The sequence below is a fragment of the Azospirillum sp. A1-3 genome (genome assembly GCF_023806445.1).
In the GTDB taxonomy this organism is placed as follows: domain Bacteria; phylum Pseudomonadota; class Alphaproteobacteria; order Azospirillales; family Azospirillaceae; genus Azospirillum.
The window spans coordinates 2,132,218-2,241,015 of sequence record NZ_JAMSLU010000001.1 but is presented as its reverse complement, the minus strand read 5'-3'; the positions used below and the strand labels follow the sequence as shown (position 1 = coordinate 2,241,015).

The following is a 108,798-nucleotide window of genomic DNA, read 5'->3' as shown; positions in this document are numbered from 1 at the left end:
GCCATTACGCCGCCGGCCAGCTGAACGAGGCGCGGCTGCGCATGGCCAACGTCCCGGCCGGCGGCATCCTGATCGACAACCCGATCAGCCAGGCGCCGGGGTTCCAGATCGGCAACGTCTTCGTCATGGCCGGCGTGCCCAACATCATGCGGGCGATGCTGGACGGCATTTTGCCGCGGCTGGCCGGTGGGCCGGCGCTGCATGCCCGCACGGTGGCCTGCGAGCTGGCGGAGGGGGTGATCGCCGCCGAGCTGTCGGCTCTGCAGGACCGCCATCCGGCGTTGGAGATCGGCAGCTATCCTTACTTCCGCGCCGGCTTCTTCGGGGTCAGCCTGGTCCTGCGCGGCACCGACGAGCAGGAATTGGCGGCCGCGACCGACGAGCTGGCGGAGATCGTCCGCCGCCTGGGCGGTACGCCCACCGTCACGGTTGGTACGAAAGGGTAATCGGGCTATGACTCCGGTCCAAATGACGGTTATGTCGGCGGATCGATTGTCGAGGACCGTTTAGGGCCTACATTAACAAGCTGTCATCCAAATCAGGTTTGCCGCCGGAGCCCCGCCATGAAGAGCTTCGAGAAAGCAGCGCTGCTGTTTCTTCTCCGCCATCTGTTCGCCGGCATCGTCGGCGCCGTGGTGCTGGCGACCGGTCTCTTGTGGTTCGACGTCGCCAAGCTGGCGACGCTGATCGGCAACAGCGATTACGGCATCACCGCCACGGTGATGCTCTATGCCGGCCTGATGCTGACCTTCGGCAGCGTGTCGATGGGAATCGGCATCATGACGATGAACGAGGACACCCGTCCTTAATCAGAGGCCGAACGGTCCGAATCGGTTATAGACCCAGACCAGGGCGACGATCAGCGCCAGCCACAGCGCGGCATTGCGCAGCACGACTCCGCGGTTCCGGTGAAGGGCGGCCGGCACCACCAGGACCGCGACCATCAGCAGCGCCACCAGCGACATCCATTGCGTCTCGCTCACGCCGCCTCCCTCCCTATGCCGGCCCGGTCCCGGGCCTGTCTCCCAGTTGCGCTTCCTCCGATATGGGAATGCCTGCGGTTTTGCGAAGGCCTCTTGACCCGCAGCCCCGCGATTGTCTAAGTCATGACCACGGAACGGTGCGTTGCATATCGAAGTATGCAATCTGCGCGCGCGGCGCGGGACCGCTCCGTGGACGTGAGCTTTGCCGTACGGATCCGGTCGCATGGGCTGGATTGCGATGGCAGAGTCCGGGGCGCGGGCGTGGCGAAACCGGTAGACGCAAGGGACTTAAAATCCCTCACCCTTAGGTATGCGGGTTCGAGTCCCGCCGCCCGCACCATCTTGCCGAGCGATGGCTTTCCTGACCGATGTGGGAGCATCCCGACGGGCGTGGAGTGGTCGGGAACCCACCCAGGCCCCACCCATGCGGCTTCCGCACCGGCGATCGCTCAATGCCCCTCGACCGGGCCGCAGGTCCGACGGTGGGCCAGCAGGCAGTCTTCGGTCTTCGACTGCCGCATCAGGGCGTCCATCAACCAATAGCCCAGCATCAGGACGATCATGATGGCGATGGCGGCGCCGAGATTTGCGGCCATGCGAGGGCGATCGTCGTTCGGCGGCATGTCGGGCATCACGTCTTGCCCGGCTTCCGCTTGGTCCGACCGTTGGCCGCCTCGCCCTCCTTGCGCTGGAGGAACAGGCGGCCGGCCTGCATCGCGGCTGCACGGTTGATGTAGGTGCCGCAGTCGAAGCGCTGGCCGTTGAACATCACCGTCAGGGTGAAGCTCTGCGGGGCGACTTCATCGACAATGATCGAGGAAGGGGCAGTCGAGGGGGAGGCGGGCTTCATGCGGCGGTCTCTGCTTCTTGCCTGCGGCGTAAGGATTCATACGTCCCCGGCTACGCGCAAGGCCAGAAGCTTCGACGAGCCCGCCGCCCGATCAGCGTTCCACCTTTCCGCCGGCATTGGCCCAGGCGGCGAAGCCGCCGCGCAGGCGGTTGATGGTGCCGGTGTAGCCGGCGGCCATCATGCGCTCCGCCGCCGGGCCGCAGCGCATGCCGCCCTGGCAGTGGAAGACCAGATGCTTGTCCGAGTCGGTGGGCACGCGCGACGGGTCGAACCGCGACAGCGGGTTCAGGATCGCGCCCGGAATGTGGCCGGCGGCGTGCTCGTGCGGTTCGCGGACGTCGACGATCACCGCCTCGCCCTTGGACTGCCATTGGATCGCGGTCGCCGCGTCGATCTGCTGGATGCGGCCGGCGCCACCCTGTCCATCCGAGGGAGCGGCGGGAATCAGGCGGCGGAAAAGCGAGCACAGCGACATGGTTCGTGGTCCTTGCAAAGGGGAGAGGGGGCGGCCGCGGACGGGCCTTGACCCATAGATTAGTATATTCTAATTTATTGTCAATGAATGGCGGTGCCGCTCGGGCACAGATGGTTCGGCGGGCGCCTTTCGGGAACAGGAGACGACCATGCATAAGAACTGGCCGCAGATGACCGGCGAGCTGTCCGGCGCCATCCGCGAACTGCGCGGTGGTGCGCCCGACGTCATGAAGGCCTTTTCCGGAATGGCCCAGGCGGCGCTGAAGGCGAATGCGCTCGACACCAAGACCAAGGAGCTGATCGCGCTTGCCATTGCGGTGGCGATCCGCTGCGACGGCTGTGTCGCGTTCCATGCCGAAGCGGCGATGAAGCAGGGGGCGAGCCGCGACGAGGTGATGGAGACGATGGGGATGGCGGTCTATATGGGGGCCGGGCCGTCGGTGATGTATGCCGCCCAGGCGGTCGAGGCGTTCGACCAGTTCGCCGAAAAGGTGGCCGGCTGATCTGAAGCACGATCCCAAGTGAGGGGATCGGGTGGTGCGGGCGGTCGGACTCGAACCGACACTCCTTGCGGAACCGGATTTTGAGTCCGGCGCGTCTACCAATTTCACCACGCCCGCAGCGACGCCTCTTCTAACGCAACAGTCCGGAAACGGAAAGTGCAAAAGAACGGGGGCGTCCGGGCATCTCCGTCCGGACATCGCCAGGCGTCGGGGACGCCGCCGCGGTGCCGCTTATTCCCCGCACCGGCCGTGGCCCCTGCCATGCCGTCGCAGGGGCGGCGCGGGCATCGCGGACGGCTGGCCGAACGGCCCAGTACGCGCTACCTTGTCGGCCATGACGACCAAGCCCCTCCTGTCCCGTGTCTTCGACGATCCCCGCGTGGCCGCCCTGTTGCTGGCGCTGGCCAGCGCCGGGGTGCTGCTGTCGGCCCTGTTCTTCCAGTTCGTGCTGGATTACCAACCCTGCGTGCTGTGCATCCTGCAGCGCTGGCCCTATGTGGCGGTGATGGTGCTGGGGCTGGTGACCTGGCTGTTCCGCCGCTGGAAGGGGCTGGGCGACGCGCTGCTGGTGGTGAGCGGGCTGGCCCTGCTGGCCGGCGCCGGCATCGCCGCCTATCATGTCGGGGTGGAGCAGCATTGGTGGGCCGGTACCTCGTCCTGCGGCGGGTCGGCGCCGGCCAATTCGCTGGAGGCGTTGCGCGCCCAGGTGTTGGCCGCCCCGGTCACCCGCTGTGACGAAGTGGCGTGGTCGCTGTTCGGGATCTCAATGGCGGGCTACAACGTGGTGATCTCGCTGGCGCTGGCGGCCTACGCCTTCGTCGCGGCGCGCATCGCCTACACCCGCACCCCGGTGTCGAGGACCGCATTGTGAGTGAAACGACGTCTGCCTCCGCTGTTTCCCGCCCCGATACAAGTCGCGGTTCGTTGCCCGGTTCGATGCCCGGCGATTTGCCGCGGCGCGAGCGGCTGGCCCGCATCGTCCGGGTCGACCATGCCGGCGAGTACGGCGCCAAGCGCATCTATGAGGGCCAGATCGCCGTCATGGGCAAGGGGCGCCACGGCAAGACCCTGCGCCACATGGCGGAGCAGGAGCTGGTCCATCTGGAATATTTCGAAAAGCAGCTGAACCGGCGCCGGGTGCGGCCGACCTTGCTGCAGCCCCTGTGGCACGTCACCGGCTTCCTGCTGGGCGCCGGCACCGCGATCCTGGGCGAACGCGCGGCGATGGCCTGCACCGTCGCGGTGGAAGAGGTGATCGAGGAGCATTACGAGGCGCAGCTGAAGCATCTCGGCCCGGAGGAGCAGGAGCTGACCGACAGCATCCGCAAGTTCCAGGCGGAAGAGGTCGAGCACCGCGACATCGGGCTGCAGAACGAGGCGGAGCGCGCGGCGGGCTATCCGATCCTGTCGGCGGCGATCAAGGCCGGCACCCGGGCGGTGATCTGGGTGGCCGAGAGGGTGTAACGGCCGGGTGCAGGGGGCGACACCGTCCCCCCATCCGCACCGCGCGCTACATCGGGTCCAGTTCCGAGTCCCAGTAAAGAAAATCCCGCCAACTTTCATGGAGGAAGTTTGGCGGGAAGGCGCGTCCGTTCTCTTGCAGCTCGTAGGCACTGGGCTGGAAGGGCGGACTGAGGGGGATCATGCCGCAGACGTGGGGAAGGCGGTCGCCCTTCGCCAGATTGCAGGCCGAACAAGATGTGATGACGTTTTCCCACGTCGTCCGACCGCCGCGCGACCGCGGGATCACATGGTCGAAGGTCAGGTCGTGGGTGGGGAAGGGGCGGCCGCAATACTGGCAGGTGAAGCGGTCGCGCAGGAAGACGTTGAAGCGGGTGAAGGCCGGGCGGCGCGTGGCCGGGATGAACTCTTTCAGCGAGATGACGCTGGGCAACCGGACTTCGAAACTTGGGGATCGGACGACCCGGTCATAGTGCGATACGATGTTGACCCGTTCGAGAAAGACCGCCTTGACCGCTTCCTGCCAGGACCATAGCGACAAGGGGAAGTAACTGAGCGGGCGGAAATCCGCGTTCAGCACCAGAGCCGGACAGTGATCGGGTGGTGGAGCCAATGGCCACTCCCTTATCTGAAACCGTTGTCTGACGTGTCTGGATCCCGGCACGCGACACTGGTGCGGCTTGTGCGCGGGGTCGTCTCTGCTCCGCCCCGGCGGCCGGATGGCGATCCGGGACAACCAAATACATAGTGGATCAGGGGGCCGGACTCAACATCTTGACCGGGTGCGGCCGAATTTCTTCACCGATGTGTAACCTTTTTTGCGCTGTGGACATGCCCGGAAAGGCGGCAGACGGCCATCCGGACCTTCGCGCGGGGGCTGTGACATCGACAATGACATCGGCAGAAAGTCCGGCCGCCTCCCTTGTGCGCTTACCGCTCGTTAACCATGACGCCGCCATGGTGGGTCTCGTTGATCCAAGCTGATCCCGCCGGTCCGAACCGGCCGGAAGCGACCCCGAGGAAAGTCCGCCATGACCGCCGTCATCATCGACCTCGCCCAGAAGCGCCGTGAACGCGAGGAGCGTGAGCGCCAGATCCGCATCGACGCGTTCGATCGCGAGCTGCGCCGCCGTCTGGCGCTGTATCTGGAAGGCGAAGAGATCCCGGTCGAGCCGATCCGCGACAATCCTTATATTTGACGCCTGCCCTTTACATCCCGCGCCCGGTCCGGCGCGCGATCCGCTATAAAGCGGGGATGAGCGATCTCGTCACCCGCTTCGCCCCCAGCCCCACCGGGCACCTGCATCTGGGCCATGCCCATTCCGCGCTGTTCGGCTGGACCACCGCCCGCAGCGCTCCCCGCAGTGCCGCCGCCCGCTTCCTGTTGCGGATCGAGGACATCGATCCCAACCGCTGCCGCCCCGAGTACGAGCGCGACCTGATCGAGGATCTGGCGTGGCTCGGCCTCGACTGGGACGGCCCGATCCGGCGCCAGTCCGACCATTTCGACGATTTCCGCGCAGCGCTGGCCCGGCTCGAATCGCTGGGCGTGCTCTATCCCTGTTTCTGCACCCGCAAGGACATCGCCGCCGAGATCGCGCGGGCCGGTGCGGCGCCTCATGGACCGGATGGGCCGCTTTATCCCGGCACCTGCCGGCATCGCTCCGCCGACGAGCGGGCGGAGCGGATCGCGCGCGGCGACAGTTGGGCGCTGCGACTCGACGTGGAGGCCGCCCGGCGGCTGACCGGGCCGCTGCGCTGGCACGACCGGGCGCGGGGCTGGCAGGATGCGACGCCGGAACTGCTGGGCGACGTGGTGCTGGCGCGCAAGGACACGCCGACCAGCTACCATCTCAGCGTCACCGTCGACGACCATCTGCAGGGCGTGACGCTGGTCACCCGCGGCGAGGACCTGTTCTTCGCCACCCACCTGCACCGGCTGCTGCAGGCGCTTCTGGGCTACGATCCGCCGGACTATCACCATCACGGCCTGCTGCGGAACGCGGCGGGCGAGCGGCTGGCCAAGCGCGACCGCGCCCAGTCCCTGCGCTCGCTCCGCGACGAGGGCCGCAGCCCGGCCGAGGTGCGGGCGTTGGCGGGGTTTCCGGAATAGGACGACTCAGCCCATCTGGGCCACCGGCAGGGCGGGGGAGCGGACGGCCCGCCCGGCGGTGCCGCGCAGGGCCTCCGGTGTCAGGCTTTCTTTGCCCAGCAGGGCCTCGGCCGCCAGCCGTCCGGAGATGACGCAGGCCTCGACGCCGGGACCGGGGAAGACGCCGGCGCCGGTCAGGCACAGGCCGGGGATTGGGCTGCGGCGGGTCAGCCGTTGCTGGTCGGGGGCGATGCCGTAGATGCTACCGGCGCTGGTGTGGGCATAGCGGGCGAAGGTGGCGGCGCTGGCCTCCTGCCGGGTGATGATGTGGCGTTCAAGATCGGGGATCAGGCGGGCGGCGGCAGCGACCATCGCATCGCCCTCCGCCCGCTTGCGTGCCTTGTAGGCGGGATCGGCGCGGTTCCAGCCGGCATCGGCCGGGGCCAGCCGCAGCAGGGTCACCGCGGCATGGCCGGCGGGGGCAAGGCTGCGGTCGTGGATGGAGGGGACGGCGATCGCCATGCCGAACCCTGCTTCATCGGACGGCAGGAAGGTCATCGCCGGCAGGTCGGGGACGATGTCCAGCCCCAGCGTGACCATGAAGGCGGAGGTCGAGGGACGCAGCGCCGCGCAACGGGCGGCGTAGGCGGCCGGGAGATGCTCCGCCCCGACCAGTTCCAGCATGGTCCGCCGCACGTCGGCGTTGGAGACCACGGCGGGGGCGCGGATGATGCGGCCATCGGCAGTCTCGACGCCGGCGGCGCGGCCGTTCTCGATCAGGATGCGGCTGACGGGGGTGCGCAGGCGGACTTCGCCGCCATCGGCACGAATCGACTGGGCCAGCGCGTCGGCCAGCGCCTGCGACCCGCCGGCGGGATAACGGCCGCCGGAGAACCAGTAACCGAAGATCGGCGCCATCTGGCCGACGGTCAGCAGATCCGCCCGGTCGCTGAGATAGCCGGTCAGAACGGTCAGCAGGCGCTGGCCGGCCGGGTCGGGAATGTAATGGTCCAGCATCTCCTGGAAGGGGCGGCCCATCCAGCGCATGGAATGCGGGCAGTCGGTCGCATAGCGGCGCATCGCCGCCACCGAATCGGGGATGTTGGGCAGGCCGCGGTCGGCGCAGCCGCGGAACATCTCGTCATAGATTGCCCGCATCTCCGTCAGGAAGGCGGCGGCACCGGCGGCGCTGGGCGGGTGGTCGGCGGCGATCTGGGTTGCCAGTCCGTCGGCATCACTGGCCAGTTGGAGCAACCTGCCGTTCATCACCACGCCCCGGTTCACCGGTTGCCAGTCCACCCGGTCGTGGACGCCGAGCGTGCGCAGCAGATGATCGACCGGGCCGCCGGGCTGGGCGCCGCTGATGTCGTGGACACCGGCATCGAAGAGGTAGCGGAACGGCTCGGCACCCGGTTCGCGGTGGTTGCGCGCCTTGACCGTCCAACTGGTGCAGAAGCCGCCGGGGCGGTCATGCGCCTCCAGAACCGTGACCCGCGCGCCGGCCCGCGCCAGCAGCGCCGCCGCCGTCAGTCCGCCGATGCCGGACCCGACCACCACCACGTCGCGCTCGTTCGGAGCGGTGCGCTTGCGGTTCAGGATCGCCGGGGCCGGCCAGGGGTGCGGGTCGGACTCGGCCAGCCGGCGGCGTATCCCCATGGTGACCAGCCAGTTCGGCAGCAGCCGGTTGCCGATCATGCCAAGTGCGCTGGCGCCGATGGAGACCGGAGCCTCCCAGCCGGGCAGGGCGGCGAAGCCGAGGCCGCCGACCAGGAACAGCACGCCCCAGACCGCCGTCATCAGCCGATTGACGGCAACGAACTGCGGCAGGTGCCAGAACTCACGCGGCCAGTCGTCGCGGGCATATTGCAGGGTGAAGGGGCTGCCGATGGCGATGCTGCCGAAGGCCATGGCCGACAGCGCAAGATGGATCGCGAAGCCGAGATTGTGCACCGGCCAGTCCCAGCCCAGCGGCGCGCAGAGCGGCAGGGCGACGAAGAAAGCGGCGGCGACCAGCTCCGGCGCCTTGTAGGAACCGCGCAGTTTGTCGAGGACGCAGAGGGCGAGGCTGGCCGTTAGCGCTGTGAGGGAGGCCGGTAGTAGTCCGGCAAGCGGCAGGAGGGCGCCGAACAACAGCCAGGGGGAGAAGCCCAGCAGGATGCGGAGGATGACGGGGAGTTTGGCGGGCTTGCGCATCGGGAAGGTGCCTTCGCGGGAGTTGGGTTGCGAAGGACCATTGGCGGCATGCGGGTGTACGTGCCAGCGTGGGTGCGTGGGAGGTGGGCGTGGCTTCGTGAACTGCGGCGTACGGCAGTTCGCGATGCGTGAGGTGCGGGGGCGTACGTGGTGCGTACGTGTGCCCCCTCCCTCCCACGGCTTCGCCGCGGGTCCCTCCCTCCCCCGCCTTCGGCAGTGGAGGGTAAGATTGCGGCAGTCCCCTCTCCCACCGAAGGTGGGGGAGGGTTAGGGAGGGGGCCGCGTGGCCGGAGCTACAACGGCCGCCGTGCCTTCAATGCCGCGGTGAGCGTGCCGTCGTCGAGATAGTCCAGCTCGCCACCCACTGGAACGCCGTGGGCGAGGCGGGAGACCGACACGTCGGAGTCGTTCAGGCGGTCGGTCACCACATGGGCGGTGGTCTGGCCGTCGACGGTGGCGTTCAGCGCCAGGATGATCTCGTGCACCGCCGGGTCCTTGGCGCGTTCGGCGAGGCCGGCGATGTTCAGGTCGTCAGGGCCGACACCCTGCAGGGCCGACAGCAGGCCGCCCAGCACATGGTAGGTGCCGCGGAAGGCGCGGGTGCGTTCCAGTGCCCACAGGTCGCCGGCATCCTCCACCACGCAGATGACCGAACGGTCGCGGGTGGGGTCGGAGCAGACGGTGCAGGGATCGCGGCTGTCCAGGTTGCCGCAGATGGAGCAGGCGCGGATCGATTCGCCGGCCGCCGCCATCGCCTCCGACAGGGGAACCAGCAGGCTGTCCCGCCGCTTCATCAGATGCAGTGCCGCCCGCCGCGCCGACCGGGGACCGAGTCCCGGCAGCTTGGACAGCAACTGGATCAGGCGTTCGATTTCAGGTCCGATCATCGATGTGCAAATCCCCTCTCCCCTCCGGGGAGAGGGGATTTTCACAGATACCGTAGGATCAGAACGGCAGCTTCATGCCGGGCGGGAGCTTCAGGCCGCCCATCATCTTCGAGGTTTCCTCGGCGACGTGCTGTTCGACCTTCTTCTTGGCGTCGTTGAAGGCGGCGACGATCAGGTCCTCCAGCACCTCGACGTCCTCGGGATCGACGACGGACTTGTCGAGCTTGACCTTCTTCATCTCGCTCTTGCCGTTGACGGTCACGACGACCATGCCGGCGGCGCTCTGGCCGGTCACTTCGACCTGCTCCAGGCTCGCCTGCATTTCCTGCATCTTGGCCTGCATCTGCTGGGCCTGCTTCATCATGTTGCCGATATTCTTCATCGGTCAGTACTCTCCTTCGTCGTCGAGGGGGTAGTAGACCCCATCGTCCTGCTGCTGAACCATGAAATCGGGTGTCTCGCCGTCATCCGCAACCGCCGCGCTCTCCGCCGCGGCAACTTCGGCGAGGTCGCGGACGTCGATGATCTTCGCGCCGCTGAAGGCGTCGAGCACGGCGCGCACCACCGGGTTGGTTTCGGCCTCCGACCAGGCGCGGCGCTTCTCGGCCTTGTCCTGCTCCGCCAGCGTCGGCTGGGCCGGGCCTTCGGACAGGGCGACGATCCAGCGATGGCCGGTCCATTCGCTCAGGAATTGCCCAACCTTGGCCGGCAGGGTCGGCGGGGCGGCAGGGCGGAGCTTCAGCTCCAGCCGGCCCGGCTCCATGCGGACCAGTTGAACCGTCTCCATCATATAGCCGTAGAGCGCGCCCTCGCGCCGGTCGGAGAACAGCTGCACCAGCGCACGGAAGTCGTGCGGCATCGGCGACAGCTCTTCGCCGACCGGGGTGGCGGCGGGGGCGGCCTGCGCAACGGGAGCGCTCTGCGGTTGGGCCAAACCCATCGAACGGGCAACCGCGTGGGTGGTCTGGCTGGCGACCGCGACCGGTCCGCCGCCTCCGCCGGGGCCGCGGCCCATCGGTGCCCCCCCTCCAGCATTGCCACTGCCGCCATTGGCCTGTTGGGCCTGGAACTGGCGGATCAACTCGCCCGGAGTCGGCAGGTCAGCGGCGTAGGACAGGCGGACGATCACCATCTCCAGCGCCTGCTGTGGCACCGGGGCGGCCTGCACCTCGTTCAGCCCCTTCAACAGAAGCTGCCACGCGCGGGTCAGCGCCGGCATGCCGAGCTTGGTCGACAGGGCGAATCCGCGTGTGCGCTCCGCCTCCGGCAGGGACGGGTCGTTGGCGCTGTCGGGCACCACCTTCAGGCGGGTCAGATTGTGGACGAGGTCGAGCAGGTCCTGCAGGATCACCACCGGATCGGCGCCGACGCGGTGCAGGTCGGCCAGGATGTCCATCGCCTCGGCCGGACGGGCGGAGACGGCGGCCTCGAACAGGTCGATGACGCGGGTGCGGTCGGCCAGACCCAGCATGTCGCGCACCTGCTGCGCCGTGACGGTGCCGGCGGCCAGCGCGATGGCCTGATCGAGCAGCGACAGCCCGTCGCGCACCGACCCGTCGGCGGCCCGCGCGATCAGGGCGGCGGCGTCGCCCTCGATGTCGGCGCCCTCAAGGGCGGTGATGCGGGTGAAGTGCTCCTTCAACACCTGGGCGTCGACGCGGCGCAGGTCGAAGCGCTGGCAGCGCGACAGCACCGTGACCGGGACCTTGCGGATCTCGGTGGTGGCGAAGACGAACTTCACATGGCTCGGCGGTTCCTCAAGCGTCTTCAGGAGCGCGTTGAACGCGCTCTTCGACAGCATGTGGACCTCGTCGATGATGTAGAGCTTGTAGCGGGCCGAGACGGGCGAGTAGCGCACGCCGTCGATGATCTCGCGGATGTCGTCGACGCCGGTGTGGCTGGCGGCGTCCATCTCCATCACGTCGACGTGGCGATCCTCGGCGATGGCGCGGCAATTGTCGCAGACGCCGCAGGGGCTGACCGTCGGCCCGCCGGTGCCGTCCGGGCCGGTGCAGTTCAGCGCGCGGGCGATGATGCGGGCGGTGGTGGTCTTGCCGACGCCGCGCACGCCGGTCAGCATGAAGGCCTGGGCGATGCGGCCGGACTGGATGGCGTTGGTCAGGGTGCGGACCAGCGCATCCTGCCCGATCAGCTCGTCGAAGGTCTTCGGCCGGTATTTGCGCGCGAGCACCCGGTAAGCCTGCCCGGTGGTGGGGGAGGCGGGAGCGGCGGTGATTTCGGCGGCAGAAACGGCAGTGGTATCGGTCACGCGGCTGGCCTGTCGAAACGACGGGAGGGGAATTTCGGGCCGCAGGATAGCGTCCCGGCGCCGCGCTGTCGCCGTCTGTTTCGTGCTGGCAATTTTCGGATGGGGTGGGAGACTGGACGAACGACCCGAGCCGTAACTCGTTGCGGCTGCTTCCTTCCGGACCTGACCGGGTTGGCGAGGGACTCGTCCGACGCCAGCCTCCCGCCGCTGTTATGGGCATTTGTCCGGGCGGATGCAAGGGGAAACGGTTGGTGTGCGGGGGTCGTTACGCAGTCCGCAACGGACTATTGACGATTATTTTTCAGACTATAAATTATGGTCTGGAATATAATTGTTCCTAATGAGGCCGCCCGTGCCGTCCGCCCCCACCTCCACGCCTGCGCAGAAGTTCCTGTTCCACCGGCCGAAGCTGGCGGCGTCGCTGGCCGACATTGTGACCGGGGACGCGCCGATCGGGGCGGAGCCGACGCTGTGTCTGGCGGCGCCGCGGCGCACCGGGAAGAGCACCTTCCTGCGCCATGACCTGGGGCCGGAACTGGAGAACCGCGGGATTCTGGCGGTCTATGTCGATCTGTGGTCGGACATGGCGGCCGATCCGGCGCATCTGATCGCGGAGGCGCTGAAGACCGAGCTTCGCCGGGCCGACAGTCTCCCGGTGAAGGCGGCGCGGGCGGTTGGCCTCAGCAAATTGGGTATGGGCGGCGTCTCTGTCGATATCGACCGGATCGGACAGGCGCAGGGGACCACGCTGGCTGACGCGCTGGAAGCCCTGCTTGAGCGGACCCATAAGCGCATCGCCCTGCTGGTGGACGAGGCACAGCACGCGCTGACGACAGAGGCCGGGCTGAACGCCATGTTCGCGCTGAAGGCGGCGCGCGACCGGCTGAACACCCGGGACGATGCCCGCGACGGGCCGAACCTGATGATCGTGCTGACCGGATCTCACCGCGACAAGCTGAGCCGGCTGGTGCTGAACCGCGACCAGCCCTTTTTCGGGACGAGCGTGCGCAGTTTTCCGCTGCTCGACCGCACCTATACCGATGCCTATACGGCCTGGATCAACGACCGGCTGGCCGAGGGCAACCGGTTCGATGCGGACGATGTCTTCGCGGCTTTCGACGCGGTGGGACGGCAGCCGGAAAAGCTGATGAGGATTCTATCGGATGCGGCGCTGCTGGTCGGCGATGCCGGCGATCTGAAACGGGCGCTGGCGGATGGCGCGACCGAGCTTCGCCAGCGGGTGTGGGACGATTACGAGAATGCATGGTCGGGGCTGTCGCCGTTACAGCAGGCGGTGGTCGAGCGGCTGGCGGTGGAGGGGCCGCAATCCGCCCCCTTTTCCGCCCCGGCGCTGCAGGCCTATGCCGACGTGGTCGGCGAAGCGGTGGAGCCGCCAGCCGTGCAGGCGGCCATCGAGGCGCTGCGGCAGAAGAACATCCTGTGGCGGACGGCGCGTGGGCAGTATGCGCTCGACGATCAGGGGATGGCGGAGTGGCTGAAGCTGCGGTCCGACGGGGCTGGACAGGGGTGACAAAACAAAAAGGCTCCGGGCCGAAACCCGGAGCCTTTTTCGTTCGCGATCCCGTGGAACCGCTTACTTCTTCAGCGCCGCAACGCCCGGCAGTTCCTTGCCTTCCAGCCATTCCAGGAAGGCGCCGCCGGCGGCGGACACGTAGGTGAACTTGTCCTCGACCCCGGCATGGGCCATCGCCGCCACGGTGTCGCCGCCGCCGGCGACCGACAGCAGGCCGCCCGATTCGGTGCGGGCGGCGACCAGACCGGCAACAGCGTTGGTGCCGGCGTCGAAGGGCTGGATCTCGAAGGCGCCGAGCGGGCCGTTCCACACGACGGTCTTGGCGCCCTGCAGCTTCACGCCCAGGAACTCGACGGTGGCCGGGCCGATGTCGAGGGCCATTTCATCGGAACCGATGGCGTCGAAGGCGACGACGCGGTTGGCGGCGCCGGCCTTGAACTCCTTGGCGACGACGAAGTCCTTCGGCAGCAGGATCTCGCAGTTGGCTTCCTTGGCGGTCGCCATGATGGCGCGGGCCTGGTCGGCCATGTCCTTCTCGCACAGCGAGGCGCCGACGTCGGTGCCCTGGGCGAACAGGAAGGTGTTGGCCATGCCGCCGCCCAGCACCAGCAGGTCCACCTTGCGGACCATGTTGCCGAGCAGCTCCAGCTTGGTGGAGATCTTCGCACCGCCGACGACGGCGGCCACGGGGCGCTCCGGCTTCTCCAGCGCCAGCGTCAGGGCCTTCAGCTCGGCTTCCATCAGGCGGCCGGCGGCGCTGGGCAGCAGGCGGGCAACGCCCTCGGTCGAGGCATGGGCACGGTGGGCGGCGGAGAAGGCGTCGTTGACGTAGAGATCGCCCAGTTCGGCCATCTGCTTGGCGAAAGCCGGGTCGTTCTTTTCCTCTTCGGCGTGGAAGCGGGTGTTCTCCAGCAGCACGATGGCGCCGCCATGCACCTTGGCGATGGCCTCCTTGGCCTTCTCGCCGACGCAATCCTCGGCGAAGGCGACCTTCTGGCCGACGGCGGCGCTGAGCGCGTCCAGCACGTTGCGGAGCGAGTTCTTGGCGTCCGGGCCGTTCTTCGGGCGACCGAAATGCGACAGGACCACGACCTTGGCGCCCTTGGAGGACAGCTCCTTCAGGGTGGGGGCGAGGCGGTCGATGCGGGTGGTGTCGGACACCTTGCCGTCCTGCATCGGAACGTTCAGGTCGGCGCGGACCAGCACCGTCTTGCCGCTCACCTCGAGGTCGTCGATCGTGTTGAAATCGGTCATCGTCACACTTCCCCAGATTATGGCCCTTCCCCATCGGGACAGGCCGTTTCGATTTCGGGGAACCCAACCACAGCCCTGCACGCTTTGCAACGCCCCAAGGGTGGGGTGAAATGGGGCATAATGACCCTGCAACCGCATGCTCGATGCGCCGTTCCGGTTGCTCCTGAACGGGCCGGGATGCAGGGGCCGGGGGTACCGCAACCGCAGGCTCCTGCAACATTTCCGTAACTTGACCCTGTCCATAGGCTGTGCAAACACCCAACTGTAGGCCAGTGGGCCGCAAAACGGGGGTTGAAGCGCAGGCGATGGCTGAGGCCGAGATCAACCGCGAGACGGAACTGAAGCTGGCGGCGAAGCCGGAAGACTTCGACAGGCTGCGCGCCGCTTCCGCCATCGCAGACCGGGCCACCGGCCCGGCGGCGACACGGACCCTGGAAAGCACCTATTACGACACCGAGGACCGCCGGCTCGCCGCGCGGAAGGTGACGCTGCGGGTGCGCAAGACCGGCGACGGCTTCGTCCAGACGGTCAAGTCCGCACCGGACGAGGACGGGCTGGGGCGCGGCGAGTGGGAATGCGCGGTGACCTCCGCCACACCCGACCTGACGCTGATCGCCGACGGCGCCGCCATCGAGCTGCTGGGGTCGCTCAGCGACAGGGAGCTGCGGCCGGTCTTCACCTCCATCGTCGAACGGACCACGCAGGATGTGGCGCTGGGCGACGGCGACGACTCGACCCTGATCGAGGTCGCCTTCGACCGCGGCCGGATCGAACTGCCCGACGGGCAATCCCGCGACCTGTGCGAGGTCGAACTCGAACTGAAAAGCGGGACGCCCGCCGCGCTCTACGATCTGGCGCAGGAGCTGACCAAGTCCGCCCCGCTGCGGCTGGAGATGCGGACCAAGGCGGAACGCGGCCATGCGCTGGCCAACGGCGGCGCCGACAAGGCGCTGAAGGCGGAAAAGCTGCTGCTCGACCCCGAGACGACGGTGGAGGGGGCGGTGGCCCGCATCGTCCGCGCCTGCCTCGCCCACATGGTGGCGAACGAGGCGGTGACGCTGGCCGGCGAGGACCCGGAGGGCGTGCACCAGATGCGCGTCGCGCTGCGCCGGCTGCGTTCGGCAACCGCGCTGTTCCGGCCCTTCATTCCGGCCGCGCAATATCTGTGGCTGGTCGGCGAGATTAAATGGCTGGCCGGCAGCCTGGGGCCGGCGCGCGACTGGGACGTGTTCGGCGAGGAGCTGCTGGCCCCGGTGCGCGACGCCTTCCACAAGGCCGACGGCCATGGCCGCTCGGCGGTGGAGGATCTCGACACACTGGCGGCGGCGGCCGAGGCCAAGCGGCTGCGCGCCTATGAGGGCGTGCGCGAGGCGATCCGGTCGGAGCGCTACACCGCCTTCCTGCTGGGCGTCGGCAGCTGGGTGGAGAAGCGCGGCTGGCGCGACCAGCCGGTCAGCGAGGAATCGGTGCGGCTGTTCCAGCCGGTGATCGGGCTGGCCGACCATCTGCTGAACAAGCGCCACAAGAAGGCCAAGCGGGCTGGCCACGGCTTCGCCCATCTGCCGGTGGCCCAGCGCCACCAGCTGCGCATCGCCTTGAAGAAGCTGCGCTATGCGGTGGAGTTCTTCCGCAGCCTGTATGACGACAAGCCGGTGCGCCGCTACATCCAGCAGCTTGCCGCCCTGCAGGATGCGCTGGGGCATCTGAACGACGTGGCGACGGCGACGCGGCTTCTGCACGAACTGCACGACGACGGCAGTCGCTCGGCCCCCGGCGAGCCGCGCGCCGCCGGCATCGTCATCGGCTGGCATGCCCGCGGGGTGGCCGACACCGAGGGGGCGCTGGTCGCCCTGTGGCATGATTTCATCGACACCAAGCATTTCTGGTCGAAGCCGGACGCCGCGGTGTAGAGTCCACGGCCATGCTCACGATCCTCGTCGCCAACATCAAGGGCGGCTGCGGCAAGACGACCGTCGCCACCCACCTCGCCGCCGCGTCCGCCGTGGCGGGCCTGCCCACCGTGCTGGCCGACGTCGACCGTCAGCGCTCCTCGCTCGGCTGGCTGGAGCGCCGGCCGGAGAAGGCGCCGCTGCTGGTCGGGCTCGATTGGGCCAAGGACTTCACCGACACGCCGCGCGGGACCAAGCGGCTGGTCATCGACGCGCCCGCCGCGCTGAAGACCAAGCAGATCGAGGATCTGGTGAAGATGGCCGACGTCGTCGTGCTGCCGGTGCTGCCCGGCGCCTTCGACGAGCAGGCGACCCAGCGCTTCCTCACCAAGCTGGACGAGTTGAAGCGGATCGCCAAGAAGAAGACCATTGTGGCGGTGGTCGGCAACCGCATGCGCGCCCGCACCAAGGCCGCCGACCGGCTCGACCGCTTCCTGGGCGGCGTCGGCCATCAAGTGGTGACCCGGCTGCGCGACAGCCAAATCTATGCCGACGCGGCGGAAAGCGGCCTCAGCCTGTTTGACATGCCGGGCAAGCGCGCCGCCGAGCATCGCGGCGACTGGCAGCCGCTGCTGAGCTATATCGACGGGGTTTGAAAGCGGGGCGGGTTGCGTCGCCCCCTCCCTCCCACGGCTCCGCCGCGGGTCCCTCCCTCCCCCGCCTTCGGCGGGAGAGGGTAAGATTGCGGCAGTCCCCTCTCCCTCGAAGAGGGGGAGGGTTAGGGCGGGGGCCGCACGCCCCCCCCTACACCCGCACCACCATGAACAGCCACTTGGTCGGGATCAGCGCGTTGCCGCTGGAATGTTCGGGATAGGCGACCTCCAGCCGGCGGCGGTAGGCGGCGAGGAAGCGGTCGAGTTCCGGGCCGGTCAGGCGGTCCATCACCGGGACCAGCGCCGACTGATGCAGCCATTGCAGAAGCGGCACGTCGCCGTCCAGTGCGTGGAAATACTCGGTCTCCCACAGATCGATGGCGGCGGCCTGGGGGCTCAGCCAGTCATAGTAATCCTGCGGGCCATAGCTCCGGCCGCCGCTTGGCGGGGCGGCGGGCCAGGCGCCGTGCAGCCGGTCGGACCAGGGGCCGTCGGCGGCGGTTTCCAGCAGCAGGCGGTGGGCGGTCTGGTCCTGCGGGCGGGGCAGGGCGACGGCGAGGACCCCGCCGGGGCCGAGCGCTTGCAGCAGGTCGGGGAACAGCCGCTCGTGCCCGGCGACATGCTGCAATCCACTGGCGGAGATGACGAGATCCGCCGGCCAGTGCGGGCGCCAGACGGTCAGATCGGCCTGCTGGTAGCGCACGCGCGACGGTGTGTCGGCGGCCCAGCGCAACATCGCCGGGGAGTGGTCGACCGCCAGCACCTCGGCCAGCGGCCAGCGCGCCGCCAGCAGCCGGGACAGCTGACCGGCGCCGCAGCCGAGATCGACGATGGTGTTCGGCGCCAGGGAGAAGGGAAGCGCCGCCGTCAGGTCCATGACGGGACGACGGCGCAGGACGTCAATCGTCGCGAAGGCGTTGGGGTCCCATGCCATGTTCAGAGCCATGTGGCACCCGCTTGTGTTGGGCGCCTGCCCTCCGGGGTCTTTCACCCGGCCATCGCGTTACCGGTCGCTTGTGCGGACGGTCAGTGGGCGGAGCCCGTGCGGTCGAAATAGCGGCCGATCGACGCGAAGATGAAGAGCACGCAGCCGAGGAAAACGATCAGACCGCCGGCCGCGAAGGCTTCGTCCGCCGCGCGCGAGGAGGCGAGCAGGCCGACGAAGGCCATGATGCCGGCGAGGATGGGGTTGATCCAGAAGGAGAAGGCTTTCACGTCCCGGAGTCCTTTCAGAACAAGGCGTTGTCAGGGTGGATGCGCCCGCATCCCGCCCCGCCGGGCTGCCCGCGAACGCTTCGCTGTTGAAGGAATTCTGCGGGAGGGAGCCCGCGGAATCAATGCGACACAAACGACTTGTGCCCTGCAACAGCTACAGGATCGGTGTCCTCGTTGCATTGCGGTATGTCAAGGGCGAAGGCCGTTCCTTCGGCGCCGCTCTCCACCAGCCTGAGATCGCCGCCATGGGCGCGCAGCACCTCGCGCGCGATGGCGAGGCCGAGGCCGATCCCGCCGGCCCGCGCCGATCCGGCGAAGGGCTGGAACAGGTTTTCCCGCGCGCGAGGGGCGAGGCCGGGGCCGTTGTCGGCGATGGTCAGGGTCAGCGCGCCCGCGCGCCCGGCCTGGGCGGAGAGACGCACCCGGTCGGCGCCGGCCTGCACCGCGTTGCGGCCGAGATTGACCAGGGCGCGGCCGAGTTGGGCGGCATCGACCTGGGCCAGGGTGCCGGCGGGGATGTCGTTGATCCACGCCGCCTCCACCCGGCTGCCGTCGGGGCGGGCGGTGGCGAGCACCTCGGCCCCCGCCTCCTCGGCCAGCCGGTGCAGATCGGTGGGCGCAGGGGTGAGCGGCAGGACGCCGTCGCGGGTGAAGGACAGGGTCTGGCTGCACAGCTCCACCGCGCGGTCGAGCGAGGCGACCAGCCGCGGCGTCACCCGCCGCACCTCCGGGTCGGCGCTCTCGGTCAGCCGCTCCGACAGGAGGGAGGCGGTGGAGAGGATGCCGCGCAGGTCGTGGTTGATCTTCGCCACGGCGGTGCCCAGCGTGGCGAGCCGTTCGCGCTGGCGCAACGCCGCGCGCACCGTGCCCTGCATGGCGGCAAGCTCGCGCTCCGCCACGCCGATCTCGTCGCTGCGGCTGCCGGGCACCAGCGGCGGGGCGCCGTCGGGATCGCGGCGGAAGGCGACGACCTCCGCGGTCAGGCGGCGCATCGGCCGCACCAGCAGGGCATGCAGCGTGAGATAGACCAGGATCGCCGCGATCAGCGAGATGGCCACCGACACCGCCAGGATGCGGCGGGAGAAGTCCAGCATGGCGTCGATCAGCGGCCGTTCGTCCATCGTCACCTCGACCCGCTGGGCCGGGTCGTTGGGCGAGCGGTCGATCACCCGGATCACGCGGTCGCGCTGCGGTTCGAAGAGGCCCTCCAAGGCGAGCCACAGGGCGTTGCCGGCATCGACGAACTGCATGCCCATGCCGGTGCCGCGCAGGTCGTACACCGCATCGACCCGCGGCGGCATCGGGCTGGACAGCATGTAGACGCGGGCGCCGGGCTGGATCAGGTCGATGACGTGGGTGCCGGTGTAGGCCAGCAGCTTCGCCTGAAGTTCCTTGGTCACCATCAGGTCGGGGGCGGCCTCCACCGACAAGGCCGCGATGTGGGCGGCGGCCAGCCGCTCCTCCAGGTAGCTCATGCGGAAGCGGGCGATGGAGGGGGCGTAGATCAGCACCTCCGCCAGCAGCACGAACAGGATGGTGAGCAGCAGAAGCTTGGCCGACAGGCTGGTCGCGACGGTGGGGCGGGGCATGCGGGGGACCAGCGGGGATGGGAGGTGGTGTTGCCGGAACGCCATCCTACGACGGTGACAAACGAGCGTCACCCCTGCGAAGACGCCGATGCGCTGGCATTACCGCTTTGGCGTTGGTAAGACAGGCGCCATGAGCGACCTTGCCCGTCACATCGACACCCTGTCGCGCGCCAACGTACTGTGCCTTGGCGACGTGATGCTCGACCGTTTCGTCTATGGTTCGGTGGACCGGGTATCGCCGGAGGCGCCGATCCCCGTCCTGCGCGTGGACCGCGACGTGCCCAAGCTGGGCGGCGCCGGCAATGTCGCCGCCAATCTGGTGGCGCTGGAGGCGGACTGCCGCTTCGTCTCGGTGGTGGGGCGCGACGGCATCGGCAGCGATCTGCTGGCCCTGCTGCGGCGCGAGGGCGTCAGCGACGGCGCCATCGTGATGGAGGAGGGGCGCCAGACCACGGTCAAGACACGCTTCATCGCCGGCCAGCAGCAGCTTCTGCGCACCGACATCGAGACGGTGGTGCCGATCACCGTCGCCGACCGCGTGCTGGAGCGCGTGCGCGACCTGCTGCCCGAGGTGGGCGGCGTCATCCTGTCCGACTACGGCAAGGGCGTGCTGACCGACGAGCTGGTGGTGGCGGTGATCGCCGCCGCGCGGGAGACTGGGCGCACCGTCGTGGTGGACCCGAAGGGGCGCGACTACCGCCGCTATCGCGGCGCCGACATCGTCACGCCCAACCGCAAGGAGCTGATGGAGGCCACCGGCCTGCCGGCCCGCACGGACGAGGAGGTGATCGCCGCCGCGCGTCACCTGATCGCCACCTGCGGCATCGGCGCCGTCGTCGCCACCCGCAGTGAACAGGGCATGTCGGTGGTGACGGCCGAGGACGCGGTGCATCTGCCGGCCGAGGCGCGGGAGGTGTTCGACGTGTCGGGCGCCGGCGACACGGTGGTGGCGACGCTGACCGCCGCGCTGTCGGTGGGGATCGATCTGGTCGATTCGGCGCGGCTGGCCAACCTGGCGGCCGGTATCGTGGTGGGCAAGGTCGGCACGGCGGTGGTCCGTTCGGCCGAGCTGCTGTCCGGCCTGCACGAGCAGCAATGGCGCCATGGCGAGGAAAAGGTGCTGACCCGCGACGCCGCGGCGGAACGGGCGGAGCGCTGGCGGCTGCGCGGCAAGCGGGTGGGCTTCACCAACGGCTGCTTCGACCTGCTGCACCCCGGCCACATCTCGCTGCTGAAACAGGCCCGCGCGGCCTGCGACGTGCTGGTGGTCGGGCTGAACAGCGATGCGTCGGTGAAGCGGCTGAAGGGCGACAGCCGCCCGGTGCAGAACGAGACGGCGCGCGCCACTGTGCTGGCGTCGCTGGGCTGCGTCGATCTGGTGGTGATCTTCGGCGAGGATACGCCGGAAACGCTGATCCACGCCCTGCGCCCCGACGTGCTGGTGAAGGGAGCCGACTACACCATCGCCACGGTGGTGGGGGCCGATTTTGTCCAGAGCTATGGCGGGAAAGTGGTGCTGGCCGAACTGGTGCAGGGCCAGAGCACGACCAACACCATCAAGCGCATGAAGGGCTGAGACAATCGCACGTGCATCGGCGGCGAGTGTCGATTGTCGCTTGTAAGCTGCCGATGCATGCCCCATCTGTGGGTGGTCGACGTTGCTCTGGGCTTTGTTATTCTGATCCGTCACGCGGATCTGGGTCTCTTCCCCGAAGTGAAATTGATGCGCCTGCGCAAACTCGCGCGGCGCAACGCCAGGAAGGGAACTGACCCATGGCTATCGGAACCGTCAAGTTTTTCAACTCCACCAAGGGCTTCGGCTTCATTCAGCCGGAAGACGGCACGGCCGACGTGTTCGTCCACATTTCCGCCGTCGAGCGCGCCGGGATCAGCAATCTCGGTGAAGGCCAGAAGCTGTCCTTCGACGCGATCCGCGATCCGCGCCGCGGCAAGGTTGCGGCCGAGAACCTCCGCGCTCTCTGAGCGCAGCAGGTTCGAAGAGAAAGGGCGGCTCCGGCCGCCTTTTTTTGTACCCGCCCCCTCGGTTGAGGATGCCCGGCCCGACCGGCCCCCTGATCTTCCCGAAGATAATCTTCCCGAGGGTACGGCGAAATTCACGAAATGGATGAACATGAACGGCTTTAAGAATGCAGGGCTTTCGGAGCGTCTGAGCGCGGCTGCCGGCGCGAAGAAGGCACTGCTGGACAAGTTCAAGGCGCAACCCGGTGTGAACGATCCGGTCTTCCTGGAGCGCGAAGAGGCCCGGCGGGCCGTCCGCGTCGCCCGTGAGGCCCGCGAGGCCGAACGCAATGCGGCGCGCGAAGCCCGCAAGGCCGCCGAACAGGAAGCGCTGCAGGCGGAACAGGCTGAGCGGGCCGCCCGCGAGGCGCTGGCCGCCCAGGAGATCGCCGAACAGGCCAAGCGCCAGGTGGCGACGGCAGCCGAGGCGAAAGCCGCCCGCGACGCCCGTTATGCGGCGCGCAAGGCCCGGAGCCGCTGACCCGCATCGCGGGATGCCGGAGTCGACGTGACGCGCCGCTCCGGCCGTCAAACCAAAACAGCCATGGAGCCTGATGCGGTCGATCCGAACCGCATCAGGCTCCATGGCTGTTTTGTTGGTGGCTGTCTTGTCGTCGGCCTTGGAAGGATGGATTTCCAAGGCCGAGCCGACTGCGGACTTACATCTTCTTCTGGACGTTGTCGGCGCCCCGTTCGATGGCGCGGCCACCGGCCTGAACGTCCTGGCCGGCGCCCTCCATGGTGTTGCAGGCGGCCAGCGTGGTGCCCAGCAGCGTGCCCAGGACGGCGAGCAGGGCGAACTTCTTGACGGTGGTCATGGTGGTCTCCGTTGCGGTGGCTGTGTGATGCCGATGGGAACGCAAGCGGGGCCGTAAAGGTTTCCGGATTCGAAAGGGGAGGGGGCTTGCGCAAAGGTGGTGCCCTTCGCTTCGGCATGGGAATGGATTACATTGGGGCTGTTGCCGAACGTCCCGTCCGGACCGGAGACCGCCATGCCGCTCGCCCGCCGCTTCACCCCGCTGACGACCGTCGATGAATTCCTGGCGATGGAGTTCCGGGATGATGCCCGGTATGAACTCGTCGATGGCGAAATTGTCGGGCAGGCACACCCGAGCCCCGCACACAGCACCTTGCAGATCGCTTTGGGCGCCGCGTTGCGCGATGCCCTGCGGGAGAAAGGCAAGCGTGACGGAAGCCGTTGCCGGGCTTTGTCGGAGGCCGGCGTCCGTCCGCATTTCGACCCGACGCACAATTACCGCGTCGCCGACCTTGCCGTGACCTGCGAGCCGTTCGATCCGGAGATCCCCTACACCACCGCCCCGGTGCTGCTGGTGGAAATTCTGTCGCCGACCGAGGAGAAGGCGCAGCGGGCCAAGCTGCACGTCTATGCCGCCATGCCGTCGGTGCGGGAGATCCTGTTCCTCGACTCCCGGACCATCCGGGCGGAACTGCACCGCCGCGATTCGGACAATCTCTGGCCCGCCGCGCCCGAGGTGCTGGAGGAGGACGGGCGGCTGGTGCTGGAAACCGCCGGCCTCGACATGCCGCTGGCGGAGCTGTACCGCGACCTCGGGTTCTGACCTCCTTCATTGGGCAACCCTGCATCCAGAGACGAAGTGTCCCGTTGCCACGGGGCGTGAGCGCGGGCATAAATCGCCCCGCGGAATATCTCGCGGCCCTCCCCGCTGGACGGGACGGCTTTTGGCAACGAGCAAGAATGGCGAAAGGAAAGCCTCTCATGGCTGAAAGCACTTTTGACGTCGTTGTGATCGGCGGCGGTCCCGGCGGGTATGTCTGCGCGATCCGCGCGGCGCAGCTCGGCTTCAAGGTTGCCTGCGTGGAAAAGCGCGGGACGCTGGGCGGCACCTGCCTGAACGTCGGCTGCATCCCGTCCAAGGCTCTGCTGGCGGCGTCGGAGAAGTTCGAGGAAGCGGCCCATGGCCTTGCCAAGTTCGGCATCAAGGTCGGCAGCGTCGACCTGGACCTGCCCGGCATGCTGGCCCACAAGGACAAGGTCGTTAAGGACAACGTCGGCGGCATCGAGTTCCTGTTCAAGAAGAACAAGGTCGCCTGGCTGAAGGGCGCCGGCAAGATCACCGCCCCGAACACCGTCGAGGTCGAAGGCGTCGGCACCATCACCGCGTCGAAGGCGATCGTCATCGCCACCGGTTCGGACGTGACCCCGCTGCCGGGCATCGCCATCGACGAGAAGCGCGTGGTGTCCTCCACCGGCGCCCTGTCGCTGCCGGAGGTGCCGAAGCATCTGGTCGTCATCGGCGGCGGCGTGATCGGCCTGGAGCTTGGCTCCGTCTGGGGCCGCCTGGGCGCCAAGGTGACGGTGGTCGAGTATCTCGACCGCGTGCTGCCGACGATGGACAACGAGCTGTCGAAGCAGGCCCAGCGCATCTTCGCCAAGCAGGGCATGGACTTCAAGCTGAGCACCAAGGTGACCGGCGCGTCGGTGACCGAGACCGGTGTCACCCTGACGGTCGAGCCCGCCGCCGGCGGCGCGGCCCAGACCATCGAGGCCGACACCGTGCTGGTCGCCATCGGCCGCCGCCCCTACACCGAAGGCCTCGGCCTGGAGGCGGTGGGCGTCGAGCTGGAGCGCGGCCGCGTCAAGATCGACGGCCATTTCCAGACCAACGTGCCGGGCATCTACGCCATCGGCGACGTGGTCGAAGGCCCGATGCTGGCCCACAAGGCCGAGGAAGAGGGCGTGGCGCTGGCCGAGCAGCTGGCCGGCCAGAAGAGCCACGTCAACCACGACCTCGTCCCCGGCGTCGTCTACACCTGGCCGGAAGTCGCCGCCGTCGGCAAGACCGAGGAGCAGCTGAAGGCCGCAGGCGTCGCCTACAAGTCGGGCAAGTTCCCGTTCACCGCCAACGGCCGCGCCCGTGCCGGCGGGAACACCGACGGTTTCGTGAAGATCCTGTCGGATGCCTCCACCGATCAGGTGCTGGGCGTCCACATGATCGGCCCGAACGTGTCGGAGATGATCGGCGAGCTGGTGCTGGCCATGGAGTTCAGCGCGTCGGCCGAGGACGTCGCCCGCACCTGCCACGCCCATCCGACTTTGTCGGAAGCGGTCAAGGAAGCGGCGCTGGCGGTGGACGGTCGTCCGCTGCACATCTGATCGACGGCCCGCGAGGGCCATCAAACGAAAGGCTCCCCCACCGTTTGGCGGGGGAGCCTTTTTCGTTGTGGCGCCCGTGCCGCCGGTCAGGCCGCGCGGATGGTCGACAGGAAGCCGTTCACCACGCTGCGCAGGCGACCGGCGTCGCCGGCGAGTTGGCCGGAGACCGACAGGACGGTCTCGGCGGAATGGCCGGCCTCGACCGCGGCGCTGCGGACGTCGGCGATGGTCTTGGTCACCTCCTGGGTGCCGCTGGCGGCCTGTTGGACGTTGCGGGCGATCTCGGCGGTGGCGGAGCCCTGTTCCTCCACCGCGGCAGCGATGGCGGTGGAGATCTCGTCGATCTGGGCGATGATGCCGCCGATGCCCTTGATCGCGCTGGCGGTCTCGTCGGTGACGCGCTGCATGCCGGTGACGTGGCCGGCGATCTCCTCCGTCGCGCGGGCGGTCTGGCTGGCGAGGCTCTTCACCTCCTGCGCCACCACGGCGAAGCCCTTGCCGGCCTCTCCGGCGCGGGCGGCCTCGATGGTCGCGTTCAGGGCCAGCAGGTTGGTCTGGCTGGCGATGTCCTGAATCAGTTGCACCACGGTGCCGATCTTCTCCGCCGCCTCGGTCAGGCTGAGCACCTGCCCGTTGGCCTGCTGGGCCGCCTCCACCGCCTCGCGGGCGATCTGGGCGGAGCGGTTGACCTGCTCGCCGATCTCCTGGATCGAGGAAGACAGCTGCTCGGTCGCGCTGGCGACGGTCTGCACGTTGCTGCTGGCATCCTGCGAGGCGTTGGCGACGACGCCGGCCTGCTGGCTGGTCTGGGTCGCGGTGGCGGTCATGGTCTGGGCGGTGCCGGTCATCGACTGGGCGGCGCGGTCGACGCCGTCCACCACATTCATCACCTGGGCTTCCAGAGTGTCGGCCAGTTGCAGCATGGCCTTGCGGCGTTCGGCGTCGGCCTTGGCCTGATCCTCGGCCCGCTGGTCGATCATCCGCTTCAGGTCGGCCAGCATCTTGCGCAGGGCGTCGGCGAGCGCGCCGACTTCGTCGGCCTGCCGGATATCCAGCGTCTGGTCGAAGCGGCCGGCGGCGATGCCCTCGGCGAAGGCGACGCTGGCGCGGATCGGCCGGGCGACGCCGCCGGCGACCACCCACATCACCGCCACCGCGCCAAGGGCGACCAGGGCGCCGACGGTGATCTGCCACAGGATGCTGGAGTTGGCGCGCTCGCCCAGTTCAGAGGCCAGGGCCATGCTGTCGGCCAGCACGATGTCCTTCGGCACCTGGACCAGCACGGCCCACGGCTTTTCGGTGTTGCCGAGCGTGATGGGAGCGAAGGCACGCAGCATGTTGGTGGAGGCTTCGATGTCGACATGCGGCTTGCCGGTCTGGACACTGGTCAGATCGTCCCGCCACGAGGCATCGAAGGTGGAGATCGACTGGCCGATCAGGTCGGGCCGCGCGCTGTGGGCGACGATCAGGCCCATGTTGCTGATGATGACCACCTGGCTGCGGCCGTTGAAGACGGCGGCGCTGACCTTGGTCGACAGTTGCTGCACGAAATCGAGGTTGAAGTCGGCGCCAGCCACGCCGCGGAACTTGCCGCCGATGACCACAGGCACCGACAGGGTCGCCAGGAACACCTGCTTGCCCTGCACGATGTAGGGCAGGGGGTCGAGCACGCTTTCGCGTCCGTTCTCCTGCGGGCCGATGTACCAGCCGCCCTTCATCACGCCATTGGGATGCCGGTCGCGGCTGTCATACTCCACCAGCGGCTGCATGGCGATGCGGCCGTTCTGGTCGCGGTTCCAATAGGGGATGAAGCGGCCGGTGGCGTCGGTGCCGGCTTCGCGGTGGTTGCGGAACTCCTCGTCCCGGCCGTCGAGCGCGTCTGGCTCCCACGCCGAATAGGTGCCGTTGAACAGCGGGTTGTTTTTCAGAACCGACAGCAGAACGCCGTTGAAGGCCTCGCGCCGCTTTTCCGGCGGGACGTGGCCGGGCGCCCCGTCGTCGGCGAGGCTGGCGAAGCTGCTGGCCATCGTCCGTGCGGCGTTCAGCGCGGTGTCGAATTCCGACCGCAGCAGGCCGGCCTGGGTGGCCGCGAGATTCTGCAGGGATTCCGTCGTCTTGCTTTCGATGATCCGTTCGACGTTGCCGGTCACGAACTCGTTGCTGGAGCGCGTCGACAGGACGGCGAAGCCGACGAGCACGGCGACGGTGCCTGCCAGGCACAAGCCCGACAGCATCGCGATCTTCGATTGGATTGATCTTATTTGCATGGTGTTTCCCCAGCATGAATCACACGCTGGAAGCACTGTGGAATTTGCCCCTTAACGAATGGTGAAGCCTGGATAAGGGTTAGAATACGGCCTTTGATGCGAAAGTATTACGGTTGCGGGGCATTGCTTCACTATTTGCGACTGATTCTAACGTCCATGGGAAAATCCGGGAATGTATTTTCATTTCCCGACAACAGACGGATTGTTGCGAGATTGCATTCCATGCGCGAAGTCTCCGCCGACATCTGCGACGGGAATCGGTGTGAATATCCCGATATGCTTGGCTCGATTGTGGAGACCGGTCCCAATCAGCCCTTGCGCGCCCGAGGATGGGCATTGCGGTACACGTTCATCAGTTGCTCGTTCTCGACGTCCGTGTAACGCTGGGTTGTGGAGAGCGAGGCGTGGCCGAGCAGGTCCTGGATGGCGCGCAGGTCGCCGCCGTCCGCCAAAAGATGGGTCGCGAAACTATGCCGCAGGGCGTGCGGAGTGGCGCTGTCGGGCATGCCCATCAGGGCGCGCAGCTTCTGCATCTGATGCTGGGCGACGCTGGCGTTCAGCCGGCCACCGCGGGTGCCGACGAACAGCGGGCCATCGGGGGCCAGCGTGAAGGGGCACGATTCGATATAGGCGCGCACCGCCTCCGTCACCGCCGGCAGGACGGGGATCATGCGGTCCTTGCGGCCCTTGCCGGTGACGCGCAGCGTGTCGGTCAGCGGCGCGTCCTTTCGGGCCAGACCCAGCGCTTCGGAAATGCGCAGGCCGCAGCCGTAGAGCAGGGTGAACAGGGCGCGGTCGCGCTTGCCGATCCAGGGCTCGTCGCGATCGCGCTCGGCCTCCTCCAGCAGGCGGTCGGCGTCGATCTCCGTCAGCGGGCGCGGGGCGGGGCGCTTGACCTTGGGCGTGGCCAGCGTGGCGACGGCGGGGTTGTGCAGCCGGCCGCTGCGGTCCAGCCAGCGGAACAGGTTGCGCACCGCCGCCAGCTTGCGCGCGCGGCTGGCCCCGACCAGACCGTCCATCGCCAACCTGGACATCCAGGCGCGGAAATCCGCCGCCTTCAGGTCGCCCAGGTTGTTCAGCGAGGGCGGCGAGCCGCCGCGGAATTCGGTGAGGAAGCGCAGGAACTCCCCCACGTCGGCGGTGTAGGCCGACAGGGTGTGGCGGGACACCGCCTTCTCGCTCTCCATCCAGCGCCGCCAGTGGGCCAGCACGTCCTGAACGTCGGGCTTGGCGGAAAACCCCAGAACAGGTTCGGTCACGCCGGCAGCTCCAGCCAGCCGCGGATCACCCGCTCGATGACGCGGGCAAGGAAGCCGACCAGTTCGGTGCCTTGGCCGGTGTGGAAGGTGTCGGGCTCGCGGCTGCCGAAAGCGAGCAGGCCGTCGGGCGTCTCGCTGGAAACCTGGATGCGGATCAGCGCCTCCGACCGGACCAGGCCGGCGCCGGGGCCGTAGATCTCGGGATCGCCCTGGATGTCGGTGTTCAGCACCACGTCGGCGCGGCCCAGCCGCTCGGCGATGGCGCCCGGCTCCACCACCCGCACGCCGGAACGGTGGACGTGGGGAATGTCGCTGCCGTTGGATTCGATGACCAGACAGGCGACGTCGAGGTCGAGAAGGACCGCGAGGTCGGTGGTGATGGTCTGGATCAGCTGCTCGAAGCTCTGGGCGTCGAGCAGGAACAGGACCGCGGCATGGATGCGGTTCTGGCTGTTCAGGTTGGCCCGGCTGGTGCCGATCAGCTCGCGCTGCTGGTCCTTGAGGGTGCGGACCTCGGCGCGCAGCCGGTCGACCATAAAGGCCTGGAGGTCCACCACCCCACGCCCGCGGTCGACCGACGGCGGGGTCAGGTGGTGGACCAGATCGGCGTTCTGGGCCAGGAAGTCCGGGTGGGTCCGCAGATAGGCGCGCACATCCTCCGAAGAGAGCGTCGACGCCTGGCGCGGGGGGTGGCCCGGTTCGCGGCCCCTGTCGGCCATGATCGCTCCGGCCCGCCTTACAGGATCGACTGGCCGGTCTTCTTCCAGTCATCGACGAACTGGGAGAGACCCTTGTCGGTCAGCGGGTGGTTGAACAGCTGCTTCAGCACCGACGCCGGCGCGGTCACGACATGGGCGCCCAGACGGGCGGCCTTGACGATGTGCATCGGGTTGCGGATCGAGGCGACCAGCACCTCGGTCTTGAAGGCGTCGTAGTTGTTATAGATCTCGCAGATGTCCTTGATGATGCCCATACCATCCTGGCCGATGTCGTCCAGGCGGCCGACGAAGGGCGACACGAAGCTGGCGCCGGCCTTGGCCGCCAGGATCGCCTGGGCGGGGGAGAAGCACAGCGTGACGTTGACCATCGTGCCTTCGGACGAGATGATCTTGCAGACCTTCAGGCCGGCCGGGGTCAGCGGCACCTTCACCGCGACGCGGTGGGAGATCTTGGCGATCTTGTGGGCTTCGGCGAGCATGGTCTCGAAGTCGGTGGACGCCACCTCGGCGCTGACCGGACCGTTGACGACGTCGCAAATCTCGGCCACGAGGTCGAGGAATTGACGGCCGGACTTGGCGATCAGGGAGGGGTTGGTGGTAACACCGTCCAGCAGACCGGTATCGGCCAGATCGCGGATCTCGGCGATGTCGGCGGTGTCGACGAAGAACTTCATGACGAAGGGTCCATGCTTGCTGATGTTGACCGGAACCGGCCGCGCCGGAAAGCTGACCGACGCGCCGTCCCGCCCGGTGCCCGGGACATGAGGCCACTCTAGCCGATGCGTTCGACTTCCGCCAGTTCCGCCCCGGGCTTTCAGGGGGATCTTCTTGGGGACACGCCCGAAACGGGGCAGCCCGAAGGCGATTTGGTGCGTGAAACCACCGATTCCCCGGCGAAGCCGCAGCCTCGCGGGTCGGACCGCCGCGTCGCCGTCCTGCTGCCGCTGCCGCTGCGCGAGGTCTATGACTATCGCGTGCCGGACGGGATGGAGCTGGTTCCCGGCGATTTCGTCGAGGTGCCGCTGGGGCCGCGCCGGGTGATCGGCGTCGTCTGGGGGCCCGGCGCCGGGACGCTGGAGTCCGGCCGGCTGAAGGCGGTGGTGCGCCGGTTTGACGTGCCGCCGATGACCGAGGTCGGCCGCCGCTTCGTCGAATGGGTCGCCGCCTACACCATGACGCCGCCGGGCTTCGTCCTGCGCATGGCGGTCAGCGTGCCGGCGGCGCTGGAGCCGCCCAAGCCGATGCTGGCCTATCTGCGCAAGCAGGGGGCGGAGCCGCCGCCCGGCTTCAAGATGACCGATCCGCGCAAGCGCATCCTGGCGTTGCTGGAGGATGGGCCTCCCCGCACCCCGGCGGAACTGGCGGAGGAGGCCGGCTGCGGCGTGACGGTGGTACGCGGGCTGGCCGAGGCCGGGCTGCTGGAACCGGTGATGCTGCACCCGACCCGGCTCGGCCGGCCCGACTGGCGCCGGCCCGGACCCAGCCTGTCGGCCGACCAGCGGGCGGCGGCCGACGATCTGCGCGCCCGGGTGGCATCCGGCAGCTATTCCACCGTGCTGCTCGACGGCGTCACCGGGTCGGGCAAGACGGAGGTCTATTACGAGGCGATCTCGGCGGCGTTGGAGCAGGGCAAACAGGCGCTGGTGCTGCTGCCGGAGATCGCACTGTCGGCACAGTGGCTCGACCGCTTCGCCCGCCGCTTCGGCGCGCCGCCGGCGGAATGGCATTCGGAGCTGACCGGGGGGCAGCGCCGCGACACCTGGCGCGCGGTGTCCAAGGGCGAGGTGCCGGTGGTGGTGGGGGCGCGGTCGGCGCTGTTCCTGCCCTACCCGGATCTGGGTGTCATCATCGTCGATGAGGAGCACGACTCCGCCTACAAGCAGGAGGAGGGGGCGATCTACCACGCCCGCGACATGGCGGTGGCGCGGGCGCATCTGGGCGGCTTGCCCATCGTGCTGGTCTCCGCCACGCCGTCGCTGGAGACCAAGGTGAATGCCGACAGCCACCGCTATGCGCGCATCGAGCTGCCGGCCCGCCATGGCGGTGCGGTGCTGCCCGACGTCGAACTGATCGACCTGCGGCGCGACCGTCCTCCCGCCCGGCACTGGCTGGCGCCCAGCCTGCGCAAGGCGCTGACCGACACGCTGGCGGCGGGCGAGCAGGCGATGCTGTTCCTGAACCGCCGTGGCTATGCCCCGCTGACCCTGTGCCGCGCCTGCGGCCACCGCATGCAATGCCCGAACTGCACGGCGTGGCTGGTCGAACACCGGCTCGCCCGCAAGCTGCAATGCCACCATTGCGGCCTGCAGCAGCCCTTGCCCCATGCCTGCCCGGAATGCGGGGAGGAGGGGACGATGGCCGCCTGCGGTCCCGGCGTGGAGCGCATCGCCGAGGAGGTGGCGGAGCTGTTCCCCGACGCCCGCGCCGCCATCATGGCGTCCGACACCCTGCACGGTCCGCGCGCCATCCAGGAGATGGTGGAGAGCATCGGCCGGCACGAGCTGGACATCATCATCGGCACGCAGGTGATGGCGAAGGGCCATCATTTCCCGATGCTGACGCTGGTGGGGGTGGTCGATGCCGATCTGGGGCTGAACGGCGGCGACCTGCGGGCGGCGGAGCGCACCTATCAGCTGCTGCATCAGGTCGCCGGGCGCGCCGGGCGCGGCGAGCGGCCGGGGCGGGTGATGCTGCAGACCTTCATGCCCGAACATCCGGTGATGCAGGCGCTGGCCGCCGGCGACCGCGACGGCTTCTATCAGCTGGAGGCCGAGATGCGGCTGGAGGCCGGCATGCCGCCCTTCGGCCGGCTGGCAGCGCTGATCGTGTCGGGCGAGGATCCGACGCTGGTGGAGCGGGTGGCGATGGCGCTGGGCAGGGCCGCACCGCGCAGCGACTCGGTCCATATCTTGGGGCCGGCCCCGGCACCGCTGGCCCTGCTGCGCGGACGGCATCGCCGCCGCCTGCTGCTGAAGGCGCCGCGCAGCACCCAGGTGCAGCCGCTGATCGCGGAGTGGCTGGACAGGGTGGAGATCCCGCCGGCCATCCGGGTGCAGATCGATGTCGACCCCTATAGCTTCCTTTAAGGGGCGTTAGCGTCGGCAGGGCAGGCTGCGGCGAATTGACACGATCCGGTCGCGGCAGGGGTTCGACATGGCACCTGTGACGTTTGGTCCATTGCGCGGCGTGGAGCATGGTATTACCACGGTCGGGATGGTTCCGAATCCAAACTTCCTTCCCGGACCCAAACGTCACAGGCACAGGTTCAGGCTGATGGTCGGCATGATCTCCAAGCTTCGTCTGCGCGTTCAGCGGCAAACCCTGCTGACCGTGCTGCCGGTTCTTCTGCTGCTGGTGGTCATCGCCTTTGCCGCCGGCGCCCCGGCCCGCACCCGCGGCACCGATGCCGAAGCGCTGACCATGATCGACCGCGCCGAGCAGTTGCTGGAGCGGATCGGTCCGGACGCGGCGGCCGAAGCCTTTGTCGCCCATGATAGCGCTTTCACCGACCGCGACCTCTACCCGATGCTGCTGGACGACACCGGCGTGATGGTCGCCCATGGCTGGACCGCGACGCTGAACGGGTCGAACCTGAAGGAGCTGCGCGACGTCGATGGCAAGCCCTTCATCCGCGAGGCGCTGGACGGGGTGGCGCGCGCCGGCCGCACCGACGTCACCTATCAATGGATCGACCCGCTGACCGGGCAGGTTGCGCGCAAGACGATGCACGCCCGCCGTCTGGTTCTGAACGGCAAGCCCTACATGCTGGCGGTCGGGGTCTATCGTTGAGGCTTTTATGAAACTGCTGCGGCGGGATGCCGCAGGTCGCTTTTTTACATGGTGAAAATTACCGCGGCCAAATCCAAGGGACCAAACCCAAGGAAGGTCAGGGCGACCGCGGCCGGCGCGGGCGCCAGATAGACAGGCATTCGGCGGCGTTGTCACCGGCCCCGATGCCGTACCAGCCCGAGCGGTCGTGGAAGGACAGGCTGTAGCGGCCCTTGGCGTCGCGTTCGAAGCGGAAGACCGGACGGTCGACTTCCGGCAGCAGCACCAGAAGCCGGTCGTGGGTGCGCCCCGACTCGCGCAGCACGCCGACCCAATGCCCGTCGCGAATCTTCGGTTCGGCCACGGCGGCGAAGGCGTCCAGATCGTCCGGGGTAAAGCGGGCGCGGCTGAACTGGATGACGTTGGGCGCGCGCTCCTCCAGCCGGGAGCCGGCGCCGGCGTCGGTGTCCGCAGGGGTGTCGGTCGTCGGCAGGATGGTCATGGCGGATAAGGCCTCTGGTCTCTCGGGACCGGCTGCGGCGGGGCAAAACGACAGGAATCCCAAGGTCGGATCGGCCGCCCGCACGGTTCCGGCCGACCGTGGATCAGATTGGTTAACCTTGAATTAAACCGGGAATAGGGCCACATCGAAGTCACAGCCGGTATGACCAGTCGAGCGTTGCCCGAGTCCTCGGCGAACGCAGTTGCGACCAATGATTCCGCAGTTGCTCAAAACGCCGCAGCCAAATTGTCCAGACCCCGTTGCGTGGTGGCGATTCCTGTGATATTGGACCGCTCGCTTTCGCGGCCGGGGTGTTTGTGCCTCGGGTTGACACCCTATAAGGCCGCCGAATTCACCGTCTACCGAACTCAATTCGAGGGATCAGGTGGCATCCGAAGGAACAGGCGTATCCGAACTCGCCGCGCGTTACTCCACCGCGCTGTTCGAGCTTGCGGACGAAAATCAGGCGTTGGACACGGTCGCGAGCGATCTGGCCACGCTGAAGCAGATCCTGGCCGAGAGCGCTGACCTCCGTCGCCTCGTCCGCAGCCCCGTCATCAGCCGCGCCGATCAGGGCAAGGCCATGGCCGCTGTCCTGGACAGCGCCGGCGTGTCCGATCTGACCAAGCGCTTCATCGGGCTGGTGGCGGCCAACCGCCGCCTGTTCTCGATCGACGGCATGATCGAAGGCTTCCTGGCCGAGCTGGCCCGGCGCCGCGGCGAGGTCACGGCGCAGGTCACGACGGCCCAGCCGCTGAACGACGCCCAGCGCGACGCCGTCATCGACGCGCTCAAGGCGTCCATCGGTTCCAAGGTGTTGGTGAACACCTCCGTCGATCCGGAGCTGATCGGCGGCATGATCGTTAAGTTCGGCTCGCGCATGGTCGATACCTCGGTGCGCACGAAGCTGAACAAATTGCAACTCGCCATGAAGGCCTCAGGGGGATCAGTCTGATGGATATCCGCGCCGCAGAAATCTCTGCGATCCTCAAGCAGCAGATCGCGAATTTCGGGACCGAGGCGGATGTCGCCGAGGTTGGTCAGGTCCTGTCGGTGGGTGACGGCGTCGCCCGCGTGCACGGCCTGGACAACGTCCGCGCCGGCGAAATGGTCGAGTTCCCGGGTGGCCTGCAGGGCATGGCGCTGAACCTCGAGACCGACAATGTCGGTATCGTGATCTTCGGCGACGACCGCGGCATCAAGGAAGGCGACACCGTCAAGCGCACCGGCACCATCGTCGACGTTCCGGTCGGCCGTGGCCTGCTGGGCCGCGTGGTCGACGGCCTCGGCAACCCGATCGACGGCAAGGGTCCGCTGGTCGACGTCGAGCGCAAGCGCGTCGAGGTGAAGGCCCCCGGCATCATCCCGCGCAAGTCGGTGCACGAGCCGATGCAGACCGGCCTGAAGGCCGTCGACAGCCTGGTTCCGATCGGGCGCGGCCAGCGCGAGCTGATCATCGGTGACCGTCAGACCGGCAAGACCGCCGTCGTCATCGACACCTTCCTGAACCAGAAGCCGATCAACCAGGGCGACGACGAGAGCAAGAAGCTCTACTGCATCTACGTCGCCGTCGGCCAGAAGCGCTCCACCGTCGCCCAGATCGTCAAGACCCTGGAAGACGCCGGCGCCATGGAATACTCCATCGTCGTCGCCGCCACCGCGTCGGAGCCGGCTCCGCTGCAGTTCCTGGCGCCGTACACCGGCTGCACGATGGGCGAGTATTTCCGCGACAACGGCATGCACGCCCTGATCGTGTACGACGATCTGTCCAAGCAGGCCGTCGCCTACCGCCAGATGTCGCTGCTGCTCCGCCGTCCGCCGGGCCGCGAAGCCTATCCGGGCGACGTGTTCTACCTCCACAGCCGCCTGCTGGAGCGCGCCGCCAAGATGGGCGACGCCCATGGCAACGGCTCGCTGACCGCCCTGCCGGTCATCGAGACCCAGGCCGGCGACGTGTCCGCCTACATCCCGACCAACGTGATCTCGATCACCGACGGTCAGATCTTCCTGGAAACCGGCCTGTTCTATAAGGGCATCCGCCCCGCCATCAACGTCGGTCTGTCGGTGAGCCGCGTCGGTTCCGCCGCCCAGATCAAGGCGATGAAGCAGGTCGCCGGCACCATCAAGATGGAACTCGCGCAGTACCGCGAGATGGCCGCCTTCGCCCAGTTCGCCTCGGACCTCGACGCCTCGACCCAGCGCCTGCTGGCCCGCGGCGCCCGTCTGACCGAGCTGCTGAAGCAGGGCCAGTTCCAGCCGCTGCCCGTCGAAGAGCAGGTCGTTTCGATCTTCGCCGGCGTGAAGGGCTACCTGGACGCCATCCGCGTCGAGGACGTGAACCGCTTCGAGGCCAAGTTCCTGTCGGAAATCCGCGCCAAGGGCGCCGATATCCTGGCGGCGATCCGCACCGACAAGCAGATCACCTCGGCGACCGAAGAGAAGCTGAAGGCGTTCCTCGACGGCTTCGCCAAGGTCTTCGCCTGACCGACCGCGCGCGGGGGCGGGAAACCGCCCCCCACCGTCTTGTAGAGACGGGCACGGAACGACCTCGAGCGGAATTGAAGGGCCGGCATGCCTAACCTCAAGGACCTAAAGAACCGGATCGCGAGCGTCCAGTCGACGCGCAAGATCACCTCGGCCATGAAGATGGTCGCGGCCTCCAAGCTGCGCCGCGCTCAGGAGCAGGCGGAAGCCAGCGGTCCCTACGCGGAGCGTATGGGCCGCATGCTGTCGTCGCTGGCCGCCAACGTGCAGGACAGCGGCAACGGCCCGAAGCTGATGACCGGAACGGGCGCCGATCAGGTGCATCTGCTGGTCGTCATCAGCTCCGACCGCGGTCTGTGCGGCGCCTTCAACGGCTCCATCGTCCGCGAGGCCAAGCGCCAGATCGTCCGCCTGCAGGGCGAGGGCAAGACCGTGAAGCTGCTGACCGTCGGCCGCAAGGGCCGCGACCAGCTGAAGCGCGAGTTCGCCTCCCTGATCGTCGAGAGCTACGAGGATGTCGGCCGCCGCCGGCTCGGCTTCAGCGACGCCGACATGGTGGCGACGAAGGTGCTGTCGATGTTCGACGCCGGCGAGTTCGACGTCTGCTCGGTCATCTTCAACAAGTTCAAGTCGGCGATCTCGCAGGTCGTCACGGTTCAGCAGCTCATCCCCTTCGCCGTCGCCACCGAGGCCGCCGAGGCCGCCGGCGCTGACGCCAAGGCGATGTACGAGTTCGAGCCGGACGAGGAGCAGATCCTCGCCGAACTGCTGCCGCGCAACCTGTCCATCCAGATCTACCGCGCCCTCCTGGAGAGCGCCGCGTCCGAACAGGGCGCCCGGATGACCGCGATGGACAACGCGACGCGCAACGCCGGCGACATGATCAACAAGCTGACGATCACCTACAACCGGACGCGCCAGGCCTACATCACCAAGGAGCTGATCGAAATCATCTCCGGTGCCGAGGCCCTGTAACGGCCGCATCCGACACGTAGCGTCCAGCCTATTTGCGCCGGCGACGGCATACCGACACTTACCGAGTTCCTAGGGAGCTTTACTCCATGGCCACCACCAATTCTGTCGGCAAGATCACGCAGGTCACGGGCGCCGTCGTGGACGTGCAGTTCGACGGCGACCTGCCGGCGATCCTGAACGCGCTGCACACCCAGAACGACGGCAAGACCCTCGTTCTGGAAGTGGCGCAGCACCTGGGCGAGAGCACGGTCCGCACCATCGCCATGGACAGCACCGACGGTCTGGTGCGTGGCGCCGAGGTGACCGACACCGGCGCTCCGATCGCCGTGCCGGTCGGCCCTGAGACCCTGGGCCGAATCATCAACGTCATCGGCGAGCCGATCGACGAGCGCGGCGCGGTCAACGCCGCCCGCTCGCTGCCGATCCACCGTCAGGCCCCGGACTTCGTCGACCAGTCGACGGACGCCGAAGTGCTGATCACCGGCATCAAGGTCATCGACCTGCTGGCTCCCTACGCCAAGGGCGGCAAGATCGGCCTGTTCGGCGGCGCCGGCGTCGGCAAGACCGTGACGATCATGGAGCTGATCAACAACGTCGCCAAGGCGCACGGCGGCGTGTCGGTGTTCGCCGGCGTGGGCGAGCGTACCCGTGAGGGCAACGACCTCTACCACGAGATGATCGAGTCGGGCGTCATCAAGCTCGACGGTCCGGGCTCCAAGGTGGCCCTGGTGTACGGCCAGATGAACGAGCCGCCGGGTGCCCGCGCCCGCGTCGCGCTGAGCGGCCTGACGCTCGCGGAATACTTCCGCGACGAGGAAGGCCAGGACGTGCTGTTCTTCGTGGACAACATCTTCCGCTTCACCCAGGCCGGTTCGGAAGTGTCGGCTCTGCTGGGCCGCATCCCGTCGGCGGTGGGTTACCAGCCGACGCTGGGCACCGACATGGGCGCCCTGCAGGAGCGCATCACCTCGACGAAGAAGGGTTCGATCACCTCGGTGCAGGCCATTTACGTGCCCGCCGACGATCTGACCGACCCGGCCCCGGCCGCTTCCTTCGCCCACCTGGACGCCACCACGGTGCTGTCGCGCTCGATCGCCGAAATGGCCATCTTCCCGGCCGTGGACCCGCTCGACTCGACCAGCCGCATCCTCGACCCGCGCGTCGTCGGTGAGGAGCACTACCAGGTCGCCCGTTCGGTGCAGAAGGTTCTGCAGACCTACAAGTCGCTGCAGGACATCATCGCCATCCTGGGCATGGACGAGCTGTCGGAAGAGGACAAGCTGGTCGTGGCCCGCGCCCGCAAGATCCAGCGCTTCCTGTCGCAGCCGTTCCACGTCGCCGAGGTGTTCACCGGCACGCCGGGCGTGCTGGTCAGCCTGGAAGACACCATCAAGGGCTTCAAGGGCATCGTGAACGGCGACTACGATCACCTGCCGGAGGCCGCCTTCTACATGGTCGGTACCATCGACGAGGCGATCGCCAAGGCCAAGAAGCTGGCCGCCGCCTGATCCCCATCCGGGATTGCGGCATTCCGACCCGGCTCCATCGGCCCTGAGAAGGGGCATGAGAAAGCCGGGCGGAAATCGACATCAGCACACCCCCTCCCCCCGTCATCGGGGGAGGGGGTTCCTATGAAGAGGCACCAGGAAACCCATGGCCGATAAAGTCGAATTCGAGCTGGTCTCGCCGGAAAAGCTGCTGAAGTCGCAGCCCGTGGACATGGTCGTGGTGCCGGGTTCGGAAGGCGATTTCGGCGTGCTCGCCGGTCATTCGCCGATGATCTCGACCGTGCGTCCGGGTGTCATCGACGTCTATGAGGGCGACCGCGTGGTCGACCGCGTCTTCGTCGCCGGCGGCTTCGCCGAGGTCACCGAGGCCCGCTGCACCGTGCTGGCCGAGGAAGCGGTGGCGCTGACCGATCTGGACCGCGCCGCGGTCGAGAAGCAGATCAAGGATCTGTCCGAGGACGTGGACGACAGCAAGTCGGACGCCGAGCGCGCTGCCGCCGAGTCCAAGCTGGCCGTCGCGCGCGCCAAGCTGGACGCGCTGACCCAGACCTCCGCTCACTGAGCGGAGGCCGTCGGCACGCTTCCCGTCTGTGCGGGATCCTGGAGCCAACGGCATATATCTCTTCGGTCAAACGGGCGGCTTGGGCATCCAGGCCGCCCGTTCGCGTTGCGACTTGGTTGCATCGCGCAAAAGAGCGATTACATTCGAAGGCCTGAACCGTGAACCCCGCCGTACCCGACGGCATAAAGGCGGGGACACGGGAGCGGCGAACCCTTTCCCGATATGAACCGGCCGCAACGGCAGCGCGGCCCAGAACGAGGCGGTAGAGCGGACATGGCGCGTGCGCATTGGCGGATCGACGAGCTTCCCTGGGACCGTTTCGACGCCGGCAAGATCGATCCTGATCTGGTCCCGCTGATCAAGGCGGCGGCCCTGGTGGAATTCAACGCCGACGATTACACCGCCTATCTGTGCAACGTCTTCAAGGACGATCCGGAGTTCCAGGAGGCCGCCCGCGGCTGGGCGATTGAGGAGGTCCAGCATGGCGAGGCGCTGGGCCGCTGGGCCGAGCTGGTCGATCCGACCTTTGATTTCCGCGCGGCGGTCGAGCGCTTCCGCGCCGGCTACCGCGTGCCGATCGACCTCGACGCCTCGGTCCGTGGCTCGCGCACCGGCGAGATGATCGCCCGCTGCATGGTGGAGACCGGCACCAGTTCCTACTACGCCGCCATCGGCGATTCGACTGACGAGCCGGTGCTGAAGGAGATCTGCCGCAACATCGCCGCTGACGAGCTGCGCCACTACAAGATCTTCTACACCTACGCCAAGAAGTATCTGGACCGCGAAGGGCTGAACAAGGTGCAGCGGCTGAAGGTGGCGCTGTCGCGCATCGGCGAGTCGGAGGACGACGAGCTGGCCTATGCCTACTACGCCGCCAACGCCCCGGCCGACGCCGCTTACGAGCACAAGCTCTACAACGCCGCCTACAAGCGCCGCGCCTTCGGCCGCTATCGCCGCAAGCATGTCGACCGCGCCATCGCCATGGTGTTCAAGGCCTGTGGCCTGAAGCCCCACACCCGGCTGTGCAGCGTCGCCTCGCGCGGGGCGTGGTGGTTCATCGACCGTCAGGCCAGGAAGCTGGCGGCGCAGGCGGTCTGACCTGCTCAGGAAAGGTGGCGGCGCCGGTCCCTTTGGAGTAGCCATTGGGGCCCAACCACCCAATGAGGGTTCCGGAGACATGAAGCTCTTCTACAAGGCGGGCGCCTGTTCGCTGTCGCCGCACATCATCCTGCGCGAGGCCGGGCTGCCCTTCGATCTGGTGAAGGTCGATCTCGCGGCCAAGACCCTGGCCGACGGCAGCGACTTCCTTGCGGTGAACCCGAAGGGCCAAGTGCCGGCCCTGGCGTTGGACGAGGGTGGCCTGTTGACCGAAGGGCCGGTGATCGCGCAGTACATCGCGGACAAGGCCCCGGATAGCGGCCTGATCCCGCCGGCCGGCAGCCTGGAGCGCTACCGTGTGCTGGAGTGGCTGAACTTCATCGGGACCGAGTTGCACAAGGGCTGCTCGCCGCTGTTCCGTCCCAACACGCCGGATGCCTACAAGGACATTGCCCGGCAGACGCTGACCGCCAAGTTGGCGGTGCTGAATCAGGGGCTGCAAGGCAAGACCTACTTGACCGGCGAGCGTTTCACGGTGGCCGACGCCTATGCATTCGTCGTGCTGCGCTGGGTCCCGCATCTGGGCGTGGACCTGTCGCCCTTCGCCAATCTGGCCGCCTTCAGCGAGCGCGTCGGCGCCCGTCCGGCGGTACAGGCGGCACTCGCGGCCGAAGCCTAGGGCTGACGACAGCGTCTCTGAACGAGAAAGGCCCCGTCTCGGCGAGAGACGGGGCCTTTTTCTTTTGTCGGCGTCGCGCGGATCAGGCGGCGCTGGGCTTGCGGCGCAGCGGGGTGTTGCCGCCGGGAGTACCGGCGGCGCGCGGCGCCTGCTTGCCGTTGCCCTGGCTGTTGCCGTGCGACACGGCATGCGGAGCCGGGCGGCGGTCGTGGCGGTTCTGGTCGTTGCGGGCGGCGTCCGGACGCGGCGCACCGGCCGGCTTGCCGGGCTTCTGCGGGGTCTTGGCGGCCTGCGGAGCCTTGGCAGGCTGCTGCGCCGCCTTCGGGGCTGCCTTCGGCGCCGCGTTCGCCGGGCGGGTCTGCTGCTGGTTGCGGTTGTTCTGGTTGCGGTTGCTGCCCGGTGCCTTGGGGCGGGGCGGCGGCTTGGAGGAGGCGTGGATCTGCGCCACGTCCACCGCATGGTAGGGGTGGGTGGTGTCGGACGGGATCGGCTGACGGATCGTCTTCTCGATGTCCTTCAGATAGCCGACCTCTTCATGGTCGCAGAAGGACACCGCGCTGCCGTCGGTGCCGGCGCGCGCGGTCCGGCCGATGCGGTGGACGTAGCTTTCCGGCTCGTTCGGCAGGTCGAAGTTGATGACGTGGCTGATGCCGTCGATGTCGATGCCGCGCGCGGCGATGTCGGTCGCCACCAGCGCCCGCAGCTCGCCGGCGCGGAAGCTTTCCAGCGCGCGGACACGGGCCGACTGCGACTTGTCGCCATGGATGGCGTCGGCGGCGATGCCGGCCTTCTTCAGATGGTCGGCGATGCGATCGGCGCCATGCTTGGTGCGGGCGAAGACGATGGTGCGGGCCATCGCGCTGTCTTCCAGCAGGTCGGCCAGCAGACGGCGCTTGTCGCTGCGCTCGACGAAGAGGACGCGCTGGTTGATGCGCTCCACCGTCGTCGACTGCGGCGTCACCTCGATGCGCTCGGCGTCGGTCAGGATGCTGTTGGCGAGGTCCACCACCGCGTCGGGCATGGTGGCGGAGAACAGCAGGGTCTGCCGTTCCTTCGGCAACACCGCCACCACCTTCCGCACGTCGCGGATGAAGCCCATGTCGAGCATGCGGTCGGCCTCGTCGAGGACGAACAGCTCGATGCTGCCGAGATTGACGTGGTTCTGCGCCATCAGGTCGAGCAGGCGGCCGGGGGTGGCGATCAGCACCTCCGTCCCGCGGGCGATGGCGGCGACCTGGGGGCTCTGGCCGACGCCGCCATGGATGACGGTGCGGCGGATCGGCAGATGGCGGCCGTAGGTGGTGAAGCTGTCGCCGATCTGCAGCGCCAGTTCACGCGTCGGGGTCAGGATCAGGGCGCGCGGCGACTTGGCGGCCACGCGCTTCTTGTTCTGGAACAACCGCTGCAGCATCGGCAGCGTGAAGGCGGCGGTCTTGCCGGTGCCGGTCTGGGCGAGGCCCAGCACGTCGCGGCCGGCCAGCAGAAGCGGGATGGCGCCGGCCTGGATCGGCGTGGCCGTGGAGTATCCCTCCTCCGCGACGGCGCGCAGAAGAGGCTCGATCAGGCCGAGGCCGGAAAATTCGGTCATGGAAGCGATGGTCCTGGTCACCAGAATGGGGGCCGCGCCAGGAGGGAGCGGCCGGGCTTGCGCGCTCCGCGGCGGGTTGGCGCGGAGCCGTCGGGCGGCGGGCGATCAGGCGAGCGCAAGTCCTGCGCGGCGCCGGGCGCCGTCCGACCCCGGACAGATAGGGCCGGTGGCTTGATTTGGCAAGCAAACTCGTCGCGCGGCAGGGGTGCGCCTGCCGATTCGGGAGGGTCAAGCGGAGGCTGGACGGGAGGGGAGGGGGCGCGAGCCGGTGTCGCAATCCTGCGGCATATGGTCGCGCCCCGGTGCCGTCCGTCGGCGCTTACGGCTTCTTGATGATGCCGCAGGCGAGGCGGTCGCCGGAGTTGCCGGCCGGTTGGCTGAGGTAATCGTCGGGCTGGGCGTGGATGATGATCGAGGTGCCGCCCTGCTTGAACAGGCCATCGGCGCCGTCGGTCAGGGTCACCATGTGGGTGATCGCCTCGAACCCGGCCTTGCCGGTCTCGTTGGCCCAGATGTTGGGAAGCTCGCCGTAGTGCATGTGCTCGGATTCGAGACCGTGCTTGGAGCCTTGGGCGGCGAAATGACCGCCGGCCGCCTTGAAATCGGGGGTGCAGGCCCCGTTTTCATGGATGTGGATGCCGTGCCAGCCCGGCGGCAGACCTTCCAACTGGCCATGCACCAGGATGCCGTGCGGGAATTTGGTGAAGGTGACGGTGCCCAGCGGTTTGCCCTGGGCATCGGCGATGGCGGCCTGGGCGGCGGGAGCGGGCGCCGGGGCGGCCGGGGCGGACTGCTGGGCGAGAGCGGGAACGGCTGCCAGCGACAGTCCTGCGAGCAGCAGGGCCGGAATCAACGAGGAGCGGAACAAGGTGCGGGGCATTCCGGTGGGTCCTCCATATTGGCCGGCGCGGGTGAGCGGCCGGCAGGGTCGCGACTTCGCGTCGCTGCGAAACCGCTCTGGGATTGCGAACGGTTTTCAGTATGATGGGGGTATCGGCAAGCAAAGACCAGGGTTGGGGTTATGACGTCGCGTCTGGAAGCGTTGTGCATGGAGAAGGGGCTGAAGATGACCGGGCAGCGCCGCGTCATCTCGCAGGTGTTGTCGGAGGCGGATGACCACCCCGACGTCGAGGAGGTGCATCGCCGCGCCGTGCAGATCGACCCGCGCATCTCCATCGCCACCGTCTACCGCACCATGCGTCTGCTGGAAGACGCGCAGGTGATCGAGCGCGTCGATCTGGGCGACGGGCGTGCGCGCTACGAAGAGGCGACGGCCGACCACCACCACCACCTGATCGACACCCGCACCGGCCGGATCATCGAATTCGCCAGTCCGGAGCTGGAGGCGATGAAGGAGCGGATCGCTCACGAGCTCGGCTACAAGATCGTCGGCCACCGGCTGGAAATCTACGGCGTGCCGCTGGACGACGCCGGTGACGGCGCCCGGGATGAGGAGGAGCGTCCATGACCGATCCCCGTTTCTTCGAAGCCAATCAGCCGATTGCCGACGCCATCGCCTGCCGCGATGCGGTGCAGCGCTGCTACTCCGGCCTGTGCCGCTGCGGCCAGCCGGAACGCTATGCGCTGGAGGCGGCGGTGACGGTCTATCGCTATCACCATCCGGAGATCCCGCCGGCCCAGGCGGAGACCATCGTCAGCCATTGGGTGGCGGGGCCGGTTCGGCATTGAGGGGGGCATCGAAGTCGGCGACTGATATGAAAATAGTCCTTGACCGATACCGCATAAAATCCTAGAACCAATCCTGTCAAGGCGACGGGTCCGCCCCTCGGACCTGCCGCCCGACAGCACCAAAGCTCCCCCCTCGCTTCGGTCCGAAAAGGGCCGGCCGGACATTCAAAGGTCCGGCCGGCCCTTTTCGTTTTCGCGTTTCGCCCGCGGCCGGCGCTGCGTCCCGCACGCATCCCGACAACCGGATGGCGGAACGATCCCTCCCGCCGTCACCGAGCGGGAGCCGCAGGAACGCGAAAGGAAAACATCCCCATGTCGACCAGCATCGCCCAGGCTTTCGTCAAGCAGTTCGAGCGCGAGGTCCACGAGGCCTATCAGCGCATGGGATCCAAGCTGCGCAACACGGTGCGCAGCAAGAACAACGTGCAGGGCGCCTCCACCGTCTTCCAGAAGGTGGGCAAGGGCGCCGCCTCCACCAAGTCGCGCCACGGCGCGGTTCCGGTGATGAACCTGGACCACACGCCGGTGGAATGCGCGCTGTACGACTTCTATGCCGGCGACTGGGTCGACCGGCTGGACGAGCTGAAGACCAACATCGACGAGCGCCAGATCATCGCCAATGCCGGCGCCTACGCGTTGGGCCGCAAGACCGACGAGCTGCTGATCGCCGAGCTGAACAAGTCCGTCAACTATGCCGGCAGCGCCGCCGACGGGTTGACCAAGGCGAAGATCCTGGCCGCCTTCGAGATGATGGGCGAGGCCGACGTGCCGGATGACGGCCAGCGCTTCGCCGTCGTCGGCTGGAAGCAGTGGAGCCAGTTGCTGGGCATCGAGGAGTTCGCCAGCTCCGACTATGTCGGCACCGACGAGTTGCCCTGGCGCGGCACCCAGGCCAAGCGCTGGCTCGGCACGCTGTGGCTGCCGCATTGCGCCACGCATTGATTTCGTTGAGAAAAGTTCCGTCGATGCTGTGGCGCGTCTAAGTCACGCCCGGTCCATCGCCGCCCGCGCCCGGTCCAGATGGTCGGGGGCGAGGTGCCCATAGGTGCTCTGCACCTGCTTGATCGAAGTGTGCCCGAGCCACCGGGCGATCTCGTAGAGCGGCACGCCGGCCTGCACCAGCCACGACGCGGCGGTGTGTCGCAGGACGTGGGGCACCACCTCCGGCCCAAGTCCGGCCCGTTCCCGCGCCAGCTTCCACCCTCGCCGAATGTCCTTCACCGGCCCGCCGTGATAGGTGATCACGAAGCCGGTTTCCGACCCGCGCCGGCGGGCCAGCCGCAGGAAGGTCATCAGGCGCCGCGGGATCGGGATCACCGCCCGCCCCTTGGCCGTCCGCTCTCGTCCCGGCGGGTTGAAGTCGATCACGCCGCGCGTCAAGTCGACCTGCGTCCAGCGCAGCGACAGGACAGCCTCCTTCCGCGCTCCGGTGTAGAGCGCGATCAGGATGAAGAGCGGTAGATGCAACCGGCCCCAATCGCCACTCCGCGCGCCCCGCAACAGGGCCGCCACCTCCGACCGGGATAGCCACCGGGTGCGACCGTCCGGGCGCGACGGGATCCACACAGGGACGATGGTGGAGAGGCGGCGCTGTTCCCAATCGTGCTTGATGGCCGCCTTCAGGATGATGAGCTCATTCCCCCAGGCGCCGCGCTTGACCGGCCGGCGGGCCTTCCCGCTCTCCCGCCACGCCCCATACGCCCGGCAGGCGCCCTCGGTGATGTCGTCGGCCGTGCGCTCGCCCCACCACTCCACCAACCGTTCGACCGCGTAGAGGATGCCCTGCGGGTGGGCCGTGGTCGGGGCGTGCTCGCGCACGTAGTCAGTCAGGATGTCCGAGATGGTCCGGGAAGCGGGATCACCTGGGCCTGCGCTCGTGCCGGAGAGGTGCCGCGCAAGCTCGCCCTCAGCTCGGCGACGGTCTCCAGTGCCCGTTGAGCGGACCCGTGCTTTGCCATTTTCGAACCACCGGATGTACCAGACCTGCCGGCGGTCGTCGAAGTGGAGGTGCGGGCCTTTGTTTCGTTTCGGCATGTGCGGCGGTCCGTCAGGTAGGCGCGAACGTCATCAGGGGCGATCAGGTAGCGTCCGGCGACGAGAGTAGCGTTCAGCCGGCCAGCTTTGCACTCGTCCTGCACGAACCGCGACGAACAGCGCATCACGGCGGCCACCTCCAGGGGGGTGGCGAGGTCCGGCAGGTCTTCGATGCGCTTGGGCGCGTCACCCATTCCCCACCTCCCCGCCCTGGCCGGCGGCCTCCACAGAGGCAACTGCTGCCTTGACCGCATCAGCGATGTTGTCCGTGCCGGTGGCGCCCATCAGGTCATCGACAAGCCCCTCGTAGGCATCAGCAACGGCCTTCGCCTCGTCCCGCTCTGCCGTCATTGCGGACAGCGCGGCCCGGTGCTTTGCCGCCCCCCGCATCGCCGCGCGCCACAGCCTTTCGTAGCGAGACGCTGATGTCGCATGGTGCGTCACAGCTTTCTCCGCCCGGTCGGCGCGCTCCGTCTCTCCGGTCAGCCCGATCTGCCAACCGATGCCGGCGACGGCCTGCTCGTGCTCCTCCAGCGTGGCGATGCAATCGGCAAGCGTGTATGTGAGAGGGCCGTCCATGGGGTCGCAGGTCAGCGCGCGCACGACGGCGATCAGGCGCGGCAGATCGGACAGGGCGGCCTCGGCCTGGGTGGCGCGGGCCTCTGCGGCTTCGAGCGCGTCGGATTGCAGCGTCGCGCTGATGCCTTCGGTGGCGTCGTAGTGGGCGGCATCGGTGGCCTGGAGTTTGGCCGTCAGCTCGGCGATCTGCGCCTCCAGCGGTGCGGAGTGCTGGCGGATCGCGGCGGCTATGGATGCGGCAAGCCGGCTTTCGGTGATGATCGTGCCGTCGAAAAGCGATGCTGCCGTTTGGGCCGCCAGTTCTTCCGGCGTCGCGGCGGTGGGGGTGGTGGTCATCGGGCGGGCTCCTGAGGCAGGTCGGGGATAGGATGGCTCTTCATGCCGTCGAGGAACTGCGCGTCAGCTTCCCACCCCTCCCGGCCTTCCCCGGCGGCAGGGGTGGCGGGGAACAGAGGCGCGACGTGTCCGCCATGCGCGCAGACATAGGCGATGGCCTCGTGGCGCAACCAGAACGGCTTATTGCAGCCTTCGCCAGCACCGGCAGTGCCGGTCTCTGCCCACCAAGCCAGAGGTTCGCGGGATGGCGGCGCCTCTTGCGGGGCGGGAGACGGTGCGGCGGTGGGGGCGGCCTCAAGCATGGCCCGCATCACGGAATGGCACACCACGTCATGCGGGATTGCACCCTCATAGGCGATGTACTCGTTACGATAAGCCTCTTCGCCCGCATTCATCATGGCGTCGGTCGGCTCCACCGGCGCCAGCCTCCACCCGGCCGGGGTGGCGGAGAGGGCGCCGAGCAGATGCCGCGCGCCGTCGACCACCTGCAGGCGCTGGTCCCGGTTGGCGGCGTTCCACCATGCGGCGAAGGCGTCGCGGCCCCGACTGTGGGCGGCTTCGGCGGCGGTGATGGTGTCGGAGGGGGTGGAGGCGGGCGGAGTGGCGCGGCGGTTCCAGGCGGCGGCCGCGTCTTCCTTGGTCGCGTGCCCGATGACGCCCTTGTTGTTCAGGCCGCAGGATGGGCAGTTGACGAAGTGAAAGACGTTCTGCGACCAGCCGTGTTCGAGGACGGTGGCGGGGGAATACTTGGTGTCACCGAAGCCGATGCGCTTTTCGGAGCACATGGGGCACGGTAACAGGGCGGCTGTCTCGGTCATGTCGGGTTCCTCAGGCGGCCGGGGTGGTGACGGGAGCGCGCCAGAAGCAGACGTTGTATCCGTCCTCGTCCTGCGCCTTCCAAGCGAGCGTCCAGCCTTCGCCTGGCGCCTCGGGCCACCAGTCGCGGTATTCGTCCTCGTCAAGATCGTCGGCGCGGATCGCCTTGACCTCGTAGCCGGCCTGCTTGATGTGGCCGCTGTGTTCGGCATCCTGAACGACTTCGGGAAGGGCGCCATCAACGCTGCCGTCGTCTTGAACGGGGAAGCCGAAATAGGTTTCGGTGGTGCTGGTGATGATGTGGGTCATGGGTGGTGTCCTTCATGCGGCCTGCGCGTTGGCGCGGCGCGGGGTTGGTCAGGCGGCCATTCCGGCCCGGTGCGCCTCGGCCTCGGCCCTGGCGAGCGTCAGCTCCAGCGCGGGCAGGGTGGGCGTGTCATCGGTGGGGGAGGGGCTGTCGCGCCCCTCGGTGGTCAGGTGATCGAAGCGATGCCGGGCGGCGTGGCGGCGGGCAGCGCGGATCAGGCGGGAGGGGCGCATTTACGCGGCCTCCTGCTCTGCCTGATTGGCGATGGCCTCCAGTTCGCGCCACCGGGCGGCGATCAGCACCTTCTTCGCCGTGGCGGTGCCTAGCGCCATCTCGGCGCCGGCCGGCCCCTTCCACCACTCGTTCAGCTTGGCGATGCCCTGCTTGGCTGCGTCCAGCGCCTCAGCATAGGCGGTGTCGGCTGCGGTGGCGGTGTCGGCCTGCTGCTGGTTGGTCGGGCCGGTCGCACCCTTGTCCTTCTCATCCTGCTCCAGGCGCTCGCGCTCGGCGTCGGCGGCTTTGGCGATGCTGGCGAAGTTCTCGGTCTTCGGTTTCAGGTGCGCGCGGTCTTCACGGCTCAGGCCGGACCAGAACGCGCGGAACGCCTCCGATCCTCCTTCGGCCGCCGCGGCGGCGTCCGCCTCCAGCTTGCGGTGTTCCGGCCGGCGCAGATCGGCGCCGCCGAGCCACGCGATCAACCGCTTGCCCATTTCCTCCGTCATCACCTCGCCAGCGGCGAACACCTCGCGCAGCGGGCCGGGGCACTTGCCGGCCGGCGCGGCGACGGTGAACCGGCCGTCGCCCAGCATGTGGCCCATGACGGTCATGTCGTAGCGCAGGCTCTTTTCCTGCACCGGCACGACCGGGCCGGGGATCAACTTCTTCCGGCCGTCGATCACCTCCTCCACCAACGGCTGCTTGGCCCGGCTGCACAGGATGATGTGCATGTCCGATGACAGCAGCCGGCGGGTCATCTTGCCGAGACGGCGCTTGGGCTTTGCCCACTTCGCCATGTCGTTCTTTTCGTTGGCGTTCTCGACCATATCCAGCACGCCGCCCTCGGCAATCCATGAATGGCTGATGCTGTCGATCACCAGCACGTTGATGCCGGCGGCTTCGATCTCGTTCAGGGCCTCGACGTAGCGCTCCGGCGTGAACGGGGCGGAGAGGCTGGCGTAGAGGTAGCCGCCGGGGATGTGATCCACGTAGGCGCGCCCACGCTGGCCGCCTTCGGTATCCAGAAGCATCCTCTTGCGCGGATCGGGCTCCATTCCGGCAGCCAGCCGCAGTGCTGAAAACGTCTTCCCGGACTCAGAGAGGCCATACAGGGAGATCAGAAACCGCATCCCTTGGCGGCTTGCGGGTTCGATATTGAGAATTGGCATTACGCTTTCTCCGCTTGCTTCGTGTTCGGCCAGCGATGGCCGTGAATGATTTGCGCGATGCAGGCCTTGGTGACGCCGTATCGCTGCGCTATGGGGTCGATGGAGCCTTTGCGGAGCCGGACGCCTCCGGAGCTTTTCGGCAGGCCTGCGGCGAGCGCGCGGATCTCGGAAACCTCCGCATCGGTCAAGACAGACCGGCCATTCCGCGATCCGAAATTCTCCGTCCCATGAGCCTTCTTGTCGGCGGCGTTCTCCACCGGGGTCGCCCACCTCAAGTTCTCCGGCCGGTTGTCTTTCGGGTTTCCGTTCCGGTGGGCGGCCTGCATATCCGAGCGCGGCGGCTCACCATGGAATGCGGCGCAGACCAGCCGGTGCACCCATTGCTTTTTCGGCTTCTCTCCGTCCCTGTAGAGAACGAGGCCGAGATGCCCGAACCTCCCTGGCGACGGCTTCCTTGGCTCGCCGCCGACACGACGGATGCTTCCGAGGCTGCCGGCCTCATATTCCGGCCAGCCCGGTATCGGCCTCCACTCCTCGTTCATTTTCAGTCCTTGGCGGGGGCCTGGGCGGCCATGGCGACCGCCTGCATGGGGTTGTTCGGGCGCACGGCGCGGCGGAACTCGCCTGCGGCCTCGCGCTCCTCGAAATCGCGCATCATCCAGCCCGGCAGATCGAGGGTCAGCGGCTCGGGCGTGTAGCCGGGCCAGATGCCGGATGCGGTGCAGGCGGCGAAGGTGTCGATCGCATGCCGGGCCATGACGCGGCCGACGTGGAGCATCGCGGCCGAGGAGCGGAAGGCGGAGACCAGATACGGCGCCTTGGTGGACTGCACGATCCACAGCCACTCGCACGTCTCATTGGCCAGCAGCTCGTGCGCATCCAGGTAGACGGCGGCCTGGACGTGATGCAGGCAGTCCTTCAGGCGCTTCTGGAACTCGGCTGGCTTGGCGCTGCCCGACGTCTTGAAGTCGATGATCTGGCGCGGCTTCACATAGTCGGGCCGGGCCTTCATCTCGACGCCGGTTTCCGGGTCGGCCCAGCGATAGGTGCGCTCGGCCACACCACCGGTGAACAGGTCGCCGACTTCGGCCTTCAGCATGCGCTGCATGGCGTGGATCACCTCGGCCTGCGCCTCCAGCAGCGGCACCTTGCCGGCGTCCAGGGCGGCGTCGCGGGCGGCCTGGGCGGCCTTGGTCCGGAAGTCGTCGGCGGCGATGACGGCGACCACCTCGTCCCACTTCTCCGGCTCCAGGGTCATCGTGTGCGCTGCGGTGCCCATCCACGATGCCGGGCCGCCTTCGTCGGCAGCGGCGTCCTGCTCGTGGCGGAAGATGGCCGGACACTCGTCCAGGATGGTCTTGCAGCCGGACGCGGACAGGGCGTCCATCGCGTGATACTGGCTGGCCGGCACGTCGTCATGGATGCCGTGCGGGAGCGGGATACGGTTGATCGCGTTCATGCTTCGGATCCTCAGTAGGAAATGCGGACGTTGGGCACATTGCCCTTGGCGATGGCTTCGACAGCGGTACGGGCGGCGCCTTCCGACAGGCCGGCGGCGACGAAGGCCTCCAGCGCAGCGCGGTTGATGCTGGCGCGGTGCGCCTTGTCCGCCTCGCGTCGGCGGGCGGCCTCTTCGTCGGCGCGCTGCTGGGCTTCGATGCGCTCGCGCTCCAGGCGGGCGGCTTCCTCAGCCTGCCGCTGGGCGCGCTGCTCGGCGGCCTTGCGCGCCTCCTCCGCCCGGCGCTCGGCTTCGACGCGGTCGCGCTCGGCCTTCTCTTCCGCCTCCTTCGCGCGCTGCTCGGCCGCCAGCCGGTCCCGCTCAGCCTGGGCCGCGCGCTCCTCCGCCTCGGCCCGTTCCCGCTCGACCCGCTGGCGCTCACGCTCGGCAGCCTCTTCCTTCTCGCGGGCCTCGCGTTCGATCCGCTCACGCTCGGCAGCGGCGCGGCGCTCGACCTCCTCGGCTTGCAGGCGGGCCTTCTCCTCTGCCTCGCGCCGGGCCTGCTCGGCGGCGCGCTCCTCACGCTCCTTCGCCTCGCGCTCGATCCGCTCGGCTTTTTCGCGGGCGGCACGCTCGGCCGCTTCCTGGCGCAGGCGTTCCAACTCGGCGCGCTCGGCGTCGCGCTGCTGGCTCTCCTGCAGCATCGCCTCCAGTTTGGCGACGGTATCGGCCTTGGCGTCTTCGGCGCGCTTGGCGAACTCCTGGAACCCGCTGGTGTCGATGGCCCGCGCCTCCTCCAGGCGTGCGGCAATGGCGTCGGTGCCCGTCACCGCGCCGTCCATGCTCAGGCAGGTGATGGCGTGGATGCGATCCTCATGCGCCTTGATCCTGGCCGCCTCGGCCGCCTCGAACTCGTCCAGCGGCTTGCGCACCTCGTCCCGCAGCTTGTCCAGCCGGTCGCGGACAGTGCGGCGGTCGGCGTCGATGGCGCTCGCCTGGGCCTTGATGTCGGCGACCAGCGCCTTACCCATATCGTCCAGCGCCGTCTTGCTGCGGGCGACCTTGTAGGCCAGCGACGCGACTTCCTTGCGGCCCTTTGCGGTGCTGATGTCGAGATCCTTGGCGGAGGCGCGAACGTCGGTCTCCAGCTTTTCGAGGATCGCGTCCACTCCGCCGGGGGCGAAGACATGGGTGGGGACGAGGGCCGTCATGTCCAGGGTGGCGACGGCGGTGGACGGCTGTTCGATGGTGTCAGTGGTCATGGTGGTTTCTTGTCCTTGAAGGGGTGGGTGGCGGCTCACTCCGCCGCGATGCCAAATCCATGGCCGCCGGACCGCGCCCACTCGCGCCGATCCTCAGCCGCCATCTCGGCGCGCATCTCCGCCGCATGGTCGCGGGCGGCACGCTCTTCCTCGATGCCGATGCGCTGCAGCTGCGCCTCCAGGCGATCGGTCCGCAGCACGTCCGGGAAGCGAACCCAGCCGTTGCCGGACGGCCCGCCGATCTCGACCTCGATGCTGTAGACCTCGAAGAGTTCGGCCTCGTCCGGCTCCATCTGCAGGCCGCATTCACGACGGCCGCGGATCGGGCCGTGGTAGATGCCGCTGAACCGAACGGCGAAGTCCTCGCCATCGTCTTCCCCGCCGAAGGACAGGGGTAGGGATGTGGAGATCCACTTCATGGTCAAACTCCCAAAGCGAGGACGACAAAGCCCACGACGATCAGGCCGAGCCCGAACGCGGCGGAGTGGAGCAGGTCGCGGAGGAGGGGCTTCATGCCGGCACCACCCGGCCCAGATCGCAGCGCTCACGGACGCCCATGAGCCAGACGCCGGCCGCATCGCCGACCAGCGACGCCTTGCTGGCGGTGACGGTCTCGACGCGGCGGCCGAAGATGGTCCGGACGGTGACGGGGGTGCCGGGCGGGGTGTCGGCATTCCAGCGCTCGACGGCGCGCTCCAGGTGGGTGCGGGAGTGGCGCATCGGTTAGGCCTCCGCCTTGGCAGGCTTGGCGCGCTCCGGCTCGCTGTACCCGAGCGCCAACATCACGGCGCGGGTGACGGGCTCGAAGCCCGACGTGCGATACTTCTGCTTCTTCGGATCCAGAGCGTCGAAGACCTCGCGGTCGGCGTCGCTGTCGAGGCGCAGGCGGTAGGCCTTGTGCGCCACATCAGAAACCAGATCAGGCGTTACGGTCAGATCGGCGACCGGCAGCAGGGAGACGCGCTGTTGGAACACGGTATCGATGTTCACGCCGCGCGCGTCGTCGGGCTCCATCTCCACGAAGGCGCCGATGCGCAACTCTCCGTCGATGGTGATGGCGCCAATGATGGCGGCGGTTCCGGTGGCGTAGGTCTTTGCCATTGTGTCTCTCCATCAGCTTGCCTCAGCCGCCACGCAGCGGCTCAGGGAAGCGCCCGGACTGCTCCGGGCGGCGGGGTTAGGCGGCGGGAGACAGGCTGCGCGGGCGGGCGGGCGTCCACTCGTATTCGTGCCAGCCGGTCGGCTTCCAAGTGCGGGTCTTGTATTCGGAGGCGTCGCGGATTTCGGCCAGCCCGGCATCCACTGCCGCAGCGTGAAGTTCGGTCTCGATTTTCACGATGTGATGGGCCTGATAGTTCAGGTCGTTCGTGAACTTCTCGCGCTGCTTCGGCGTGGAATTGGCGTAGCTCAGGCTGGCGCCACGCTCCTGAATTTTCGCGTATTTCCGATGTTCATCGCGGAGGCGCTTGGCGATTTCCAGAATGCGTTCGGCGTCGGCCAATTTGCTGAGCATCTCATCCTCTCCAGAAAACCCGCCGGACCCTTGGGGCAGGCCCGGCGGCAGTGGTGCCAGCCGCGGGGAATGTGTGGCGGCTGGTGAGGGAATATCACCACAGTGGTGATGGAGTGGTCAAGAGGAAAAATCACCAATGTGGTGATGTGCAGCCGATGATTGCCGACCGATAATGCGGTTGCGCTAAAGTGGTAGCGTTCTCGCTGGGATTGGGGGATGCGATGGGCTGGAAGGTGCTGGCGTGCGTGGCGGTGTTGGGGCTGGGTGCTTGTGCGCCGATTGAGAAGCGCGCGGACATCACCACGCCGACTGCCGGCCCACAGGTCGCGGGCGTCGGGGACGTGATGGTGCGCTTCAACGTCACCGAGAACCTTCCGAACGCCTTTGGTGCTTCGGACATCTTCGGCGGGCGGCGCGACCGCGGCTTTGTTGAACTGCGCTATGCCGGAATGCTGCCTGACGGGCGGGTCGTGCTTCACCGAAAAGATGTGGAAATCATGACCAACGAGACCACGATGTCTCGGTCAGGCATCGGCTTCGCCACGACCAACGCGCAGGTGAGCCGATATGCCGGAGGCGCGTCAGCAGTCGGGACGACCGTCTACACCGAGCCGACCCAGGCGACAGTTATCCCGCTCCCGGCTGATGCGCGAGAGATCGTCATCGACCTTCGGCAAGGCCGCAAGCTGCCAATCCAAGGAGAGATGATCGAGATTGCCGACGCTCAGCCGACCATGATCCGCTACACCCTGATTGGCCGGCAGGATCCGAAATGACCGACAACCTCCCCGCCCGCGTCGCCGCCCTGGAGTTGCTGGTCGAGCAGCTGATCCTAGAGAGCGTCCAGCAGGCCGACAGCCCGCGCGATGCTGTCCGGGCGGCGCTTGGCGGCATGACCAGGCTGGCGATGCAGCGCGACGACGTGCCCATGGAGGCCATAGGCGCTGGGGCCGACATCCTGGCGCGGGTGATGAATAGGTTGGGGGAGGGGTGATGGGGCTGCTCGGAAGCAGGCCGCCCAATATTGAGTTGGCGGTGTTTGAACTCACTAAAGCTGTGATCCGCATGGAGACAGTAGTGAACCACTTGATCGAAAAGACTTATGGGCCAAGCCCGGCACTTCTTGGCGCGGACCCGGAAAAGCAGCGGCAACTCCAAGAACTTTTTCAGGTGAGGGAGGATATTTTAAGCGCGCTCAACGCGATCACGGGGCAACAGCATGGCGGCTGAGGCATCCACACCCCCGCGTGTCGTGGACGCGGCCGTATTGAAACGGATCGCCGAGAATGGCGCGAAGGACGCCCTTGCCAAGCATGGTGGTGGCCCCCATGATCCCGGTATGGATGAGCGCGTCATCAGGCTTGAGGAGTGGGCGAAGCATTCGGACCAACGCATGGGCCGGATGGAGGGCGCGCTTGAGCGCATTGAGAGCAGGCTGGACCGCATCGACCTGCGGCTGGCCGAACTGCCGACAAAGCGCGATCTGACGAACAATACCTTCGCCGGCCTCGGCATCGGTCTGGCGCTGATGGCGCTCATCATTGGCGGCATCATCGGCGGGCTCAGCTACATCAAGCCGGACAGCCCAGCGCCAACGCCTCCGCCCCCTGTTACGATCACAGCCCCGCCTCCGCAGATCATTTATATGCAGCCACCGACCCCGCAGGTCCAGCAACCCGCTGCACCGAAACAGTGACCGGTCCGCGATAGCACGACAGCCCGCCCGCCACCCGGCCGGCGGGCTTTCTTGTGCCTGGGCGCGACAAGTCGCCGCACCACTACGTTGCAATTCGTCACTTCCGCGTGTCGGGGCTGTAACGGCGGAAACCTAAGAATTCCAAGGCGTTCTTCGCAAGCGACATACTGCATTATGCAACCTATTGCAGCAATATCACGAGGTCCGCACTATCCTTTCGTGACCCATTCGGATAGGATGCGCGCCTCTGCCGATCCCTGAAGGGGTGGGCGGAGATGCGTGTTGGAAGCACGCAGAGCACAGGGATTGGTCCCCCGTCGTAGCAACCGCGCCCCGAACAGTTACAGGTTCACGGCGCACACGTCCGCCCGATGCCGAGCACGGCACCGGACGTTATTGCACGAGACGAGACCAGTGACCATCAACGCGCATATCAGGGTATGCCCCTATCACCGCGACCCTTCCGGGCCAACGCCGGCAGCGATCCCAGCAACTTGAGCTTGACTTTTTAGAAAAACGCGAACCGTGCGGTTCAGCCGCAACCTACCCGGTTGCGAGCTTGTTCACGGTGTGTTCTTCTCTTTGGGGCATGAGAACGATGGTTACGGAGCGAATGGTGGAAGGCGACGGTGCGCGCAGGATGGAGGCGATCTATGACCGGCTCAGCGACGATGATCGTCGTCGTCTTCTTGAGGCTGCTCGCGAACTCGCTGCGCAGCAAGGAGGTCCAGTGCCAACTCCTCCAGGCGCCGCTTCCGCTCGTCGTCCAGAGAATTGAAGATCTCGAAGAACCGGTCCTTGTCGCCGGCTGCCGCTGCCTTCACCGGCGCGCCGGGCATCAGCTCCCACGGCTCCACGCCGAGCGCAGGGGCTATCAAAGCCATCCAGTGGTCGGATAGCCGCCGCTCGCCGCGCTCAAGGCGGCTCATCTGCTGGGGGGACGAGTTCACCGCATCGGCCAGCGACTGAAGCGATAACCCGCGAGCCTCCCGCAATTCCTTGATGCGGTTCGGGTGTTTCATCACCACGGATTTCACCGCAGCGGTGAAACTAAAGCTATCACCACATAGGTGATTTCCGGTGATGAGGGGCTTGACGCCGATATCACCACTGTGGTGATATGTGTGCATGAAGCTCGCATCCTTTCTCGAAAATCGCCGGATCACCCTCGCCCAAATGGGGGCGCTCCTGGGCGTGTCTGCCGAAGCCGTGCGCCGATACAAGGACGGGCTTCGGTACCCTGAACCCGACATCATGGCCCGCCTGCGCGAGGTCACCCGCGGGAAAGTCTCCGAAAAGGACTTTCACGAGGTGGCCATGCAGTTGGCGGCTCGCCGTGCAGAGCGCCGCGCATCCCGCCGCGCCCCCGCCGAAGCGAGGGCGTCGTGAAGCCCTGCCGCTGCCCGTGCGGGCTGGCCGTGGAGCTGCGCGCCGTCGCTGCTCCCGGCTGCTTCCATAGCGTCTGCGACCACTGCACCGCGGCCTGCAACGCTGCGGCCCGGATGCGGCTGGAACTGGCCTGCGCGGAACTGAGCGGTCGGAGCACCAGCCCGGCGGCCACTGCGTTCGCTGCCCTGGCGGAGACGCGGGACGCCTACGTGGTCCGCGTGCCGATCCCCCAAACCTGAACCCAGACAAAGCAAGAGCCGGCCCCGCTTCCCAACGCTGGCCGGCTCTCGCGAACTGCTACAGAGGATCAAGATATGCGCTTCAGGCACGATAAATACCCCATTCCTTGCGCCCGCGTCCATGGCGCAATGGGCGCAGACGCCTCCCACCTTCGCGCCTCAACCGGGGCTGCCCATCAGAGCGCACAGCGGCCGGCTGTGGAGTTCGCGATCCTCAATGCCGGCGGCGACCGTGCGGCAGTAGCTGGCGCGCTCCAGGTTGCCGACCTCCTCGTATTCCGCGGCCTCTCGCAGGAACCATGCGGCTCGGGCGAGACCGTTCGGCGGGCATCGTTTGGTGATCATCGGTCAGCCCCAGGTTTCGCGCACGACGCGGATCAGGCCCTCAGCCTCCGGTTCCTGGCCGGTCATCTGGCCAAGGAGTTCCAGCGTCGCGGTGACGGTCGCCACCAGCACCAGAATATCCGGACGGGGGGCTGACCGATGCTGTTCAGAAGTGTTTCTCATGGCGAACAGTCTGCGCCGGATGCGCGCGTCGGACGTACCCGTAAGTCGTGGAAGAGCCTGACTTCCCGCGGTCGCGAAATTACCGTCAACGGCGCAAAAGCCGCATGCAAGATCGCGGGCGCCATCCGCGATCACTTCCAGGCCAAGCACAAGGCCAAGGCCGCCGAGCACGTCGCCGCGGAATACGGCGCGACCGCCCGTCAGGCCCGCCGCTGGTTCGTGACCGGCCCGACGCTGCCGACCTTCGGCCTGATGCTGGAGCGGGAAGGCCCGTCGCTGTGGGAGCGGCTGTCCGCGGCGTTCGTCGCCCCCAAGACGGACCGCCCGCGCCGCTTCCGTTGGCGGAGGGCTGCGTGATGGCCGCCCCTCGCAACGCCGAAAAGATCGCGATCACCGACGAGAAGATCCCGCTCCGCACCCGCGTCCGCGTGGTGTTCGAGGAGGGGATGACGATCACCGATCTGGCGCGCAAGACCAAGGCCGAGGTCGCCGATGTCAAGGCGGCGGTCAAGTCGCTGCGCAAGAGCGGGATCATCCGGGTCGAAGTCCCGCACAACAAGCCCGGCGACGCGCTGCGCAGCGAATTCGCCGGCCCCACCGTGACGGCAAGCACGAAGGCCAATTTCCGCCGGGCGGTCTCGGACGACATGGCCGCGCAGATCGCCGCCTTCCCGGCCGCGAAGATCACGAAGCTCCCGCCCGGCGGCTACCAGTCCAGCTTCGCGCAGCTGCTCGGCTCCAAAGCGGCGTGGGTGTGACCATGACCTGCACCATCACCCTCACCATGCCGGCCCCGCCGAGCGTCAACAACCTGTTCAAAAACCTCGGCCGGCGTGGGCGCGCCCCGACCCCGGCCTATGAGGACTGGAAGCGGGTCGCCGGCTGGCAGGTCAAGGCCCAGCGTCCGCAGCCGATCAGCGGCCCTATCGCCGTGACCATCGTCCACGGCAAGCGCCGGGCCGACCTCGACAACCTCAACAAGGCCCCGCTCGACCTGCTGGTCAGCCTGGGCCTGATCGACGACGACGCCTTCGTTCGCGAGCTGCACTGCAGCTTTGGTGAGGTCGATGGCTGCCGCGTCACGATCAAGCAGATGGAGACAGCATGAGCACCGACGTTGCCGGCATCGCTGCCGACCGCCTCCGTTCCTTCGTGGAGCGGGTCGAGCGTCTCGAAAGCGAGATCGCCGATCTGAACACGGACAAGGCCGAGGTCTATCAGGAGGCCAAGGCCCAGGGCTTCGACGTGCCGGCCCTGAAGGCGCTGATTTCCGAACGCCGCAAGCGCGGCAAGAACCCGGCCAAGTTCGAAGAGGCGGTGACGATCCTCGATCTGTACCGGGATGCCGTCGATGGTGGCGCGCTGGTTGCTACGCGTGCACGCATGAGCCACGAGGCGGAGGGCCGGGCATGAGCGCCGGCACCGTCTCGGCAGCCGGCCGCGCGATCTACTGCGCAGACGGCAAGATGGCGGCCCGCATCCGCCGGCTAATCGTCACCGACCTGCGCCGCTGCTCTGCCCTTCGCTGGCGGATCGAGATCGGGATGCCGGCGCTGCTGCTCTACACGCCGGTCGCCCTGGTCGGCGGTCACCCGGACAGCACCGGAGAGCAGCGGGAGTGGGCAGGGCCGGAGCTGGCGCGGCTGAAGGAGGCCTGCAACGCCCCGTTCCTCGACCTGTCCGACAAGGATCACGAGATCGCCCGCCGCCTGTCCGTGCAGGTCGCCAACTACGCCATGGGCGCCGCCGCGGAGCATCGGGAGCGCACCAGCATCTGGATCGCGCTGACGACGCTCTACTGGCTGGAGCGCATGCTCGACGTGGACCCTGATCTGCTGATCGAGAACGGCCCGCTCCACCACGCCGTCTATGCCCTGCTGGAGCGCGCCAACAAGTTCCCCGACCTGCGCGAGACCTTCGAGGCGTCGGCCCGCAAGGCGTCGGCGCGCCTCGGTCGGGCCTTCACCGAATTGGAACTGTACCGCGATGGCGAGGGGCTGTTTGCCCGCCGCCAGCCGGTGCCGGCCATGGCCGCGGAGTAAACCGGCTGTGAACGACAACGCGCGCCGCATCCTCTGGAAGCTGCCCCTCCAGTCCAACGAGAAGCTGGTGCTCCGTCGCATGTCGGATGAAGCCGACAGCATCGGCGGCGGCATCTGCCTCGCCGTGGCGGAGCTGGCGGCCGACTGCGGCATGAAGGAGCGCAACGTCCAGTACATCGTGAAGAAGCTGCTCGACCTCGGCGTCCTGCTGCTGACCGACAACGTCGGCGGCGGACGCGGCAAGGCCCGGACCTACTGCATCGACATCCGCCGGTGCCAGGAACTGGCCGAAGAAGAAAAGGGTGCAAAGGGTGCAAACAGTGCAGTGGATTGCACCCTTTCTGACCCCGAAAAGGGTGCAAACGATGCAACGGACTGCACCGTTTCTCCGCGCCATATAGAAGATAAATATAAATACCTACCTACTGATGAAGTTAAGCGAAGCGAAGAGGGCGCGCGGGCAATCAGCCCTGGCGTGGAGGTGATCCGGGCATTCGACGCCGAACGGATCGCAGCCTACGGCGAGCACCAGGCCCGAGCGTATCCGGCCGGCACCGACCGCGTGTTCGCCGACCGCTGGCTTGCTTCCGGTGCCGACCCCGAACTCTGCCGAGCCGTCTTCGCTGGCGCCATGCGCCGCTACGCCGCCGCCGGCCGAAAACCACCCGACACGCTGAGCTACTTCGACCGCGCCATCGCCGATGCCGTCGCGACCAAGAACGCTCCGCCGACCGAAGGAACCGCCCATGTCCGACAAGCCCAAGCCCAGCAACATCGTCCCGCTGCCCGGTCGTACGGCGAAGACCCTGACGCCCGCCGCCGCGGCATCCTCGACGCCTTGGCTCACCGCGTGGAACCCTGCGGAACCGCTTCCTGAAGGCGCCGCCGAGCAGCTTCCCGCCCTGGTCTCCGGAGCCGAGGCCGCCATCATCCCGGCCGACGTTCGCGCCTTCGCCGTCGCGATGGACGAACTGGCGCAGTGGGTCGAGCGGTTCGGCGTGATCCCGCTGAGCGAGAGCGAGGCCAAGCGCACGGCGCAGATCGCCGACGTGGTCCGCGGCTACGACGCCGCCCTGTCCGATCTGCCGGCGGACCTGCTGCTGTCCGCCGTCCGCAAGACGATCGCCACCCACCGGTTCCGGAACCTTCCGCTGCCGGCCGACATCCGTGCCCATGCCGACGCCGAACTGGCCGAGCGCAAGGCCCGTCTGCTCCGCCTCAAGACCGCCGCCATGATCGCCGAGCGGGAGGCCAAGGCCTGCGCCGAATACAGCGCGCCGCGAGAACGGACGCCCGATCAGGTCGCGAGCTTCGCCGCCGTGGTCGCCGAGGTGAACCGGATGGAGGTGGCGCCCAAGACAGTTCCGAAGGCGCTGGGAGACCTGAAGCCGGAGGAAACCGACCGTCGGGAAGCCATCCGCCGCGTCATGGCCGAGACCAAGGGGTTTCGTCGGATCCCGAAGCCCGGCGAGCGGCGCGAAGGGGAGGTGGCATGATGGGGGAGGTGACCGACAACGTGGTTAGGTTCCCTGGCTGGACGCGGAACCCGCTCCCAGTGCGCGATGTGCTGGAGAACACGGACGCCGACAAGCTGTCCTACGTCCTCGTGCTGGGCGTGACGACGGACGGCAGGCTCTACGCCGGCAGCAGCGAGGCAGATGTTGGACGTTCTCTGCTGGTGGCTCAGCGGTTCGTCGCAAAGACGATCGCTGGCGAGTTCTGCGAGGTGCCGGAATGAAGCCGGTTGAACTGCGCTGCGCCATCGTTGCGCATGTGGCCGCCGCCGGCATGGGGATGAAGATGCCCGGCGGCATGCCGCAGGGGGAGGTGACCCATGGGTGAGTTTCTGAAGGGAGCGGGGCGACTGACCGTCGCAGCGGTTCTCGGGAGCCTGATCCTCCATGGGGTGATCAAGCGCGCTGATCCGGTGGCGCAGATCGTGGGCGCCATCGTCTTCTCAGGTTGCCTGATAGCCGCCGCGGTCTGGTTCAAGAAGCCGGGCGTGGTGCAGGTCTACGGCAGTGACTGGCGGGTCCGCGCGCCGGCGCCAGCAGAAGTCACTAAAGCATCCGCTAGCGGGGAAGGGGCGCCGAGTTCTTCCGCGTGACTTTTCTGGAGTGCTGGTAAGGTGGTTAAGAATTACATGGCATAAGATGTTACGGGAATACTTGGGCGTTGCTTCAAAGAAAAACGCCGTAAACTTTGCGAACGGTTTTGTTTCATCTTCGCATCCGACACGCGGCGAATGACACAATGACACAACGAGGCTGATACAGCATGGCTGCATACGGATACATCCGGGTCTCGACGGACGAGCAAGCCACTGAGGGGCATAGCCTTTCTCAGCAAAAGGCCGTCATCGAGACCATGGCCGGGCGGGTCGGTCTGGAGGTCGCCGACTGGTTCACGGAGGCCGGCGTGTCGGGCAAGACGCCCCTCGCCGACCGGCCGGAGGGTCGCCGCCTGCTGGCCGCCATTGAAGCGGGCGATCAAGTATTCGCAAGCAAAGTCGACCGCATGTTCCGCGACAGCGCCGACGCCCTGGCTGCCGTCTCCCGGCTGGCGAAGTCGGGGGTTGCGATCCGGTTCGCCGACGTGCCGGAAGACCCCTCCACCGGCGTCGGCCGGCTGCTGTTCACGGTGCTGGCCGCCTTCGCGCACCGGGAAGGGGAGGCGGTTTCCGAAAGGACCGCCGCCGTCGCCGCGAAGATGAAACGGGACGGCAAGCGCACCGGCGGCCGGACCCCGCTGGGCATGACGCTGGACCGGGAGCGAAAGGAGCTGACCGGGCAGGACCAGCAGCGCCGGCTCGTTGCCCGGATGGCGGACCTGAAGGCGACCGGTATGTCGCTGCGGCAGATCGCCGACACCCTCACCGCGGAGGGGGTGAAGGTCAGCTTCGCCACCGTCCGCCGCTACCTCGATCGGGCTCCGGCCCTGCAGGCCGAAGGAGCCGAAGCATGAAGGCCAAGAAGAAGCTCGCCCGCACCCGTGGCCGGAAGCGCCGGGACTGCATCCGCCAACCGAACGGCCAGCCGAGCCGCGTGCAAAAGGGACCGACCATCTTGGAAGCTGCGATTGAACAGAGGGCTGTGGCAATGGGCGTGCCGACCAGCGCGACGGTGGATCAGCGGATGCGCCGCCTGCTGCTGTCCAGCGAGGCCGGGCACCCGCTCGGCCGGCTGCTGCTGACCGAGCGCATCACCGATCGGTTGTTCAAGGCTGGCAGCAGCTACGCGATCCTGCGGCGCCGGTGGGATCGGCTGGCCGATGCGCCAGGCCGCCACCCACGCACCCCTCGCCTGCCCATCGCCGAAGAGTGCCCGAAGGACTTGGCGCCCGAGGTGATCGATATGCTGGCCTGGGAGCGGGAGGCCGACGTGGATGGCGCGTGGCTCCGGGCCAAGCTCCATGTTCGCGCGATCCGGCGAAGGATGGCCCGCCACCCGGACGCCGCAGAACTGCTGACGGTGCTGGAGGCGGTGTGTGTGGACGAGGCTGCGCCGGCTGTGGCGTGCTGGCTGCCGCTGCTGCGCCGGGCGCTGGAGGAGGTGGCGATCCACTTCCGGTTGGAGCCGGATGAGGATGAGGAGTAAAACGCGCGCCTACCACAACCGCGTTAACGATTTAGTAACTCTCTACCCATATCGTGCAATTAATGCATCCTCGCCACGAGGTGCGAATGGAACCCCGCCCGGTCCTGCCGGCGCGGGGTTTCCGCGTTTTGGAGCCCCCCAATGCAGCGAGCAGTTGCCGATATCGCCACCGCGGCGGGGGCCGTTACGTCCCCATGGTGGTTAGACGCCCTCCACCAGGGCTATCAGGGTTTCATGGCCGGCGGCGCCGCGATCTTGCTGGGTCTGCGGCTGGTCGTGGCCTACCGGGAGTGGCGGGGGAAGAAGCCGTGAGCGCCGCCGACCTGCTGATGGTCGTGGCGGTTGCCCTCTTCACCCTGCACTGGGCGGGCGTTTGGGATGACGACCATGACGACTGACCGCAAGCCTCTCTCCCAGGCCATCGCCGACGCGGCGGACCTGATCGACTGCGTGGCCCAGCGCGAAGCGTACCGGCAGGCGACCGAGCTTATCGGGCCGGCGCTTCGTGGCGTCGATGGGCGCATGCCTGCCGGGGCGATGGACGGGTGGACGGCTGAGCCACGGGCGGTGGGGTGAGTTAAACCCCCGGCTGAAAAAGTATCAGGAGAAATCAGATGGCGGGCGGAGGCAAGCGTCCGGGCGCCGGCCGCCCCAAGGGCGTGCCCAACAAGCGGAATGCCGAGACCGTCGCGAAGGCGCAGGCGGTCGGCATGCTGCCGCACGAGTTCCTGTGCGCCATTGCGCAGGGCCTAGAGATCGACGGCGAGAAGCCGACCTTCGAACAGCGCATCGACGCGGCGAAGGCTGCGGCGCCGTTCTTCGCGCCGAAACTGGCGTCCGTGAACGCCCAGCATTCCGGCCCCGGCGGCGGGCCGATGCGGATGGTGGTGGAGAGGCACATCATTGATCCTTCGCCGAGTGAAGAATAGCGAGTACGCAGGCGCCTACGGAATTGACCATTCCAAAGCAGGATACCGTCTGCGGCGCGGTTGGCCGCTGGAGCGCGTTTTCAGTAAGGACGACTATCGACGATGACGAAGCTCAAGATCGACACGCCCCGAGTTTTTGCGCCCTTCTTGCGCCCTTCGCGGTACAAGGGCGCTTGGGGGGGCCGAAGGCAGCGGTAAATCCCACTTCTTCGCCGAGCTGATGGTGGAAGCAGCCCTGATGCGCCCCGGCCTGCGTGCCGTCTGCGTCCGCGAGGTGCAGAAGACGCTGAAGGAGAGCGCCAAGCGGCTGATTGAGGACAAGATCACGAAGCTGGGCATGAGCAGCCAGTTCGACGTGCTGAACACGGAGGTGAAGACCCCCGGCGGCGGCGTGATCCTGTTCCAGGGCATGCAGGACCACACGGCGGAGAGTATCAAGTCGCTGGAAGGCTTCCAGATCGCGTGGGTGGAGGAGGCGCAGACGCTGTCCTCCCGCTCGCTGGAGATGCTTCGCCCGACGATCCGCGCACCAGGATCGGAACTGTGGTTCTCGTGGAACCCGCGCAACGCCAGCGACCCGATCGACACACTGCTTCGCGGCCCCGAGCCGCCGCCGGACGCCATCGTGCGGAAGGTCAACTACTCCGACAACCCGTTCTTCCCGAAGGAGCTGGAGGACGAGCGGGCCTTTGACCAGCGGACCAAGCCCGGTCGATACGGCCACATCTGGCTTGGTGAGTACGAGCCGACCGCCATTGGCGCCATCTGGGACCGCCTGGTGCTGCACCGGAACCGCGTGGAGGCGGCGCCGTCGCTGGATCGCATCGTCGTGGCGGTCGACCCGGCGGTGTCGGCGGAGACGGGATCCGACGAACACGGCATCGTTGCCGCTGCTGTCGGGCACGACGGGCACGGCTACGTGCTGGAGGACGCCTCCACCAAAGGAACGCCGCGGCATTGGGCCGAGCGCGCCATTGCAACCTATGACCGCTTCGACGCCGACTGCATCGTGATCGAGCGCAACCAGGGCGGCGACATGTGCCGTTACACGCTGGAGAGCGTCCGGCCGGGCATCCGGATCGTGGAGGTCACGGCGACACGCGGGAAGCATGTCCGGGCGGAACCGATCAGCGCGCTCTATGCGCTGGACCGCGTACATCACGTCGGCACCTTCGAAAAGCTGGAGAGCCAGATGTGCCAGATGACCGCCGCCGGCTATGAGGGCGACGGCAGCCCGGATCGGTGCGACGCACTGGTCTGGGCGCTGACGGAACTGTTCCCGGCTGTCACCGCGACCCCAGCCAAGCCGGCCGAGGTCGATTATCGCATGCCTGTAGCGGGCGGATGGATGGGCTGAGATGGACGACACGCTGAAGGAAGCCCGCGACGCATTCGCGGCCTGCCAGGACGCCGAGGCCGAGAACCGCGCCGAGGCCCTGGACGACATCCGCTTTGCCCGGATGGAGGAGCAGTGGCCGGACGCGATCCGCGAGCAGCGGAAGCGCGAGGGCCGTCCCTGCCTGACCATCAACAAGCTGACCGCCTTCACGCGCCAGGTCATCAATGATGCCCGGCAGAACAAGCCGTCGATCAAGGTCCATCCGGTCGACAGTTCCGCCGATCCGGCGACGGCCGACCTGATCAACGGCCTGATCCGCAACATCGAGTACACCTCGAATGCGGACGTGGCTTATGACACCGCGGCGGAATGCGCGGTCACAGGTGGCGTCGGGTATTTCCGCGTCGGCATCGACTATGCCCACGACGACACGTTCGACCTGGACATCCTGATCCAGCGCATCGCCAACCCGTTCTCGGTCTACGGCGACCCGCACAGCACGGCGGCCGACAGCAGCGACTGGAACGTGTGCTTCGTCACCGAGACGATGAAGAAGGCCGACTTCGAGCGGAAGCATGCCGGCGCGGCGAGGGTCAATTGGGAGGCCGGATACGGCGACCTGCAATCGCCCTGGGTCGATGGCGACGATGTGATGCTGGCTGAGTGGTGGCGCCGCGAGGAGGTGGAGCGGCCCATCGTTCTGCTATCCGCGCCGGCGCAGATGCCGGACGGGTCGGAGCTGCGCATCCTCGATGCCGAGTTCTACGCCGCGAACAAGCCCATGTTCGACGGCCTGGGGCTCACGGTCGCGGCCGATCGCGTCACCCGATCGTGGAAGGTGACGCAGACGCTGATGACCGGCGCCGAGGTGCTGGAGAAGACGGATTGGGCTGGGAAGTTCATCCCGATCATCCCCGTCTATGGCGATGAGGTGAACGTCGAGGGCAAGCGTTACTTCCGGAGCCTGATCCGCTCCGCCAAGGATGCGCAGCGGATGTTCAACTACTGGCGGACGACGAGCACGGAGCTGGTGGCGCTCGCCCCGAAAGCCCCGTTCATCGGGCCGAAGGGGTCGTTCAAGAGCGATGCCGCGAAGTGGGCGACAGCGAACGTCCAGAGCCATGCCTACATCGAGTATGACCCGGTGAACGGCGGCGCCCCGCCGCAGCGCCAGCCCTTCGCGGGCGTGCCAGCCGGCGCGCTGCAGGAGGCGCTGAACGCCAGCGACGACATGAAGGCGATCCTCGGGCTCTACGATGCCAGCCTCGGCGCGCGGTCGAACGAGACCAGCGGCAAGGCGATCATGGCGCGGCAGCGGGAGGGCGATGTCGCGACGTTCCACTTCGTCGACAACCTTGTCCGCGCTATCCGGCACGGCGGCCGGGTGTTGCTGGACCTGATCCCGCACGTCTACACCGGTCAACGGATCGTGAGGATCCTCGGCCAGGACAAGAAGCCGCAGAACGTGCCGCTCGGCCAGCCGATGCAGCTTCCTGACGGGACGGAGAGGGTGTTCGACCTGTCCGTCGGCAAATATGACCTGACCGTCGAGGCCGGGCCGAGCTTCACGACGCAGCGTGAAGAGATGGTTTCGGCGCTGACGGACCTGATCCGGGCTTATCCGCCGGCTGCCCCGGTCGTCGGCGACATCCTGATCCGGAACATGGACATCCAGGGCGCCGAGGAGATCAGCGAGCGGCTCAAGGCTCTGCTGCCGCCGCAGCTGCAGGGGCAGGACCCGCAAGCGCAGCAGGCACAGCAGGCCGTCCAGCAGCTTCAGCAGGCGCTGGAGCAGATGAAGGCCGACAAGAGCCTGGACGCCCGCAAGGTCGACATCGACGCCTACAACGCCGAGACCAAGCGCATCCAAGCGACGCAGGCCGGCATGCCGCCGGAAGCCGTCCAGGCCTTGGTGCTGCAGACGCTGCAGGCCGTGCTCCAGTCGCCCGACATCCTGCCGCCGGCCAGCCCGCCGCCTGGCGCTCCACCCATGCCGCAGGGGATGCCTCCGCAGCCCCAGCCGATGCCCAACCAGCCCGCCAATTCGGCGGGCTTTTTCATGCCCTCACCAACCCAATAGGGAGTGAACCGTGCGCACCATGCATTTCGGCCCGCTGCCGTGCCTTTCACCCGACTTCGAAGGGGCCGGAGGCGGCGCCGCGGAGACCAATCCGGCCACTGATGGCGCATCCGGAGCGCCGGAAGGGGAGGAAGTCTCCACTGAGCCCGTCGAGCATGACGATCAAGCCGCAGGCGAGGACGACGGCGAAGGCGGCGACGCCCAGCCCGAGGACGACGCCGAGGAAATCGAGCACGAGGGCCAGAAGTTCAAGCTGCCCAAGGCGTTGAAGCCCCTGCTGATGATGCAGCAGGACTACACGCGCAAGACCCAGGAGGTTGCCGAGACCCGCAAGGCACTGGAGACCGAACGCCAGTCGTTCACCCAGCAAGTCGAGGCGGAGAAGGCGAACATCCAGGACGTTGCGCGTCTGGTGAACATCGACGGGCAGCTTGAGCAGTACAAGGCCGTCAACTGGCAGCAGTTGGAGCGGGATGACCCCCTCCAGGCGCAGAGCCTGTGGCGGCAGTTCCAGCAGTTGAAGGAAGCCCGGCAGGAACTCGCCGGGTCGCTCTCGCAGAAGATGCAGCAGCGTAGTCTGGCGGCGCAGCAGGAGACTGCCAAGCGCATCCAGGAAGCCCACGCGACGCTCTCGCGGGACATCAAGGGCTGGGGTCCCGAGCTGGCAGCGAAGGTGTCGGATTTCGGCCGCACCGCCGGCTTCTCGGATGAGGAGCTGAGCGGCACGACCGACCCGCGCGTCGTCAAGGTGCTGCACCTCGCCATGCTCGGCCAACAGCTCATGAGCAAGCAGATGGCCGGAGCCCGCCCCGCCGGGCAGCAGCCGGCGGCAAGACCCGCCCCGACGGTGGGAGGCGCCGCGCGTGCGGCGAAGGACCCCGGCCGGATGACGACGGCCGAGCTCGCCAAGTATCTGCGCGAGTAGGCCCCGCGAAAGCAAACCTGACTTCAGACGGAGCAATCCAAGATGGCGAATACCACCCTGACGGCAAGCATCATCGCCAAGGCGGCGGTGGCGACCCTCGACAACGAACTCGTGATGGCGAACAAGGTGTTTCGCGGTTACGAGGAGGAGTTCGACAAGAAGGTCAACGGCTACGAGCCCGGCGAGACGATCTCGATCCGCAAGCCGACGGACTTCACCGTCCGCGATGGCGCTGTGATGAGCACGCAGGACGTGACCGAGGGCAAGACCACCATCACGGTGGACAAGCGCAAGGGCATCGACTTCAAGTTCTCGTCTCAGGACCTGACCCTGAACATCAAGGATCTGTCCAAGCGCGTCATCCGGCCCGCGATGGTTCAGCTCGCCAACCAGATCGATCAGGATCTGATGGCGCTGTACAAGACCATCCCCTCGTGGGTCGGAACCCCGGGCCAGACCATCAACGGCTACACAGACTTCGCGCAGGGGCCGGAGCGCATGGACGAGCTGGCGAACCCGACCGACGGGCGCTGCGCCGTCCTGTCGCCGTCCGACCATTGGGGCCTGCTGGGCTCTCAGTCCGCGCTGTACATCCAGGACGCGGCCAAGGGGGCGTATCGCAACGGTTCGCTGGGCATGATCGGTGGTGTCGACACCTATATGAGCCAGAACGTGCCGACGCACACGGTCGGCGTTGCCACCGGCACGCCGCTGGTCAACGGCGCCAACCAGACCAGCACCTATGCCGCAGTGAAGGACACCAACACGCAGTCGCTGGTCACCGACGGCTGGACGAACTCCACCACCGGCATCCTGAAGGCTGGCGATGTGATCACCATTGCCGGCGTCTATGCCGTCAACCCGGTGACCAAGGCCGTGCTGCCGTTCCTGCGGCAGTTTGTGGTGACGGCCGACGCGGACAGCGGCGCCTCGACTGGATCGGCGACGCTGACCATCTCGCCGGCCATTGTGGTGTCTGGCGCCTTCCAGAACTGCTCGGCTGCCCCGGCCGACAATGCGGCGATCACCGTCATGGGAACCGGCGCCACGGGCTACCGGCAGAACCTGATCTTCAACGAGAAGGCCTTTGCCCTGGTGTCGGTCCCGCTGGTGGCTCCTCCGGGCGCTGTCGACGTTGGCCGCGAGACCTACAAGGGCATCAGTGTTCGCGTTATCCCGGTCTACGACGGCACCAACGACGTGTCGAGCTGGCGCCTGGATGTGCTCTACGGCGTCAAGACCATCGACCCGCGCCTGGCACACCGCCTGAGCGGCAAGCCGTAAACCTTCCTCCCCAGCCTCCGGGCTGAACTTCGCGAAAGGGCGTCCTTCTGGGCGCCCTTCGCGCTTTCTGGAGCACAACATGACCGAGAAGACCGAGAGGGCCGAGAAGGCCGAGGGCGGCGCCTGGGGGCCGGCCTGGATGTACGGGCCGGACGGAGAGGCCCGCATCTTCCACAAGAAGGAAGACGTGCCGAAGGGCTGGGCCGACAGCCCCGCCAAGCACAAGAAGGCCGCCGCCGAACCGCCGGCCGAGTGACGCGAGGGAGACCAGATGGCGATCACCTCATATGCCGAGCTGCAGGCCGAAATCGCCAGCTGGCTCAACCGCGACGACCTGGCCGGAACCATCCCGTCATTCATCTCCCTGGCCGAGAGGACGATGTTCCGGCAGGTCCGCATCCGGCAGATGCTGAAGCGTGTCCGGGCCACGCTGGACGAGGATTTCGAGACGCTCCCCGACGACTTCCTGGAGGCCGTCTCCCTCAAGCTGCTCACGACGCCAGAGACGCCGGTCTCCGCCGTCGAACCGGCCGTCATGGACATGCTGAAGGCCCGCGGGTCGACAGGCCGCCCGCGCTACTTCGCGCCCATCGGCAACGACCTCACCGTCTATCCGGCGCGCGATCAGGATTACACGGTGGAGCTGCTCTATTACGCCCGGCCGGATGCCCTGTCTGGGTCGGTTTCGTCCAACGTCATCCTGGCTACATGGCCTGACCTCTACCTGTGGGGTTCCCTGGCTGCCTCCGCCCCCTTCCTTCGGGAAGACGAGCGGATTGCGACCTGGGGCAGCCTCTACCGCGGCTCTCTGGCCGAGGTTGGCGAGGCCGACCCGCCGGTGCGCGCCGTCGCGGCGCCTCTGCTGACCGAGCTTTCAGATTTCGCCGCTTTGAGGGGCTTCTGACATGTCGACCACCTGGACCGACGTCATCACCGGCGTCAGTGACGTCGTGGGGCCGGCCGTCGACGAGGCGACTGTCGGGGGAGAGCGCCTGGGCGACCTGCTGCCCAACGCCTCGGCCTTGACGGCGACGGCGACGGGCGGCACGACGGCGCGGACGTTGGCGGCGCGAGCCGCCGATGCCGTGAATGCGAAGGACTTCGGGGCGACCGGCGGCGGCGTGTCGGACGATCTCGCTGCGCTGAACGCTGCCGCTGCGGCTGCCAATGGCGGCCCGGTGCGCCTCCCCCGCGGCACCTATGCCGTCAGCGCGGCAACCGCGCCTGCTGTATGGCTGCTTGAGGATGGGGTCACGGTCACGGGGCTCTCGGATGTTGGCGGCGCGCCGAAGGTGCCGGACACCTCCAGGCTGACCGGCCGCATCTTCCACATGGTGAACCGCACGCATGGGCTCGGCTTCCGGCTTGGAGATCCCGACCCCTGGCTTGAGCGAAACATTCGCCCGTGGACCGAGAGCATCGCCGAGGTGGCGGTCCTGTCGTCAACGGGGCTGATCGGTTTGCTCACGGCCAGCCGCAGCAGCGACGATCCGACGGCGAATATGGCCGCCATCGGCCATGCCAGCTACGGCATCAACGACAACACGACCAACAAGGAACCGGCGTGGGCGCAGTATCTTGAGATGCGCCGCAGCTCCGGCGCGGGGGCGACGTATTGCGCCGAGATGGACGCGGTCAACCTGGGTGACACGTTCGATGTCGGGCCATATACGCTGTTCTCCGGCACGACCGGACAGACAGCCCTGTTGTGGCTCGGGAATGGCGGCGGAGACCCTGCGCTTGGCGGCAACACGCTGAGCGGCGCCATCATCCTGCACACCAACGTGGCGAACGTCTCCGCAACACCGAAGTACCGGCGCGGCATCATCATCCAGAAAGGCTCGCTCGATCCGGCCATCAATGAGGCGCTGTCGGTGCATGCTGACGCGCGGGTCGCTTGGTATGACGCTGCCGGCCTCATCTCCTTCCTGCACGACTACGGTCAGCAGCAGACGCACAAATCGGACACCGCATCCGACGCGGCTTTCCAGGATTTCTACCGGAAGCGGGCCGACGGAACGACCGCAACCGGCAGCCTTGACCGCGTCCACCGCGCCCGCTTTTGGGGGTACAGCGGGTCGGCAGACTACCAGGGCGCATCGACGCAGGTGATCCAGCGGAGCGCCTTCAGTGGTGGGAACGCCCGCTTCAGCTACGACATCAGCGCCAAGGCGGCCGACGGCACGGATTGTCAGGTCACGCTGAACGGCGTGGCCGACAAGAGCTTTTCGCCCTTCCCAGACGCCACGGTGTCGCACGGCGATGCGTCGTTCCGCTGGACGAGCGGCTACTATTCCGGCTCGGTCGTTGTGGGATCCAGCACGCAGAACGCCACGCTGACGGCGACGACGCTTGCCCAGACGCAGCTGTCGGACAGCACGGGGCCGACGCATACCTATTCGCGGAAACGCGCGGACGGCACCACCGCGACGGCGAATTTTGACCGCGTGTATCGGGCGAACTTCAACGCCTACACCGGAGCGGCCGACTATGGAGCCGGTTATGTGCAGGTGCTTCAGAGGAGCAGCTTCAGCGGCGGAAATGCGCGTTTCAGCTACGACATCGTAGCGAAGAACGCAGATGGAACGGATTGTCAGGTCACCCTAAACGGCATCGCCGACAAGGCGTTCACGCCATATCCCGACAATACGATCAGCTTCGGCTCATCGTCCGCGCGCATCTCCCAGTTGTATGCTGGCACCGCCACGATCAGCACGTCCGACGAGCGCGAGAAGCAGGACATCGCCGATATCCCGGACGACGTGCTGAATGCCTGGGCCGAGGTGGAATGGAAGCGCTTCCGCTTCGCCGACGCCGTCGCCGCCAAGGGAGAAGGCGCGCGACTGCATACCGGCGTGATCGCGCAGCGTGTGCTGGAGGCTTTCAATCGGCACGGGCTCGACCCCTTCGCGCATGGCGTCCTGTGTCATGACGCGTGGGATGACCAGTACGAGCCGGTGCTCGCCACGCGGATGGTTGCCGATGGCCAGGGCGGGGAGGTGGAGGAGGCCTACGACACAGGAGAGCGCCGCCTCGTGCTCGCGGCCGGTGACCGCTACGGCGTGCGATACGAGGAGGCATTCGCCTTCGAGGCCGCGTTGATGCGCCGCAGCACCGAGAGGCAGGAAGCCCGTATAGCCGCCCTGGAGGCGCAGCTCGCCGCCATCCAGCCGCCGGCACAGCCCGAATAGACCCATCACACCAGGGGCGACAAGATGCCAAGCACCCCCCTCATCTCGATCCGCGCCACGGCCCTGACCGAGAGCGGGCTTTTCAAGGGTACACACGCCTTGGACTGCCCGCTTTGGCGCGACGGCCGGAACGTGACCTTCAAAGACGGCGGCCCGGAGAAAGTCGCTGGCTGGGTCTCGGTCGCCGACAGCGGCGCGGCTGGCGTCGTCCGGGGCGCCGATGCCCTGCAGGACGAGGCCGGTGTCAGCCGCGTGTTCTTCGGCGACCAAACGAAGCTCTACGCCTGGAACGGCGCGACCGTCTCGGAACTCGGCACCGGCTACACCGGCTACGAGGACGAGACCTCGACCCACCCGGCTACGGCGTGGAGCTTCGAGCGGTTCGGCAACTGGGAGCTGGCGACGAACGGAAAGGACGCGCCACAGATTTGGAAGGGCACTGGCAGCTTTGGACCGCTGGCCGGCGTCAACTTCTCGACTGCGGAGATCCTTGTGCGCCGCGGTCCGCACATCCTGGCGTTCAATCTCACGGGCTGGGCTGCCGGAAACGGCAAGTCGACCTTCGCCTGGTGCGATGCGGACAACCCGGAGACGTGGACGACGACATCGACCAACTCGGCCGGCGACCTTCCGATCCGCGACATGGATGGCGAAATCAAGGCCGCTGTGACCTGGGGCGAGAACATCGCGGTCTTCGGCAAGGCCGACATGTACGTCGTGTCGTACACCGGCGCCCCGTACTATTTCGGCGTCCAGCCGGCGTTGAAGGGCATCGGCGCGGTGGGCAAGATGTCCATCGCCGAAGTCAACAGGATCCTCTACGGCTTTGGGCCGCAAGGTGTCTGGAAGACCGACGGCGTGACCTGCGAGTACCTCGACACCCCGGCCCTTCGGTCGTGGATTGCCGAGAACCTCGACACCACGCAGCTGTCAAAAGTCTGCGCCACATACGATGCCTCGACGGAAACGATCCGCTGGAGCCTGCCGACGACCGGGACCGGCGAGCCGACGGTGACGATCGCCTTCCGCGTGCCGAACGCATCGTGGTCCATCGAGGACTATGGCCGCAGCGCCTGGGTTCCGAGGTTGGGGGCATTCCGCTATCCGATCGGGATCAGCACTGACGGCAAGCTCTGGACGCATAACGTCGGCGTGGATGCGGGGGCTGGGGTGCCGATGACGGCCTATGTCCAGACCCGCCCGTTCGCCGCGGACGATGCCCGCGCCTGGAGCTACATCGACACCCTGTCTCTGCAGCTCCGCCGGCTGGCGGGGGTCGTCAAAGTCAGGCTCGGCGGGCAGGCCAACCTCGATAACGCGCCGTCATGGTCCGACTGGCTCGCGGTGGACGACGGCTTCGAGCCGATCCGCCTGCGCAAGTCCGGCCGGTTCCTGACGCTGGAGCTTCGCAGCGACACAGTTGGGGCCGATTGGGCAATGAGCGGCTTCGACCTTTACGGCTCTCGGGGAGGGCGCATCTGATGGCAATCCTGCCGATCCGCGGCGCCAACGAGCCGGCGGAGAAGTACCTTGACCGGCTGATGCCGCCGCTGCGCGAGGCTATCGGGGCACTGACCCCCGGACCCACCAACACGGTGTCAGACGGCGCCGGTAACGTGTTCGTCTCTCTGCCTGCGCCGGCTGGCGTGGTGCCGAAGCTCGACCGGGCCGGAAAGATCGTCAAGATCGACACCGAGAACTTGGTCGACGGCGCGGTCGGCCTGGCCCAGACTGATATTCCGACGCTCGTCCTGGCGAACAAGGCGGTGATCGGCGACGCCATCGTGTTGAGCCTGCTTGCTGGCGACATCGAGGCCATCGAGGCCCGCATCGACAACCTGATCGTCAACGACGCCAACATCGCTAACCTGTCGGCCGACAAGATCACGGCCGGCGACATTGCCGTAAACCTCAACCTCTACGCCGCCAACATCTTCGGCGGGCGCATCGCCATCACCGGTGGATCGCAGCAGCTCGCCTATTTCCAGACGACGGCCGGGACATTCGCCGGCCGCTTCGAACAGCAGGGCACGGGCGGCGGCGTCAGCGTCATCTGCAACAACGGCAGCTTCGCCGGCAACGGCCTGGACGTACAGACCAGCGGCACCGGCAAGGGGATAGCGGCGAACTCTGCCGGCGGCTATGCGGTGCACGGCGTCAGCGCCACAAACGACGCAGTCCGCGGCGAGTGCGGCGACGGCACGCACTCCGGCGTCTATGGCCGGGGTGGCGCGAACGGCGTCTACGGAACCGCAGCCAACACGGGCGCTCGTGGCGTCTACGGCTACCACACGGGCAGCAGCGGCACCGGTGCGCCGGGCGATGCAGGGGTCTGGGGAAAGAGCGACGGCGGCTATGGCGTTGTGGGACAGGGTGACAGGGCAGGCGTCTACGGCAGCGTGACCGGAGGCGGATATGGCGGCCAGTTCCGCGCCGACAGCGGCGTCTCGCTCTACGCGCAGAAGTTCGGATCGTCTGGCACCCTGGCGCAATACTACGTCGCCAACAGCAGCTACAGCGGCAGCCTGCACGCAATCATGTGCGACCGATCGGGGACATCGGCCTACAATTTCTTGGTCTGCCAGTCGAACTTCGCGTCTGGCGCCGACACCGAATTCGTCGTCAACGGCGCCGGCCAGGTCGCAGCAGACGGCGGCACCACCATGTCGAGCCCTGCTGACTACGCCGAGTATTTCGAGAGCCTGTCGGGAGAGGAAATCCCGGTTGGGACCACGGTGGTGCTCGACGGCGAGAAAGTCCGGCCGGCAACGGATGCGGACGACCCCGACGACATCATCGGCGTCATCCGGCCGGTGGGAACCTCAACCGTCGTGGGTGCCGCCGCCTGGAACCATTGGTCGGGGAAATACCTGCGGGATGCCTACGACGCGCCGATCCTCGACGCCGACGGAGCCCGCATGCTGAACCCCGACTTCGACCCCGACCGGGCCTATGTGCCGCGCGAGCAGCGGCCGGAATGGGTCATCGTCGGCCTGCTCGGTCAGGTCGCCTTAACCGCTGGCCAGCCGGTCAACCCCCGCTGGCGCAAGCTCGCAGACGCGAGCACCGATGTGGAGCGCTGGTTTATCCGATGAGCAGCTTCAACGAACAGTGGGCGCGCTGCGAGCCATGGCTGGCGGCGGCGCTGGAGCATGCCCACGGCACTCACACCACGGACGACATCCGGGAGGGGTGCCTCGCCGGGAACCTGCAGTTCTGGCCGGGCAAGTCGGCGGCAATCGTCACCGAAATCTGCACCTATCCGCAGCTGAGGGCCGTGAACTTCTTCCTCGTCGGCGGCGACATGGAGGAGCTGCTCGCGATGGAGCCGGTGATTGTCGCCTGGGCGAGGAGCCTGGGATGCACCCGCTCCCAATGCGGCGGCCGGCCGGGCTGGGAAAGGGTGCTGAAGGACTATCGGCGCGCGTGCGTCGTTCTTGAGAAGGAAATCTGAGCATGTCCAAGGGCGGCAAGTCGCAGACGGTGCAGAACACCTATCCCCCGGAAATCATGGCCGCGATCACCAACAATGTTGGCGTCGCAAACGACATCGCGTCCAAGCCGTTCGCGGGATACTATGACTATTCCAAGGGCTTCAACTCCGACAACTACATGGCGCAGAACCAAGATGTCGCGAAGGGGTATCAGGACTACCTGACCAACTTCAAGAGCAACGGCGCCGCGTTCGACCCCAGCGCATACCTGAAGAACTACGGCGACGTGGCGGCCGAGGCAAAGAAGTACGTCGGGTCCGGTAGCCAGTTCGAGACCCCGGAAGCCTATGCCCAGTGGCATTACGACAACTATGGCAAGAACGAAGGCCGCACGGGCAGCGTGGCGGGCGCAACCCCCATGTCGGCAGCCGACTACGCGCTCCAGCACTGGAACACGCAGGGCCAGACGCAGGGCCGGACTGGAGGCTATGACACGCGGCAGCTTGTCGCTGGGCTGAACGGCGATCAGCAAGCCGGTTTCGACCTGACGCGGCAGATGGCCGGGACCGGGGCGAATTTCCTCCAGAACGGCTTCGGCTGGGGCAAGGCCAACGACATGGCCACCAGCTTCAACGCGCGCGACATCGCGGCCGGCCAGCTGAAGGATACGAACCTCAACGACTACATGAGCCCGTACATCTCGGACGTCGTGAACACCACGGCGGGCCAGATCAACCGGCAAAACCAGATCGCGCTGCAGAACGTCGGGTCGCAGGCCATGAGCCAAGGCGCATACGGCGGCAGCAGGCAGGGCGTAGCGCAGGCTGAGACGAACCGCGCTTACGGCGACACGCTCGCCTCGACCACGGCCAACCTCTACAACACCGGCTTCCAGAACGCCCAACAGGCAGCCCTGGCCGACATCGGCAACCGCCTGGAGGCCGACCGGGCAAACCAGTCCAAGGATCTCAGCGTCGGGCAGATCAAGCTCGCGGCGATCCGGCAAATGCAGGACAGCGCCACCGCCAGGAACAACGCGCTGCTCGGCCAGCAGCAGTACGACACGAACCGGGCCAACGCGATGCTCGGGATCGGCGGGCAGCAGCAACAGCAGCAACAGGCCCAGCTTGACAGCCAGTATGAGCAGTATCTGCGCAGCATTGGCTACCCGGTGGACATGCTGAAGGTGCGGCAAATCCCGCTGAATGGCGCCCTGCCCAGCACGCAGACCAGTTCCGGCGGCAGCGGCGGCAGCGTCGCCAACACGCTGGGCGCCGTGGGCAGCGCCGCCTCCGGCGTGGCCAGCATCGCAGGCCTGTTCGCTTTGTGCTTTGCCCCGGACACGCCGGTTGAGATGGCCGACGGCACCACCAAACCCATTGCCGAGGTGCGGATCGGCGATGAGACGCGCGGCGGTCGGGTGTACAGCATCATCTCCGCCGATGGTTCTGGGGCGGATTGGTTCGATTACGGCGGGGTGCGGGTCACGGGGTCGCATGCCGTGCATGAGGGTGGCCGGTGGGTGCGCATTCGTGACAGCGCCGGGGCGATACCGGCGAGCGGCTGCCCGGTCTTGCACAGCATCAGCACGGCCCGCCATGAGATTTGGGCGAACGGCATCCTGTTCACCGACCATGACGAGGTTGACCGTACCGATCCGGTCTATGCCGGCCTGTACGACGCTACCCTGGCACAACTCAACGCGGAGGCCGCGTAATGTACGGCGACAATGAGCCCCTGCTTGGCGGTGGCAGCAACAAGTGGGTGCAGGCGCTCTCGCTCCTTGGCGCCACCCTTCAGGACGTAGGCGGCTCGCTCAACGGGCGGTCCCCCAACGCCCTGCTCGGCGCTATGGCGATGCAGGAGAAGATGCGCCAGCAGCAGAGGCAACAGGCCGAGCAGGCCAGTCAGCAATCCGCCCAGGCGGCGCTTCTTGGCGGACTGGACCCCACCACCGGCATCACCTGGAACCAGCCCCGACAGGGCACCAGCGAGGCCGACCAGAAGGCGCTGTTCATGCGGGCGTTCCCGGAGGCGGGGGCGAAGGCTGCGGCTGCGTCGCTGTTCCCGAAGCCGTCGCCGTGGGAGGATATCCCCTTGGCCGGTGGCGCCGCTCAGCCCGCGGCCGGCGCGCCCCCGCTGCTGGGCGGCGGCCAGCCTCCCGCGTCCGCTCCGCTGCTAGGGGCCGGAAGTGGCGGAACGACGACGCAGCCGCGCACGCCGATTTCCGCCACTCCCATCGACGCAATGGGTGCGCCGCTCGGGATCCGAAACAACAACCCCGGCAACATCCGGGTCAGCGAAATCCCGTGGAACGGCAAGGCCCCGGGTGGGGAAGGCGGCTTCGAGCGCTTCAACACGCCGGAGGATGGCGTCTCGGCCCTGGCGCAAAACCTGCTGTCCTACCAGGACAAGCATGGGCTGAACACCATAGAGGGCATCATCAATCGGTGGGCGCCCGCTTCCGACAACAACAACGTGGGCGCCTACGTGGCGTCGGTGGCGCAGAAGACCGGTCTTGACCCGAAGGCCCCGCTGAACCTCCGTGACCCGTCTGTGATGAAGCCGCTCGTCTCCGCGATCATCCAGCACGAGAACGGACAGCTGCCGTATGATCCCAGCGTGATCGAGCGGGGCATTGCGTCCCGCTTGCAACCGGGCGATCAGCGGGTTCAGGTCGCCCAGGCGAACACGGGGACGATGACCGATGCTGGACCAGCGGCGATGTTTGCGCCCCAAGCTGCCCCACAGCCAGCACCCGCCGCCCCCATGGCGCAGCCCGGTCGCGGCCCGACCGTCGGCGTCCGCCGGAACCGGGAAACGGGCGACGTGCAGTATTACGACACCACCACGCGGATGCCTCTGGCCGCCCCGCCCACGGGCTTCCGCTACACGCCCAACGGCATGGAGGTTGACCCGGCATACCTCCAGGCGGAGCTGCAGCTGCGCGCGGCGTCTCGACCGCAGACGAACGTCACCGTCAACGGCCAGAACGAAGGCGCCAAGACCGCCTACGAGCTGACCGCCAAGGGGTGGCAGTCTGCGGACGAAGCCGCTCGTTCCGCCAACCGGCGCGAAGGGCTGTTGCAGACCTTCGAGGCGGCGCTTCCAGCTTTCCGCACCGGAGCAGGCGCCGATACCCGCCTGAGGGCGCAGCAGGCGCTGGAAGGGATCGGCGTCAAGTTCGACAGCACGGCGCCCGGCGAGGTGCTGCAAAGCATCCAGAAGCGCATTGAGCTGGAGAACACGCCGCGGGGGCAGGGGGCCATCACGGAGAATGAGCGCGGTCTCGTTCGCGACGTGAACAACCTGTTCGGCAGCACTCCGGAAGGCGCGCAGTTGCTGATTGCTGCCACCCGCCAGCTTGACGGCTACGACCGTCAGGTTGCCGAGGTCTATCGCGAGAGTGCGCGCCGTAACGGTGGCATTCCCAACCCGCTGGAGGTCAGCGAAGGCGTCTCGAAGCTTCCCCCGCCGCTGGACCCGCAACTCCAGCAGCAGCTTATGGCGATGGCGCAGCAGGCAAAGGGTGGGGCGGCTAAGGCGGCAGCGCCTGCGGCCCCGCAAGCCCCCAGCCGGGCGGACATTGAGGCGGAGTTGCGCCGCAGAGGGAAGCTGTGATGACCGATCTGACCAAGCTGTCCGACGATGAGCTGATGGCCCTCTACCGGCAGCCGGCGCCCAGCGCGCCGGCCTCGCCGGACCTCTCGCGCATGTCGGATGACGATCTCATGGCGCTCTACCGGCAGACGCAGCCGATGGGCGCCGGCGATGTGGCGCGGGACGTCGCCAAGTCGGCGGCAGTCGGCGCCCAGCGTGGCGTCGGCTTCGCCGTCGGCGCCCCGACGGACATTTGGCAGGCGCTGGACCGCGGCTGGCAATGGGCCGCCACCACGGCCGGGGAGAAGCTCGGGATCCTCTCACCGGACGCGGCGGCGAAGCTACGCCAGCCGATGCCGGGCGAGGAGTACCGGTTCGGCTCGGAGGGCATCAACAAGGCCATCGCGGACGTGTCGGGGGACTACAAGCCACAGACCACGGCCGGCGAATACGCCAAAACTGGCCTTGAGTTCACCTTGCCGGCCATCGGCGGCGGCATCGGCAACGCCATCAAGTTCGGAGCGTTGCCGGGGGTGGCGAGCGAGACGGCTGGGCAGGCCACAAAGGGAACCGCTCTGGAGCCGTGGGCGCGAGCCGGCGCGGCACTGCTGACCGGCAGCGGGGCGGCGCTTGCCTCCCGGACGCCGAACGCCGGCCGCATCGTCCAAGACGCCATGCCCGGCGTCTCGCCGCAGCAGATCGGCGAGGCGCAGTCTCTCATGGCTGAGGCGGCCACCCGGGGGATGCCCCTGACGCTGCCGGAGGCCATGCAGCAGGTCACCAACGGCGGGACGAAGCTGGCGGATGTGCAGCGCGTGGTCGAAGGCTCCCGCAAGGGCGGCCAGATCATGAAGGAGTTCTACGCCGGCCGGGCGGCGGGGAATGATGCCGGGGTGCGGCAGGCCCTGGACGGCATCGCCCCGCCCAACATGGCCCCGACGGAGATTGCGCCCCGGGTGCAGGCTGCCGCCGCTGGCGAGCTTGCCGACACCCGCAAGGCCATCAACGACGCGGCTCGCCCCTACTACGACGCGGCGGAGCGGGCGCTCCCGCCGAGCCAAGACCCGGTTGGGCTGACGATCGGCGCCCGCGCCGACCTGGGGCCGCTCGTTACGGATCCTCAGGTGCAAGCGGCCATCAAGGGCGCTCGCTCGCACCCGGTCCTGGGGGCGGAACTCCAGAACGCACCGGATGACGCCTTCCGCGTTCTGGACGCCGCGAAGAAGTACGCCGACGACGCAGCCTCTTCGGCTCGCGCCGGCGGGCAGAACGAAGCTGCGGCAGCATGGGGGAACGTGGCTCAGCGCATCCGCAGCGGCGCCACCCAGGCGGGGCCGGATGCCTACCCCAGCTATGGGGAGGCGCTGCGGATCGGCCGGGAAGGGCGCGAACAGGTCCTGGCGCCCCTGGAGCGGTCCCCCACCGGCCAGCTTGCCAGTGCCGAGACGTTCCCCGAACAGGCCCGCATCATCCTGAACCCCAACCCGCTGCCGAACAGCCATCGGCAAGTCGGTGAGGCGGTGCGGGCCGTTGCAGCCCGAGACCCTGACGCAGCCCGTGATCTGGTCCGCACCCAACTGGAGCAGGTCTTCAACGAGACCACGCAGCGCCTGGTGTCTGGTGAGAACCAGTGGGGCGGCGCCAAATATGCGGCGGTGCTGGCCGGCAACCCCCAGCAGGCCAAGAACCTGGAGGCGGCCTTGCTGGCCTTGCCGCGCGGTATGGAGGCTTACAGCGGCTTCCGCAAGACGCTGGATGTGTTGGAGGCGCAAGGCCGCCGGCAGCCCATCGGCTCGCAGACGGAGTTCAACCGGCTGCTGACCGAAGACCTGGGGAAGGGCGGAAAGGGTGAAATTGGCGCGCTTCTGATGTCGCCCGCGAAGCTCGGCGGCTTCCTCTCGGACGCCTATTCGCAGCTCCGCTACGGTCGCAACACGGAGACGCTGGCCCGGCTATTCACGTCCCCGGACGGGATTGCCCAGGCGTCGAAACTGTCCGGCCTGGACCCCACCAGCATCCAGGCGCAGGGCATCGTCGCGCGGATGCTGATCGGGGCGAACACTGGCGCACGCAGCCAGAGCGTCGGCAATACGCCGCAACTCCCGGCGCCGCAGCGCTGACCGCCAGTCCTGAACCTTCATCCACAGGAGCGTGACCAAGTAGGCGACGCCGGCCCCGATGATCCCCGGAACCACGGGGTTCGGCGCCCACCGCTCGGAGATGTTCCAAGCGATGAAGCCCAGGACGATAGACGCCTGAACAAGCTTCAGCATGACGGGCCGTCCTTCGTGGCGGTGGCAGTCAACCCTGCGCCGTCCTCTTAACCTGCCCGGCACCTTTCCACAACCGGTAAGCGGTAGTCGCTACCCAAGCGGCGCCGACCCCCACGGCGACCGCGGCAATCGTCCGCTCGCGGTCGCTCGCCCCCACGCCATCCATCCCCGCCCACACCACGCAGCCGACCAGCGCGGCCACGGCACATTGCGCCACTTCGCCCAGCGTCACGCCATCCTCCCGATTGCAGACAGTCCAGTCCAAGGTAACACGGGGCTGGGCCTATGAGTATTGGGGTATGCGCGGACAAGCCGCGTCTTTTTGCGGTCGGGGTGCGTCAACAGAGGATCCCGATATGACCAAGCCCGTTTCCCCCGCGGCCATCGACCTTGTGAAGCACTTCGAGGGGCTGTTCCTGAACGCCTATCTCTGCCCAGCGGGCGTGCCCACGGTGGGGTATGGCCACACCAAGGGCGTCAAGATGGGGCAGCGCATCAGCCGCCAGCAGGCCGAAGAGTTCCTGGCCGCCGATCTGGCCGAAGCCGCCGACGCTGTCGACCGGCTGGTCTCTGTCCCGCTGACCGATGCCCAGCGCGGCGCGCTTGCCTCGTTCGTGTTCAATCTCGGCCCGGCCAGCCTCGCCGGATCGACCCTGCTGCGGCTGCTGAATGCCGGCGCGTCCATGGAGAGCGTGGGAGAGCAGTTCGGCCGGTGGGTAAACGCCACCGTCGGCGGGGTGAAGAAGCAGCTCCCCGGCCTCGTCGCCCGGCGGTCGGCGGAGAAGGCGCTGTTCCTGGGCGCGAAGTAGCCCGTCACCAAAGTCCAAACCCGGAATTCCAAGTTTGGCCGCCCGGCATCCCGCCCGGCGGCTTTTTCATGCCCGAAGGAGGGGCAAAGCACATGGACATGAACGAGATCCTGAAGGGCGGCCAGCTGGCCGGCAAGCGCAAGCTGGTCATGGGCGTGGTCGCCGTCGTCGCCATCGCCGGGGCTTACCTCGTGGGGGATGCCAGCCTCATCGACGCGGCGCAGAAGATGGCGATGCTGCTGCTGGGGTCGTGAGTGCTGGACGTGCGAAAGGCCGCTCCGGTGAGGGGCGGCCCGTCCAAGCCATAACTGTGACGTGTCACAGTATCAGGGGTCATTTGGTGCGTGTCGCAGCAACATCTGCGGAACACGGCCTAGGCAAATCAACGGTTCCAGCGGGCACGCTGTGGCTGCCGCATTCCGGCCTGACGCTGAACGGCGGCGTGCGACTCTGCCACTGGTACCACAAGACGGCGGTCGGCCATGCGGCGGGCGCCGACGTGAAGACCGACATCACCTGGCACGGCGACCGCGCGGCGCATTTCGTCAACAATATGATGAGCCAGGGCGCCGCGCTGATCGACACCACCGGCGTCGTGACCCTGCGCTGCCTGGAGAGCTGAACGGGGGAGGATGATCCCTCCTCTCTCCTGCATCCCCTCACAAAATCCGGAGACTTCGATCCATGGCCTATGCGTCCAAGGATTTGAGCGTGCTCGCCTATGCGAACGGCTTCACGCTCTGGCACTACACCACGCACGACGTGGCAACCGACGTCGACACCGCCGGCTATTTCAACGGCGCGGCCGACCTGCTGCGGGTGGGCGACATGCTGCTGGCCAACTGCGCGGTCGGCGGCGCCACGCCGGCCACCGGCGTGCTGGTGGTGGTGGCCAGCGCCAACGGGGCGGTGGATGTCACCAACCTGACGCCGTTCGGCAGCGCCAACAGCGACTGATCCGCCGAAGGGGGAGGGCGCCGCACCTCGACAATAGAGGGCGGCGCCTTCCCGGAACCCTGGAAAGGGAGACCCGTCATGGCCCTGACCGCCATCGGCCTGTGCGGCCGTGCGCTGATCAAGCTCGGCGCCACCGCCATCGCTTCCTTCGACGACGGCTCCGCCGAGGCGGAGGTCGCCGCCGCCCTCTATGCGCCGACGCGCGACGCGCTGTTGTCGGCCAATGCCTGGAGCTTCGCCAGCGTGCAGGCGACGCTGCCGCGGCTGGCAGAGCCGCCGGTCGCCGATTATGCCTGCGCCTTCCAGCTGCCGGCCGATTTCCTGCGGGCGCTGGGGGCGGGAGGCGACGGGCGGGGGCGCGGCCTGTCCTATCGCATCATCGGCCGGACGCTGCTGTGCGATGCCGGCGCCGTCACCCTGTCCTACATCGGCTGCCCGGCGGAGGAGGAGTTTCCCGCCTTTTTCGATCAGGCGCTGATCGCCCGGCTCGCCGCCGAGTTCTGCATCCCGCTGACCGAAAGCTCGACGCGGGCGGAGCTGCTGGCCCAACTGGCCGAGAGCGAGTTCCGCCGCGCCCGCCAGATCGACGCCCAGCAGGACAGCCAGCCCGGCTTCGAGGACTTCACCCTGATCGATGCTCGGGCATGATGGGGAGGGCGTGATGGGACGGCTGCATCAGGTCAAGACCAACTTCACCGCCGGCGAGGTGTCGCGCCGCCTGCTGGGGCGCGGCGATCTCAAGGCCTATGACAACGGCGCGCTGGCCCTGCGCAACCTGTTCATCGATCCGACCGGCGGGGTTACGCGGCGGTCGGGGCTTGCCTTCACCGCGCTGGCCCGTGGCGACGGCCGGCTGGTGGCGTTCGAGCGCAATGCCGAGCAGACCTATCTGCTGGTCTTCACCGACGGCTGGATCGACGTGTTCCAGGGCGGGACCAAGCTGGCCTCGGTTGCCGCACCCTGGACGTTGACGCAACTGGCGCAGATCACCTGGACGCAGAGCGCCGACACGCTGCTGGTCTGCCATCCCGACCTGCCGCCGCGCAAGCTGACGCGCGGCGACGATGGGGCGTGGACGCTGGCGGAGTGGGCCTTCGCCGTCGAGGGGGAATTGGTGCGCACGCCCTTCCACCGCTTCGGTGATCCGGCGGTGACGGTGACGCCGTCCGGCACCAGCGGGGCGATCAGCGTCAACGCCTCGGCCCCGGTGTTCGACCCGCGCCACGACGGCACCCGCATCCGCATCAAGGGCAAGCAGTTGCAGGTGACCGGCGTGGTGTCGGCAACGCAGGTCAACGCGACGGTAAAGGAGGCATTGGCCGACACCCAGCCGACGACGCAATGGGAGGAGCAGGCCTTCTCTGCCTTGCGCGGCTGGCCGGTGTCGGCGGCCTTCCATCAGGACCGGCTGGTGATCGGCGGGTCGCGCGACCTGCCCAACCGGCTGTGGCTGTCGCGCTCCGCCCAGATCTGGAACTTCGACCTGGGCGAGGGGCTGGACGATCAGGCCATCGAGTTCGGTATTCTGTCCGATCAGGTCAACGCGGTGCGCGCCGTCTTCTCCGGCCGGCATCTGCAGGTCTTCACCTCCGGCGCCGAATATATGGTGACCGGCGATCCGCTGACCCCGCAGAGCATGCAGGTCAACCGGCAGACGCGCATCGGCTCGCCGATGGATCGCGCCATTCCGCCGCGCGACGTGGAGGGGGCGACGCTGTTCGTGCCGCGCAACCGGCGCGAAATCCGCGAGTTCCTCTATACCGACACCGAGGCGGCCTATCAGGCCAACGATCTGGCGCTGCTGGCCCGCCATCTGGTGGCGAGCCCGCGCGACCAGGATTACGACCAGAACCGCCGGCTGCTGTTCGTGGCGATGGAGGACGGCACGCTGGGGGCGCTGACCGCCTACCGGGCGGAGGACGTCACTGCCTGGACCCTGCTGGAGACCGACGGGGCGGTGCGCTCCGTCGCCGCGGTGGGGGACGAGGTCTATGCGCTGGTGGAGCGGCGCGGCGTCTGGACCGTCGAGCGGTTCGACGACGCGCTGAACCTCGACGCCGCGATCACCGGCGAAAGGGGTGAGGCAACCGCGGTGTGGGGCGGGCTGGCGCATCTGGAGGGGCGGGCGGTCGCCATCATCGCCGATGGGGTGATCCGCAACCCCGCCACGGTGCAGGCCGGCAGCGTCACGCTCGATCCGCCGGCGCGCAAGGTGGAGATCGGGCTGCCTTACACCCACCGGATCGAGCCGCTGCCGCCCAACCTGCTGGGGCAGGCGACCGGGGCCGACATCGTTCGGCTGGTCGCCGTCACCTTCCGGCTGGAGGAGACGGCGGCGCTGCGCGTCGATCTGGGGCGCGGGTTGCAGGAACTTCCGCTTCACCGGCTGGGGCCGCAACCGGCCGGCGGGGTGCCGCCGCGCGTGTCCGGCGACCGCCGGTTGCGGGCGCTCGGCTGGCGCTATGACACCGATGTCCCGCTGTGGCGCATCGAACAGGATGCGCCGCTGCCTTTCACGCTGCTTTCCGTGACCATGGAATTGAAGGTGAATGACTGATGGGTGGAATCACTCCCCTCGTGACCACGGCGCTGCCGCTGGCGAACTCCGTCATCGGCACAGTGCGCAATGCCGGTGCCGGCCAGTCCAGCGCCGCCGCGCAACAGGCCGCAGCCCAGCAAGCCGCTGCCGAGCTTGAGTACAAGCGTCAGCAGGACGCGGCGCAGGCTGCCGCCGCCCAGGCTGCGCTGGAGCAGAAATACCGAGAGGAAGCGGCGGCGGCCGAACGCAGCGCCCAGGCCGCCGCCGCCGCCCGCCAGCAGCAGGCCCAGCTGGAGGCCGAGGCGCAGGCCCGCCAGTGGAGCCATGACGCCGAGTTGCGGCAACGGGAGGAGGAGCTGCAGCGCCAGAAGGACGAGGCCGCCGCTGCGGCTGCGGCGGCGGCGCGGGCCAAGGAGATGGAGGATTACCGCGGATCCCAGGAACAGACGCTGGCCCAGTTGCGCGCCAGCCAGGAGGAGGCGGTCCGCGCCAAGGAAACCGACGCGCAGACCCAGCTGGCGCAGCTGACCGCCGCGGCGGACGCCGCCGAACAGCGCCGGCTGGCGGCGTTGCGGCAGGCGGTCAGCAAGACCCGCGCCGGGCTGGGCGCGCGCGGCGTCACCGCGCAGGACGGCTCCGGCGAGGCGATCCTGTTGGGGCTGACCAATTCCAGCGAGACCGAGCGCAAGGATGCCCAGGCGACCGACCAGCTGAAGCGCGCCGCCATCCAGCAGAGCCTGGACGAGGCCAAGCGCCGCAACCTGCTGGAGTTGTCGCAACTCGCCGACCGGCAACGGCTGGAGTACATGAGCAAGTTCTTTTGAGGAACGGCTCCATCAACCGGAGACCCCCTGATGACCACGTCGCTTCTCATCCCGCGTGGGACCCCGCGCGTACAGTATCTCGCCGATGGCATGCAGCGGGTCTTCACCTACCCGTTCCCGATCTTCGCCGACGAGGATCTGCAGGTCTTCCTGGGCGCAGCACTCCAGAGCACCGGCTATGCCGTCGGTGGGGCCGGCGCCAGCGCTGGCGGGGCGGAGACCTTCGCTACGGCGCCGGCGGAGGGGACCGTCGTTCTGCTGCGCCGCCGGCTGCCCATCGAACGGCGCAGCGATTTCGGCGAGAGCGGGCCGCTGCCGGCCTCCGCCCTCAATGGCGAGCTGGACCGGCTGACGGCGATGCTCCAGCAGGTGGCGGGCGACCAGGAGCTGATGCTGCGCTATGGCGACAGCGACTTGCCAGCCTCGCCGCTGTTGCCGGAGCGGGCCTTGCGCCAGGGCAAGCTGCTGGCCTTCGACAGCGCCGGCAATCCGACGATCCGCCCACCGGTGGACGAGGAGGCGCTGGCGACCTATGTGCCGCCGGGGGCCGGGGCCACCGCCCGGCCGGTGCGCGACAAGCTGGCCGACCTCGCGTCCGTGAAGGATTTCGGCGCGGTGGGCGACGGGCTGGTCGATGACACGCTGGCCCTGCAGACGGCGCTGACCTCCGCCCGCGCGGTGTTCGTGCCGCCGGGGACCTACCGCATCGCCAACACGCTGACGCTCGGCCATGGGCAGACGCTGTACGGGGTGGGGCAGGGGTCGGTGATCCATGGCGCCTCCAACGGCTTCGACCTGATCCATCTGCCGGACGGCTACGCCACCCTGTCGGGCCTGCGGCTGGAACAGGGCAAGGCGGGGGTACGGCTGTTCGGGCGCGACGGGCCTTGCGTGCAGAACAGCCTGACCGACCTGACGCTGTGGGAGCCGGAAGTCGGACTGGTCTTCGATGGCTACATCGACCCGAACCTGCCCTGCTATTGGAACAACATCGCCCGCGTGCTGGTGGCGCGGCCGTCGCGGCATGGGGTGTGGCTGACGCGGACGGGGGCGGGCGACACGCCGAATGCCAATCGCTTCCACGCCGTGCGGGTCTATTCGCTGTCGGCGCCGATGAGCGGCTGCGGTTTCTTCGTCGAGCAGGGGCGCTTCAACAACGCCTTCTTCGATTGCGAAGCCAATCTGTGGCCGGAGGCGGAGGCCTGTTTCCGCGTCGGTGCCGTCACCGACAAGACGCTGATCGTGAATTTCTACGCTGAATCGCTGGGCGCCCTGCCGAACCTGCAGCTGGATGCCGGGTCGGTGGAGACGGCGATCGTCAACCTGTTCTCCGCCGCCGCCGGGCCGGCGATCCTCGACCGCTCCGGCGGGCAGTACACGGCGGTCAATGCCGGCTATCCGGAGAAGAACCGGCTCCAGCGCAGCCGCGTCACCGAACTGGTGGTGGAGGCTCTGCGCTATGACACCGAGTATGTGGAGCCGGCCACCGGCGGGGTGGTGGCGCTGGACCTGACCAGCTCGGTCTATCTGGCCAGCGCCTATGGCGGGGCGGTGGAGTTGCGGCTACCCAAGGCCGGGGACGCCAACGGCCATGCGGTGACGATCAAGCGCACCGATGCGTCGACCAACCCGCTGACGGTGACGGAGACCGGCGGGCCGGGGCCGGACGGACGGGTGCTGTCGCTGGGCAACCGGTACGACTTCGTCACGCTGGTGTCGAACGGTGCCGGCTGGTGGATCGTCGCCGGCAACAGCCAGCCGGGCAACGCCCACTATCACGACACCCCCGGCCTGTTCGAGCCGGACCTGAACCAGCAGCTCTATCTGGTCAGCGCCTGGAGCGGGGCGGTGGAGGTGCGGCTGCCGGTGCCGTCGGCCCCGCATGCGGTCGGGCGGACGGTCACCGTCAAGAAATCCGACACCGGCGGCAACCGCGTCACCGTCACCCAGGCCGGCGGCGGCGGGCCGGACAGCGAAGCCATCGCGCTGACCGCGCAGGGCCATGCGGTGACCGCGATGTCGAACGGCGCCGGCTGGCACATCCTGGGGCGGAATCCATGACGGGGAAGGACGACGACAGCTTCGCCGGCTTCGTCGATGGCTGGAACGAAATGGTGGAGCTGAAGACCCCCGCCCATCATGCGCGGATGGCCGGCTGGCTGGAGGAGCATATGGCCGGGCCGAACCGGCGGATGCTGCTGATGGCCTTCCGCGGCTCCGGCAAATCGACGCTGGTCGGGCTGTTTGCGGCCTGGCTGCTGTTGCGCGATCCCAACCGCCGGCTGCTGGTGCTGGCCGCCGACCTGAAGCTGGCGATGAAGATGGTGCGCAACGTCAAGCGCATCCTGGAACGCCATCCCGGCTGCAGCCATCTGAAGCCGCCGAGCAAGGAGCGCGACCAATGGGCGGCCGACCGCTTCACCGTGGTGCGGCCGACGGAACTGCGCGACCCGTCGATGGCGGCGGCGGGCATAGGCGGCAACATCACCGGCAGCCGCGCCGACGTGGTGATCTGCGACGACGTCGAGGTGCCGCGCAACGCCGACACCGCGGTGAAGCGCGCCGCATTGCGCGAGCGTCTGTCGGAGCTGGAGTATGTGCTGGTGCCGGGCGGAGCGCAGCTCTATGTCGGCACGCCGCACGCGCAGGACAGCCTCTATGCCGAGGAGACCGACGACGGCAGCCCGCCCTTTCTCGACGGGTTCGAACGGCTGGTCCTGCCGGTCTACACCGAGGATGAGCAGGGCAAGCGCACCTACACCTGGAAGGAACGGTTCGGCGAGGCGCATGTCGCCCGCATCCGCAAATCCACCGGCCCCAACAAATTCACCAGCCAGATGCTGCTGCGCCCGGTCAGCGTCGCCGATGGGGTGCTGAATGTCGACAATCTCGGCCGATACGACGCGGAGTTGGAGTATCGCGAGGCGCTGGGCCGCGCGGTGCTGACGCTGGACGGGGTGAAGCTGGTCTCGGCCACCTGCTGGTGGGACCCGGCCTTCGCCCGGCCGGCGGGGGAGGGGGACGGCAGGGTGAAGAGCGGTGACGGCAGCGTGGTCGCCGCGGTCTTCGCCGGGGAGGACAAGCGCCTCTACCTGCACCGGGTGCGGTATCTCGCCGTCGATCCCAAGGCGCCGGAGACGGAGGCCGACCAGCAATGCCGGCAGGTCTCCCGCTTTCTGGCCGACAACCATCTGCCGGCGGTCCACATCGAGATCAACGGCATCGGCCGCTTCCTGCCCGGACTGCTGCGCGAACGGCTGCGCAACGACCGGCTGGCCGCCGGGGTGGTGGAGGAGTTCAGCCACACGCCCAAGGTCCGCCGCATTTTGGAAGCCTTTGACGCCCTGCTGGCCGACCGCCGCCTGCTGGCCCACCGGCAGGTCTGGGAAACGCCGTTCATCCGCGAGATGCGCGACTGGCGGCCGGACGGCCGATACCGCGGTCCCGACGACGGGCTGGACGCGGTGGCCGGCTGCCTGGGCGCCGAACCCTACCGCTTCGACCGCAGCACCGCCCCGTCCGACCGCCGCGCCGACTGGCGCGGTGCGGGTGCGATGATGGCGGAGGCGGATTGGGAGCTTTGAGTCGATTCCTCACCACACGAACGGGAGACCCCGATGCATGATGCCCTGACTGGAGGCCTGGATCTCGCCTGGTGGATCACCGCGGTCGAGTTGCCGGCGATGGGCGGGCTGTTCTGGCTGATCGCGCGGGTGCGCAAGGATGCGGACAGCGCGCTGGACGATCTGCGCAGCCGCGCCGAGGAGGCCCAGGCGCAGGTGCGCGAGAGCCTTGCCGCCTACAAGCTGGAGGTCGCGAAGACCTATGTCTCCTTCGCGACGCTCAAGGACGTGGAACAGCGCCTGACCGACCATCTGCTGCGGATCGAGACCAAACTCGATTCGGGCTTCATGCCGTTCGAGGGCGGGCGGCGCTGACCGGGGCCTTGACCTTGACCTTGCGGGCCGGCTCAGTCGGCGTGGTGGATCATCGCCTGATAGATCTTCCAGGCGACCTCGACCGACACGCCGCCGGCCCGCGCGCCGGCAGCCAGCATGGTGGCGCTCGGCTTCAGCGGGACCGCGGTCTGACCCGGTTCGCACAGCGCGCCCATGGCGGTGACCGAGCCGCCCAGTTCCGCATCGCAGGGCTGGGTCTTCTTCATCAGGCTCATGGAAATCGCGTTCATGGCGGGTCCTCCGTTGACTTGGAACTGTCACAGCAAAAGCGGTGCCAACCGGTGCGAACGGCCTGAAGTCAGGGAATCGCGGAGGTTGAGAGGGCGAAGCGACCGATCCGGCGGAGAAGGACGCCGCCGAATTTCAAAAATACCCGCAAAATGCCGAATAGTTTCGAGTGTGCTTTGCAAAATGCAACGCCCGAAGCGTGCGGAATTGCATTCGGAGAGACGATCTTGCGTTGTGCCGCGGCGAGCAGAGCGGGGCGTTTCCAAGGTACTGCGACGCTGCGGCTTCGAGGTCTCTGGCCGGTGGCCGCGCGTTGCGTTAGTGTCCCACCGTCATGACCGACCGCATCATTCATCACATGTGCCGCGCGGACGAGTGGGACGCCGCCCGCCCGGCCGGCCGCTATCCCGGCTCGTCCCAGGATGTCCAGGACGGCTTCATCCATTTCTCGACCGCCTCCCAGGTGGTGGAGAGCGCCGCCAAGCACCGCGCCGGCCAGGACGGCCTGCTGCTGCTGACGGTGGACGCCGACCGGCTGGGCGATGCCCTGCGCTGGGAGCCGTCGCGCGGCGGGCAGCTGTTCCCGCACCTCTACGGGCCGCTGCCGGTGGATGCCGTGCTGCGGGTCGATCCGCTGCTGCTGGGACCGGACGGGCGCCATGTCTTCCCGGCCGGCTTTCCCTTCACCCTTCAGGACCTCGTTCCGTGATCGACCTCTATCCGCTTGCCGGGCCGCTGCTGTTCCGCTTCGACCCTGAGACCGCGCATGGCCTGACCATCAAGGCGCTGAAGTCCGGACTGGTCCCGCCGGCCCGCGGCAAGGACGAGCCGGCGTTGCACACCCGCGTCTGGGGGCTGGACTTCACCAACCCGGTCGGGCTGGCCGCCGGCTTCGACAAGAATGCCGAGGTGGTCGACGCCATGCTGAACCTGGGCTTCGGCTTCGTCGAGCCCGGCAGCGTCACCCCGCGGCCCCAGCCCGGCAATCCGCGCCCCCGCCTGTTCCGGCTGGTGGAGCAGCGCGCGGTCATCAACCGCATGGGCTTCAACAACGAGGGGCTGGAGGCCTTCGCCCAGCGGCTGGAACGCCGCCGCGACTCCGGCAAACGCGCGCCCGGCATCGTCGGCGCCAACCTGGGCAAGAACAAGGACACGGTGGATGCCGCCGACGATTATGTGATCGGCGTGCGCCGGCTGGCGCCGCTGGCCGACTATCTGGTCGTCAACGTCTCTTCCCCCAACACGCCGGGCTTGCGCGCGCTCCAGGGCCGCGACCCGCTGCGCGCCCTGCTGGAACGGGTGCTGGAGGCGCGGGCGTCCTGCGGCCTGACCCGCAACCCGCCGCTGCTGCTGAAGATCGCCCCCGACCTGACGGTGGAGGACAAGAGCGACATCGCCGCGGTGGCGCTGGAGAGCGGCATCGACGGGCTGATCGTCTCCAACACCACCATCGCCCGGCCCGACAGCATCCCGGCGGCGATGCGCAGCGAGGCCGGCGGCCTGTCCGGCGCGCCGCTGTTCGAAGCCTCCACCTCCGTCCTGCGCGAGATCTACGCGCTGACCGGCGGCAAGCTGCCGATCGTCGGCGTGGGCGGTGTCGCGACCGGCGAGGACGCCTATGCCAAGATCCGGGCCGGCGCGTCGCTGGTACAGCTCTATTCGGCGATGGTCTATGCCGGGCCGGCGGTGGTCCACCGCATCCGCAGCGAGCTGGCGGAACTGCTGCGCCGCGACGGCTTCCGCTCGGTCGCCGAGGCGGTGGGGGCGGATCACCGCTGAGGGATCACCGCTGAGGGTCCGCAGGATGCGGCGGGCAGGAGCGTAGCATTAACGGATCGTCAAGCGGGTGTCCCGACAGTGGGACCTAGGGTTGGGACACCCGCGCGGTTCCGTGTCATGCTCCTGCCAGAGGCTGCGCACCCGTGAAGGCCCTGACCGCCGACCTCCGCCCCGGAACCGCCGCCTCATCCGCGGCCGTTCCCTTCACCCCGGTTCCCGCGATGACCCTGCTGACGCACCTCGTCTATGCGCTGGCCTATCTGATCGCCGGGGTTTCGGCCGGTGCGGCGCTGTGGGCGCTGCGCCCGGAGGCCGATCCGCTGGTGGCGTGGCTGGCCGGCGCGCTGGTGGTGCTGGCCGGCGCCCTGGTCCATGACGTGGTGACGCGGCTGGAGCGCGAACGCAGGGCCACCCGCCGTATCGCCCGCCTGAACGACCGGGTGGAGGAGCTGGCCCATCTGCTGGAACAGCGGCTCGCCGCCGATCCCGGCGCCCAGCCCAACGGTGGCGTCCGCTACGACGCGGTGATGCAGGAGGTGAAGCTTCTGCAGTCGCTGGTCGCCCGCCTGACCGAACGGCGCGCTCCGCGTCCGCCGGCCGCAAGTGCCGAGCGCCGTCCCGCGCCGGCCCCGTCCGCCGCCGCGCCGTTTGCTACTTCTCAGGCCGCGCCGGTGGCGGCGCCGATGGACGACGCCGCGGTGCTGGAGGCGGTGCGCGACGCGCTGAAGGCCGACCGCATCGACGTCTATCTCCAGCCCATCGTCAGCCTGCCCCAGCGCAAGCACCGCTTCTACGAGGTGTTCTCGCGCGTGCGGGCCGCCGACGGGCAGCAGATCATGCCCGACCGCTATCTCGACATCGCCGAGCGCGAGGGGTTGATCGCCACCATCGACAACCTGCTGCTGGTCCGCTGCGTCCAGCTGATCCGCGAGACGGAGCGGCGCCAGCACGCCATCGGCTTCTTCGCCAACATCTCCGCCGCGACGCTGGCCGACGCGGAGTTCATGCGCCAGTTCCTGAACATGATGGCGCAGAACCACGCCCTGGTGCCGAAGCTGGTGTTCGAGCTGAGCCAGCACGACCTGCGCGTCGGCGGGGCGGTAACGATGGGCATCCTGTCGCAGCTGGCGCGGCTGGGCTTCCGCTTCTCCATGGATCAGGTGACCGACCTCGCCATCGACCTGGACCGGCTGCTGCGCCACGAGTTCCGCTGCATCAAGCTGGACCGCGCCCTGGTGCTCGACCCCGCCAATGCCGGGCGCATCCGCGAGCTGCGCCACCGCTGCGCCGCCGAGGGCATCGACCTGATCGTCGAGAAGATCGAAACGGAGAACCAGCTGGTCGAGGTGCTCGACACCGGCTTCGACTTCGGCCAGGGCTACCTGTTCGGCGAACCGCGGTTGAGCCGGAAGCCGGAGTGAGGCGTGTAGGCAAGTGCCTGCCAAGGAACCAATGCCGAGTTGTGGCGGCATTGCAGCGTTGGTCTGTCCACACCCTTGATTTCCGCCACCGCGCTTGACATTCCCCCACGCGGCGATGGAAATTTCGCGTTCCCGGCCAAGTCCGGGCACCCGATGCGGGTGAGACCAACACTAGTGAAATGGTGACTTCGGTGACGTCCAACATCGCCATCACGCTGCCCGACGGCAGCGTGCGGGAGTTCGACCGGCCGGTGACGGGGCTTGAGATTGCCCAGTCCATCGGTTCGCGCCTGGCCAAAGATGCGCTTGCCGTCAAGATCGACGGCACGGTGAAGGACCTCACCACCACCGTCACTACCAACGCCAAGATCGAGATCGTCACGCGCACCCACGCCGACGCTCTCGAGGTCATCCGCCACGACGCCGCCCATGTGCTGGCCGATGCGGTGCAGAAGCTGTATCCCGGCACGCAGGTCACGATCGGCCCGTCGATCGCCACCGGCTTCTACTATGACTTCGCGCGCGACGAGCCGTTCACGCCCGAGGATCTGGAGAAGATCGAGGCGAAGATGCGCGAGATCGTCGGGGCCGACATCCCGATCGTGCGCGAGGTCTGGGACCGTGACGAGGCAATCGCCTACTTCAAGAAGCTCGGCGAGCATTACAAGGCCGAGCTGATCGAGGCGATCCCGCAGGGCGAGCCGGTGTCGATCTACCGCCAGGGCGACTGGCTGGATCTGTGCCGCGGACCCCATGCCATGACGACGGCCAAGGTCGGGCAGGGCTTCAAGCTGATGAAGGTGGCCGGCGCCTATTGGCGCGGCGACAGCCGCAACCCCATGCTCCAGCGCATCTACGGCACCGCCTGGCGCGACGAGAAGGAGTTGAAGGCCTACCTGCACCAGATCGAGGAGGCGGAGAAGCGCGACCACCGCAAGCTGGGCAAGGAACTGGACCTGTTCCATGTGCAGGAAGAGGCGGTCGGCTCGGTCTTCTGGCATCCGAAGGGCTGGACGCTCTACCAGACGCTGGAAACCTACATCCGCACCAAGCTGAAGGCCGCCGGCTATGTCGAGGTCAAGACGCCGCAGCTGATCGACAGCTCGCTGTTCAAGGCGTCCGGCCACTGGGACATGTATGGTGACAACATGTTCAAGGTGGAGGCCGACGGTGGCGAGAAGCTGCTGGGCATCAAGCCGATGAACTGCCCCGGCCATGTCCAGATCTTCCGCCACGGCCTGCGTTCCTACCGCGACCTGCCGATCCGCATGGCGGAGTTCGGCGCCTGCCATCGCAACGAGCCGTCGGGCGCGCTGCACGGCATCATGCGCGTTCGCGCCTTCACCCAGGACGACGCCCACATCTTCTGCACCGAGGATCAGGTGCAGAGCGAGGCGGCCGAGTATTTCAAGCTGCAGCTCGGCGTCTACAAGGACCTGGGCTTCGACAAGATCTCGGTGAAGCTGGCTCTGCGTCCGGATGTCCGCACCGGCGCCGACGAGCTGTGGGACCGGGCCGAAGGGGCGCTGGCCCAGGCGCTGCGCGACGCCGGGCTGGAGTATGAGGAGCTGCCGGGCGAGGGCGCCTTCTATGGTCCGAAGGTGGAATTCCACCTGACCGACGCCATCGGCCGGACCTGGCAGTGCGGCACGCTGCAGTACGACCCGAACCTGCCGGAACGACTCGATGCCAGCTATATCGGTGAGGATGGCGCCCGCCACCGGCCGATCATGTTGCACCGGGCGATTCTGGGGTCGATGGAGCGCTTCATCGGTATGCTGATCGAGCATTACGCCGGCAAGTTCCCGCTGTGGCTGTCGCCGGTGCAGGTCACCGTCGCCACCATCACCAGCGAGGCCGACGGCTATGCCGAGGAAGTGGCCAAGCTGTTGAAGCGCAAGGGCCTGCGCGTCGAACTCGACACCCGCAACGAGAAGATCAACCTGAAGGTCCGCGAGCACAGCCTGCAGAAGGTTCCCCTGATGCTGGTTGTCGGAAAGCGGGAAGCAGACGAACGGACGGTCGCGCTCCGCGTGCTGGGCGGCAAGGATCAGGAAATTCTTGCCCTCGACGCCGCCGTGGCTAAACTGGTTGAGGAAGCGAGATCGCCTGCCGGCGAAACCGTGACCGATTCGCCGTTTTAACCGACCGCGCGACGCCGCCGGCCCTCCTCTGGACGGCCGGCTTCCGCGTGGTTTCAGACCATGGAGAAGCGTCCATAGCCAGGATCCCGTCCGAAGCCGCCCCGACCCGCGAAGGCCCGCGGGTTAACCGGGAGATCTCGGCTCGTTCCGTTCGTCTCGTCGGTGCCGACGGCGAGATGATCGGGGTGGTGTCGTTGCGCGATGCTCTGCTGGCCGCTGAGGATGCCGGTCTCGATTTGGTCGAGATCGCTCCCCAGGCGGAACCGCCCGTCTGCAAAATCCTCGACTATGGCAAGTTCAAGTACGAGGCGCAGAAGAAGGCGAACGAGGCCCGCAAGAAGCAGAAGATCATCGAGGTCAAGGAGATCAAGCTCCGGCCGAACATCGATGACAACGACTATGACGTGAAGATGCGCTCGGCGCGCCGTTTCCTTGAGGAAGGTGACAAGGTCAAGGTGACCCTGCGCTTCCGCGGCCGTGAAATGGCGCACCAGGATCTGGGTATGAATGTGCTGGTTCGCGTCCGCGACGAACTGACCGAACTGGCGAAGGTCGAGCAGATGCCGAAGCTCGAAGGCCGCCAGATGGTCATGGTGCTGGCTCCGCGCTAACGCGGGGTGACGTTACGAAAAAGGCCCGTCCGGGATGCCGGACGGGCCTTTTTTTGCGTGGTGTCGCTGTGCGGTTGCCCCCTCCCTAACCCTCCCCCGCTCTGCGGGAGAGGGAACTCCGCCGCTTCAACACTTACTCCCTCTCCCGCGAAGCGGGGGAGGGTCGGGGAGGGGGCAACCGCTCCCCAATCACCTTCCTCAGCGCAGCGGTCGGTCGTCGACGATCACGACATAGCAGGTGTGGCGGGTGTATTTGGCGCAGCTGTCCAGGGCGCCGCGGCGGGCGGCGTCCTCGCTGGGCATGCCGGATTTCCAGCCGAAGGCGCCATCCTGCGACACCGCGAAGGCCTTGCGACCGGCCGCGGCGACATAGGCGCCGAACTTGTCGCGGCCGGAGGCCGACAACTCCTTCGGCGGCTCCAGGTTGACGCGGGTGCCGCGCGGCGCCTCCGCCGGGGCGGCGGCATCGGCGCCAGCGCCGGCCGGGCGGTCGTTGAGATAGGCGATGCGGCAGCCCTTCTGGGTGTGCAATGCGCAATTCTCCAGCGCGCCCTTCTGCGCCTCGTCCAGGCTGCGCATGCCGGACTTCCAGCCATAGGCGCCATCGGGCGACACGGCGAAGGCCTTGTTGCCGCCGGCCTCGATGTAGGCGGGGAATTTGGCGCGGTTGGCGGCCGACAGCTCCGACGGCGGGGGAAGCGCCGGCAGCGTCAGCGCCATTGGGGTGTCGCGCAGCACCAGCCCGTTCTTCGCCAGGAACCGGTCGACCATCGGCGTCCATTGCGGGATGGCGGTGCTGAAGAAGCCATGCCCGTCCTTTCCAGTGGGCGGGGCGGCGATGAACTCCGCCCGTCCGCCCTCATGGATGAAGGCCTCCCACAGGCGCCGGGCGAGGTCGGGGCCGAAGAACAGGTCGTTCTCGGCATAGATCCACAGGCTGGGAACGCGCGAGCTGCGGCCCAGCGTGCCGAAGGCGGCGACCAGCCGGTTCTCCTGGCAGACCTCGTTGTCGGCGACGGAGCCGCGTCCGCCGGCGAAGCTGATGGCGGCCTTCAGTCCCGGCGGCGGATCGGCGCTGAGCGCGATGCTGGCCAGCCCGCCGGCCGAGACGCCGACCGCGACGATGCGGCTGGCGTCGGCGAAGGGTTGGGCCGCGACATAGCGGATGGCCTGACGCAGATCCTCGGCGCTCTGGCGGGCGGAATGCAGGTAGTCGGGGTTGCTGCAGGCGCCGGTCGTCTCGCTGTAGGGACCGTCCGATCCGCCATAGCCGCGCCGCATCACCGCCACCACTGCCCAGCCGCGCCGGGCGAACTCGCGGGCTTCCGGCAGATAGCGCAACGGCGTCATCTGCGCCCGGTCTGCCGGGTCGCGCGGCGTGCCGTGGCTGAGAACGGCGATGGGGTAGGGGCCGGGGCCGTCCGGCCGCAGCAGCATCGCCTCCAGCGCGGCGGAGCTGCCGTCGGGGAAGCGCGCGGGGATCGACAGCGCCGTCTGCGTCAGCCCCTCCGCCAGGGCGGGGCCGCAGCACAGCAGCATGAACAGCAGGGGGAGCAGGCGGCGCAAGGTCATGGTCGGCGCAGTCTCCGCGACGGAAAGGGGCTGCGCTCTTGTACGCCAACTTTGGCTTGGCGTCAGGGGGGAGGTGGGTGGAGTGTCGGCTGACGATGCCCCCTCCCTAACCCTCCCCCGCTACGCGGGAGAGGGGACTGCCGCCGCTCCGCGCTCGACTCTCTCTACCGCCGAAGGCGGGGGAGGGAAGGGGCCCATGCGTCAGCATGGGAAGGGAGGGGGCCGTGCCTCCTCCTTACTCCACCCCCTGCCGGGCCACGCGCAGCGCCTCGGCCAGCACCTCCGCGTCGCCGATGTGGTTGGCGAGCAGCAGGATCAGCTTGGCGTTCAGGCGGGTGCTCTGGTCGGGGGTCAGGTCGCGGTGGCTGTCGATCAGCAGCTGGTACACGTCGTCCGGGCTGGCGAAACGCTGCTCGGTCATCAGTTTGGCCATGGGAAGACTCCACGAGTTCGAATATCAGCGGCCGGTGGCGCGGTTCAGCGCGGCGGACAGGGCCGCGGCGTCGAAGCGGCGCCAGCGGGCGGCGATGTGCTGGTCGGGGCGGATCAGATAGACGCTGCCCGGCGTCAGGTCGTAGCGTTCGCGCAGGCGGCCGGCGCTGTCGACCAGTTCCCCGGCGATGCCGCGGCGTCGCTCGGTCACCGCGTGCCATGCCAGCGGCAGTGGCCCGGCGGCGAGACTGTCCAGCGCCTCTGCCACCTCCGCCGGGACCGGCCCGTCACCGGCGGCGTAGAGCACGGTGAAGCGGCCGTCCAGCGCCTCCATCAGCCAGCCGGCATGGCCGTCACGCTCCACCGGCGCGTCGGTGGCGGGGGCGCCCGGCACCATCTTGCCGGCGAAGGCGTCGCCGTCTGGCGTGTTCAGCGGGCTGTCGGTGTAGGTAGTGGGGGTGGACAGGCGGCCGGAATTGACCAGCGAGCGGGCGAAGGGCTGGTCGACGGCAAGCTCCAGCACCGCGTCGCGGAAGACGCGGCTCATCTCGCTCTTCGGCGTGATGAAGTCGGTGGAGCGGGTGGAGTTCAGGATGTTCTCCTTGGCCGCCGCCACCCGTTCGTCGCTGTAGCTGTCCAGCAGCGAGTCCGGCGCCTTGCCGTCCAGCACCAGCGCCAGCTTCCACACCAGATTGTCGGCGTCGGGCACGCCGCTGTTGGCGCCGCGCGCGCCGAAGGGCGAGACCTGATGGGCACTGTCGCCGGCGAACAGGATGCGGCCATGGCGGAACCGCTCCAGCCGGCGGCATTGGAAGGTGTAGACCGACACCCACTCCAGTTCGAACGGCGTGTCGGCGCCCAGCATCGCCTGGACGCGGGGGATGACGCGCTCCGGCTTCTTCTCCTCCTCCGGGTCGGCGTCCCAACCCAGTTGGAAGTCGAGGCGCCAGACATTGTCGGGCTGCATGTGCAGCAGGGCCGACTGCTTGCGGTGGAAGGGCGGGTCGAACCAGAACCAGCGTTCCGCCGGGAAATCGGCCTTCATCACCACGTCGGCGATCAGGAAGCGGTCCTTGAACACCTCGCCCTGGAACTCCAGCCCCAGCATCTTGCGCACCGACGACTTGGCCCCGTCGCAGGCGATGACCCAATCGGCCTCCACCGCATGGACGCCGTCGGGCGTCTCCACCTGCAGAACGACATGGTCGGCCTCCTGCTTGGCCGAGATGACGCGCGACAGCCAGCGCAGGTCGATCAACTCGCTTTTCTGGGCTTCAGCGACCAGGAAATCCTCCAGGTAATATTGCTGGAGGTTGATGAAGGCGGGAATCTTGTGGTCCGGCTCCGGCAGCAGGTCGAACTGGTAGACCATGCTGTCGCCGTTGAAGACCTTGCCGATCTTCCACACCACGCCCTTGTCGATCATGCGCTGGCCGACGCCCAGCCGGTCCCACACCTCCAGCGCGCGCTTGGCATAGCAGACGGCGCGGCTGCCGACGCTGACGGTGTCCTCGGCGTCGAGCACCACAACCGGCACGCCCTTGCGCGCGAAGTCGAGCGCCGCGGTCAACCCGACCGGGCCGGCGCCGATGACCACCACCGGATGACGCCGGACGGTGCCGGTGCGCTGTTCCTCAGAGGGTGTGAAGCTGTATTTCGGATAGCTGAAAGTCGCGTGCATTGGGCGTTTCCTCCCCCGGAAACCATGACAGGACGCGTTGGCGGCCCGGCCGCGGAGCGGCCGGCTTTCTGGCGATTTGTTATTGTTGCCAACGATACAGTTGCATTTGATACCAATCAAGCCTTCGCTACATCATCGGCGGGACTGCCGGTGAAGCGATACAGACATGCTCACTATGACGGAAAATCAGTATCGCGTACAGCGTGCGGCGGTGTAGCCTTGCGGCAAAAGACCGAATAGAGACACCGAGGAATGCCGACTATGTCCGCCCCCACCTTGCCGCGCCCGACCGTCTACGCCATCGACGGCGTGATTCCCGTCATCGACCCGACCGCCTTCGTTCATCCCTCCGCCGTGCTGATCGGCGACGTGGTGGTTGGGCCGGGCTGCTATGTCGGTCCCTGCGCCAGCCTGCGCGGCGATTTCGGCCGGATCGTGCTGCAGCGGGGCAGCAATGTGCAGGACAACTGCACGATCCACGCCTTCCCCGGCCATGACGCCATCGTCGAGGAGGACGGGCATGTCGGCCATGGTGCCGTGCTGCACGGCTGCATCGTCCGCCGCAACGCGCTGGTCGGCATGAATGTGGTGGTGATGGACGGCGCGGAGATCGGCGAGGAGTCGATCGTCGCCGCCATGGCCTTCGTCAAGGCCGGTTTCGTCGTGCCGCCGCGCACGCTGGTGGCCGGCCTGCCGGCCAAGGTGATGCGCGAGCTGCGGCCCGACGAAGTCGCCTGGAAGTCGGAAGGGACGGAGGAATACCAGCGCCTCGCCCGCCGCTCGCTCGCCACCATGGTCGCCTGCGCCCCCCTGGAGGCGGAGGAACCCGGCCGGGGCCGCGTCGATGCCGGCACCAGCCAGCCGCTGCACAAGGTGAAAGGGGGGTGAGCGGCTTTACTCGTCCACCGGCTCCGCCTGCGCTGTAACCGGCGCCGGGCGGGCGGCGAGTTGGTCGGCGCGGGCCTGCAGCCTGGACAGCAGCGTATCGAGTTGCGCCCGCTCGTCGATCGACAGGGCGTCGGTGACCTCTTCCTCATAGGTCAGGGCCATCGGCACGATCTCGGCATAGATCGCCAGGGCCTTGGGTGTCAGGGTCAGCAGGGCCTTGCGCCGGTCGGTGTCGCCCGATTCGCGCAGGATCAGCGCCGAATCGAGCATGCGGCTGATGGCACGGCTGACCTGCACCTTGTCCATCGCGGTGCGCTGCGCGATCTCTCCCGCGCTCATCGTTTCGCCGCCGCCCAGCACGGCGATGATCCGCCATTCCGGGATCGTGATGCCGAACCGCTTCTCGTACAGCTTGGCCAGCGTGTGGCTGACCGTGTTGGCCAGAACCGACAGCCGGTAGGGCAGGAAGCGCGTCAGGTGCAGCGCCGGCATGTCGGCCGGCGCGGCTGCCGATTTGGCAGTGGTTTTGAAGGATGCGGTGCTGGAACGGCGGGCGGGCGGCATCGGCGGGCGTCGTCTGTGATGAGGGGCGCGGGTGGCCCCATCCTGCGCTGTAATTTGGCTCTTGCAACAGTTTCAAACGAAACTAAAATGGCCGCAACGGAACAAGCCTGCCGGTGTCCGTCGCGGACTTGATCGGCGGCAGCGAGGGGAAGCGCCATGAAGAACTGGATTTCGTTTCCGAAGGTCGAGGGCATCGCGTCACGTCAGGCCCATGTCCGGCTTCCCGCCGGCACCTACGAGCGCGAGATGGGGCGCGAGGGCTTCTTCGGCCCGGCGACCCAGATGCACCATGCCCATCCGCCGACCGGCTGGACCAGCTTCGACGGGCCGCTGCGCCCGCGCGCCTTCGACCTGAACCATGTCGATTCCATGCCCGGCCAAAAAATTCCAGATTGCCCGCTGGAGGCGCCGGCCCTGATGGGCAACGGGGCGACACAGGTGCGGCTGTGGCGCTTCAAGGGCAAGATGGACCATCTGGCCCGCAACGCCGACGGCGACGACCTGCTGTTCTTCCACCAGGGCGGCGGTCACCTGTTCTGCGACTACGGCCATCTGGAGGTGCGCGAGGGCGATTATGTCGTGCTGCCGCGCAACACCTGCTGGCGGCTGGAAACCGACGAGGCGGTGATGGTGCTGATGGTGGAGGCCACCAACGACGCCTACAAGCTGCCGCACAAGGGGCTGGTCGGCACCCACGCCATCTTCGACCCGGCGGTGCTGGACGTCCCGGCGCTGGACGACGCCTTCCAGGCACAGAAGCACGAGCGCGAAACCCTGGTCCGGGTCAAGAAGCGCGGGCAGATTTGCGCCATGACCTATCCGTTCAACCCGCTGGACGCGGTGGGCTGGCACGGCGATCTGGCGCCGGTGCGGCTGAACTGGCGCGACATCCGGCCGCTGATGAGTCACCGCTACCACCTGCCGCCCTCGGCGCACAGCACCTGGATATCCTCCCGCTTCATCATCTGCACCTTCGTGCCGCGGCCCATCGAATCGGACCCGGAGGCGCTGAAGCTGCCCTATTATCACTCCAACGACGATTTCGACGAGGTGCTGTTCTATCACCGCGGCCAGTTCTTCTCGCGCGACAACATCCATCCCGGCATGGTCACCTACCATCCCTCGGGCTTCCCGCATGGGCCGCACCCGAAGGCCTACGAGGTGGCGCAGAAGTTCGAGCGCAAGGAGACCGACGAGGTCGCGGTGATGATCGACACCCGCGATCCGCTGGACGTTTATCAGGCGATGGAAGGCGTCGAGTGGGGCGGCTACGCCGACAGCTGGAAGGCGAAATGAGCGGCCATAAGGTCGCCGGACGCTGATATTTCAGGAAGGGAAGAGACGAATGAAGCTGGCAAGTTTGAAGGCGAGCGGGCGTGACGGCACCCTGGTCGTGGTGTCGCGCGACCTGACCCGCGCCACCCCGGTGCCGGAGATCGCCCGTACCCTGCAGGCGGCGTTGGACGATTGGACGGCGCTGGCGCCAAAGCTGGAGGAGGCCTATCGCGCACTGAATGCCGATCCGGCGGCGGGCCAGCCTTTCGACCCGGCCGAGGCGGCCTCGCCGCTGCCGCGCGCCTACCAGTGGGCGGACGGATCGGCCTACGTCAACCATGTCGAGTTGGTTCGCAAGGCGCGCGGGGCGGAGATGCCGCCCAGCTTCTGGACCGATCCGCTGATGTATCAGGGCTGTTCCGACAGCTTCCTGGCGCCGACCGACCCAATCCCGGCGGCGACCGAGGCCTGGGGCATCGATTTCGAGGCGGAGATCGCCGTCATCACCGGCGACGTGCCGATGGGCGTTTCGGCCGAGGCGGCGCGCGGTCAGATCCGGCTGCTGATGCTGGTCAACGACGTGTCCTTGCGCAACCTGATCCCGGCGGAGCTGGGCAAGGGCTTCGGCTTCTTCCAGTCCAAGCCGGCCTCCAGCTTCTCCCCCGTCGCGGTGACGCCGGACGAGCTGGGCGATGCCTGGGACGGCGGCAAGCTGCACCGGCCGCTGGTGACGACGCTCAACGGCGAAGCCTTCGGCAAGCCGGATGCCGGGGTCGACATGACCTTCGACTTCCCGACGCTGATCGCCCATGCCGCCAAGACCCGCCATCTGGCGGCCGGCAGCATCATCGGCTCGGGCACGGTGTCGAACAAGCTGGACGGCGGCCCGGGCAAGCCGGTCGCGGCCGGGGGCGTCGGCTATTCCTGTCTCGCCGAGCTGCGGATGATCGAGACCATTGAGCACGGCGCGCCGCAGACTCCCTTCATGCGCTTCGGCGACCGCGTGCGGATCGAGCTGTTCGACACGGACGGCGCCAGCGTGTTCGGTGCCATCGACCAGCAGGTGGTGCGGTACGAGGGGGCTTGAGGCGGCAGCGGTCAGGTCTGCAGCCCGGTCTGCAGGTTGAGATGAGGGCGTCGGCGGGGTGTGCAAGCAATCCGCAGGCGCCCCTTTCGCACTTGCGGCAATTCGTCTCGTTGTTGGCATCGCGATCCATAGTTGTCCAGATAATTGAACGGCTTGTCATTGAATCGCAAAAACCGGCATGTCAGCCGGTTATTATCGAATATAAGGTGGCCCCCTGTTCCCCATGTGGTGCCGCCTTTCCGTTCATCCCGGATTTTTGGGCGGACCGGACAACGGTGTCGCGATGAAGGCCAATTTCAGGACGAAGATCATCATCGGTGTGGCCGCCGTGCTGGCGGTGGGGGCGGTGGCGGTTACGGCGGTGTCGCTGGTTCTGACGCGCGACGCCGCGCACAATGCGGCCGTGCTGCTGGCCGCCGAGACGGCCGACCGCCACGGCGCCCGGGTGGCCGCCGATTTGTCCACCGCCCTGAACGCTGCCCGCGCCACCGCGGCGCTGGTGGAGGTGGAGCGCTCTACCGGAAGCCCGCGGCGCGAAACGGTGAACCGCTATCTGCGCCGGACGGCGGAAGCCAATCCGCTCTATGCCGGTGTGTGGGTGGACATGGCCGACGACGGATTCGACGGACGCGACCGGGAAATCGCCGCCCACGACCGGACGACCGAGATCCTCGGGCTGCCGAAGACCGGGCGGATGAGCCTGCTGTGGCTGCCGGGGGACAAAGGGGTCCAGGCCGACGATAGCGAAGGCTATCCCTTCTCCGACGTGCAGGAGAAGGAGTATTACAAGGCGGCGGCCACCGCGCGGAAAGCGGTGCTGACCGAACCCTATCTCGACGATTTCACCAAGCGGCTGATGACCAGCGCCGCCGCCCCGGTGATGGATGGCAAGGACGGGCGCGTCATCGGCGTGGCCGGCGTCGATATGGCGCTGACCGGCCTGACCGATCTGGTGCGCGCGGTGAAACCTTATGACGACGGTTATGCCGCGGTGCTGACCGGCTCCGGTCTTTATGTCGCCCACCCCGACGGCGCCCGGCTGTCCAAGCCCGACGACGATCTGCCGGAAGCCGCCCGCCGGGCCGTGGCCGAAGGGCGGGCCTTCGACGGGATCGTGCAGCTGAACGGCGCGCCGCATTATCTGCGGCTGGCGCCGATCCGTTTCGCCGGCGCCGACGGCGTCTGGTCCTTCATGGTGGCGGCGCCGCAGTCCAGCGTGATGGCCGACGCCAACCGGCTGACCCTGCTGACCGTGCTGGTCAGCCTGGGCTGCGTCGCGCTCGGCTGTCTGGTGGCGTGGAAGGTCGGTGACGGCATCGCCCGTCCGGTGGCGTCGCTGACCGGGGCGATGACCCGGCTGGCCGCCGGCGATCTGGAAACGTCGGTGCCCGGTGCCGACCGCGACGACGAGGCCGGCGGCATGGCCCGCGCGGTCGAGGTGTTCAAGGAGGGCTTGGTCCGCGCCCGCGAACTGGACCGCCAGCAGAAGGCCGACTGGCAGGCCAAGGAGGCCCGCGCCGCGGCGCTCGCCGATCTGCAGAAAGGCTTCGAGGAACGGGTCGGCGGACTGACCGGCGCGCTGGCGTCGGCCGCCCAGCAGCTGGAATCGACCGCGCGTGGCCTGACCGGCATCGCCGACCAGAGCCTGGGCCGGTCGGAGCAGGTGGCGGCTTCCGCCCGCGCCGCCGCGGAGAATGTGCAGACCGCCGCCGCCGCGACGGAGGAACTGTCGGCTTCCGTTCAGGACATCGGCCGGCAGGTCGGGGAATCCGCCCGCATCGCCGACGCGGCGGTGACCGACGTCCGACGGGCCGACGAGGCCGTCGTCGTGCTGGCGGAAAGCGCCGAGCGGATCGGTGCCGTGGTGGAACTCATCAACTCCATCGCCGGCCAGACCAACCTGCTGGCGCTGAACGCCACCATCGAAGCGGCGCGCGCGGGGGAGGCGGGCAAGGGATTCGCCGTGGTGGCTTCGGAGGTCAAGAACCTCGCGAACCAGACCGCCAAGGCGACCGAGGACATTGTCGGCCAGATCAAGGGCATCCGCGACGCCACGCAGGAGGCGGTCACCGCCGTCCAGGGCATCAGCGAAACCATCGCCCAGGTCAGCCGCATCGCGTCCGGCATCGCCGCGGCGGTGGACCAGCAGGCGGCGGCGACCCAGGAGATCGCCCGCAGCGTGATCCAGGCCGCCGACGGGGCGCAGGAGGTCAGCGGCGGCATGGGTGACATCCGGGCCGGTGCCGGGGAGACCGGGGCGGCGGCCGATCAGCTTCTCGCCGCCGCCGCCGCGCTTGCCGGCCAGTCGAAGGACCTGAGCCGCGAGATCGACGGCTTCATCGCCGGCGTCCACAGGGCGTGAGGCCGGCCCGTCCGTCTCAGCCGACCGCCATCAGCCGGTCGGCAGGCAGCGTCTCCGGGATGTGCTGCGAGACGTAGCCTTCGCTGTGGATCTGATCGTCCCTGGCGCCGAGCGCACGGGCGGCGGCGATGCAGGATTCGACGAAGGCGGGGCTGCCGGCGGTGAAGATGGCGTGGCCGGACAGATCGGGGAACATGTCCGGCAGGATGGTGGGGATGCGGCCCTTCAGATGATTGGGTGCATCCTCGCGCGTCAGGGTCACCTTGACCTTGAAGTTGCGGTATTTGGCCTGCCAGTAGCTGAGCAGCCCCAACTCGTACACGTCGGCCTGGGTGCAGGCGGAGAACAGCAGCGTCACCGGCGGGCGGTAGCCGCGGCGCAGCGCCGCGTCGGTCAGCGCCAGGATGGGGGCGAGGCCGGAGCCGGCAGCCATGCACAGCACCGGACTGTCCACCGACGGGTCGCCGATGAACGTGCCGTAGGGTCCGGACAGCTTCACCATGCTGCCGACGGTCAGCGTGTCGTGGATCCAGCCGCTGGTCGGGCCGCCATCGACCCGGGTCACCTGCAGCACGATCTCGCCGTCCGGACGGGGCGCGTTGGCGATGGAATAGCAGCGCGGCGGTGCGCCGGCCGATGCGTCGCCCAACATCACATACTGGCCCGGCCAGTAGCGCAGCGGCTGACCCAGCGGGCGCAGGCGCAGTTCCACGATGCGGGGCGTGCGCGGGATGCGGTCGGTGACGATGAACAGCACGTTCTCGCGCGGCGGGAACAGCTTGGGCTGGGCGTCGGCGGTGCCGTATTCGATCACCAGTTCGTCGGAGATCGGCTTGGCCATGCACATCAGGCCATAGCCGTCCTTCCGCTCGGACTGGGACAGCGCCATGTCCAGAACCATGCCCTGGTCGAACTGGCCGCTGAGGACCTTGACCTTGCATTCGCCGCAGGCGCCGGCGCGGCAGTTGTTGGGCAGGGCGTAGCCGGCCTGTTCCAGCGCCGACAGGACGGTCTCGCCGTCACGGCACTCGACCGTGCGGCCCGAGGGGTGGAGGCGGATGCGGCTCACCGGGGGGATCCTTGGGCGGGGGGAAGAGCGGAGACGTGATGCCCCCTCCCTAACCCTCCCCCTCTTCGAGGGAGAGGGGACTGCCGCCGCCTCGCAAGCTCTTCCCTCTCCCGCTGAAAGCGGGGGAGGGAGGGGCCCGCGGCGTAGCCGTGGGAGGGAGGGGGCCGCGAGGACGTGCCTCAGAACACCGGGATGATTTCGTCCATGTCGACGTCCCGGACTTCCTCGCCGGTGATGCCGACCTCCGGGATCGCCGGGAACGGGATGTTGTAGCGGTCCAGCACACCCTTCAGATTCAGCATGG

General features: G+C 67.8%; 119 protein-coding genes, 2 tRNA genes, 1 other RNA gene and 2 pseudogenes (2 of these 124 cut by a window edge). 78 read left to right on the top strand and 46 right to left on the bottom strand.

All coding sequences use genetic code 11. The annotated features are described in order from the left end of the window. Both M5E06_RS10785 and M5E06_RS10780 read left to right on the top strand, forming a co-directional pair. Positions 1-446, top strand: partial view of a competence/damage-inducible protein A gene (locus M5E06_RS10785; RefSeq protein WP_252138157.1) — the 3' portion only. It extends 340 nt beyond the left edge of the window; only the last 446 of its 786 coding nucleotides appear in the window; the start codon falls outside the window, past its left edge; it ends in the stop codon at positions 444-446. 117 nt (positions 447-563) lie between these two features. After that, the gene (locus M5E06_RS10780; protein ID WP_109152243.1) at positions 564-809 is read left to right on the top strand and encodes a hypothetical protein; all 246 of its coding nucleotides are present in this window, start codon (positions 564-566) and stop codon (positions 807-809) included. Here M5E06_RS10780 and M5E06_RS10775 read toward each other — a convergent pair whose 3' ends face one another. After that, positions 810-983 carry a hypothetical protein gene (locus M5E06_RS10775; RefSeq protein ID WP_252138156.1) on the bottom strand — a complete coding sequence of 58 codons (174 nt, stop codon included), beginning with the start codon at positions 981-983 and terminating at the stop codon, positions 810-812. Positions 984-1,238: 255 nt separating this feature from the next. Here M5E06_RS10775 and M5E06_RS10770 point away from each other — a divergent pair. Then, positions 1,239-1,323: transfer RNA gene (locus tag M5E06_RS10770), tRNA-Leu, on the top strand. Positions 1,324-1,432: 109 nt separating this feature from the next. On the opposite strand, the gene M5E06_RS10765 is transcribed toward M5E06_RS10770, so the two are convergent. From M5E06_RS10765 to M5E06_RS10755, 3 genes are all read right to left on the bottom strand, one after another. Further along, a complete protein-coding gene (locus M5E06_RS10765; protein WP_252138155.1) occupies positions 1,433-1,579 on the bottom strand; it encodes a hypothetical protein in 147 nt (48 codons plus the stop codon). Between the two features lie 35 nt (positions 1,580-1,614). Next, positions 1,615-1,833, bottom strand: a complete 219-nt coding sequence (locus M5E06_RS10760; protein ID WP_109152241.1) for a hypothetical protein — start codon at positions 1,831-1,833, stop codon at positions 1,615-1,617. A gap of 91 nt (positions 1,834-1,924) precedes the next feature. Next, on the bottom strand, positions 1,925-2,308 hold the full coding sequence (locus M5E06_RS10755; protein ID WP_252138154.1) for a rhodanese-like domain-containing protein: 384 nt from the start codon (positions 2,306-2,308) through the stop codon (positions 1,925-1,927). Positions 2,309-2,456: 148 nt separating this feature from the next. Between M5E06_RS10755 and M5E06_RS10750 the strand changes: the two genes are divergently transcribed. Next, positions 2,457-2,810, top strand: coding sequence for a carboxymuconolactone decarboxylase family protein (locus tag M5E06_RS10750; protein WP_109152239.1), 354 nt, complete (start codon positions 2,457-2,459; stop codon positions 2,808-2,810). A 32-nt stretch (positions 2,811-2,842) separates the two neighbouring features. Here the strand turns inward: M5E06_RS10750 and M5E06_RS10745 are convergent. Next, positions 2,843-2,927, bottom strand: a tRNA-Leu gene (locus M5E06_RS10745). A 217-nt stretch (positions 2,928-3,144) separates the two neighbouring features. Here M5E06_RS10745 and M5E06_RS10740 point away from each other — a divergent pair. Both M5E06_RS10740 and M5E06_RS10735 read left to right on the top strand, forming a co-directional pair. Then, entirely contained in the window at positions 3,145-3,681 is a 537-nt protein-coding gene (locus M5E06_RS10740) for a disulfide bond formation protein B (RefSeq protein WP_252138153.1), read from the top strand. After that, positions 3,678-4,274, top strand: coding sequence for a demethoxyubiquinone hydroxylase family protein (locus M5E06_RS10735; protein WP_199230905.1), 597 nt, complete (start codon positions 3,678-3,680; stop codon positions 4,272-4,274). Before M5E06_RS10740 ends, M5E06_RS10735 begins: the two co-directional genes overlap by 4 nt. Before the next feature lie 46 nt (positions 4,275-4,320). Here the strand turns inward: M5E06_RS10735 and M5E06_RS10730 are convergent, their stop codons facing one another. Continuing rightward, positions 4,321-4,884 (bottom strand): HNH endonuclease, encoded by a 564-nt coding sequence (locus tag M5E06_RS10730; RefSeq protein WP_042688610.1) that lies wholly within the window; start codon positions 4,882-4,884, stop codon positions 4,321-4,323. A 418-nt stretch (positions 4,885-5,302) separates the two neighbouring features. Between M5E06_RS10730 and M5E06_RS10725 the strand changes: the two genes are divergently transcribed. Next, positions 5,303-5,470 (top strand): hypothetical protein, encoded by a 168-nt coding sequence (locus M5E06_RS10725; RefSeq protein ID WP_014248815.1) that lies wholly within the window; start codon positions 5,303-5,305, stop codon positions 5,468-5,470. 56 nt (positions 5,471-5,526) lie between these two features. Further along, positions 5,527-6,384 carry a tRNA glutamyl-Q(34) synthetase GluQRS gene (gene gluQRS / locus M5E06_RS10720; RefSeq protein WP_252138152.1) on the top strand — a complete coding sequence of 286 codons (858 nt, stop codon included), beginning with the start codon at positions 5,527-5,529 and terminating at the stop codon, positions 6,382-6,384. A 6-nt stretch (positions 6,385-6,390) separates the two neighbouring features. On the opposite strand, the gene M5E06_RS10715 is transcribed toward gluQRS, so the two are convergent. The 5 genes from M5E06_RS10715 to ffs form a co-directional block, all read right to left on the bottom strand. Beyond that, the gene (locus M5E06_RS10715) at positions 6,391-8,556 is read right to left on the bottom strand and encodes a phytoene desaturase family protein (protein WP_252138151.1); all 2,166 of its coding nucleotides are present in this window, start codon (positions 8,554-8,556) and stop codon (positions 6,391-6,393) included. 293 nt (positions 8,557-8,849) lie between these two features. Then, positions 8,850-9,443 carry a recombination mediator RecR gene (gene recR / locus M5E06_RS10710; RefSeq protein ID WP_252138150.1) on the bottom strand — a complete coding sequence of 198 codons (594 nt, stop codon included), beginning with the start codon at positions 9,441-9,443 and terminating at the stop codon, positions 8,850-8,852. 58 nt (positions 9,444-9,501) lie between these two features. Continuing rightward, positions 9,502-9,825 (bottom strand): YbaB/EbfC family nucleoid-associated protein, encoded by a 324-nt coding sequence (locus M5E06_RS10705; protein ID WP_085090301.1) that lies wholly within the window; start codon positions 9,823-9,825, stop codon positions 9,502-9,504. A gap of 3 nt (positions 9,826-9,828) precedes the next feature. Continuing rightward, positions 9,829-11,712, bottom strand: a complete 1,884-nt coding sequence (locus M5E06_RS10700; RefSeq protein WP_252138149.1) for a DNA polymerase III subunit gamma/tau — start codon at positions 11,710-11,712, stop codon at positions 9,829-9,831. Between the two features lie 104 nt (positions 11,713-11,816). Then, positions 11,817-11,914, bottom strand: an RNA gene (gene ffs / locus M5E06_RS10695) — signal recognition particle sRNA small type. Positions 11,915-12,064: 150 nt separating this feature from the next. Between ffs and M5E06_RS10690 the strand changes: the two genes are divergently transcribed. Next, complete coding sequence (locus M5E06_RS10690; protein ID WP_252138148.1) at positions 12,065-13,243, top strand: AAA family ATPase; 1,179 nt, start codon at positions 12,065-12,067, stop codon at positions 13,241-13,243. 63 nt (positions 13,244-13,306) lie between these two features. Here M5E06_RS10690 and M5E06_RS10685 read toward each other — a convergent pair whose 3' ends face one another. Continuing rightward, positions 13,307-14,500, bottom strand: a complete 1,194-nt coding sequence (locus M5E06_RS10685) for a phosphoglycerate kinase (RefSeq protein ID WP_252138147.1) — start codon at positions 14,498-14,500, stop codon at positions 13,307-13,309. 305 nt (positions 14,501-14,805) lie between these two features. On the opposite strand from M5E06_RS10685, the gene M5E06_RS10680 reads away from it, so the two are divergent. Both M5E06_RS10680 and M5E06_RS10675 read left to right on the top strand, forming a co-directional pair. Beyond that, positions 14,806-16,410: a CYTH and CHAD domain-containing protein gene (locus M5E06_RS10680; RefSeq protein WP_252138146.1), complete on the top strand. Its 1,605-nt coding sequence runs from the start codon at positions 14,806-14,808 to the stop codon at positions 16,408-16,410. Positions 16,411-16,421: 11 nt separating this feature from the next. Next, on the top strand, positions 16,422-17,045 hold the full coding sequence (locus M5E06_RS10675) for a nucleotide-binding protein (RefSeq protein ID WP_109152230.1): 624 nt from the start codon (positions 16,422-16,424) through the stop codon (positions 17,043-17,045). A 148-nt stretch (positions 17,046-17,193) separates the two neighbouring features. Here M5E06_RS10675 and M5E06_RS10670 read toward each other — a convergent pair whose 3' ends face one another. From M5E06_RS10670 to M5E06_RS10660, 3 genes are all read right to left on the bottom strand, one after another. Further along, on the bottom strand, positions 17,194-17,988 hold the full coding sequence (locus M5E06_RS10670) for a methyltransferase domain-containing protein (protein ID WP_252138145.1): 795 nt from the start codon (positions 17,986-17,988) through the stop codon (positions 17,194-17,196). 80 nt (positions 17,989-18,068) lie between these two features. Then, positions 18,069-18,257: a hypothetical protein gene (locus M5E06_RS10665; RefSeq protein WP_109152229.1), complete on the bottom strand. Its 189-nt coding sequence runs from the start codon at positions 18,255-18,257 to the stop codon at positions 18,069-18,071. Positions 18,258-18,376: 119 nt separating this feature from the next. After that, entirely contained in the window at positions 18,377-19,846 is a 1,470-nt protein-coding gene (locus M5E06_RS10660) for a sensor histidine kinase (RefSeq protein WP_252138144.1), read from the bottom strand. Between the two features lie 130 nt (positions 19,847-19,976). On the opposite strand from M5E06_RS10660, the gene rfaE1 reads away from it, so the two are divergent. From rfaE1 to M5E06_RS10645, 3 genes are all read left to right on the top strand, one after another. Beyond that, complete coding sequence (gene rfaE1, locus M5E06_RS10655) at positions 19,977-21,422, top strand: D-glycero-beta-D-manno-heptose-7-phosphate kinase (protein WP_252138143.1); 1,446 nt, start codon at positions 19,977-19,979, stop codon at positions 21,420-21,422. Positions 21,423-21,619: 197 nt separating this feature from the next. Continuing rightward, positions 21,620-21,829, top strand: coding sequence for a cold-shock protein (locus tag M5E06_RS10650; protein WP_109052004.1), 210 nt, complete (start codon positions 21,620-21,622; stop codon positions 21,827-21,829). A 148-nt stretch (positions 21,830-21,977) separates the two neighbouring features. Next, on the top strand, positions 21,978-22,346 hold the full coding sequence (locus M5E06_RS10645) for a DUF6481 family protein (protein ID WP_109152251.1): 369 nt from the start codon (positions 21,978-21,980) through the stop codon (positions 22,344-22,346). A 178-nt stretch (positions 22,347-22,524) separates the two neighbouring features. Here the strand turns inward: M5E06_RS10645 and M5E06_RS10640 are convergent, their stop codons facing one another. Next, positions 22,525-22,683: an entericidin A/B family lipoprotein gene (locus M5E06_RS10640; RefSeq protein WP_014248797.1), complete on the bottom strand. Its 159-nt coding sequence runs from the start codon at positions 22,681-22,683 to the stop codon at positions 22,525-22,527. Positions 22,684-22,857: 174 nt separating this feature from the next. Here M5E06_RS10640 and M5E06_RS10635 point away from each other — a divergent pair, with 174 nt between their 5' ends. Both M5E06_RS10635 and lpdA read left to right on the top strand, forming a co-directional pair. Next, complete coding sequence (locus tag M5E06_RS10635; protein ID WP_252138142.1) at positions 22,858-23,445, top strand: Uma2 family endonuclease; 588 nt, start codon at positions 22,858-22,860, stop codon at positions 23,443-23,445. A gap of 158 nt (positions 23,446-23,603) precedes the next feature. Continuing rightward, positions 23,604-25,001, top strand: coding sequence for a dihydrolipoyl dehydrogenase (lpdA, locus tag M5E06_RS10630; protein ID WP_252138141.1), 1,398 nt, complete (start codon positions 23,604-23,606; stop codon positions 24,999-25,001). 86 nt (positions 25,002-25,087) lie between these two features. On the opposite strand, the gene M5E06_RS10625 is transcribed toward lpdA, so the two are convergent. The 4 genes from M5E06_RS10625 to fsa form a co-directional block, all read right to left on the bottom strand. Continuing rightward, entirely contained in the window at positions 25,088-27,268 is a 2,181-nt protein-coding gene (locus M5E06_RS10625; protein WP_252138140.1) for a methyl-accepting chemotaxis protein, read from the bottom strand. 308 nt (positions 27,269-27,576) lie between these two features. Continuing rightward, positions 27,577-28,527: a tyrosine recombinase XerC gene (locus M5E06_RS10620; RefSeq protein ID WP_252138139.1), complete on the bottom strand. Its 951-nt coding sequence runs from the start codon at positions 28,525-28,527 to the stop codon at positions 27,577-27,579. After that, a complete protein-coding gene (locus M5E06_RS10615) occupies positions 28,524-29,246 on the bottom strand; it encodes a DUF484 family protein (RefSeq protein WP_252138138.1) in 723 nt (240 codons plus the stop codon). The genes M5E06_RS10620 and M5E06_RS10615 overlap by 4 nt, the downstream gene beginning before the upstream one ends. Positions 29,247-29,263: 17 nt before the next feature. Continuing rightward, a complete protein-coding gene (fsa, locus tag M5E06_RS10610) occupies positions 29,264-29,920 on the bottom strand; it encodes a fructose-6-phosphate aldolase (protein ID WP_085090287.1) in 657 nt (218 codons plus the stop codon). 195 nt (positions 29,921-30,115) lie between these two features. Between fsa and M5E06_RS10605 the strand changes: the two genes are divergently transcribed. Further along, positions 30,116-32,332, top strand: a complete 2,217-nt coding sequence (locus M5E06_RS10605; RefSeq protein WP_252138137.1) for a primosomal protein N' — start codon at positions 30,116-30,118, stop codon at positions 32,330-32,332. A 187-nt stretch (positions 32,333-32,519) separates the two neighbouring features. Next, complete coding sequence (locus M5E06_RS10600) at positions 32,520-33,035, top strand: cache domain-containing protein (RefSeq protein WP_109075924.1); 516 nt, start codon at positions 32,520-32,522, stop codon at positions 33,033-33,035. A gap of 97 nt (positions 33,036-33,132) precedes the next feature. Here the strand turns inward: M5E06_RS10600 and M5E06_RS10595 are convergent, their stop codons facing one another. Beyond that, the gene (locus tag M5E06_RS10595; protein ID WP_109075925.1) at positions 33,133-33,516 is read right to left on the bottom strand and encodes a hypothetical protein; all 384 of its coding nucleotides are present in this window, start codon (positions 33,514-33,516) and stop codon (positions 33,133-33,135) included. Positions 33,517-33,901: 385 nt separating this feature from the next. Between M5E06_RS10595 and M5E06_RS10590 the strand changes: the two genes are divergently transcribed. From M5E06_RS10590 to gstA, 7 genes are all read left to right on the top strand, one after another. Next, positions 33,902-34,471: a F0F1 ATP synthase subunit delta gene (locus M5E06_RS10590; RefSeq protein ID WP_109075926.1), complete on the top strand. Its 570-nt coding sequence runs from the start codon at positions 33,902-33,904 to the stop codon at positions 34,469-34,471. After that, positions 34,471-36,000, top strand: coding sequence for a F0F1 ATP synthase subunit alpha (gene atpA / locus M5E06_RS10585; RefSeq protein WP_109075927.1), 1,530 nt, complete (start codon positions 34,471-34,473; stop codon positions 35,998-36,000). Before M5E06_RS10590 ends, atpA begins: the two co-directional genes overlap by 1 nt. A gap of 87 nt (positions 36,001-36,087) precedes the next feature. Then, positions 36,088-36,975, top strand: coding sequence for a F0F1 ATP synthase subunit gamma (locus M5E06_RS10580; protein WP_252138136.1), 888 nt, complete (start codon positions 36,088-36,090; stop codon positions 36,973-36,975). Positions 36,976-37,061: 86 nt separating this feature from the next. Continuing rightward, positions 37,062-38,483, top strand: coding sequence for a F0F1 ATP synthase subunit beta (gene atpD / locus M5E06_RS10575; RefSeq protein ID WP_252138135.1), 1,422 nt, complete (start codon positions 37,062-37,064; stop codon positions 38,481-38,483). A 145-nt stretch (positions 38,484-38,628) separates the two neighbouring features. Continuing rightward, the gene (locus M5E06_RS10570) at positions 38,629-39,045 is read left to right on the top strand and encodes a F0F1 ATP synthase subunit epsilon (protein WP_109152220.1); all 417 of its coding nucleotides are present in this window, start codon (positions 38,629-38,631) and stop codon (positions 39,043-39,045) included. Positions 39,046-39,318: 273 nt separating this feature from the next. Then, positions 39,319-40,143 (top strand): acyl-ACP desaturase, encoded by an 825-nt coding sequence (locus M5E06_RS10565; protein WP_252138134.1) that lies wholly within the window; start codon positions 39,319-39,321, stop codon positions 40,141-40,143. Positions 40,144-40,222: 79 nt separating this feature from the next. Beyond that, positions 40,223-40,822, top strand: a complete 600-nt coding sequence (gstA, locus tag M5E06_RS10560) for a glutathione transferase GstA (protein ID WP_252138133.1) — start codon at positions 40,223-40,225, stop codon at positions 40,820-40,822. Between the two features lie 82 nt (positions 40,823-40,904). Here the strand turns inward: gstA and M5E06_RS10555 are convergent, their stop codons facing one another. Both M5E06_RS10555 and M5E06_RS10550 read right to left on the bottom strand, forming a co-directional pair. Beyond that, positions 40,905-42,410 carry a DEAD/DEAH box helicase gene (locus tag M5E06_RS10555; RefSeq protein WP_252138132.1) on the bottom strand — a complete coding sequence of 502 codons (1,506 nt, stop codon included), beginning with the start codon at positions 42,408-42,410 and terminating at the stop codon, positions 40,905-40,907. 319 nt (positions 42,411-42,729) lie between these two features. Beyond that, positions 42,730-43,290: a superoxide dismutase family protein gene (locus tag M5E06_RS10550; RefSeq protein ID WP_252138131.1), complete on the bottom strand. Its 561-nt coding sequence runs from the start codon at positions 43,288-43,290 to the stop codon at positions 42,730-42,732. A gap of 141 nt (positions 43,291-43,431) precedes the next feature. Between M5E06_RS10550 and M5E06_RS10545 the strand changes: the two genes are divergently transcribed. The 3 genes and pseudogenes from M5E06_RS10545 to M5E06_RS10535 form a co-directional block, all read left to right on the top strand. Then, a complete protein-coding gene (locus M5E06_RS10545) occupies positions 43,432-43,878 on the top strand; it encodes a Fur family transcriptional regulator (RefSeq protein WP_109152217.1) in 447 nt (148 codons plus the stop codon). Beyond that, on the top strand, positions 43,875-44,099 hold the full coding sequence (locus M5E06_RS10540; RefSeq protein ID WP_252138130.1) for a hypothetical protein: 225 nt from the start codon (positions 43,875-43,877) through the stop codon (positions 44,097-44,099). Before M5E06_RS10545 ends, M5E06_RS10540 begins: the two co-directional genes overlap by 4 nt. A 312-nt stretch (positions 44,100-44,411) precedes the next feature. Continuing rightward, positions 44,412-45,026, top strand: a pseudogene (locus tag M5E06_RS10535) (phage capsid protein); the annotation flags it as partial. A 57-nt stretch (positions 45,027-45,083) separates the two neighbouring features. Here M5E06_RS10535 and M5E06_RS10530 read toward each other — a convergent pair. The 14 genes from M5E06_RS10530 to M5E06_RS10465 form a co-directional block, all read right to left on the bottom strand. Then, the gene (locus M5E06_RS10530; RefSeq protein ID WP_252138129.1) at positions 45,084-45,917 is read right to left on the bottom strand and encodes a tyrosine-type recombinase/integrase; all 834 of its coding nucleotides are present in this window, start codon (positions 45,915-45,917) and stop codon (positions 45,084-45,086) included. Between the two features lie 8 nt (positions 45,918-45,925). Further along, the gene (locus M5E06_RS10525; protein WP_252138128.1) at positions 45,926-46,327 is read right to left on the bottom strand and encodes a helix-turn-helix domain-containing protein; all 402 of its coding nucleotides are present in this window, start codon (positions 46,325-46,327) and stop codon (positions 45,926-45,928) included. After that, a complete protein-coding gene (locus M5E06_RS10520; protein ID WP_252138127.1) occupies positions 46,320-47,048 on the bottom strand; it encodes a hypothetical protein in 729 nt (242 codons plus the stop codon). The genes M5E06_RS10525 and M5E06_RS10520 overlap by 8 nt, the downstream gene beginning before the upstream one ends. Then, entirely contained in the window at positions 47,045-47,866 is an 822-nt protein-coding gene (locus tag M5E06_RS10515; protein WP_252138126.1) for a Lar family restriction alleviation protein, read from the bottom strand. The genes M5E06_RS10520 and M5E06_RS10515 overlap by 4 nt, the downstream gene beginning before the upstream one ends. Before the next feature lie 10 nt (positions 47,867-47,876). Continuing rightward, the gene (locus M5E06_RS10510; RefSeq protein WP_252138125.1) at positions 47,877-48,173 is read right to left on the bottom strand and encodes a hypothetical protein; all 297 of its coding nucleotides are present in this window, start codon (positions 48,171-48,173) and stop codon (positions 47,877-47,879) included. Between the two features lie 48 nt (positions 48,174-48,221). After that, positions 48,222-48,404 (bottom strand): hypothetical protein, encoded by a 183-nt coding sequence (locus tag M5E06_RS10505; RefSeq protein ID WP_252138124.1) that lies wholly within the window; start codon positions 48,402-48,404, stop codon positions 48,222-48,224. Then, positions 48,405-49,517: an AAA family ATPase gene (locus tag M5E06_RS10500; RefSeq protein WP_252138540.1), complete on the bottom strand. Its 1,113-nt coding sequence runs from the start codon at positions 49,515-49,517 to the stop codon at positions 48,405-48,407. 38 nt (positions 49,518-49,555) lie between these two features. Then, on the bottom strand, positions 49,556-50,098 hold the full coding sequence (locus M5E06_RS10495) for an HNH endonuclease (RefSeq protein ID WP_252138123.1): 543 nt from the start codon (positions 50,096-50,098) through the stop codon (positions 49,556-49,558). Positions 50,099-50,100: 2 nt separating this feature from the next. After that, positions 50,101-51,015, bottom strand: coding sequence for a PD-(D/E)XK nuclease-like domain-containing protein (locus M5E06_RS10490; RefSeq protein WP_252138122.1), 915 nt, complete (start codon positions 51,013-51,015; stop codon positions 50,101-50,103). 11 nt (positions 51,016-51,026) lie between these two features. Continuing rightward, entirely contained in the window at positions 51,027-52,256 is a 1,230-nt protein-coding gene (locus M5E06_RS10485) for a hypothetical protein (protein WP_252138121.1), read from the bottom strand. Positions 52,257-52,291: 35 nt separating this feature from the next. After that, positions 52,292-52,675: a hypothetical protein gene (locus M5E06_RS10480; RefSeq protein WP_252138120.1), complete on the bottom strand. Its 384-nt coding sequence runs from the start codon at positions 52,673-52,675 to the stop codon at positions 52,292-52,294. A 91-nt stretch (positions 52,676-52,766) separates the two neighbouring features. Next, positions 52,767-52,976 (bottom strand): hypothetical protein, encoded by a 210-nt coding sequence (locus M5E06_RS10475; RefSeq protein WP_252138119.1) that lies wholly within the window; start codon positions 52,974-52,976, stop codon positions 52,767-52,769. A 3-nt stretch (positions 52,977-52,979) separates the two neighbouring features. Further along, a complete protein-coding gene (locus tag M5E06_RS10470; RefSeq protein ID WP_252138118.1) occupies positions 52,980-53,357 on the bottom strand; it encodes a hypothetical protein in 378 nt (125 codons plus the stop codon). Positions 53,358-53,433: 76 nt separating this feature from the next. Next, positions 53,434-53,769, bottom strand: a complete 336-nt coding sequence (locus M5E06_RS10465; protein ID WP_252138117.1) for a hypothetical protein — start codon at positions 53,767-53,769, stop codon at positions 53,434-53,436. A 221-nt stretch (positions 53,770-53,990) separates the two neighbouring features. Between M5E06_RS10465 and M5E06_RS10460 the strand changes: the two genes are divergently transcribed. From M5E06_RS10460 to M5E06_RS10445, 4 genes are read left to right on the top strand one after another with little or no spacing between them, the layout of a single operon-like run. Continuing rightward, complete coding sequence (locus tag M5E06_RS10460) at positions 53,991-54,545, top strand: hypothetical protein (RefSeq protein WP_252138116.1); 555 nt, start codon at positions 53,991-53,993, stop codon at positions 54,543-54,545. Continuing rightward, positions 54,542-54,763: a hypothetical protein gene (locus M5E06_RS10455; protein WP_252138115.1), complete on the top strand. Its 222-nt coding sequence runs from the start codon at positions 54,542-54,544 to the stop codon at positions 54,761-54,763. Before M5E06_RS10460 ends, M5E06_RS10455 begins: the two co-directional genes overlap by 4 nt. Continuing rightward, entirely contained in the window at positions 54,763-54,999 is a 237-nt protein-coding gene (locus M5E06_RS10450) for a hypothetical protein (RefSeq protein WP_252138114.1), read from the top strand. Before M5E06_RS10455 ends, M5E06_RS10450 begins: the two co-directional genes overlap by 1 nt. 37 nt (positions 55,000-55,036) lie before the next feature. Next, the gene (locus tag M5E06_RS10445) at positions 55,037-55,465 is read left to right on the top strand and encodes a hypothetical protein (RefSeq protein WP_252138113.1); all 429 of its coding nucleotides are present in this window, start codon (positions 55,037-55,039) and stop codon (positions 55,463-55,465) included. A gap of 662 nt (positions 55,466-56,127) precedes the next feature. Here the strand turns inward: M5E06_RS10445 and M5E06_RS10440 are convergent. Then, a complete protein-coding gene (locus M5E06_RS10440; RefSeq protein WP_252138112.1) occupies positions 56,128-56,595 on the bottom strand; it encodes a helix-turn-helix domain-containing protein in 468 nt (155 codons plus the stop codon). On the opposite strand from M5E06_RS10440, the gene M5E06_RS10435 reads away from it, so the two are divergent. Then, entirely contained in the window at positions 56,594-56,854 is a 261-nt protein-coding gene (locus M5E06_RS10435) for a hypothetical protein (RefSeq protein ID WP_252138111.1), read from the top strand. The two genes, M5E06_RS10440 and M5E06_RS10435, sit on opposite strands and share 2 nt — an antisense overlap. Further along, on the top strand, positions 56,851-57,093 hold the full coding sequence (locus tag M5E06_RS10430; RefSeq protein WP_252138110.1) for a hypothetical protein: 243 nt from the start codon (positions 56,851-56,853) through the stop codon (positions 57,091-57,093). Before M5E06_RS10435 ends, M5E06_RS10430 begins: the two co-directional genes overlap by 4 nt. A gap of 159 nt (positions 57,094-57,252) precedes the next feature. Here M5E06_RS10430 and M5E06_RS10425 read toward each other — a convergent pair whose 3' ends face one another. After that, positions 57,253-57,438, bottom strand: coding sequence for a hypothetical protein (locus tag M5E06_RS10425; RefSeq protein WP_252138109.1), 186 nt, complete (start codon positions 57,436-57,438; stop codon positions 57,253-57,255). 138 nt (positions 57,439-57,576) lie between these two features. Between M5E06_RS10425 and M5E06_RS10420 the strand changes: the two genes are divergently transcribed. From M5E06_RS10420 to M5E06_RS10250, 35 genes and pseudogenes are all read left to right on the top strand, one after another. Beyond that, a complete protein-coding gene (locus M5E06_RS10420) occupies positions 57,577-57,957 on the top strand; it encodes a hypothetical protein (RefSeq protein WP_252138108.1) in 381 nt (126 codons plus the stop codon). Continuing rightward, positions 57,957-58,358, top strand: a complete 402-nt coding sequence (locus M5E06_RS10415) for a hypothetical protein (protein WP_252138107.1) — start codon at positions 57,957-57,959, stop codon at positions 58,356-58,358. Before M5E06_RS10420 ends, M5E06_RS10415 begins: the two co-directional genes overlap by 1 nt. Positions 58,359-58,360: 2 nt before the next feature. Then, the gene (locus M5E06_RS10410; protein ID WP_252138106.1) at positions 58,361-58,708 is read left to right on the top strand and encodes a RusA family crossover junction endodeoxyribonuclease; all 348 of its coding nucleotides are present in this window, start codon (positions 58,361-58,363) and stop codon (positions 58,706-58,708) included. Beyond that, positions 58,705-59,013, top strand: a complete 309-nt coding sequence (locus M5E06_RS10405) for a DUF2312 domain-containing protein (RefSeq protein ID WP_252138105.1) — start codon at positions 58,705-58,707, stop codon at positions 59,011-59,013. Before M5E06_RS10410 ends, M5E06_RS10405 begins: the two co-directional genes overlap by 4 nt. Further along, positions 59,010-59,642 (top strand): hypothetical protein, encoded by a 633-nt coding sequence (locus M5E06_RS10400; RefSeq protein ID WP_252138104.1) that lies wholly within the window; start codon positions 59,010-59,012, stop codon positions 59,640-59,642. The genes M5E06_RS10405 and M5E06_RS10400 overlap by 4 nt, the downstream gene beginning before the upstream one ends. 7 nt (positions 59,643-59,649) lie before the next feature. Next, positions 59,650-60,519, top strand: coding sequence for a hypothetical protein (locus M5E06_RS10395; RefSeq protein ID WP_252138103.1), 870 nt, complete (start codon positions 59,650-59,652; stop codon positions 60,517-60,519). A gap of 615 nt (positions 60,520-61,134) precedes the next feature. Continuing rightward, entirely contained in the window at positions 61,135-61,380 is a 246-nt protein-coding gene (locus M5E06_RS10390; protein WP_252138102.1) for a hypothetical protein, read from the top strand. Positions 61,381-61,476: 96 nt separating this feature from the next. Continuing rightward, positions 61,477-61,749 carry a hypothetical protein gene (locus M5E06_RS10385; RefSeq protein ID WP_252138101.1) on the top strand — a complete coding sequence of 91 codons (273 nt, stop codon included), beginning with the start codon at positions 61,477-61,479 and terminating at the stop codon, positions 61,747-61,749. 170 nt (positions 61,750-61,919) lie between these two features. Continuing rightward, on the top strand, positions 61,920-62,606 hold the full coding sequence (locus M5E06_RS10380; protein WP_252138100.1) for a recombinase family protein: 687 nt from the start codon (positions 61,920-61,922) through the stop codon (positions 62,604-62,606). Beyond that, positions 62,603-63,238, top strand: a complete 636-nt coding sequence (locus M5E06_RS10375) for a hypothetical protein (protein ID WP_252138099.1) — start codon at positions 62,603-62,605, stop codon at positions 63,236-63,238. The genes M5E06_RS10380 and M5E06_RS10375 overlap by 4 nt, the downstream gene beginning before the upstream one ends. A 387-nt stretch (positions 63,239-63,625) precedes the next feature. Then, entirely contained in the window at positions 63,626-63,814 is a 189-nt protein-coding gene (locus M5E06_RS10370; RefSeq protein WP_252138098.1) for a hypothetical protein, read from the top strand. Positions 63,815-63,852: 38 nt separating this feature from the next. Next, a complete protein-coding gene (locus M5E06_RS10365; RefSeq protein WP_252138097.1) occupies positions 63,853-64,167 on the top strand; it encodes a hypothetical protein in 315 nt (104 codons plus the stop codon). A 136-nt stretch (positions 64,168-64,303) separates the two neighbouring features. Then, on the top strand, positions 64,304-65,524 hold the full coding sequence (locus M5E06_RS10360) for a PBSX family phage terminase large subunit (RefSeq protein WP_286208645.1): 1,221 nt from the start codon (positions 64,304-64,306) through the stop codon (positions 65,522-65,524). A gap of 1 nt (position 65,525) precedes the next feature. Then, a complete protein-coding gene (locus M5E06_RS10355) occupies positions 65,526-67,586 on the top strand; it encodes a portal protein (RefSeq protein ID WP_252138095.1) in 2,061 nt (686 codons plus the stop codon). 10 nt (positions 67,587-67,596) lie between these two features. Further along, positions 67,597-68,511, top strand: coding sequence for a hypothetical protein (locus tag M5E06_RS10350; protein WP_252138094.1), 915 nt, complete (start codon positions 67,597-67,599; stop codon positions 68,509-68,511). A 42-nt stretch (positions 68,512-68,553) separates the two neighbouring features. Next, positions 68,554-69,795 (top strand): P22 phage major capsid protein family protein, encoded by a 1,242-nt coding sequence (locus M5E06_RS10345; protein WP_252138093.1) that lies wholly within the window; start codon positions 68,554-68,556, stop codon positions 69,793-69,795. A gap of 79 nt (positions 69,796-69,874) precedes the next feature. Next, a complete protein-coding gene (locus M5E06_RS10340; protein WP_252138092.1) occupies positions 69,875-70,051 on the top strand; it encodes a hypothetical protein in 177 nt (58 codons plus the stop codon). 15 nt (positions 70,052-70,066) lie between these two features. Next, on the top strand, positions 70,067-70,699 hold the full coding sequence (locus M5E06_RS10335; RefSeq protein WP_252138091.1) for a phage adaptor protein: 633 nt from the start codon (positions 70,067-70,069) through the stop codon (positions 70,697-70,699). 1 nt (position 70,700) lies between these two features. Further along, a complete protein-coding gene (locus tag M5E06_RS10330) occupies positions 70,701-72,986 on the top strand; it encodes a tail fiber domain-containing protein (RefSeq protein ID WP_252138090.1) in 2,286 nt (761 codons plus the stop codon). 24 nt (positions 72,987-73,010) lie between these two features. Further along, positions 73,011-74,468, top strand: coding sequence for a hypothetical protein (locus M5E06_RS10325; RefSeq protein WP_252138089.1), 1,458 nt, complete (start codon positions 73,011-73,013; stop codon positions 74,466-74,468). Next, positions 74,468-76,081, top strand: coding sequence for a peptidase G2 autoproteolytic cleavage domain-containing protein (locus M5E06_RS10320; RefSeq protein ID WP_252138088.1), 1,614 nt, complete (start codon positions 74,468-74,470; stop codon positions 76,079-76,081). The genes M5E06_RS10325 and M5E06_RS10320 overlap by 1 nt, the downstream gene beginning before the upstream one ends. Further along, positions 76,078-76,440, top strand: a complete 363-nt coding sequence (locus M5E06_RS10315) for a hypothetical protein (RefSeq protein WP_252138087.1) — start codon at positions 76,078-76,080, stop codon at positions 76,438-76,440. The genes M5E06_RS10320 and M5E06_RS10315 overlap by 4 nt, the downstream gene beginning before the upstream one ends. A gap of 2 nt (positions 76,441-76,442) precedes the next feature. Then, positions 76,443-78,137 (top strand): Hint domain-containing protein, encoded by a 1,695-nt coding sequence (locus M5E06_RS10310; RefSeq protein ID WP_252138086.1) that lies wholly within the window; start codon positions 76,443-76,445, stop codon positions 78,135-78,137. After that, a complete protein-coding gene (locus tag M5E06_RS10305) occupies positions 78,137-80,041 on the top strand; it encodes a hypothetical protein (protein ID WP_252138085.1) in 1,905 nt (634 codons plus the stop codon). Before M5E06_RS10310 ends, M5E06_RS10305 begins: the two co-directional genes overlap by 1 nt. Continuing rightward, positions 80,041-82,140 carry a hypothetical protein gene (locus tag M5E06_RS10300; protein ID WP_252138084.1) on the top strand — a complete coding sequence of 700 codons (2,100 nt, stop codon included), beginning with the start codon at positions 80,041-80,043 and terminating at the stop codon, positions 82,138-82,140. Before M5E06_RS10305 ends, M5E06_RS10300 begins: the two co-directional genes overlap by 1 nt. Positions 82,141-82,649: 509 nt before the next feature. Continuing rightward, positions 82,650-83,102: a lysozyme gene (locus M5E06_RS10295; protein WP_252138083.1), complete on the top strand. Its 453-nt coding sequence runs from the start codon at positions 82,650-82,652 to the stop codon at positions 83,100-83,102. A 92-nt stretch (positions 83,103-83,194) separates the two neighbouring features. After that, positions 83,195-83,356 carry a hypothetical protein gene (locus tag M5E06_RS10290; protein ID WP_252138082.1) on the top strand — a complete coding sequence of 54 codons (162 nt, stop codon included), beginning with the start codon at positions 83,195-83,197 and terminating at the stop codon, positions 83,354-83,356. Positions 83,357-83,499: 143 nt separating this feature from the next. After that, a pseudogene (locus M5E06_RS10285) lies at positions 83,500-83,724 on the top strand (phage capsid protein); the annotation flags it as partial. 62 nt (positions 83,725-83,786) lie between these two features. Further along, on the top strand, positions 83,787-84,059 hold the full coding sequence (locus tag M5E06_RS10280) for a hypothetical protein (protein ID WP_252138081.1): 273 nt from the start codon (positions 83,787-83,789) through the stop codon (positions 84,057-84,059). A 78-nt stretch (positions 84,060-84,137) separates the two neighbouring features. After that, a complete protein-coding gene (locus M5E06_RS10275; protein WP_252138080.1) occupies positions 84,138-84,707 on the top strand; it encodes a phage connector family protein in 570 nt (189 codons plus the stop codon). Positions 84,708-84,720: 13 nt separating this feature from the next. Beyond that, positions 84,721-86,616: a phage tail protein gene (locus M5E06_RS10270; protein WP_252138079.1), complete on the top strand. Its 1,896-nt coding sequence runs from the start codon at positions 84,721-84,723 to the stop codon at positions 86,614-86,616. Continuing rightward, positions 86,616-87,422: a hypothetical protein gene (locus tag M5E06_RS10265; protein WP_146203881.1), complete on the top strand. Its 807-nt coding sequence runs from the start codon at positions 86,616-86,618 to the stop codon at positions 87,420-87,422. The genes M5E06_RS10270 and M5E06_RS10265 overlap by 1 nt, the downstream gene beginning before the upstream one ends. A gap of 30 nt (positions 87,423-87,452) precedes the next feature. Then, positions 87,453-89,483: a glycosyl hydrolase family 28-related protein gene (locus M5E06_RS10260; RefSeq protein ID WP_252138078.1), complete on the top strand. Its 2,031-nt coding sequence runs from the start codon at positions 87,453-87,455 to the stop codon at positions 89,481-89,483. Next, positions 89,480-91,006, top strand: coding sequence for a phage terminase large subunit (gene terL, locus M5E06_RS10255; RefSeq protein WP_252138077.1), 1,527 nt, complete (start codon positions 89,480-89,482; stop codon positions 91,004-91,006). Before M5E06_RS10260 ends, terL begins: the two co-directional genes overlap by 4 nt. Before the next feature lie 33 nt (positions 91,007-91,039). After that, entirely contained in the window at positions 91,040-91,360 is a 321-nt protein-coding gene (locus M5E06_RS10250; protein WP_109075942.1) for a hypothetical protein, read from the top strand. A gap of 32 nt (positions 91,361-91,392) precedes the next feature. On the opposite strand, the gene M5E06_RS10245 is transcribed toward M5E06_RS10250, so the two are convergent. Continuing rightward, positions 91,393-91,611 (bottom strand): hypothetical protein, encoded by a 219-nt coding sequence (locus M5E06_RS10245; RefSeq protein ID WP_252138076.1) that lies wholly within the window; start codon positions 91,609-91,611, stop codon positions 91,393-91,395. Positions 91,612-91,943: 332 nt separating this feature from the next. Here M5E06_RS10245 and M5E06_RS10240 point away from each other — a divergent pair, with 332 nt between their 5' ends. The 5 genes from M5E06_RS10240 (at position 91,944) to infC (ending at position 97,564) form a co-directional block, all read left to right on the top strand. Continuing rightward, a complete protein-coding gene (locus M5E06_RS10240) occupies positions 91,944-92,318 on the top strand; it encodes a DUF952 domain-containing protein (RefSeq protein ID WP_252138075.1) in 375 nt (124 codons plus the stop codon). Continuing rightward, the gene (locus M5E06_RS10235; protein ID WP_252138074.1) at positions 92,315-93,388 is read left to right on the top strand and encodes a quinone-dependent dihydroorotate dehydrogenase; all 1,074 of its coding nucleotides are present in this window, start codon (positions 92,315-92,317) and stop codon (positions 93,386-93,388) included. Before M5E06_RS10240 ends, M5E06_RS10235 begins: the two co-directional genes overlap by 4 nt. A 143-nt stretch (positions 93,389-93,531) precedes the next feature. Next, positions 93,532-94,809: an EAL domain-containing protein gene (locus tag M5E06_RS10230; RefSeq protein WP_252138073.1), complete on the top strand. Its 1,278-nt coding sequence runs from the start codon at positions 93,532-93,534 to the stop codon at positions 94,807-94,809. A 179-nt stretch (positions 94,810-94,988) separates the two neighbouring features. Further along, positions 94,989-96,953, top strand: a complete 1,965-nt coding sequence (gene thrS / locus M5E06_RS10225; RefSeq protein ID WP_252138072.1) for a threonine--tRNA ligase — start codon at positions 94,989-94,991, stop codon at positions 96,951-96,953. Positions 96,954-97,036: 83 nt separating this feature from the next. Beyond that, positions 97,037-97,564 carry a translation initiation factor IF-3 gene (infC, locus tag M5E06_RS10220; protein ID WP_109075960.1) on the top strand — a complete coding sequence of 176 codons (528 nt, stop codon included), beginning with the start codon at positions 97,037-97,039 and terminating at the stop codon, positions 97,562-97,564. 198 nt (positions 97,565-97,762) lie between these two features. On the opposite strand, the gene M5E06_RS10215 is transcribed toward infC, so the two are convergent. From M5E06_RS10215 to M5E06_RS10205, 3 genes are all read right to left on the bottom strand, one after another. Next, complete coding sequence (locus M5E06_RS10215; protein WP_252138071.1) at positions 97,763-99,136, bottom strand: alpha/beta fold hydrolase; 1,374 nt, start codon at positions 99,134-99,136, stop codon at positions 97,763-97,765. A 235-nt stretch (positions 99,137-99,371) separates the two neighbouring features. Continuing rightward, entirely contained in the window at positions 99,372-99,569 is a 198-nt protein-coding gene (locus tag M5E06_RS10210) for a DUF2783 domain-containing protein (RefSeq protein WP_014248756.1), read from the bottom strand. A 24-nt stretch (positions 99,570-99,593) separates the two neighbouring features. Continuing rightward, positions 99,594-101,249 carry an FAD-dependent oxidoreductase gene (locus M5E06_RS10205; RefSeq protein ID WP_252138070.1) on the bottom strand — a complete coding sequence of 552 codons (1,656 nt, stop codon included), beginning with the start codon at positions 101,247-101,249 and terminating at the stop codon, positions 99,594-99,596. A gap of 261 nt (positions 101,250-101,510) precedes the next feature. On the opposite strand from M5E06_RS10205, the gene M5E06_RS10200 reads away from it, so the two are divergent. Then, positions 101,511-102,137: an acyltransferase gene (locus M5E06_RS10200; protein WP_252138069.1), complete on the top strand. Its 627-nt coding sequence runs from the start codon at positions 101,511-101,513 to the stop codon at positions 102,135-102,137. Between the two features lie 6 nt (positions 102,138-102,143). Here M5E06_RS10200 and M5E06_RS10195 read toward each other — a convergent pair whose 3' ends face one another. After that, a complete protein-coding gene (locus M5E06_RS10195) occupies positions 102,144-102,701 on the bottom strand; it encodes a MarR family winged helix-turn-helix transcriptional regulator (RefSeq protein WP_252138068.1) in 558 nt (185 codons plus the stop codon). Between the two features lie 156 nt (positions 102,702-102,857). On the opposite strand from M5E06_RS10195, the gene M5E06_RS10190 reads away from it, so the two are divergent. The 3 genes from M5E06_RS10190 to M5E06_RS10180 all read left to right on the top strand — a co-directional run bounded on the left by M5E06_RS10190 (position 102,858) and on the right by M5E06_RS10180 (position 107,425). Then, a complete protein-coding gene (locus M5E06_RS10190) occupies positions 102,858-103,997 on the top strand; it encodes a homogentisate 1,2-dioxygenase (protein ID WP_252138067.1) in 1,140 nt (379 codons plus the stop codon). A 49-nt stretch (positions 103,998-104,046) separates the two neighbouring features. Continuing rightward, positions 104,047-105,063, top strand: coding sequence for a fumarylacetoacetate hydrolase family protein (locus M5E06_RS10185; RefSeq protein WP_252138066.1), 1,017 nt, complete (start codon positions 104,047-104,049; stop codon positions 105,061-105,063). A 283-nt stretch (positions 105,064-105,346) separates the two neighbouring features. Then, positions 105,347-107,425: a methyl-accepting chemotaxis protein gene (locus M5E06_RS10180; protein WP_252138065.1), complete on the top strand. Its 2,079-nt coding sequence runs from the start codon at positions 105,347-105,349 to the stop codon at positions 107,423-107,425. Positions 107,426-107,441: 16 nt separating this feature from the next. Here the strand turns inward: M5E06_RS10180 and M5E06_RS10175 are convergent, their stop codons facing one another. Continuing rightward, positions 107,442-108,494 (bottom strand): 2Fe-2S iron-sulfur cluster-binding protein, encoded by a 1,053-nt coding sequence (locus M5E06_RS10175; RefSeq protein ID WP_252138064.1) that lies wholly within the window; start codon positions 108,492-108,494, stop codon positions 107,442-107,444. A gap of 179 nt (positions 108,495-108,673) precedes the next feature. Further along, positions 108,674-108,798, bottom strand: partial view of a hypothetical protein gene (locus M5E06_RS10170; RefSeq protein WP_252138063.1) — the 3' portion only. It continues 904 nt past the right edge of the window; only the last 125 of its 1,029 coding nucleotides appear in the window; its start codon lies beyond the right edge, outside the window — the gene reads right to left on this strand; the stop codon is at positions 108,674-108,676.

Coding starts and splice junctions, on each gene's coding strand:
- M5E06_RS10780 (WP_109152243.1), top strand. CDS start 564: ATGAAGAGCTTCGAGAAAGCAGCGCTGCTGTTTCTTCTCCGCCATCTG.
- M5E06_RS10765 (WP_252138155.1), bottom strand. CDS start 1,579: ATGGCCGCAAATCTCGGCGCCGCCATCGCCATCATGATCGTCCTGATG.
- M5E06_RS10760 (WP_109152241.1), bottom strand. CDS start 1,833: ATGAAGCCCGCCTCCCCCTCGACTGCCCCTTCCTCGATCATTGTCGAT.
- M5E06_RS10755 (WP_252138154.1), bottom strand. CDS start 2,308: ATGTCGCTGTGCTCGCTTTTCCGCCGCCTGATTCCCGCCGCTCCCTCG.
- M5E06_RS10750 (WP_109152239.1), top strand. CDS start 2,457: ATGCATAAGAACTGGCCGCAGATGACCGGCGAGCTGTCCGGCGCCATC.
- M5E06_RS10740 (WP_252138153.1), top strand. CDS start 3,145: ATGACGACCAAGCCCCTCCTGTCCCGTGTCTTCGACGATCCCCGCGTG.
- M5E06_RS10725 (WP_014248815.1), top strand. CDS start 5,303: ATGACCGCCGTCATCATCGACCTCGCCCAGAAGCGCCGTGAACGCGAG.
- gluQRS (WP_252138152.1), top strand. CDS start 5,527: ATGAGCGATCTCGTCACCCGCTTCGCCCCCAGCCCCACCGGGCACCTG.
- M5E06_RS10715 (WP_252138151.1), bottom strand. CDS start 8,556: ATGCGCAAGCCCGCCAAACTCCCCGTCATCCTCCGCATCCTGCTGGGC.
- recR (WP_252138150.1), bottom strand. CDS start 9,443: ATGATCGGACCTGAAATCGAACGCCTGATCCAGTTGCTGTCCAAGCTG.
- M5E06_RS10705 (WP_085090301.1), bottom strand. CDS start 9,825: ATGAAGAATATCGGCAACATGATGAAGCAGGCCCAGCAGATGCAGGCC.
- M5E06_RS10685 (WP_252138147.1), bottom strand. CDS start 14,500: ATGACCGATTTCAACACGATCGACGACCTCGAGGTGAGCGGCAAGACG.
- M5E06_RS10680 (WP_252138146.1), top strand. CDS start 14,806: ATGGCTGAGGCCGAGATCAACCGCGAGACGGAACTGAAGCTGGCGGCG.
- M5E06_RS10675 (WP_109152230.1), top strand. CDS start 16,422: ATGCTCACGATCCTCGTCGCCAACATCAAGGGCGGCTGCGGCAAGACG.
- M5E06_RS10670 (WP_252138145.1), bottom strand. CDS start 17,988: ATGGCTCTGAACATGGCATGGGACCCCAACGCCTTCGCGACGATTGAC.
- M5E06_RS10660 (WP_252138144.1), bottom strand. CDS start 19,846: ATGCCCCGCCCCACCGTCGCGACCAGCCTGTCGGCCAAGCTTCTGCTG.
- rfaE1 (WP_252138143.1), top strand. CDS start 19,977: ATGAGCGACCTTGCCCGTCACATCGACACCCTGTCGCGCGCCAACGTA.
- M5E06_RS10650 (WP_109052004.1), top strand. CDS start 21,620: ATGGCTATCGGAACCGTCAAGTTTTTCAACTCCACCAAGGGCTTCGGC.
- M5E06_RS10645 (WP_109152251.1), top strand. CDS start 21,978: ATGAACGGCTTTAAGAATGCAGGGCTTTCGGAGCGTCTGAGCGCGGCT.
- M5E06_RS10640 (WP_014248797.1), bottom strand. CDS start 22,683: ATGACCACCGTCAAGAAGTTCGCCCTGCTCGCCGTCCTGGGCACGCTG.
- M5E06_RS10635 (WP_252138142.1), top strand. CDS start 22,858: ATGCCGCTCGCCCGCCGCTTCACCCCGCTGACGACCGTCGATGAATTC.
- lpdA (WP_252138141.1), top strand. CDS start 23,604: ATGGCTGAAAGCACTTTTGACGTCGTTGTGATCGGCGGCGGTCCCGGC.
- M5E06_RS10625 (WP_252138140.1), bottom strand. CDS start 27,268: ATGCAAATAAGATCAATCCAATCGAAGATCGCGATGCTGTCGGGCTTG.
- M5E06_RS10615 (WP_252138138.1), bottom strand. CDS start 29,246: ATGGCCGACAGGGGCCGCGAACCGGGCCACCCCCCGCGCCAGGCGTCG.
- fsa (WP_085090287.1), bottom strand. CDS start 29,920: ATGAAGTTCTTCGTCGACACCGCCGACATCGCCGAGATCCGCGATCTG.
- M5E06_RS10600 (WP_109075924.1), top strand. CDS start 32,520: ATGGTCGGCATGATCTCCAAGCTTCGTCTGCGCGTTCAGCGGCAAACC.
- M5E06_RS10595 (WP_109075925.1), bottom strand. CDS start 33,516: ATGACCATCCTGCCGACGACCGACACCCCTGCGGACACCGACGCCGGC.
- atpA (WP_109075927.1), top strand. CDS start 34,471: ATGGATATCCGCGCCGCAGAAATCTCTGCGATCCTCAAGCAGCAGATC.
- M5E06_RS10580 (WP_252138136.1), top strand. CDS start 36,088: ATGCCTAACCTCAAGGACCTAAAGAACCGGATCGCGAGCGTCCAGTCG.
- atpD (WP_252138135.1), top strand. CDS start 37,062: ATGGCCACCACCAATTCTGTCGGCAAGATCACGCAGGTCACGGGCGCC.
- M5E06_RS10570 (WP_109152220.1), top strand. CDS start 38,629: ATGGCCGATAAAGTCGAATTCGAGCTGGTCTCGCCGGAAAAGCTGCTG.
- M5E06_RS10565 (WP_252138134.1), top strand. CDS start 39,319: ATGGCGCGTGCGCATTGGCGGATCGACGAGCTTCCCTGGGACCGTTTC.
- gstA (WP_252138133.1), top strand. CDS start 40,223: ATGAAGCTCTTCTACAAGGCGGGCGCCTGTTCGCTGTCGCCGCACATC.
- M5E06_RS10555 (WP_252138132.1), bottom strand. CDS start 42,410: ATGACCGAATTTTCCGGCCTCGGCCTGATCGAGCCTCTTCTGCGCGCC.
- M5E06_RS10550 (WP_252138131.1), bottom strand. CDS start 43,290: ATGCCCCGCACCTTGTTCCGCTCCTCGTTGATTCCGGCCCTGCTGCTC.
- M5E06_RS10545 (WP_109152217.1), top strand. CDS start 43,432: ATGACGTCGCGTCTGGAAGCGTTGTGCATGGAGAAGGGGCTGAAGATG.
- M5E06_RS10540 (WP_252138130.1), top strand. CDS start 43,875: ATGACCGATCCCCGTTTCTTCGAAGCCAATCAGCCGATTGCCGACGCC.
- M5E06_RS10525 (WP_252138128.1), bottom strand. CDS start 46,327: ATGGGTGACGCGCCCAAGCGCATCGAAGACCTGCCGGACCTCGCCACC.
- M5E06_RS10520 (WP_252138127.1), bottom strand. CDS start 47,048: ATGACCACCACCCCCACCGCCGCGACGCCGGAAGAACTGGCGGCCCAA.
- M5E06_RS10515 (WP_252138126.1), bottom strand. CDS start 47,866: ATGACCGAGACAGCCGCCCTGTTACCGTGCCCCATGTGCTCCGAAAAG.
- M5E06_RS10510 (WP_252138125.1), bottom strand. CDS start 48,173: ATGACCCACATCATCACCAGCACCACCGAAACCTATTTCGGCTTCCCC.
- M5E06_RS10505 (WP_252138124.1), bottom strand. CDS start 48,404: ATGCGCCCCTCCCGCCTGATCCGCGCTGCCCGCCGCCACGCCGCCCGG.
- M5E06_RS10500 (WP_252138540.1), bottom strand. CDS start 49,517: ATGCGGTTTCTGATCTCCCTGTATGGCCTCTCTGAGTCCGGGAAGACG.
- M5E06_RS10495 (WP_252138123.1), bottom strand. CDS start 50,098: ATGAACGAGGAGTGGAGGCCGATACCGGGCTGGCCGGAATATGAGGCC.
- M5E06_RS10490 (WP_252138122.1), bottom strand. CDS start 51,015: ATGAACGCGATCAACCGTATCCCGCTCCCGCACGGCATCCATGACGAC.
- M5E06_RS10485 (WP_252138121.1), bottom strand. CDS start 52,256: ATGACCACTGACACCATCGAACAGCCGTCCACCGCCGTCGCCACCCTG.
- M5E06_RS10480 (WP_252138120.1), bottom strand. CDS start 52,675: ATGAAGTGGATCTCCACATCCCTACCCCTGTCCTTCGGCGGGGAAGAC.
- M5E06_RS10475 (WP_252138119.1), bottom strand. CDS start 52,976: ATGCGCCACTCCCGCACCCACCTGGAGCGCGCCGTCGAGCGCTGGAAT.
- M5E06_RS10470 (WP_252138118.1), bottom strand. CDS start 53,357: ATGGCAAAGACCTACGCCACCGGAACCGCCGCCATCATTGGCGCCATC.
- M5E06_RS10465 (WP_252138117.1), bottom strand. CDS start 53,769: ATGCTCAGCAAATTGGCCGACGCCGAACGCATTCTGGAAATCGCCAAG.
- M5E06_RS10460 (WP_252138116.1), top strand. CDS start 53,991: ATGGGCTGGAAGGTGCTGGCGTGCGTGGCGGTGTTGGGGCTGGGTGCT.
- M5E06_RS10455 (WP_252138115.1), top strand. CDS start 54,542: ATGACCGACAACCTCCCCGCCCGCGTCGCCGCCCTGGAGTTGCTGGTC.
- M5E06_RS10450 (WP_252138114.1), top strand. CDS start 54,763: ATGGGGCTGCTCGGAAGCAGGCCGCCCAATATTGAGTTGGCGGTGTTT.
- M5E06_RS10435 (WP_252138111.1), top strand. CDS start 56,594: ATGAAGCTCGCATCCTTTCTCGAAAATCGCCGGATCACCCTCGCCCAA.
- M5E06_RS10440 (WP_252138112.1), bottom strand. CDS start 56,595: ATGCACACATATCACCACAGTGGTGATATCGGCGTCAAGCCCCTCATC.
- M5E06_RS10425 (WP_252138109.1), bottom strand. CDS start 57,438: ATGATCACCAAACGATGCCCGCCGAACGGTCTCGCCCGAGCCGCATGG.
- M5E06_RS10420 (WP_252138108.1), top strand. CDS start 57,577: ATGCTGTTCAGAAGTGTTTCTCATGGCGAACAGTCTGCGCCGGATGCG.
- M5E06_RS10415 (WP_252138107.1), top strand. CDS start 57,957: ATGGCCGCCCCTCGCAACGCCGAAAAGATCGCGATCACCGACGAGAAG.
- M5E06_RS10410 (WP_252138106.1), top strand. CDS start 58,361: ATGACCTGCACCATCACCCTCACCATGCCGGCCCCGCCGAGCGTCAAC.
- M5E06_RS10405 (WP_252138105.1), top strand. CDS start 58,705: ATGAGCACCGACGTTGCCGGCATCGCTGCCGACCGCCTCCGTTCCTTC.
- M5E06_RS10400 (WP_252138104.1), top strand. CDS start 59,010: ATGAGCGCCGGCACCGTCTCGGCAGCCGGCCGCGCGATCTACTGCGCA.
- M5E06_RS10390 (WP_252138102.1), top strand. CDS start 61,135: ATGATGGGGGAGGTGACCGACAACGTGGTTAGGTTCCCTGGCTGGACG.
- M5E06_RS10385 (WP_252138101.1), top strand. CDS start 61,477: ATGGGTGAGTTTCTGAAGGGAGCGGGGCGACTGACCGTCGCAGCGGTT.
- M5E06_RS10380 (WP_252138100.1), top strand. CDS start 61,920: ATGGCTGCATACGGATACATCCGGGTCTCGACGGACGAGCAAGCCACT.
- M5E06_RS10375 (WP_252138099.1), top strand. CDS start 62,603: ATGAAGGCCAAGAAGAAGCTCGCCCGCACCCGTGGCCGGAAGCGCCGG.
- M5E06_RS10370 (WP_252138098.1), top strand. CDS start 63,626: ATGACGACTGACCGCAAGCCTCTCTCCCAGGCCATCGCCGACGCGGCG.
- M5E06_RS10365 (WP_252138097.1), top strand. CDS start 63,853: ATGGCGGGCGGAGGCAAGCGTCCGGGCGCCGGCCGCCCCAAGGGCGTG.
- M5E06_RS10355 (WP_252138095.1), top strand. CDS start 65,526: ATGGACGACACGCTGAAGGAAGCCCGCGACGCATTCGCGGCCTGCCAG.
- M5E06_RS10345 (WP_252138093.1), top strand. CDS start 68,554: ATGGCGAATACCACCCTGACGGCAAGCATCATCGCCAAGGCGGCGGTG.
- M5E06_RS10340 (WP_252138092.1), top strand. CDS start 69,875: ATGACCGAGAAGACCGAGAGGGCCGAGAAGGCCGAGGGCGGCGCCTGG.
- M5E06_RS10335 (WP_252138091.1), top strand. CDS start 70,067: ATGGCGATCACCTCATATGCCGAGCTGCAGGCCGAAATCGCCAGCTGG.
- M5E06_RS10330 (WP_252138090.1), top strand. CDS start 70,701: ATGTCGACCACCTGGACCGACGTCATCACCGGCGTCAGTGACGTCGTG.
- M5E06_RS10325 (WP_252138089.1), top strand. CDS start 73,011: ATGCCAAGCACCCCCCTCATCTCGATCCGCGCCACGGCCCTGACCGAG.
- M5E06_RS10320 (WP_252138088.1), top strand. CDS start 74,468: ATGGCAATCCTGCCGATCCGCGGCGCCAACGAGCCGGCGGAGAAGTAC.
- M5E06_RS10315 (WP_252138087.1), top strand. CDS start 76,078: ATGAGCAGCTTCAACGAACAGTGGGCGCGCTGCGAGCCATGGCTGGCG.
- M5E06_RS10310 (WP_252138086.1), top strand. CDS start 76,443: ATGTCCAAGGGCGGCAAGTCGCAGACGGTGCAGAACACCTATCCCCCG.
- M5E06_RS10305 (WP_252138085.1), top strand. CDS start 78,137: ATGTACGGCGACAATGAGCCCCTGCTTGGCGGTGGCAGCAACAAGTGG.
- M5E06_RS10300 (WP_252138084.1), top strand. CDS start 80,041: ATGACCGATCTGACCAAGCTGTCCGACGATGAGCTGATGGCCCTCTAC.
- M5E06_RS10295 (WP_252138083.1), top strand. CDS start 82,650: ATGACCAAGCCCGTTTCCCCCGCGGCCATCGACCTTGTGAAGCACTTC.
- M5E06_RS10290 (WP_252138082.1), top strand. CDS start 83,195: ATGGACATGAACGAGATCCTGAAGGGCGGCCAGCTGGCCGGCAAGCGC.
- M5E06_RS10280 (WP_252138081.1), top strand. CDS start 83,787: ATGGCCTATGCGTCCAAGGATTTGAGCGTGCTCGCCTATGCGAACGGC.
- M5E06_RS10275 (WP_252138080.1), top strand. CDS start 84,138: ATGGCCCTGACCGCCATCGGCCTGTGCGGCCGTGCGCTGATCAAGCTC.
- M5E06_RS10270 (WP_252138079.1), top strand. CDS start 84,721: ATGGGACGGCTGCATCAGGTCAAGACCAACTTCACCGCCGGCGAGGTG.
- M5E06_RS10265 (WP_146203881.1), top strand. CDS start 86,616: ATGGGTGGAATCACTCCCCTCGTGACCACGGCGCTGCCGCTGGCGAAC.
- M5E06_RS10260 (WP_252138078.1), top strand. CDS start 87,453: ATGACCACGTCGCTTCTCATCCCGCGTGGGACCCCGCGCGTACAGTAT.
- terL (WP_252138077.1), top strand. CDS start 89,480: ATGACGGGGAAGGACGACGACAGCTTCGCCGGCTTCGTCGATGGCTGG.
- M5E06_RS10250 (WP_109075942.1), top strand. CDS start 91,040: ATGCATGATGCCCTGACTGGAGGCCTGGATCTCGCCTGGTGGATCACC.
- M5E06_RS10245 (WP_252138076.1), bottom strand. CDS start 91,611: ATGAACGCGATTTCCATGAGCCTGATGAAGAAGACCCAGCCCTGCGAT.
- M5E06_RS10240 (WP_252138075.1), top strand. CDS start 91,944: ATGACCGACCGCATCATTCATCACATGTGCCGCGCGGACGAGTGGGAC.
- thrS (WP_252138072.1), top strand. CDS start 94,989: ATGGTGACTTCGGTGACGTCCAACATCGCCATCACGCTGCCCGACGGC.
- M5E06_RS10215 (WP_252138071.1), bottom strand. CDS start 99,136: ATGACCTTGCGCCGCCTGCTCCCCCTGCTGTTCATGCTGCTGTGCTGC.
- M5E06_RS10210 (WP_014248756.1), bottom strand. CDS start 99,569: ATGGCCAAACTGATGACCGAGCAGCGTTTCGCCAGCCCGGACGACGTG.
- M5E06_RS10205 (WP_252138070.1), bottom strand. CDS start 101,249: ATGCACGCGACTTTCAGCTATCCGAAATACAGCTTCACACCCTCTGAG.
- M5E06_RS10200 (WP_252138069.1), top strand. CDS start 101,511: ATGTCCGCCCCCACCTTGCCGCGCCCGACCGTCTACGCCATCGACGGC.
- M5E06_RS10195 (WP_252138068.1), bottom strand. CDS start 102,701: ATGCCGCCCGCCCGCCGTTCCAGCACCGCATCCTTCAAAACCACTGCC.
- M5E06_RS10190 (WP_252138067.1), top strand. CDS start 102,858: ATGAAGAACTGGATTTCGTTTCCGAAGGTCGAGGGCATCGCGTCACGT.
- M5E06_RS10185 (WP_252138066.1), top strand. CDS start 104,047: ATGAAGCTGGCAAGTTTGAAGGCGAGCGGGCGTGACGGCACCCTGGTC.
- M5E06_RS10180 (WP_252138065.1), top strand. CDS start 105,347: ATGAAGGCCAATTTCAGGACGAAGATCATCATCGGTGTGGCCGCCGTG.